Genomic DNA, 94,600 nt, shown 5'->3' on the forward strand with positions numbered 1-94,600 from the left:
CCCCCCCCCCCCCCCCCCCCCCCCCCCCCCCCCCCCCCCCCCCCCCCCCCCCCCCCCCCCCCCTCTCACGCTCCGCCGACCACCGAGATCTACACCCAGTTGGCATCGTCGGCAGCGTCAGATGTGTATAAGAGACAGCTTATATACTCTTTGCGCCTTACCGCTTTTTTGCTTGTTGTCGCCTTTATTTTTAATTGGCATTTTACCACAGTGTTGGATCAGCATGGCTATGGCACCTGTTGGAAAAGAAGCTTGTACTCAGAGACACTCTATATCAAAGATGCCGAGGAATGTAAAAAAAGAGGTACAGAGGTACTTAGAAAACCAAGATCAGCTTACTAAAAAATATGCAAATTGTGCAGGTGGCAGTAGGGTCTTGATCATAGGAATAAAATAGATTTTTTGTCTCTTAGGTCTACTGCGAATATAGTGGGTGATGTAATAAATGTGGTGAGTAAGCAATCAATAATTAATTGATTTATAATAAAATATGAAAAAATCAAAAAGGAAAAATACGATAAAGGCCACAATGCAAGAAAGACTAAGTGCATTATTAGTTTTGTTCATCGGTGTTATGGGTATTCTATTGATTTTCCCGCTGGTAGGTAACTACATGGTTAGCTTTAGTTTTCCCTCAGTCGTGTCGTTCAATAGACTCGGCACTTATATTATCTCTGCGTGGCCAGTCAGTGTCTTGCTTATCATTATAGGAGGGTATTCTTTTTTTACTGGTGATAAGGATTTCATTAGATTTAAAATGATAACGATATGGTCTTGTCGAATCACCATGCTTGGTATGATTGTTGCGACTCTATTTAATTGGCATTTTACCACCGCATTGGATCAACATGGTTATGGTATCTGTTGGAAAAAAAGTATATATGGGGAGACACTCTATATCAAAGATGTCAGCGAATGTAAAAAAAGAGGAACCCAAGTGCTTAAAAGACCCAGAGCAGTTTATAGACGTTAGGGCCTCTTGGTAAAAGAGACCCAGCTAGTCGTTAATAAACTCTGTCGTCCCATACGCTATAACCTGATGTGCCAGCGATATGGTGCTGGAAAATAATATCTTTATAACGTACAGAGATAATTTCTTCGGGTTGTGCACTAGAATGCGTTAAGCAGTGGGGATAGTTTATGTTGAAATCTACGATGGTCGCCTCTCTGAGTTCGATCGTGTAGTACAACTCTTGAGCACCATTTTGCGATGTGCGGTAAAAATCAAACTTAAGGTTCAGCAACTCGTTATTAGAAATAGCCAGCAAAAACAAAGGGGATGATTTATCCTGAGGCTTAACAAAAATCACTGGGTTATGCATCACATTTTCGCCCCGGCTGATGTTATGCGCGAGCTTAAGAACCAGTATCTGGTTTTCGTGGCCTAACTGGTGCTTGTTGCCGATTGAATCCGCTGTAGAACACCCTGCCGATATCAACCCTTGCTGTTTTCCGTTAATCGCCACGTAAATATTGTTTGCCATCATAAACTCCTTGTAATGTAATTGACTGAGATCGGTTAAAAAGAACTCCAAACCATTCTGTATCAAATTAAGCTTAATTAACATGGTTTTTTGCGCATAGACTTGATTTTTTAACTCAGAATATAAGCTTTATCAATAAATAAAAATGATTTATCAAGTGCATTGTATGCATATGCACGTGTCTCGAAATGGGTATTAATGAAAATGAGAGTGTTTTATATGTCCTTAGCGGGGGCGCCTTCCTACTTAATGCAATCGTGGCTTATCTTCTTCACTAAACGATCCGCGTTAGTGAAGAAACGGATGCAATCACACGCTTGACCATTGATTTTCCCGTCAGTTGGCACCATGTTAGATAGAAGTTTATCTTTGTCTGGCCTGATGTGCGCATCGGGTCCACCACCCTAATCAGGACTTCCTCTATGACCAATGCGTTGCTGACACCGTTTGCCTTACCGCCGTTTTCTGCCATTCGCCCTGAAGATATCGTCCCCGCGGTGACATCCGCACTGGCCGACTGCCGTGCTGCGGTTGAGCGCGTCGTGGCACAACCGGGGCCGTTTACCTGGGAAAATCTATGTCAGCCGCTGGCCGAATCTGACGATCGCCTGTCACGCATCTGGTCACCTATTGGCCACCTAAACTCGGTAAAAAACAGCCCGGAACTGCGCGAAGCTTACGAACAGGCGCTGCCGCTGCTTTCCGAATACGGTACTTGGGTGGGTCAGCATGAAGGGCTGTACCAGGCCTATCGTAATCTGAAAGAGGGCGAAGGCTTTGCCAAACTGACTGCGCCACAGCGCAAGTCGGTAGAAAACGCGCTGCGTGATTTTGAGCTGTCGGGCATTGGCCTGCCAAAGGAAAAACAAAAGCGTTACGGCGAGATAGTGGCGCGTCTATCCGAACTGGGTTCGACCTACAGCAACAATGTGCTCGATGCCACCATGGGTTGGAGCAAATTGATCACCGATGTGAATGAGCTGAGCGGCCTACCGGAAAGCGCACTGGCCCAAGCCCAGGCGATGGCACAGGCTAAGGAGCAGGAAGGCTGGTTGCTGACGCTGGACATGCCGAGCTATTTGCCGGTGATGACCTATGCCGATAACCAGGCGTTGCGTGAAGAGATGTATCGTGCCTTCACCACCCGCGCCTCCGATCAGGGACCAAATGCCGGTAAGTGGGATAACAGCGAAGTGATGGCGGAAACGCTAGCTCTGCGCCACGAACTGGCACAGCTGCTGGGTTTTGCCAGCTATGCGGATAAATCACTGGCGACCAAGATGGCAGAAAGCCCGGAGCAGGTGCTCGGTTTCCTGAGCGATCTGGCCAAGCGCGCTCGCCCTCAGGCAGAACAGGAACTGGCACAGCTACGTGCCTTTGCCAAGCAGCACTATGGTGTGGATGAGCTAGAGGCTTGGGATATCAGTTATTACGGAGAAAAACAGAAGCAACATCTGTTCTCCATCAGTGATGAGCAACTGCGCCCATACTTCCCGGAACAGCGCGTGCTGGAAGGGCTGTTCGAAGTGGTTAACCGTATTTACGGCATCACCGCCAAAGAGCGTCAGGGTGTCGATACCTGGCATCCGGAGGTGCGTTTCTTCGATCTGTTCGATGCCAAAGGTGAACTGCGTGGCAGCTTCTATCTGGACTTGTATGCCCGCGAGAACAAGCGCGGTGGTGCATGGATGGATGATTGCGTCGGCAGCCTGCGCAAAGCCAATGGCGAATTGCAAAAGCCGGTGGCTTATCTGACCTGTAACTTTAACCGCCCGCTGGGCGACCAGCCGGCGCTGTTTACTCATAACGAAGTCACCACGCTGTTCCATGAGTTTGGCCACGGTCTGCACCATATGCTGACGCAGATCGATACCGCCGGGGTTTCTGGTATCAACGGTGTGCCTTGGGATGCGGTAGAGCTGCCAAGCCAGTTTATGGAAAACTGGTGCTGGGAGCCGGAGGCGTTGGCATTTATCTCTGGTCACTTCCAGACTGGCGAACCACTGCCGAAAGCCCTGCTGGACAAAATGCTGGAAGCGAAAAACTATCAGGCAGCGCTGTTTATCCTGCGTCAGCTGGAGTTTGGCCTGTTCGATTTCCGTATGCACGCCGAATACAGCCCGGAAAAAGGGGCGCAGATCCTGCCAACCCTGGCCGAAGTGAAGAAAATGGTGGCGGTGGTGCCTTCACCAAGCTGGGGCCGTTTCCCACACGCATTCAGCCATATCTTTGCTGGTGGCTATGCGGCGGGTTACTACAGCTACCTGTGGGCGGAAGTGTTGTCGGCAGATGCCTACTCGCGCTTTGAAGACGAAGGGATTTTCAACGCTGAAACCGGTCAATCCTTCCTCGATAACATCCTGTCACGCGGGGGTTCCGAAGAGCCGATGGAATTGTTCAAACGCTTCCGTGGCCGTGAACCGAAGCTGGATGCTATGCTGCGCCATTACGGTATTAAAGGGTAACCCGCCAAGTGAGCGTGTTTTTATTGTGTGAAGCAGGCGCCGATCCCGGCGCCTTGTCTATTTTGGCCGATCGTTGGCAGCTAACCAGCGACGAAGATGCGACGATGGCGCTGGTGCTGACGCCAGAACGGTTGGAGCTGCGCAAGCGCGACGAGCCAAAGCTTGGCGCTATCTACGTCGATTTTATCGCTGGCCCGATGGCCCATCGGCGGCGTTTCGGCGGCGGCCGTGGCGAAGCTGTGGCCAAAGCGGTAGGTATCAAAGGCAGCTATGTGCCTAGCGTGGTGGATGCCACTGCCGGGTTAGGGCGTGACGCGTTTGTTTTGGCATCGCTGGGTTGCCAGGTTCGCATGTTGGAGCGTGATCCAGTCGTTGCTGCGTTGCTGGAAGACGGACTGCATCGGGGCTATCAGGACGCGGAGATCGGCCCTTGGCTACGTGAACGCATGACGTTGCTTCATGCCTCCAGCCTGACGGCGCTGAGCGATCTCGATCCACGCCCGGAAGTGGTGTATCTCGACCCAATGTATCCGCATAAGCAGAAGAGCGCATTGGTGAAAAAAGAGATGCGGGTATTTCAGTCGCTGGTGGGCAGTGATGATGATGCCGACGGCTTGCTGGAGCCAGCCCGCAGGCTGGCCACCAAAAGGGTCGTGGTGAAACGACCGGATTATGCCCCTCCGCTGGCCGACGTTCCTGCTCATGCAGCCACGACCACCAAGAATCACCGTTTCGATATTTATATGCCTTTGTAAGATAAACGTTTTTACCCTCACCCTAACCCTCTCCCAAAAGGAGAGGGGACCGAATGTGCCACAGCTTGGCTTGTTCGTTCGACCTTTGCAACTGTCATTGCTTAACTCATTCCCATCACTGTTGCAGCTCCCTCTCCCTGCGGGAGAGGGTTGGGGTGAGGGGGAATTCATAGACCCTCCTCACATTTCCCATGCTCATTCTGCAATGTCACTGGTAACGCTGAGATGTGCGTCGCATAATCCTGTTTAATTACAATCAACTATAATGAAACAACATGATGAAAAAGACGCTGCTTTCCCTGCTGCTTTGCTTGAGTACCTCTGCCATGGCCGCTGAACCGGTAAATATCACCATTCTGGGCACCTCCGATCTGCATGGCACCTTCGTGCCTTGGGATTACTCTACCGACACCGAGAACCTGGCGGGCAGCCTCAGCCAGATTGCCACCCAGGTGCATAAAGTCCGTGCCCAGCAGCCGAACGTGATCCTGGTAGACGCCGGGGATACCATTCAGGGCAACTTTGTTGAAACCTTCAAGAATGACAAAACCAGCCCGATGATCCTCGGCTTTAACGCGTTGGACTACGACGTATGGGTGATGGGTAACCACGAGTTCGATTTTGGCCTGAAGGCACTGGCAACCCCACTCAGCCAGTTCAAAGGCACCGCGCTGGCGGGGAATATTCTCTGGGACAGCGGCAAGCCTTACCTGCCCGCCTATAAGATCGTTGAGCGCCAGGGGGTGAAGATTGGCATTATCGGTATGGATACGCCGATGACCGCCGAATTTGCCAAGGGCACCGATCGCATCGACGGCCTGACGTTTACCGATCCGGTGCAGGCGGTGAAAAAGGTGATCCAGCAGATCCACGGCCAGGTGGACGCCATCGTGCTGGTGGCCCATATGGGGGTCGATAATGAGAACCAGCGGCCGGGCACCGGCGTGGGCGATATCGCGCGGGCCAACCCAGAGTTGGCGGCGATCGTTGCCGGGCATATGCACGTCAAGGTGGATAAAGAGGTGATCAACGGTGTGATCGTCACCGAGCCGGACAAATACGGCCGTGCGCTGTCGCGCATCGATCTGCAATTTGAGCAGCAAAACGGCAAATACGTGCTGATCAATAAAGACAGCTACACCTACCCGATTAAAGGCATCAGTTCCGACAAAAAGCTCGAAGAGATCTACCAGCCGTTCCACACCATCCTGCGTGCCAACGCCAACCGGCCGATTGCGCAGCTGACTGGCCAGGATCTGGTGCCACCAGATGCGGTGAAAGGCATCCCGCAGGTACATATTCAGGATACCGGCATCAGCGCCCTGTATCAGGAAGCGGCCCGACACTACGCACCTAAGGCGCAGGTGATCGCGTTGCAGATTGATAACGACAGGCCGAAGCTGAACGTGGGCACCATCACCGCCAAGGATATCGCCTTCAACTATCAATATGCCGGTGGCGAAATCACCGTCTACCAACTGACCGGTAAAGAGCTGAAAAAGTACATGGAGTGGTCAGCGGACTACTTCAACCAGCAGCATGATGGCGATGTCACCTACAGCTTTAACCCACAGCGCCGATCGTCCAAATACTCAACCAATGACTTCTTTGATGGCGTGACCTATACCATCGATCTGCGTAAACCCGTTGGGCAGCGCATCACCGAGTTGAAATTGAACGACGGTACTCCAGTGACCGACAGCACGCCGATCCAGTTGGGGATGAACAGCTATCGCATGGGTCACCTGACGCAGAAAGGTGGCGTACTGGAGGGGATGCAGTTCCCGGTGCTGTCAGATACCAAAGCGGAGTTCGGCGAGGAGGCAGGGACTATCCGTAATCTCACTATTCGCTATCTGACCGAGGTGAAGAAGGGCGAATACCAGGGCAAAGTGATGCACCGCTGGAAGCTGGTGGGGCTGGAAGGGTATGAACGTGAGCGCAAGATTGTGGACAAGTTGCTCAATGACGGCAAAATCAGCGTGCCAACCACCGATGATGGGCGCTATACCAACGTGGCCTCCATCAACGTCAAAGAACTGCTATTTAGCGATCCGCAAATGATGAAGCAACAGGTTGCGGCGCTGCAAAAACAGGCGCAAGAGGCAACCGATCCGGTCATCAAACAGCGGCTGAACGATCGGTTGGTGATTATCGAAGCCATTAATTGAGGCTAAGCCACTGCCAACCTGATAAAAAAATGCCGGCATATTCGCCGGCATTTCTCATTCAAGGGTAAGGTTAGAGCACGCCTTGAGCCAGCATCGCATCGGCAATCTTAACGAACCCGGCAATGTTGGCGCCGTGAACATAATGCGTTTGCTTGCCTTCGCCGCCGTACTCGACGCAGGACTGATGGATATCCGCCATGATGTGACGTAAACGGATATCGACCTTCTCTGCCCGCCAGTTAAGGCGCGCGGCGTTTTGCGCCATCTCCAGCCCGGAAGTGGCAACACCACCGGCGTTGGCGGCTTTGCCCGGTGCGAACAGTACGCCCGCTTCCAGGAAGGCATCGGTAGCCTGGATGGTGGTTGGCATATTAGCGCCTTCTGCCACGGCTTTGACCCCGTTGCGGATCAGCACCTGTGCGGCTTCCAGATCCAGCTCGTTCTGGGTGGCACAAGGCAGGGCGATATCCACCGGCACGTTCCACGGGCTTTCACCGGCCAGATAGGTCAGGCCACGCTCGCGGGCGTAATCGGCAACCCGGCCATAGCGCTGGTTTTTGATTTCGGCCAGATGTGCCAGTTTTTCAGTGGTGAAGCCCGCTTCATCCACTACGGTACCGCCGGAATCGGAAACGGTGATCACCCGTGCATCCAGCTCCAACGCTTTCTCAATAGTGTATTGCGCCACGTTACCGGAGCCGGAAACTGCGACACGCATCCCTTCAAAGCCCAGGCCATGGCGCTGCAGCATTGAATCGGTGAAGTACACCAGGCCGTAACCGGTAGCTTCCGGGCGGATCAGGCTGCCGCCGAACGACAGGCCTTTGCCGGTGAATACGCAACTGGTGTTGTTGGACAGTTTTTTCATCATGCCGGCCATAAAGCCCACTTCGCGGCCACCTACGCCGATATCCCCGGCTGGTACGTCGGTATCTGGGCCCAGGTGACGATAAAGCTCGGTCATCAGCGATTGGCAGAAGCGCATGATTTCGCCCTGGCTTTTGCCTTTGGGATCAAAGTCTGCCCCCCCCTTGCCGCCGCCCATAGGCAGCGTGGTCAGGGCATTCTTGAAGGTCTGTTCAAAACCGAGGAACTTCAGAATGGAGGTGTTAACCGAAGGATGGAAACGCATCCCCCCTTTGTATGGCCCAATGGCGGAGTTGAACTGGATGCGGTAGGCGCGGTTTACCTGAACTTTGCCCTGATCGTCGATCCAGCTGACGCGAAACTGAATGATACGCTCAGGCTCTACCAGGCGCTCTAACAGGGCGTGGTCACGATAATGGGGGTTACGCTCGATGAATGGCCACAGAGAGGTAAAGACTTCACGCACTGCCTGCAGATATTCCGGTTGATGCGAGTTATGACGTTGTAAGGATTTTAGAAAGGATTCTAGCGATACAGCCTGTTCCATGGATAGCTCCTGTTTAGCATATTGGTTCCCCTGTTTTTATGATGTGTCTCACAGTTGGGGAGGATGTTGTGTCTACCTCGACTATATCACTGTGGGGTGGCTGATTAACAAGCAATAAATAACAGGAAACCATGAAAAACGCCCGCGCAGGGCGGGCGTTGGTCAAACAGGTTAGCGAATACTTACTTTTCTTCGTCGCGCAGCGGCACAATCAGCATATCGATGTGTACCGTATTGATTAACTGGCGCGCAGAGGACATCAATTTGCTCCAGAAATCCTGGTGATGTCCACACAACACCAGATCCATATCGTATTTTTTAATCGCATCAACCAGCACCTGCGCCAGATCGCCGCTGCCGCTCAGGGTTTCGGTGATAGGATAGCCCGCATTTTGCGACAGCTCGGTTAACGCATGGTGGGTTTCTTCAGAAATACGCTTTTGCATATCGCCAAGATTGACGTCGATCAGGCCGGTATACAGATCGGAATAGTTTACATCAACGTGGATCAGAGAGACTTTGGCATTGTACGGCCGCGCCATTGATACCGCTTTCTCGACCAGGATTTTACTTTCCGGTGATAGGTCAACCGCAATCAGTATGTGTTTGTAAGCCATGAGAATACTCCTTCCATATAATGCCGATTAAAGGGGGCAGGCATTCAGTGTTCCAGCTTGGCGCTTTCGCCTTACCTGCATAGTACCATCCAGATAACACAATGATATGTTGGGGCGATCACACTGCACCGCATCAATCACCCTTGTTTATACGTTTACCCCACCCGTTTTACACCGCCGGGGCAAAAAATCCTATGGCTTATACGGCTATCCGCCGTTTGACCGATTGAATTATAAGCATTGTTGCTCAAAGTATAGCTTATGACGGTTATCCGAGCGGAGAGCGGGTAGATGAAGAATTTGGCCCTGACTGTAAATTTTATACGCCACCGGGATCTGTTTGCGTTTCATTATTCTACACTAGTGAATGTGGGCCCCACTTATTTCCTCTGATCGTTGCAAGGCTGGTTTATCAAGCGGTCAGAGGTTGTGGGTATCTTCGGGTCCGTAGGGTGCTAGGGGGATGGGAGCCAAGGCTCCGGCAGCATAAGGTATGAAGTAGGGACGTTGGCCCGGCGGGTGTCCGGGATAACAACGCCTTGAGGGGGCTATCATGATTAGTACCGTCGCGCTGTTTTGGGCATTGTGTGTGGTCTGTGTGATTAACATGGCCCGGTATTTTTCTTCTCTGCGTGCGCTGCTATTTGTTTTACGCGGCTGCGACCCGTTACTTTACCAATACGTCGATGGCGGGGGGTTCTTTACTTCGCACGGCCAGCCGAGCAAGCAGATACGGCTGGTGCGCTATATCTTTACGCAACGCTATATGGAGCACCACGACCCGGAATTCATTCGCCGCTGTCAGCGTGTCCGCAGCCAGTTTGTACTGACGTCTTCGTTATGTGGGCTCGTGGTGATCAGCCTGGTGGCGATGGCGATCTGGTATTAGGCGGGCGATAGCAAGGCAAAAAAATGGCGGCCACTTTGGCCGCCATTGTTGTGATGGGCAATCGTCAGATCACTTTCAGCGCCAGCCAGTATAGGCCACCGGAAAGCAGAATCGAGACTGGCAGGGTCAGTACCCAGGCCAACAGGATGTTCTTGACGGTTTTGCTCTGCACGCCACCACCGTCCACGATCATCGTCCCGGCGACCGCCGAAGAGAGTACGTGAGTAGTGGAAACCGGCATACCGGTATAGCTGGCCACGCCAATCGACAGGGCGGCGGTCATCTGTGCAGATACCCCCTGAGCGTAGGTCATGCCTTTCTTACCGATTTTCTCACCGATAGTGGTAGCAACGCGTCGCCAACCTACCATGGTACCGAGGGACAGTGCCAAGGCTACCGCGACGATAATCCAGGTTGGTGCATATTCAACGGTTTCCAACAGATCGGAGCGCAGATTCTTCAGGAAGCGTTGATCGTCCACTGAGGTTTCTGGCAGCTTGGCAACCTTGTCTGCGGTTTCCGTTACGCACATCAGCAGGCGGCGCAGTTGGCTGCGCTGGTCAACCGTCAGTTGATCGTAACTTTGCAGGTTGTTCAGCAGGCCCAGAGAGCGATCTACGGCGATCAGGGCACGTGAACTGTCGCAGTGGAACTCAACCGGTTGATCAGGCTTTGGAACCACGTCTTGAGGCGCAGGAACCAGCGGCGTCTGCGTGGCCACATGTGCCAGAGAGTCGCCATGCTGTTGGTAGAATTGCTGCAGGTGGCTTACGGCATCACGAGTACGGGTAATGTCGTAACCGGTCGCACTCATATTGAGCACGAAGCCCGCAGGGGCAACACCGATCAGCACCAGCATAATCAGACCGATACCTTTCTGACCGTCGTTCGCGCCGTGTGAGAAGCTCACGCCGATAGCTGACAAGATCAGAGCGATACGCGTCCAGAACGGTGGCTTACGTTTGCCATCGACCTTCTCACGTTCCGCCGGAGTCATATGAATGCGCTGACGTTTTTTGGTATTGCTCCAGTAACGGCGCAGCACAAACACCATCAGCCCGGCAATCATCATCCCGACCAGCGGGGAGAAGATGAGTGACAGGAAGATGCTGATCATTTTTGGCACGTTCAACGCGTCGACCACCGAGGTGTTGGTCACCAACGCATTGGTCAAGCCGACGCCGATAATGGCACCAATCAGGGTATGGGAGCTGGAGGCCGGTAGCCCGAAATACCAAGTACCGAGGTTCCAGATAATTGCCGCCAACAGCATGGAAAAGACCATGGCTAACCCGTGTGCTGAACTGACGTTCAACAACAGATCGGTTGGTAGCAGGTGAACAATGGCGTAGGCAACACTCAAACCGCCGAGCATCACGCCAAGAAAGTTGAACAGGCCAGCCATAACGACCGCAATCTGCGAGCGCATAGCACGGGTGTAAATTACAGTAGCGACCGCATTGGCCGTATCATGGAAGCCGTTAATGGCCTCATAGAACAGCACGAACAACAATGCGAGGACTAACATCAGGCCGGTATGGAAATCCAGGCCAGTGAACAAATGCAGCATAAGCGTTACGCCAGGTTTGTGGACATGAACGCCGCGCATTATCGGCGACAACCGGTGTCGGGGAAAAGGAAAATATGACGTTTTTTGAATTTACCTGTTGCCGCGGGCGTTGCGTCACGGCTGAATCGATGCAATTTCAGCATGTTACTGCCGTTTACGCACGTTAACATTTTCTTACGTTGGCGTTCCCCACCGATGTCTTTACAATCCCTCACCGCGGATTTAGCGGCATACAGGCAGTGAAATGGCGTAAAATACGCTCTTGTTGCCGTGATTGTTGTGGTTATTGCAAAGAGAGGTCTGGGTGGAACAGTTTGATGTTGTCGTTATTGGTGCGGGTGCCGCAGGGATGTTTTGTGCTGCGCAGGCAGGGCAACTGGGTTGCCGGGTGCTATTACTCGACAATGGCAAAAAACCGGGCCGCAAGATCCTGATGTCTGGCGGCGGGCGCTGTAACTTCACCAACATGTCCGTTGAACCGGCGGCCTACCTCTCGAATAATCCCCATTTCTGCAAATCTGCATTGGCACGCTATACCCAATGGGATTTTATCGATCTGATTAACCGCTACGGCATCGCCTATCACGAAAAAACCTTGGGGCAGCTGTTTTGTGATGACTCTGCGCAACAGGTCGTCGATCTGTTGGTGCAAGAGTGCGAACTGGGTCAGGTGGTAACGCGCCTGCGCAGCGAGGTTCTGAGCGTTGAAAAAACCGACCAGGGCTTCGAATTGACGCTTAATGGAGAGTGTGTGAGTGCTCGCTCACTTGTGGTGGCGAGCGGCGGGCTTTCCATGCCGGGCTTAGGCGCCACTCCCTTTGGCTATAAGCTGGCGGAACAGTTTGGTCTGAAAGTGTTACCGACCCGGGCCGGTTTGGTGCCCTTTACGCTGCATAAGCCGCTGTTGGAGCAATCCCAGGCGCTGTCTGGCGTTTCGGTTCCCGCAGTGGTCACGGCGGAAGATGGCACCAGCTTTCGTGAAAGCATCCTGTTTACGCATCGGGGGCTTTCTGGTCCGGCTATCCTGCAGATCTCCAGCTACTGGCAGCCTGGTGAGTTTGTGAGCATTAACTTACTCCCTACGCTAGACCTGGTGGGCTTTCTTAACGAACAGCGCCAGGCACATCCTAACCAGAGCCTGAAAAATACCCTGGCTTTGCACTTGCCGAAGCGCCTGGTGGAATTGCTGCAAGAGTTGGGACAACTGCCGGAAGCGACGCTAAAGCAGCTCAATCCAACGCAGCAGGCGGCGTTGGTTGATAGTTTGCAAAACTGGCGTGTACAACCCAATGGCACTGAGGGTTACCGTACTGCGGAAGTGACCCTGGGCGGTGTGGACACCAATGAGCTTTCTTCCAAAACCATGGAGGCGAGTAAGGTACCGGGCCTGTACTTTATCGGTGAGGTGGTGGACGTGACAGGCTGGCTGGGGGGGTATAACTTCCAGTGGGCCTGGAGTTCGGCGTGGGCTTGTGCACAGGCTTTGGCTGCGCAGAAATCTTAAAGAGATGGCAGGCATTTCTGAAAACGGCTCGCCATGAAGAGGCGCGGTATTCTGCGCCAATTCAGATAATCAATCGTTTAATTTAAGAACTTTAGAGATAGGAACATCGGACGTAATTCAGAATAATGGGCTCGGCTCGTGCGTTGAGGCAAGCGCACTCTTATTCAAATAATAACAAGGAAAGTTCTGCTGATGAAAATCAAATGCGGTTTAGCATTACTGGCTTCTCTGGTGTTGGTTTCCGGCTGTAGCCAAAAGATTTCCTCTTCACGTGCGGTGGCTGAATCCGCCTCAGCTCCGGCTCCTGTAGCTCAGGAAAATAAACTGGGAACGGCATGGGGTGAGGATGTTTACTCTAAAGTGACCACCGTTGACGCGAAGCGTATGCATTCCTCTCCAGACAGTGTCGCCAAAGTGTTGTACAGCGCGGCAGCGTCCAGTAATGGGCAGTACACCAATGAGATCGTGTTGTCTTCCGTCAGAATGCGGGTGCAGACCGAAAATAATCGGGATTTCGCGCTCAATCGCTATAAAAATGGCGAGTTTTCATTCTCTGCCAATGATGGCGAGCGCTACCAACTGTTCTTCTATAACACCAGCCCAAACAAAACCTATGAGGTGGTAACCGCTGTTGACGGCCTGGACGTGATTTCTGGCCGCAGTGGCTCACTGCGCAATTCCGGCTATCTGGTTTCACCAAAAGGAACTCTGGTGATTGAGGGCTTCCGTAAAAGTGACTCGTCCGTTGCCGCATTCCGTTTTGCAAAACCGGATGACTCCTACGCTGCGAGTTCACTGGCGGGCGAAAAAGAGAATACCGGCGTGATTGGCGTGGCGGTTTATGAAATGGCAATGCCGGGCCTGCCTGATTGCCAACCGCAGGCGTTTCCTGGGGATGCTAAATACGCCCCCGCTCCCTGCAAGAAACCGTAATTGCGTGAACATGGCCTCAAAATCTGAGGCCATGTTCAGGCTTCGGGCCTGTTTCCAGCTTCCTCAGATACCCTAGACACCCCGGCATCTCCTGACCCCCGCAACTGCTATCGTCTCATCGCAGGGTGAACGTTTACCTTTCGGCCAGCAAGACCTTGCTCTTGGCCATTTTCGAGATAATAAATGGTGTGTGAGAATAATCTGGTTGGTAATAACTTTACGTTTACAACTATCGTGTTTTTTCAGAATATCCTTCTGCTTTTTGCGATCGCGTTTTTCTATTGTTTTTAACGGAAAACTTACAGCAAAATTTGGTTTTTTTTACCCAATTTAGGTTAGAGATAGATAGAGACCACAGTAGGAATTTTATCTTTTTTTAAGTAAAAAAGGTGGTTTCATAGAAATTGTGCGAATTATCCTAGTCATTGGTGGGATATAAAAATTTGGCGATCTTTACGCAATGTGACCTATATCAATAAACCATGGCTGGAAAAACCTATCTTGTATAGGGCCAGCTTGGTTAGGGGCGCTTGTGGTTTGTTGTGAGTCGTTAATACATGTTAACGTGCTGATTATTAATCATATCTAGGCAAGGCAATCAGTCTTAGAGGAAAGTGGTTATGCCATGGAGTCATGAAATTCAACAGGCAATTACCTTGTTACAGGCATGCCAACATCGCCATTCGGACAGCCTGCCCTGTCCGGCCAGGGGGGATGAACCTGGCGCAGTAGGTACTTGCGCAGAAAAAATCATGCCGTCGATTATCCTGCTTAATGCGTTTGCGGATGTACTGCCGCAGCATCAGGAATTACATCGTCTTGGTATGGTGCTGGAGGCCCAAGGCCTGATCAAGAAATTGACTCAAGGGGAGAGCTACAGTCAAAGTGCACTGGCGTATTTACGTGCGCAAATCGAACCCTGACAGTTCCATCAGTACCCCTCTATTTTAGCGAGGGGTTGCTTTTTGGTGCGTACGGTACCGGCTCATTATTAACGAGCTATTTATTTCACCGTATTTTGAACTTATGCAGTCATTGACGTGTTGGATAAGGGGGGCGGGCCAATATAGGGTGGAACGCCCGGGTGTTTTATCGATATAATTCTATTTTCGCCGGAAGTTTTATTAATTGCTTCTACACATATACCTATTGTCGTGCTGTTGGGGCGGGGTAAACTAATACTACATTATTAATAATGTGCCAACAGTGACCTCGACTCCTTTCGGCTCTGCAACATTTTGTTCAGCTTGGTTCTATACTGCATCAACCGTTCTTAACATGTGTTGAGCTGGCCAGTTCACAGACCGATTAACAGCTTGCCTGAATGTTTTTACTGGCAGAAAATACCCTCATGGATTTCAGCTGGCTGCCAGCAGTTAGCCGCTGAAAGAGGAGAGTCGCGTAACAGGCCGGAGTGAGCATGAAGGGCAGTAATGAGTTACTGGTATTGGAAGGCATCCATTATCAAATTGACGAGCAGGTTATTCTGGATGCCGTTTCTTTCACCCTGAAGCCGGGCGAATTTAAGTTGATCACTGGGCCTTCGGGATGTGGCAAGAGTACTTTGTTGAAGATCGTTTCCTCATTGCTTAGCCCAACTCGTGGCAACATCACCTTCAACGGTCAAAATATTGATGACGTTGCTCCAGAAGAGTACCGCAAACAGGTTTCTTACTGCTTCCAAACGCCAGCTCTGTTTGGTGACACCGTCTACGATAACCTCGCATTACCCTATCAAATTCGCAAACTGAAACCCGATGAGAAGAAAATGTGTCAGGATCTGGCACAGTTGGCCTTGCCTGATAGCATGTTGAAAAAAGGAATCAACGAGCTCTCCGGCGGTGAGAAACAACGTATTTCTCTGATCCGGAATCTGCAATTTATGCCAAAGGTACTGCTGCTTGATGAGGTCACCAGTGCTCTGGATGAAGACAACAAACGTAACGTCAACGAGTTGATCCACCACCTGGTGGCCGAGCAAGGCCTGGGGGTACTATGGGTTACACACGATAAGGATGAAATCGCGCATGCGGACGAGGTGATCACCCTGCCGGTGAACCGCGTCAATAGCCAGGAGAAAGCTCATGAACCAGCATAATATCACCAACGAGTCATTAGGCCTGTCAATGCTCCTGGTGATTATCGCCATTCTGATCAGTCACAAAGAGAAACTGGCGCTGGAAAAAGACATTATCTGGAGCATTTGCCGTGCGGTGGTACAGTTGGTTATCGTCGGCTACGTATTGAAATATATCTTTGATTTGGATAATGGAATATTAACGGTGTTGATGGTGCTGTTTATCTGCTTCAATGCAGCATATAACGCGAAAAAGCGCAGTAAATATATCGATAACGCGTTTACTATTTCGTTTATTGCCATTACTGCAGGAGCGACGTTGACGCTGGTAGTGCTGGTACTGAGCGGTTCGATTGCCTTCACGCCAATGCAGGTGATCCCCATTTCCGGCATGATTGCTGGCAATGCGATGGTGGCGGTGGGTCTGTGCTACAACAACCTTGGGCAACGTTTTAAAGACCAACAGCAGAAGATCCAGGAGATGCTCAGTCTGGGAGCTTCCCCCAAATTCGCTTCTGCGGCTCTGATCCGTGACAGTATTCGTGCATCGCTGATCCCGACGATAGACTCCGCTAAAACCGTTGGGCTGGTAAGCCTGCCAGGAATGATGTCCGGTTTGATCTTCGCCGGTATCGATCCGGTAAAAGCCATCAAGTATCAGATTATGGTGACATTTATGCTGCTTTCTACCGCCAGCCTGTCAACCATCATCGCCTGCTATCTGGCTTACCGGAAGTTTTACAACCAGCGTGAGCAACTGGTGGTTCGCACGCTCAAATAGGCACTTTTCGCCCTACGCAGTATGTGTAAAGCGAGACTCCCTGTGCCTACTGGCAGCTTGTGCACTTATCCTTGCAGTAATGCAATACTGTGGCGGATCTCGCGTTCGATATCGCCCTCTGTCCAGGTTGTTAGCTGTGAAGAGAACGGCTCGAAGGCATAGATCCCCCGGTAGCCCAAACGTTCCAGGTTCTGTACCTGGGCTACGCTTGCCAACCGATCTTTATTGCTCAGCATAATACGCTCTTCATCGCTCAATGCGGCTTTGATGAGCGGATCCTCAACGCCAGAGAGATGTACCAAACCAATCTGCTCAACTCGAATCTGAGCATCAAACTCTGGCTGTGCAACGTCGCTAAGATAGTGGTGGAAGGTATCCAGCACTATCTTATAAGGTGCGCCAGAATCACGAATGATTGCCTGTGCCAGCAAGGAAGAGCGTAGTGAACTTATGCCAAAACCCAATGGTTCTACGTAGCCCTCAACGCCGTACTGTTTGAACAATGGAGCGAGCAGCCGCAGTGCAGCGAGCGTATCTTCCCTCTTTTGTGATTCACTACGTTGGTCGCTCGCGTTGCAATGTGGGCACATCACCACCGCCTTGCTATGGATGGCTTTCGCTTGAGCCAGTAGTGTTTCGGCGTTTTTCAGCAACGCGGCTCGATCCTCTAGCAGATTGAACATGCCCAGCGCATTGATGGTGACGATCTCAATGCCTAACTCTTCGGCCAGCACGTTTAACTGCTCGTTGCTCAGGTTGTCGGTCACTTTGCCAACCGACATATCGTTGCGCAGTTCGACCTTGCTTAGCCCACATCTTTTCACCAGGCGGAAGAAGTTCTCCAGCGTAAGGTTGGGGGCAATCTTACGGTTTATACAAAAACGTGCTAACGCAATGGCCATGATGCATCACTCCTGGATTTGTTGGCGGCAGATTTTAGGCTTTACCATCTTCTACCGTGATGATTTCAGATAGCGGTTGGCGATAGCGCTTTGCCATCACGACGTCTTCCATTCTTTCCAGTGAAACGCCCTTGGTTTCTGGAATAAAGCGGGCAATAAACCAATAACTGAACAGGCAGCAGGCGGCAAAAACCCACATTGGGAACGCCCCGTGGAAGGTGGAGAACAGATAAGGTTGGTCATTGATCATCGGGAAGCTCTGGGCCACGACGAAGTTGGCCAGCCACATACAGCCAACGGCAATACTCATCCCCTGTGAACGCATGCGGTTGGGGAAGATTTCGGAGACCAGCACCCAGGCACCTACGCCCCATGACATGGCGTAGAACACCATAAAGAACAGCATGCCGAACAGCGCGAAGTAGCCGGTTGCCTGGGTATACAGGGCATAAGAGGTGATTAGCAGGCCAACGATGGTGCCGAGGGTACCCCAGCGCATCAGTGGGATACGGCCTATGCGATCCATCAGCATGGCGCCGATCACCGAGCCGACCAGCTGTAATACGCCGATCCAGATGGTCTGGAACAGGGCTTCTTGCGCGTTTTCGGTCACGGTTTTCAGCACTACCGGGGCGTAATACATCATGACGTTAACCCCCGTCACCTGTTGCAGCATGGCGATCATACAGCCGACAAACAGGATGAAGCGTACGCGTGCGTCGCCATAATTCAGCTTTTGTTTACGGTGCTGCTCGTCCTGGCGAAGCGACTCCTTTATTTCGTTTAAAACGCTTTTAGCATGCGCGGCATTTGAGACGCGGGTCAGCATGGCTAATGCCTGATCGTCGCGGCCCACCATTACGCTCCAGCGTGGCGATTCGGGGATGACAAAGACCAGTGCGGTGAATAGCAGGCAAGGGATAACCTCTGAGCCAATCATCCAGCGCCAACCCATCTCAATCAGCCAGGCTTCGCTGGCATAGCTGGCAATCTTGAAGTTAACGTAAAAAATCACGATCTGACCGAACACGATGGCGAACTGTTGCATGCTCAGCGCCCGGCCCCGCATATCCTTCGGTGAGACTTCTGACATGTACATAGGGGATACCGTTGCGGCCAGTCCGACGGCCAGACCCCCAATGATGCGATAGATAACAAACCAGGTGAAGGTGGTGGCCAAAGCAGCACCGACTGCAGAGACGGTAAACAGGAGGGCGGCGACCACCAGGGCCTTTTTACGTCCATAGCGCCCGGCCAGTGGCCCTGCGCCGAAGGCACCGACCACGCAGCCGATCACCACGTTGGACACGGCCCAGCCGGTTTCTGCCGGGCTGAGGTCAAAGTAGGCTTTAAGTGCTTCTATCGCGCCAGAAATTACGGCGGTGTCATAACCAAACAGAATGCCGCCGAGTGCAGCAATCCCGCAGATACGCAGAATATACCCAGTATTGTGTTTACGCTGATGTGACATATGTTGCTCCGATTTTTATCCTGGCTTCTGCCTACTTAACTGACTTGTAGGGGGTAGGGAGGCAGAAGGGTGAACCGTGCCTGTCATCAAGGCGGTGTTTTTCAGGGTGTCCTTTGGCAAACAAGAACATTTATTTCATATTTAGTGAATAATGAAATATTGATTTTTAGATCCAGTTCAAAAAATTGAGCATAAATAGGGCAAATGTTCTTCCCGATTTGCATGGCGGATTGGAAAATTGACTCGCCAGGGTGAGAAAGCGTATCTGTATAAAAACTAGGAATTACTGAGTAAAGCTACGCAGCTTGCGGATCGAGGATCGAGTCGTTCGCCACCGCCCACTCTGCCTATGGTCATGGCAAATTTGCGATCGGCGGCACTAAAAACAAATTTTCTAAAAACTTTTATTTGAAACTTTTTTTTCAATGGAATAGAGTTTGATTCATCTGGTCAGGATTTAATCTGCCTGTGGGCCGTACTCTTGCAGGTGGCACGATGAACGTCACGGTATGCGGCAATGCTGCAAGCCGTGGCGATAGCGGACTTAAAAGAGGGTGAAACATGAAAACCGTGGGTAACTTTATTGGTGGGCAGGTTTGCCTGAGCAGCAGTAACCAAACCGTCGACGTGCACAATCCGGCCAGCGGTCAGGTTGAACGCCGTGTGACGCAGAGCACCGCCGCCGAGGTGAAACAGGCTATTGATGTCGCCCATCAGGCATTTACCGACTGGGCGCGTACTACACCGCTACGCCGGGCGCGTATCATGTTTAATTTCAAAGCACTGCTAGAGCAGCATCGCGAAGAGTTGGCGCAACTGATTGTCAGTGAGCATGGCAAAGTCTATTCCGATGCGCTGGGTGAATTGACCCGTGGCATGGAAGTGGTGGAGTTTGCCTGTGGCATTCCACACTTGATCAAAGGCGAATTCTCACCGGACGTAGGCACCGGCGTGGACAGTTTTTCGCTGATGCAGCCGCTGGGCGTAGTGGCCGGGATCACACCGTTTAACTTCCCGGCCATGGTGCCGATGTGGATGTTCCCTATCGCGCTGGCCTGCGGCAATACCTTCGTTCTGAAGCCTCCGGCGTTGGTGCCTTCTGCCTCCGTGCGTCTGGCAGAACTACTGAAAGAGGCGGGCCTGCCAGATGGGGTATTCAACGTCGTGCATTGCGGCAATGAAGAAGCCTCGCAGCTGTGCACCGATCCACGCATTCAGGCGGTGAGCTTCGTTGGCTCCTCCACCGTTGCAGAACATATTTACACCACCGCCAGCGCGCACGGTAAACGTGTACAGGCCTTTGGGGCCGCCAAAAATCAGGCTATCGTTATGCCGGATGCGGATCTGGATGCCACGGTCAATGCGCTGATGGGAGGGGCATTTGGCTCGGCCGGTGAACGTTGCATGGCGTTGCCGGTGGCCGTTGTGGTTGGTGATAGCACCGCAGATAAACTGATTGCCAAACTCAAACCGCTGATCGCCCAACTGCGGGTTGGCCCCGGCATGCAGCAAGGCGGCGAGGAAAATGAAATGGGGCCGTTGGTCTCATCCGCCCATCAGAAAAAAGTGCTGGGATACATTGATATTGGCGTTAAAGAGGGCGCAACGCTGGTGGTCGATGGCCGCGATTATCAGGTGACGGGTTATCCGGAGGGTTACTACGTGGGTGGCACCCTGTTCGATAACGTACAGCCGGATATGCGTATCTACCGCGAGGAGATCTTCGGGCCGGTATTGGGCATTGTGCGTGTGGCCGATTACCAAACGGCCATCGATACGGTGAACAGCCACGAATTTGGTAACGGCAGCGCCATTTTTACCAATAATGGTCACTATGCTCGCCAGTTTGTGCATGAGGTTCAGGCAGGGATGGTGGGGGTTAACGTGCCGGTACCGGTGCCGATGGCTTTCCACAGCTTTGGTGGCTGGAAACGTTCAGTATTCGGTGCACTTAACGTACATGGCACGGACGGCGTGCGATTCTATACCCGCATGAAGACGGCCACCGCACGTTGGCCAACCGGCCAGCAAACGGTATCCGAATACAGTATGCCAACGCTGGGCTAAACCGCAGCCAGGCATGCCGAGGCCGTTATTCCACCGGGATAGCGGCCGCTGTCGCTGGTATCAATGCATTGCAGCCACACTCACAAGCACGGGATTTAAGGAGCATTGTCATGTCATCATTACTTGCGAAATGTCAGCAACCGGATGCGCAGGGGCGTATTCAGTCCGTCACCCCGGAAAATGCCGGTTGGCGTTTTGTCGGGTTTGAGGTCTATCGGTTAGCGGCCGGGCAGTCGTTGCGGTTGGAGAGTGGCGACAAGGAGCTTTGCCTGGTGCTGGTGGCAGGTATTGCCTCTGTGGCAACGCAACGAGCGGAGTATCCACATATTGGTAAGCGGATGAGCCCGTTTGAGCGCACGCCACCTTATTCCGTTTATGTTCCGCACCACGACCATGTTGAAGTTCGGGCAGAGACCGATCTTGAACTGGCGGTATGCAGCGCGCCGGGTAACGGGCACCTGCCTTCACGCTTGATCACCCCGGCAGACGTCGGCGTGGAGCGGCGGGGTAAAGGCCGTAACCAACGGCTGGTACACAATATTCTGCCGGATAGCCAACCGGCCGATAGCCTGCTGGTGGTTGAGGTCTATACCGACGAAGGCAATACCAGCTCCTACCCAAGCCATAAGCACGACCAGGAAAACGCGCCGGACGAAACCTACCTGGAAGAGACTTATTACCACCGTCTTAATCCTGAACAAGGGTTCTGCCTGCAACGCGTCTACACCGACGATCGTTCGCTGGATGAGTGTATGCCGGTCTATAACCGCGACGTGGTGAAAGTGCCGCGCGGTTACCACCCGGTGGCAACCCTGGCCGGATATGACAGTTATTATCTCAACGTGATGGCGGGGCCGGTACGCCTGTGGAAGTTCACCTGGGAAAAAGATCACGCCTGGATCAACAGCGAAAGCTATTGATACTGACAAGGTGGGGGCGCTCCGCAACGCTGCGCCCCTTTAACCGAAAGTTACAGCTCTTTGGCGTTATTCAGTGCCAATGATACCGCCAGCGTTTGCGCCAGACACATGGAGGCCACCTGCGAGCGGAACCCATCTACCTGCGCTTCGCGCACCACAAAACAGACATCACTGAAGGCAGCCAGCGGGCTGACCTGGCTGTCGGTAATGGCGATTAGCTGTGCTCCCTGTTTGGCACCCAACTCCACCAGTTCTACCGCTTCTTTGGCATAAGGCGAATAGCTGATGGCGATCACCACGTCCTTGGGCTTCACCATGCTGAGCTGTTCGGTAAACATCCCGCCTAACCCGTCGATCAGGAAGGCGCGCCTTTCCAGGTGGCGCAGGGCATAGGTGAGATAAGAAGCCACGCTGAATGAGCGGCGCAGGCCAATCACGTAGATATTTTCCGCGTTATTGAGCAACTCTACCGCCCGATCCAACTGCTCGGCACTGGTTTGCATTGCCAACTGTTGCAGCGCCTGCGAGTTGACCATTGTAAACACGTTAAGGATTTCTGCCGGCTTTTCCGGGGCAACGCTGTCGTCGGTAGAGGTTTGGCGAAACAGGCGTGCGCGCTCGGTATAGTTCACCGTTTCTTCCATCAGATGCTGGCGGAAGACCTGCTTCATTTCGTTGAAGCCGCTGAAGCCAAAGGCGTTAGCGAAACGGATCAGGGTCGATGGTGGCACGCTGGCCTGGGCAGCGATGGAAGCAACGGTATCAAAGGCAATGCTGTTACTGTTATCCAGGATGTAGCGTGCTACCTGTTTTAAGCGCTTGCTCAGCGTTTCATAACGGCGGCGGATCTCGTCCTGTAACAGCGAAAGTTGAGTTGGGTTAGTCATCCATTCGGCTCGCAGTATTGGCTGAGGCGTATTGGTTTATACGCTGAAAATATTGTCCGGTTATTCTAACAGATGGAGTGGACATTTCATTTCTACAAAAAGCGATTTATTTCGTCGCCAGTTGCGTTACTTCACAGAAAATGGGCAAAAAAATCCCCTTAAAGCAGCGAAAATCACTTTAAGGGGTAGGTTCGTTAACAACGCCAGCTTAACTACGGCTGGTTTTACTCGCAGGCTGCGGGCGATATTGCCGCCAGAAACCGATCAGCGTCAGGTATTTCTGTTTCACCTGTTCGACCAGCCCGGCGTCATCGATCTCACCTTGTAGCCATAGGCGTGAAGAAGCGCCAAAAATGGTGCGGCCAACCGCGAAGCCTTTTACCCAGTGGGCATCTGCGGCTGCGGCGAACCCGGCTTTCAGCGTTTCCTGTGGGGAGTCTAGCCCGAGGATTAGCACCCCGCGGCAGAATGGGTCGTGAGTTTCAATCAATTCCCCCACTTTTTGCCAGTTGGCGGCACTAAGCGGCGGCAGTTTCCACCAGTCTGGCAGAACGCCCAAGCGGTAGAAATGTTCCATCACCTGCAGATAGTTGCACTCGTCTTTGTCGGCATGACCTTCAGGCAAAATGACTTCCAGCAACAGCTCATGGCCCGATTTGCAGCAGCCACGATATACGTCAACGATCTGCTCATCCTGCTCACGGCGCAGCGCTTCGGCGTCCTGTGGATGATAAAATACCAGGCATTTGACCACGTGTTCTTGGGGCCAATCGATCAGCTGTGAGCCAATGTTGCCGTGCTCCAACCGCAAGGGGCGGGAGCTTGGCAACTCCACCGGGCGGCCAATCCACCAGCCCTGGCCAGTAATGGCATTCAACGCCGCTTGGCCGTAGGTAGTATCTGCCAAAATGCCGCTGTTGCCGTGTAACCCCGCTTCGGCAGCTGCAGCCTGTGCGGCGGCCAACAACAACGTTTTTAACTGTGGGAGCCGCTCTGTACTCACTCCCGCCTCACGCGCCATCTCTGCCAGCTGTTTGCGGTGATCAAAAGCAAATACGCACAGTTCAGGCCATTGCTGTTTGCGCGTGGTAACGCGGTGCAGATGGTTCAGCCGGGCATCCAGATCAGGGCGTTTCACCTCTTGTTCGCGTTGCAGGTAATCGTCCAGCTCCAGCTTGGTCGGCATTGCGGGGGCGCAGCCGTGGCGTGACACCACCAACGCGCCGCAGGCATTGGCGTAACGACAGGCCTGGTCCCAACCCTCATCATTAAGATATCCGCGTAGCAGGCCAGACATAAAGGCATCACCCGCACCGAGCACGTTCAAAACGTCAACGCGCACGCCAGAATGCAGTTTGACTTGCTGCCAATCTGTGGGGATATCCCCTTCAAATACTGAGCACCCCTGCGCCCCTCGCTTGCACACCAACGTGGCCTGGGTGACCTTACGGACGTTTTGCAGCGCGACCAGCGTATCGGTACTGCCGCCAGCAATATGGAACTCTTCTTCAGTCCCCACGATGAGATTGAAATGGTGCAGAACTTCCTGCAACTCGCGGGTCACCTTTTCCGATTCGATAAAGCGGGTCTCGCCATCGCCTAACGAGGTCAACCCCCACAGCACTGGCCGATAATCGATATCCAATGCGGTACGCAGCCCGTGTCGGTGGGCGTACTCCAATGCTCTGAGCACCGCTGCGCGCGTTTTGGGGTGGGAAAGGTGGGTGCCGGTGATTGCTAAAGCCCGTGATGAAGCGATGTAGTTTTCATCGATATCTTCGGGGGTCAGCGCCATGTCGGCACAGTTTTCACGGTAGAAAATCAGCGGGAAGGTTTCCTGGTCCTTGATGCCCAGGATCACCAGGCCGGTCAGGCGCTGTTTATCGGTGATCAGGCTCTGTGTGTCCGCGCCGACGCGCTGGAGTTCTTCACGCAGAAAGCGGCCCATGTGCTCATCCCCTACGCGAGCCAGCATGCCGGATTTTAGCCCTTGGATCGCGGTGCCATAGGCCACGTTGCCGGAGGATCCGCCAAGATATTTGGAGAATGAGCTGGCATCTTCCAGACGTGCACCGATTTGTTGAGCATAGAAATCGACAGCGATGCGCCCGAGGCAAATGACATCAAGCTGTTTTTGTTGTGTGGCCATACCCGTTTCCTTCTGTCATTAAGCAAAACCGATTGCGACCCGGTAAAGGAGCTAAGTAGGAAGCATAGTTCGAAGTATGAGGAATAAAAATTTCAATTTCAATATGAAATGAAACTTACACCCCGAAAATGTGATGTATTTAAAAGCAACTTACATCGGGTAGTCTGCCGACGTGACACATTATTATTGATAGAACAATCCCTTGCTGAAGTTGGCTACGCAACTGAGTGCGACCTTGATGGCTGCTGGTTCGATTGTCGAGTGGCCGCATAGAACGAAAGATAGCCATGAATACTTTTTAATTAATTGATTGAATTATATAGATAACTTAAACCTTGGTGGTTCGGTATTATGCGATCTTTATCGCAAAATGAAATGTTTTTTCTGTATTTATATTTTATGAAAAATATATTTGTTTATAATCAATGTACGTTTCAAACTGCCTATTGCATGAGCAGTGTGTAACAACCCAGACAAGATTATCACTGCTTTTATGTAACGAAAGTCAGCGCTACGCCACCGTATACGCTTGCCTGCTCGCAAACCACCACCTGCAGCAGGCTTGGGATAACGCCAAAAGAAAGGGTGAGTAAAATGGGTAAGATCAAGTTGACCATGGCACAGGCATTGGTCAGATTTCTCGACAACCAGTACCTGCTGGTAGACGGTGTCGAAACCAAATTCGTAAAGGGTATCTTCGCCATTTTCGGCCACGGTAACGTACTCGGCCTGGGGCAGGCTCTGGAGCAAGACTGTGGCGATCTGGTGGTGCATCAGGGGCGCAATGAACAGGGAATGGCGCATGCTGCTACCGGGTTTGCCAAGCAGAAGTTGCGCCAGCAGATCTATGCCTGTACTTCTTCCATCGGCCCCGGCGCGGCTAATATGATCACCGCTGCGGCCACTGCCACGGCTAACCGCATTCCTCTACTGCTGCTGCCGGGCGATGTGTACGCCTCTCGCCAGCCCGATCCGGTATTGCAGCAGATCGAACAATCCTACGATTTAAGCATCAGCACCAACGACGCATTTCGCGCCGTCAGTAAATATTGGGATCGCATTGTGCGCCCGGAACAGCTGATGAGCGCCTGTATTAATGCCATGCGCGTGCTGACCGATCCGGCAGAAACCGGTGCCGTCACGCTATGTCTCCCGCAGGACGTACAGGGCGAAGCCTACGATTATCCAGACTATTTCTTCCACAAACGGCTGCATCGCCTTGAGCGCCGTCCGGCCAGCCAAGAATCGCTGGCAGATGCTTTGGCGTTGTTGGTGGGTAAACGCAAGCCGTTGATAATCTGCGGTGGCGGGGTGAAGTATTCGCAGGCTGGGCAGGCGTTGCAGCAGTTTGCTGAACGCTTCCATATTCCGTTTGCAGAAACTCAGGCAGGTAAAGGTACGGTGCTTTCTGCCCATCCGTATAACGTGGGTGGCATTGGTGAAACCGGCTGTCTGGCGGCCAACACGCTGGCGAAGCAGGCAGACCTGGTGATCGGCATCGGTACCCGTTACAGCGATTTTACCACCTCGTCCAAATGGCTATTCCAAAATCCGGATGTGGAATTCCTTAACATCAACGTCAGCGCGTTTGATGCCGGCAAGCTGGACGGCCTGCAACTCTTGGCGGATGCCCGTACCGCGCTAGCCTCTCTCAGCCCGTTGTTGGCTCAGGCGGATTATCGTGCCGATTGGCAAGACGCTATCAGCAAGGTGCTGGGCGAACAGCAAAAAGAGACCGAGCGTGTCTATCAAGTGACCTATACCGGCGAAGGCTTTGTGCCGGAAATCGACGATAGCCTCGATCGTGAACAGGTGTTTGCCGAGTTTATCGAAAAAACCGACTCCGTATTAACCCAAAGCCGAGTGCTGGGGGTGCTGAATGAGCATTTACCGCAGGACAGCGTCATCGTTGCCGCTGCTGGCAGTTTGCCAGGCGATCTGCAGCGTGTCTGGCAAAACCGGGGTGAGCACGGCTATCACGTCGAATACGGCTACTCCTGTATGGGTTATGAAGTTAACGCCGCGTTAGGCGTCAAGCTTGCGGAGCCACAACGCGAAATTTACGCCATGGTAGGGGATGGGGCGTTCATGATGCTGCATTCTGAGCTGGTCACCTCGATCCAGGAAGGTTGCAAGATCAACGTGGTGCTGTTCGATAACATGACCAACGGCTGTATCAACAACCTGCAGATAGAGCACGGCATGGGGAGCTATACCACCGAGTTCCGCTTCCGTAATCCGCAAGGCGGCAAATTGGATGGCAAGCTCGTTCCGGTCAACTTTGCGATGTTGGCAGCGGCCTATGGTTGCAAAACCTACAGCATAACTACCGAACAACAGCTGATCGAAGCGCTGGCAGATGCCCGCAAGCAACAGGTTTCTACCCTGCTGGATATCAAAGTGCTGCCAAAAACCATGGTGCACAAATATCTCAGTTGGTGGCGCGTGGGCGGTGCCCAGGTGGCCGAAAGTGAAAAAATTATCGCCGTCGCCCGCAAGCTGCAAGAGAACATCGATAAAGCCCGCGACTACTGATAACGCAATGCCTTGGTAATCGTAGGTGCGGCTGAAAACGCCGCGCTCACATAAACAATCGGATCTACCTCAGACCTTGCGTCTGCCGTTTACAGTCCATGAGGATAACGAAAATGACATTGAACATTGGGGTTATTGGTACCGGCGCTATCGGTAGGGATCATATTCGCCGTTGTAGCCAGGTGTTGCAGGGTAGCCGCGTGGTTGCGGTGAATGACATCAATCGAGACAGTGCGGCCAAGGTGGTCAGTGAACTGAAACTGGACGCCAAGGTTTATGACAATGCCCACGATCTGATCAACTCTTCAGACGTACAGGCGGTGCTGGTCACGTCATGGGGGCCGAGCCATGAAGAGTTTGTGCTGGCCGCCATTGCCGCAGGCAAACCGGTATTTTGCGAGAAACCGCTGGCGGTTACGGCACAGGGTTGCAAGAACATCGTGGATGCCGAAGCCAAGCACGGCAAACGCCTGGTACAGGTGGGCTTTATGCGTCCTTACGATCAGGGCTACCGGGCGCTGAAACAGGTGCTGACCAGCGGTCAGATCGGCGAGCCGCTGATGCTGCACTGTGCCCACCGCAACCCAAGGGTCGGTGAAGCCTACACCACGGATATGGCCATAACCGATACGCTCATTCACGAGTTAGACGTCCTGCGTTGGCTGCTGGACGATGATTACGTTTCGGTACAGGTGGTGTTCCCACGCAAGAGCAGCAAAGCCTTGCCACATTTGAGAGACCCGCAAATTGTGCTGATGGAAACGGCCAAGGGCGCCCGTATTGACGTCGAAATCTTTGTTAACTGCCAGTACGGCTACGACATTCAGTGTGAGGTGGTGGGGGAAACCGGCATCGCCAAGCTGCCAGAACCTTCTGCGGTGCAAATGCGCAGCGGTGCTAAACTGTCCACCGAGATCCTGGTCGACTGGAAAGACCGCTTTATCGGTGCTTATGACGTTGAGCTGCAAGCCTTTATCAATGACGTCCAGGCCGGCAAGCTCACCGGGCCTTCTGCTTGGGATGGCTTTGCGGCTGCGGTGGCGGCAGATGCCTGTATCGCCGCGCAGAACAGCGGTGAAGTGGTGCCAGTGACCTTGCCCGCTCGCCCTGGCTTCTATGGCAAATAACTTTCCAGGCCACGCCGGTGGGAAAGATAGCCGGTAAGTGCCTATATGACTGAGGCTGAAAATGAACAAAGACCACGTAAAGCTGGCAATCGCCCCGATTGGTTGGACGAATGACGATATGCCTGAGTTAGGGGATGAGAACACGTTCCAGCAGTGCGTCAGCGAAATGGCGCTGGCCGGGTTCACTGGCAGCGAAGTAGGCAGTAAATACCCGCGCGATCCCAAGGTGCTGAAACCGATGCTGGACATCCGCGGGATCCAGATCTGTAATGCCTGGTTCAGCACGTTCTTTGCCGATGGGCTGAAGGAAAAGACCATCGATGAGTTTGTTAACCACATGAATTTCCTGCATGCGATGGGGGCCAAAGTGATTGGCTGCTCCGAGCAGAGCAAGAGCATTCAGGGTACCACCAAGGCGGTATTTGAAGAGAAACCCTATTTTAGCGATGAAGAGTGGCAGCGGGTGGCGCAGGGATATAACGAGCTGGCGAAAATTGCCGCCGGGAAGGGGATGCAGGTCTGCTTGCACCATCATATGGGCACGGGTATCCAGACCACCGAAGAGATAGACCGCTATATGAGCATGGTGAACGACGATGTTTACCTGCTGTTTGATACCGGGCATGCCTATTACTCCGAAGGCAGCCAACAGGCAATGTTAGCAATCCTGGAGAAATACCTGCCGCGCATCAACCATGTGCACCTGAAAGACGTGCGTGACGAGGTGGTGGCAGAGGTTAAGGCCAAGCACCTGAGCTTCCTGGACGGGGTGAAAAAAGGCACCTTTACCGTGCCGGGGGATGGCGTGATCGATTTCCGGCCGGTATTCAAGCTGCTGGATGAGCGTGGCTATAAGGGATGGATGGTGGTGGAAGCAGAGCAGGATCCGGCGTTGGCCAACCCTTTTGAATACGCAGTGAAAGCACGCCGTTATATTCGCGAAACGGCCGGGCTTTAAGTCAGTTATTGGTTTGCAGAGTCTAACGGGTGGGGCGTTGGTATGAGCGCCCCACCTTCAAAGCAGTTCTGATTACGGGGTTTTAAACCGGGCCATATGATAGGCATCCACTAACTCGCCATCGCGCATGGCAAAGCGGCGGCTGGTGCCTTCAATCTCAAAACCGAACTTACGATACAGCGCTATGGCACCCTGATTGTCGGTGTACACCGTGAGTTCAATGCGCTCAATACCGGCCCAGTTGTCGCAGATATCGATCATCGCCTTCATCAGCGCGCTGCCAACGCCTTTGCCGTGATAACCGGCATCCACGCTAATGCCAATAGTGGCCACATGGCGGCGGCGTACCCGCTGGTTGAGTTCCACGAACAGCTGCCCCACCACGCGATCGTCAATGCAGGCCACCATGTTGTAGGTTCCGGGCTGTACGTTAGCAATCCGCTGCTGCCACATGGCTTTTGACGGTAGCGGTAGTTGTAGCGTGTCACGGTAAACGGCCGGGTGGGAATATAGCTGGTGTAAGGCTTCAGCATCGTTACTTTCCACGTGACGAACTACAATCTCGCTCATTCTTTCCTCTCTTTCGCGTTTACCGTTTGAATAACCTCCCAAATTATCCGTTTACTCCCCTGAGTCAATATAATTTCCCATTGGTCAAAAAAACGCTTTACAGGTGCGAATGATAATGATTATTATTGTCATGCGTTCAGAGAGAGTATCAACCTTTGATACTGTTTGCTGAAGGCACGACATTGCTCACATTGCTTCCAGTGTTTACTTAGCCAGCTCGGGTGCTGGCTTTTTTTTTGCCCAAATTCAGCGGCTACCCCCTATCCCACAAATCCTTTGCTACTGGCTGCCAAACTCCACCTAATTTTTTGAACAGAGGGGTGAGATTTTTGCGCTTTCATATTCCTCCGTCAGGTCTAGACTGTAGAAAACGTTGAGGAGAGTTGAATATGATTTATTTACGTAAGGCACAAGATCGCGGTCATGCCAATCATGGTTGGCTCGACAGCTGGCATACTTTCTCATTTGCTGACTATTACGATCCCGACTTTATGGGGTTCTCGGCGCTGCGGGTGATCAACGAAGATGTGATTGATGCAGGCCAGGGGTTTGGTACCCATCCCCATAAAGACATGGAAATCCTGACCTACGTGCTGAGTGGTACGGTGGAGCATCAGGACAGCATGGGCAACAAAGAACAGATCAATGCTGGTGAGTTCCAGATTATGAGTGCAGGGACCGGTGTGCGTCACTCCGAGTACAATGCCAATAGCGACCGGCCATTGCATCTCTACCAGATCTGGATTATTCCGGATCAGGTTGGGCTGGAGCCACGTTATGAGCAACGGATGTTTGATGCGCCTCAGGGCCGCCAGTTGGTGCTGTCGCCAGACGCCCGTGAAGGCTCGCTGAAGGTGTTCCAGGATATGACTTTGTCTCGCTGGGCGCTGAAGAAAGACGAGCAATCGGTTTATCCAATCCAGGCTGAACGCCGCGTTTGGATCCAGGTGGTGCATGGCAATGTCTCTATCAATGGCCACAAAGCGGGTGTTAGCGATGCTTTTGCCATCTGGGATGAGACAGCGTTATCTATCCATGCCGATGAAGACAGCGAGATTTTACTGTTCGATTTGCCGCCGGTGTGATGACAGAGTAATAGCGAGGGCTCGGTGCTATACCGGGCCTTTTTTGCATCTGCTGACCGGATAACCAACAATATCGGAAAGGCGTTTTATTTGCTAAAATGGCCGCCCATTCACGGTTAGCCAGTTCAGTGATAATGAAGAAAAAACGGCCGGTGCTTCAAGATGTTGCAGATCAGGTTGGCGTCACCAAAATGACGGTGAGCCGCTATTTGCGCAATCCCGATCAGGTTTCTGCCGCTTTACAGCAAAAAATTGCGGTAGCGCTGGACGAACTTGGCTACATTCCCAATCGCGCCCCGGATATCCTTTCCAATGCGACCAGCCGGGCGATCGGCGTGTTGCTGCCGTCGCTGACCAACCAGGTATTTGCCGAAGTGTTGCGAGGTATCGAAAGCGTTACCGATGCACACAACTATCAAACCATGCTGGCGCACTACGGCTATCTGCCGGAGCGTGAAGAAGAGCGTCTGACATCGCTGTTTTCTTATAACATCGATGGGCTGATCCTGTCCGAACGACACCATACCGCACGTACCCTGAAGATGATTGAAGTTGCAGGCATCCCGGTGGTGGAATTGATGGACTGTGTCTCACCCTGTATCGATCTGGCGGTCGGGTTCAACAACTTTGAAGCGGCCCGCCAAATGACCCAGCAGATCATCGCTCGCGGTCATCGTCATGTGGTGTACTTTGGCGCGCGTCAGGATGAACGCACCATTATCAAACAGCAGGGCTACGAACAGGCCATGCGTGAGTCTGGTCTTGAAGCCTACAGCATCATGACCGCACGTTCTTCTTCCTATTCGGCCGGTGGTGAAATGTTGCGCGAGGCACAGCGCGATTATCCGCTGGTTGACAGTATCTTTTGTACCAACGATGACCTGGCGATCGGCGCGGCATTCGAGTGTCAGCGCCAGGGGTTATCTATCCCGCAGGATATGGCGATTGCCGGTTTCCACGGCCACGATATCGGGCAGGTGATGGTGCCAAAACTGGCGAGCGTATTGACACCGCGTGAGCATATGGGCCAGCTCGCCGCTGAGCGCCTGTTGGCACGGCTGCGTGGAGAAGTTGTTTCCCCACGTATGATAGACGTGGGTTTCACCGTGGCACCCGGTGGCAGCATCTGAACCTGGGCGCGACAGCCAGCGCCCAGCGCGGTTGGCTTATTGCTTCAGCGCTGCGACACAGCGGCCAACTACGCCTTCAACGTCGGTATCAATATCCACGCAGATCACATCTTTTTCGTCGGCCCCAGGCTCTTCTAATGCTTCAAACTGACTTTTTAGCAGCTCGGTGGGCATAAAGTGCCCGGAACGGGCTTGCAGACGGGCCAGGATCGTCTCAAAGCTGCCTTTCAGGTAGATAAACACCATATTGTCATTATCTTTGCGAAGCAGATCGCGGTAGCGGCGCTTTAGCGCCGAGCAGACAATAATCCCGCTTTCGTTCTTGTGATTAAGGCTGTACGCAGCGTCGTTGAGGCGCTGAAGCCAGGGGGCGCGATCCTCGTCATTCAACGGTTGGCCGCTGGCCATCTTCTGGATATTGGCGCGTGGATGCAGATCGTCGCCATCAATAAATTTAGCCTTGATTTCCCGTGCTACCGCCGCGCCAATCGTGGATTTGCCGCTGCCGGAGACGCCCATCAGGATGATGCTTTTTCCCGCCATAAGTTTGATCTCTATCTCAGAATGCGAATTTTGCTGGGTTACCTGGTTTCGGATCTTACCATGTTACCGGTATCATGATACGGGTAACAAATGGAGATGTGATTGTCATCACACAGCATAGAACAGGGAACATGCTTGTCGTTTTCATGTCGCCACGTGGCGGGCTGCAATCTGCATCCATTGGCTATACCACTGTACTCAGCTGCCTACTTAGACCACCAGGATAGGGTCGTACAATAAAACAAAGCACCTTCTTTCGCTGCCATTGCGTAAAGAGGCCAAGTGATAAAAGGGTTGGAGAAAAATTATGCCACTAGTGATTGTTGCCATCGGCGTAGCGATGCTGCTGCTGCTGATGATCCGCTTTAAGCTGAACGGCTTTATCTCGTTGATTCTGGTCGCTCTGGCGGTTGGTATCATGCAGGGAATGCCGGTAGACAAAGTGATTGGTTCCATCAAGGCCGGCGTGGGCGGAACGTTGGGTGGTCTGGCGCTAATCATGGGCTTTGGTGCCATGCTCGGTAAGCTGCTGGCGGACTGTGGCGGTGCACAGCGGATTGCTACCACGCTGATCGACAAGTTCGGCAAACAGCATATCCAATGGGCCATCGTGCTGACCGGTTTTACCGTCGGTTTTGCTCTGTTCTACGAAGTGGGCTTCGTGCTGTTACTGCCTTTGGTGTTTACCATTGCAGCCTCTGCACGTATCCCGTTGCTGTATGTCGGTGTACCTATGGCTGCGGCGCTGTCCGTTACCCACGGTTTCCTGCCGCCACACCCTGGCCCAACGGCCATTGCTACCATTTTCCATGCGGACATGGGGAAAACCCTGCTGTATGGCACCTTGCTGGCAATCCCAACCGTGATCCTGGCAGGCCCGGTGTATGCCCGCTTCCTGAAAGGTATCGATAAGCCGGTTCCGGTTGGTTTATATAACCCAAAAACCTTTACCGAAGAAGAGATGCCAGGGTTTGGCGTTAGCGTAGCGACTGCACTGGTGCCGGTGATCCTGATGGCGTTGCGTGCCGTGGCGGAAATGGTGTTGCCTAAAGGCCATCCGTTCCTGTCTTACGCCGAGTTCTTTGGTGACCCGGTAATGGCAACGCTGATCGCAGTGCTGATTGCCATCTTTACCTTCGGCCTGAACCGTGGCCGCACCATGGACGAAGTGATGGGCACCGTCAGTGACTCCATCAAAATCATCGCCATGATGTTGTTAATCATCGGCGGCGGCGGGGCGTTCAAACAGGTGCTGGTAGACAGCGGCATTGAGCAATACATTGCTGGCATCATGCATGGCAGCAACGTGTCACCGATCCTGATGGCCTGGTCAATTGCCGCAGTGCTGCGTATTGCACTGGGTTCAGCGACCGTAGCGGCGATCACCGCCGGGGGCATTGTGGCTCCGCTGATTGCCACCACCGGGGCTAGCCCGGAGCTGATGGTTATCGCCGTCGGTTCAGGCAGCGTGATTTTCTCTCACGTTAACGATCCGGGCTTCTGGTTGTTCAAGGAGTATTTCAACCTGACCATTATGGAAACCATCAAGTCCTGGTCGGCGTTGGAAACCATCATTTCAGTGTGTGGCCTGATTGGCTGCCTGCTGTTGGCGATGGTGGTTTAAGTCCTAACGATGGGGCGCAGCAGTCTCTGCTGCGCCCTGACTGCTAAAGGTTCAGATAGGCCCGAACGCCGTCCAGGAACATCTGGGTGGATAGCATCACCAGAATCAACCCCATCAGCCGTTCCAGTGCACTCACCCCTTTGCTCCCCAGTAACCGCAGGAACACGTTCGACATCAGCAGGATCGCCGCCGACAATCCCCAGGCAATCAGCAAGGCCACGACCAGATGTGAAATCTGGTTGGGGTACTGGTGTGAAAGCAACATCAAGGTTGCCAGAATCGACGGCCCGGCGACTAACGGAATGGCGAGCGGCACCAGGAAAGGCTCCTCTCCGGCGGAAAGATCGCTACCGCTGCCCTCCTGAGAAGGGAAAATCATCTTGATGGCGATCAGGAACAGGATAATCCCGCCGGAGATCGACACGGTTTCGGTGCGCAGGTTAAGGAACGCCAAAATATGCTCGCCCGCGAACAGGAAGATCAGCATCAATACCAAAGCTATCAGTAACTCGCGGATCACCACCGCTCGGCGACGGCGCGGTTCCAGGTGTTTCAACACTGACATGAAAATCGGCAGGTTACCCAGCGGATCCATAATTAAAAACAGCAACACCGTTGCCGCAATCATTTCTGTCATTTAAGGCCTCAAAATCAGAAAAAACGACGGGTATAAGCGGCATTGCTGAGAATTGTTTGTTCATCGAATAAATTCACTTTGCGCTCGCGCCGACTTTTTGTAAGGTGGGTAGATATTGCACACAACATATAACTTAACTCTATCTCATATCCTTCCTGAAAGGGTATAGAGCATAGTCATCCTCCAAGGCAGGACAGTAAATATGAAAAACGTTGGTTTCATTGGTTGGCGTGGTATGGTCGGCTCGGTTCTCATGCAGCGCATGACTGAAGAGCGCGATTTTGACGCCATTCGCCCGGTCTTTTTCTCCACTTCACAGCTCGGTGCTGCCGCCCCGGCTTTCGGTGGTCAGCAGCAAGGCACGCTGCAAGATGCGTATGATGTCGAAGCATTAAGCGCTCTCGATATTATTATTACCTGCCAGGGCGGCGATTACACCAATGAAATCTATCCAAAGCTGCGGGCTACCGGCTGGCAGGGCTATTGGATCGATGCGGCCTCTTCTCTGCGTATGAAAGACGATGCGATTATCATCCTCGACCCGGTCAACCATGCGGTGATCCAGGAAGGGCTGAACAAAGGCATCAAGACCTTTGTTGGCGGTAACTGCACCGTCAGCCTGATGCTGATGTCGCTGGGCGGTCTGTTTGCCAACGACTTGGTGGAGTGGGCCTCTGTTGCCACCTATCAGGCTGCCTCTGGCGGCGGTGCGCGCCATATGCGTGAGCTGTTGACTCAGATGGGCATGCTGCATGCGGATGTGGCGAAGGAGTTGCAGGACCCGGCCTCGGCGATCCTGGACATCGAACGTAAAGTCACGGAGGCCACCCGTTCCGGTAAGCTGCCAACCGATAACTTTGGCGTTCCTCTGGCGGGCAGCCTGATCCCTTGGATCGACAAGCAACTGGATAACGGCCAAAGCCGCGAAGAGTGGAAAGGCCAGGCGGAAACCAACAAGATCCTCAGCACGTCAAGCATCATCCCGGTTGATGGTTTGTGTGTGCGCGTCGGTGCTCTGCGCTGCCACAGCCAGGCATTTACCCTGAAGCTGAAGAAAGACATCCCGCTGCCGGAAATCGAGCAACTGTTGGCCACGCACAACGACTGGGTACGGGTGATCCCTAACGACCGCGAACTGACCATGCGTGAGCTGACGCCTGCTGCCGTAACCGGTACTTTGAACACGCCGGTTGGTCGTCTGCGCAAGCTGAATATGGGGCCGGAATACCTCTCCGCCTTCACCGTTGGCGATCAGCTGTTGTGGGGCGCGGCCGAACCGCTACGTCGCATGCTGCGTATCCTGCTGTAACCCTGAACTGAACTTCCTGAGGGCTGATCTCTTTCAGCCCTCCAATGCCCTGTTTTCCACGTTTCTGGTCTCGATTGCTGTAGCAGTAAAGGCGATGTAGGCAAGGTGACGTCATGCCTGTCGTATATCAGACGCAGCCAGCGAAGGTTGCCCGCTCCGCCGGTTTTCCGGCTAAAAATTTTCCTTGGTAATGTCACCGTGTTTTTAGCAGACATGGCTATGCTTATTAGGTGGATGAAAAGTTTTCCATCAATGGTGAAAATTCGCCTGAAAAATAAGCATAAAGAGCGAAACTGCGAGCATGAAGGCGATCGATTAATCAATAACCGACTGAAATCACGCTTTAGGTAGCAAATGAATTGCATGATAGGTGCAACGGCTGCTTTTTGTTCAGCGTAGCCTTTTAAAAGTCATGCTCTTAATCAAAGGAAGAATGCTATGCCTGTACTTCCCGAACGTGACGTGATCAATCAGCTCATCTCCGGTCACTATGCCGATCCCTTTTCCTTGCTCGGCATGCATGCAACCGAAAACGGCCTACAGATTTGTGCGCTGTTGCCGGATGCGGGCACCGTGTGGCTGGTAGAGAGTAAAACCGGTAACCGTCTGGTTCAGCTCAATTGCGATGACGCTCGTGGTTTTTTCAGCGCTCTCGTACCGCGTCGTAAAACCCCTTTCCGCTATCAGCTTGAAGTCAGCTGGCGCGACCATCAACAACTGCTTGAAGACCCATACCGTTTTGGCACCCTGCTGCAGGATATTGACAGCTGGCTGCTGGCCGAGGGCACCCATCTGCGGCCTTATGAGCGGCTGGGGGCGCATCCTGGCTCGTTGGATAATGTGGATGGGGTCAGCTTTGCCGTTTGGGCACCGAATGCCCAGCGCGTGTCGGTCGTGGGGGAGTTCAACTTTTGGGATGGACGGCGTCATCCCATGCGCCTGCGAAGAGAGAATGGGATTTGGGAGCTGTTTTTACCGGGCGTGAAGGCCGGGCAGCTGTATAAATACGAGATTATCGATTGTTACGGCAACGTGCAGCTGAAAGCCGATCCTTATGCTTTTGAAGCGCAGATGCGGCCCGAAACGGCTTCGTTAATCACACCGCTGCCTGCGGTGGTGGAAAACACACCGGAAAGGCAGCGGGCCAATGACTTTGACCGTCCGATTTCCATCTATGAAGTTCACCTGGGTTCCTGGCGTCGCCATACCGACAATAATTTCTGGCTCAGCTACCAAGAGCTGGCCGAGCAACTGATCCCCTACGTTAAATATATGGGCTTCACCCATATTGAACTGTTGCCGATCAACGAGCATCCGTTCGACGGCAGCTGGGGCTATCAGCCGTTGGGAATGTATGCGCCAACCCGTCGTTTTGGTACGCCAGCGGAGTTCAAGGCTTTTGTCGCTGCGGCTCATGATGCCGGGATCAACGTGATCCTGGATTGGGTGCCGGGGCATTTCCCCAGCGATGCCCATGGCCTGGCCAACTTCGACGGCACCGCGCTGTATGAATATGCCGATCCTCGTGAAGGATTCCACCAGGACTGGAACACGCTGATCTACAACTATGGCCGCCACGAGGTGCGTAACTATCTGGCGGGCAATGCGTTTTACTGGCTGGAGCGCTTTGGTATCGACGCCCTGCGTGTCGATGCGGTGGCGTCGATGATTTACCGTGATTACAGCCGTGCCGACGGTGAGTGGGTGCCAAACTACTATGGCGGCAATGAGAACCTGGAAGCGATTTCCTTCCTGCGTTACACCAACCAGACGCTGGGCAAAGAGCGGCCAGGGGCGGTGACGCTGGCGGAAGAATCCACCGACTATCCGGGGGTTACGCTGCCGCCGGATGCCAACGGCTTAGGTTTCCACTACAAGTGGGATCTTGGCTGGATGCATGACACGCTGGATTATATGAAGTGCGATCCGGTGCACCGTAAATACCATCACAACCTGATGACCTTCGGCATGCTCTACGCCTATACCGAAAACTTCGTGCTGCCGATCTCGCACGACGAAGTGGTGCATGGCAAAGGCTCCGTGCTGGATCGGATGCCGGGGGATGCCTGGCAGAAATTCGCCAACCTGCGGGCCTATTATGGCTTTATGTGGGCGCACCCGGGCAAAAAACTACTGTTTATGGGCAGCGAATTTGCTCAAGGGCGTGAGTGGAATTTCGATACCAGCCTGGACTGGCATCTGCTGGATGGACTGGACGGTTGGCACCACGGCGTGCAACGGCTGGTACGCGATCTCAACCACTGCTATCAGGAGAATGCGCCGCTGTATGAGCGCGATTATCGCCCAGACGGCTTTGAGTGGCTGGTGGTCGACGATCACGACAACTCGGTATTTGCTTTCGCACGCTATGACTCTCAGGGCAATGAGCTGATAGCCATCAGCAACTTTACCCCGGTGCCGCGCCCCCATTACCGCATCGGCATTGCGCGCGCTGGCGAATATCAGGAAATCCTCAATACCGATTCACACCATTATCACGGCAGTAACGCGGGTAATCAGGGGCGGGTGATTTCGCAGCCTATCGGCAGCCACGGTCGTGAACATTCGATCAGCGTGATGGTGCCACCGCTGGCAACTGTTTATCTACGGCGGGAGGCTTGATGGTAGAGCTGACGCCGGGTCTTGCCGCGCCTTTAGGGGCTTATTACGACGGTAATGGCATCAACTTTACCCTGTTTTCTGCGCATGCCACGCAGGTTGAGCTATGCCTGTTCGATGCGCAATATCGTGAAACACGCCTGCCGTTGCCTGCCCGCAGCGGTGATATCTGGCATGGATATCTGCCAGGGGGCGAGTTGGGGCAACGTTATGGTTATCGGGTGCATGGCCCGTTTGAGCCTCATCTTGGGTTGCGTTTTAACGCTAACAAGCTGTTGCTCGATCCTGCGGCGCGGGCAGTCGAAGGGCCGGTTGCCGACCATGTGAATTTGCATGGGGGGTACGATCAACCGGACCAGCAAGACAGCGCCCAACTGATGCCCAAATGTGTAGTGATCGACGAAAGCTACGATTGGCAAGACGATCGCCCGCCAGCCACCCCTTGGGGCAAAACGGTGATCTACGAAGCCCACGTCCGGGGGCTGACGTTAACGCACCCGGAGATCCCGGACGTATTGCGTGGCAGCTTTGCCGCTCTTGGCCACCCGGCGATGATTGCCTACTTCAAGCGGTTGGGGATCACTGCGCTCGAGCTTTTGCCGGTGCAGCAGCACACCACGGAGCCGCGTTTGCAGCGCCTGGGGCTGATCAATTACTGGGGATACAACGTGCTGGCTCCTTTCGCGCCAGACAACCGTTACAGCAGTTTGAGCACCGGGACGACGCCGCTTCGTGGGCTCCGCGATGCGGTGAAAGCACTGCACCGGGCGGGGATCGAAGTGATCCTGGACGTGGTGTTCAACCACAGTGCAGAGCTGGATGTGGATGGGCCAACGTTGTCGCTGCGTGGTATCGATAACCCCAGTTACTACTGGCTAACCCCTGATGGTGGCTACGATAACCTCACCGGCTGTGGCAATACGCTGCGGTTGGATCAGCCAGCGGGCGTGGCGTGGGTGATGGATTGCCTGCGCTTTTGGGTTCGGGAGTGCCATGTCGACGGTTTCCGCTTCGATCTTGGCGCCGTGTTAGGCCGTACACCGGCGTTTGACCGCGATGCACCGCTGTTTCAGGCGATGCTGGCGGACGATACGCTGGGGCGCTGCAAACTGATCGCCGAGCCTTGGGACATTGGCCCGGGGGGCTATCAGGTTGGCGCGTTTCCAGGCCGTTTTGCTGAGTGGAATGACCATTTCCGTGACGATATCCGCCGTTTCTGGCTGTGGGGGGATTTGTCACTGGGTCAGTTTGCCCAGCGTTTTGCTGCCTCCAGCGAGGTATTCAACCAACGTGGGCGTGCGCCTTATGTCAGCATCAATATGCTGACGGCCCACGACGGCTTTACCTTGCAGGACGTAGTGAGTTTCAAGGAGAAACATAACCAGCCTAACGGAGAGGGAAACCGTGATGGCAGCGACCAAAACTTTAGCTGTAACCACGGAGTTGAAGGCCTGATTGCCGACGAAACCGTTTTGCAACGCCGCCAGGCCAGCCAGCGAGCACTGCTTGCCACGCTGCTTCTGGCACAGGGGACACCGATGCTGCTGGCCGGTGATGAGCACGGAAATAGCCAGCAAGGCAACAACAATGCTTACTGTCAGGATAACGCAACCACCTGGCTCGATTGGGCCAATGCGGATGAGTCACTGACTGCATACACCGCCGCGCTGATCCGCTTGCGCCAGCAAATTCCTGCTTTGCAGGCAGACCGCTGGTGGCAGGAGGGAGACGGCAGCGTGCAGTGGTTAAACGCGCAGGGGCAGCCGCTCAGTGCGCAACAGTGGGAACAGGGTGATCGCTGCTTGCAGATCCGCCTGTCGCAACGTTGGCTGATGGTGATCAACGCCACCCAGCAGACCGTTGAGATGACGTTACCCGAGGGTGATTGGCAGGTTGTCGCCCCCTTCGCTCAGGAAGATTCGCGGGCGGTTTTACCCGCCTGGTGCCAGGTTGCGCATTCGCTTTGCGTGCTGGTAGAGAAAAATTAAAAGGAGTCAGTTATGGTTAAGCACGAAAATAAAGACCCTCTGATGTTGGCGCGCCAACTGCCGAATAAATCTGTTGCCCTGATATTGGCAGGCGGCCGTGGCTCGCGTTTGAAAGATTTAACCTCTACCCGCGCCAAGCCAGCCGTTCACTTCGGTGGCAAGTACCGCATCATCGATTTTGCCATGTCCAACTGCCTGAACTCAGGGATCCGCCGTATGGGGGTGATCACTCAGTATCATTCCCATACGTTGGTGCAGCATATTCAGCGGGGCTGGTCGTTCCTCAACGAAGAGATGAACGAGTTTGTCGATCTGCTGCCTGCCCAGCAGCGTCTGAGCACCGAACACTGGTACAAAGGCACCGCGGATGCGGTCTACCAGAACCTGGACATCATTCGCCGCTATGAAGCGGAATACGTGGTGATCCTGGCGGGCGACCATATTTATAAAATGGACTACTCGCGCATGCTGATCGACCACGTCGAGAAAGGGGCGCAGTGCACGGTGGCCTGTATTCCGGTACCGCGCAAGGAAGCCAGCGAGTTTGGCGTGATGAAGGTGGACGATAATGACCTGATCCTCGAATTCCTGGAGAAGCCAGCCAATCCGCCAGCCATGCCTGGCAACCCGGAGATGTCACTGGCCAGCATGGGCATCTATATTTTCAACGCCAGCTACCTCTTCCAACTGCTGGAAGAGGATATGTCGACCCCTGGTTCCACCCACGATTTCGGTAAGGATCTGATCCCCAAAATTACCGCGCAGGGTGCTGCCTGGGCGCATCCGTTTACTCTTTCCTGTGTGGGATGTGGTCCGAATCTACCGCCGTATTGGCGTGATGTCGGGACCTTGGAAGCCTACTGGCGCGCCAACCTCGATCTGGCTTCGGTAACGCCTGAGCTGGATATGTACGACCGTTCCTGGCCGATCCGCACCTATATGGAGCCACTGCCACCGGCCAAATTTGTGCAAGACCGTTCCGGCAGCCATGGTATGACCATGAACTCGCTGGTGGCCGGTGGGTGCATTGTCTCCGGTTCGGTGGTGGTGCATTCGGTGCTGTTCTCGAAGGTGCGGGTGAACTCCTTCTGCACTATCGACTCTTCTGTATTACTGCCCGATGTCAACGTTGGCCGCTCCTGCCGCCTGCGCCGCTGCATTATCGATCGCGCCTGCCATATTCCCGAAGGCATGGTGATTGGTGAAAACGCCGAGGAAGACAGCAAGCGTTTTTACCGTTCGGAAGAGGGCATCGTGCTGGTGACGCGCGAAATGTTGGCAAAACTGTAGCCATTCTGGCCGGAACCTTGGGCGTGGCAAGCCGCGCCCCTTATCTCCGTAAAGACGTTTTTACCGAATTTCAGGAGTAATAATGCAGGTTTTACACGTATGTTCCGAGATGTTCCCACTGCTTAAAACCGGCGGGCTTGCAGACGTGGTTGGCGCATTACCGACGGCGCAGATTGCCGCAGGAGCTGATGTTCGGGTGCTATTACCGGCTTTTCCTGACGTGCGCAACGGTATCCCGGACACGGTACTGGTTGCCGAGATCGACTCTTTTGCCGGGCGCGTAGGCCTGCGTTATGGCACCTATCATGGCGTAGGCGTTTACCTGATCGATGCCCCCTGGCTGTACGACCGGCCGGGCAGCCCGTACCACGATCAGTCGATGTATGCCTACCCGGACAACCACCGCCGTTTTGCCTTGCTGGGCTGGATGGCCTGCGAGCTGGCGAAGGGGCTGGATCATTACTGGCGGCCAAAACTGGTCCATGCTCACGACTGGCATGCCGGCTTGGCCTGCGCTTATCTGGCGGCTAATGGCCACCCGGCACGCTCGATCTTCACCGTACACAATCTGGCCTATCAGGGGCTATTCTCTGTCCACCATATGGCGGAGCTGTGGTTGCCATCGTCATTCTTGAATATCTATGGCCTGGAGTTTTACGGCCAGATGTCTTTCCTGAAAGCAGGCCTGTACTACGCCGACCATATCACCGCCGTCAGCCCGACCTATGCGCGTGAAATTACCCAGCCGGAGTTTGGTTACGGGATGGAAGGGTTGCTCCAGGAGCGGCAGCGGCAGGGGAGATTGAGCGGCATTCTCAACGGTGTTGATGACAAGATTTGGGACCCGTCACACGATGCGCGCCTCGCGGCACGCTATGACGCCGACAGCTTGAAAAACAAGGCCAAGAACAAGGTTCATCTGCAAAAAGCCATGGGGCTGCAGGTGGATGAATCGTTGCCACTGTTTGCAGTGGTCAGTCGTTTGACCAACCAGAAAGGGTTGGATCTGGTGCTGGAGGCTCTGCCAGCGTTGCTGGAACAAGGGGGGCAGTTGGTGCTGCTGGGAGCGGGGGACGCGGTATTGCAGCAGGCTTTCCTGGCCGCGGCGGCCGATTATCCGGAACAGGTCGGCGTGCAGATTGGCTACCACGATGCCTTCTCCCACCGCATTATCGGCGGGGCGGACGTGATCCTGGTGCCCAGCCGCTTTGAGCCTTGCGGGTTAACACAGCTTTATGGCCTGAAATATGGCACGTTGCCGCTGGTGCGCCGCACCGGCGGGTTGGCAGATACGGTGGTGGACTGTGCGCTGGAGAACCTGGCCGACGGCACTGCCAGCGGGTTTGTATTTGATGATTGTGATGCCGTTGCCCTGGGCAATGCCATTCGGCGTGCTCTGGTGCTGTGGAGCCGGCCGAGACATTGGCATCACGTACAACGCCATGCCATGAGTCTGGATTTTGGCTGGCAAGTCGCGGCAAAGGAATATCTGTCGCTTTATCAACGCTTGTTGTAATCACGTACTTGGGATTGAATTACTATGACTTCACCGTTTAGTTACACCTCACCCACGGTCAGTGTCGAAGCGCTGAAACATTCCATCGCCTATAAACTGATGTTTATTGTCGGTAAGGATCCGGCTATCGCCACCCAGCACGACTGGCTTAATGCCGTGCTGTTTGCGGTGCGCGACAGGATGGTGGAACGTTGGTTGCGATCCAATCGCGCCCAGCTTTCACAAGATGTCCGGCAGGTGTATTACCTGTCGATGGAGTTTCTGCTTGGCCGTACGCTGTCGAATGCGCTGTTATCGATGGGGATTTACCAGGATATTGAGGACGCACTCGGTGAGATGGGTCTGAACCTGAGTGAGCTGCTTGAGGAAGAGAACGATCCTGGCTTGGGCAATGGCGGCCTGGGGCGTTTGGCTGCCTGCTTCCTGGATTCCTTGGCCACGCTGGCGCTGCCTGGCCGGGGCTACGGTATTCGCTATGAATATGGCATGTTCAAGCAGAACATCGTCGATGGCCAACAGATGGAGTCGCCGGATTATTGGCTGGAATACGGCAACCCGTGGGAATTTCCGCGCCATAATACCCGCTATAAAGTGCGTTTTGGTGGCCGCGTTCAGCAGGAAGGGGCGAAGGCCCGCTGGGTGGAAACCGAAGAGATTATCGCTATCGCCTACGATCAGGTGATCCCGGGCTTTGATACCGATGCCACCAACACGCTGCGTTTGTGGAGCGCTCAGGCCAGTAATGAAATCAACCTGGGTAAGTTCAACCAGGGGGATTATTTTGCCGCAGTGGAAGATAAAAACCACTCCGAGAACGTTTCGCGCGTGCTCTATCCTGATGACTCCACCTATTCCGGGCGTGAACTGCGCCTGCGGCAGGAGTATTTCCTGGTTTCAGCCACTACCCAGGACATCCTCAACCGCCATTGGACGATGCACAAAACCTTCGACAATCTGGCCGACAAGATTGCCATCCACCTCAATGATACCCACCCGGTGTTGTCGATCCCTGAGCTGATGCACCTGCTGATTGATGAGCACAAATTCAGCTGGCTGGATGCCTGGGAAGTGGTGGAAAAAGTGTTCTCCTATACCAACCACACCTTGATGAGCGAAGCGCTGGAAACCTGGCCGGTTGATATGCTGGGCAAAATACTGCCGCGCCACCTGCAACTGATCTTCGAAATCAACGACCATTTCCTCAAGCAGGTACAGCAAGTGGTACCGGGCGATGATCAATTGCTGGCACGGGTCTCCATCATTGATGAAACCAACGGGCGCAGAGTGCGTATGGCGTGGTTGGCTGTGGTCGCCAGCCATAAGGTGAATGGCGTCTCGGCACTGCACTCCGAACTGATGGTACAGTCCCTGTTTGCCGATTTTGCTCGCGTATTCCCCGATCGCTTCTGCAATAAAACCAACGGGGTCACGCCGCGTCGCTGGCTGGGGTTGGCTAACCGGCCATTATCCAAAGTGCTGGATGACAGTATTGGTCATCACTGGCGTACCGATCTCAGCCAGCTTGGCGAAATCAAAGCGAATGCGGATTACCCGAGCTTCTTGCAGGCCGTACAGGCTGCCAAACGGCAGAATAAAGAGCGGCTAGCGGGGTATATCGCGAAAAAGCTCAACGTGGTGGTGAACCCCGACGCGTTGTTCGACGTGCAAATCAAACGGATCCACGAATATAAGCGGCAATTGCTGAACGTATTACATGTGATCACGCGTTATAACCGTCTGTTGCAGGATCCTGATGCCAAACGCGTACCGCGCGTGGTGATCTTCGCGGGTAAAGCGGCTTCGGCCTACTATGCCGCCAAACAGATCATCCGTTTGATCAATGACGTAGCGAAGGTGATCAACAACGATCCGCGAGTGCATGATGATTTGAAGGTGGTGTTTATCCCTAACTACGGGGTAAGCCTGGCCCAGATGATCATTCCGGCGGCCGATCTTTCCGAGCAGATCTCGCTGGCGGGGACAGAGGCTTCGGGCACCAGTAATATGAAGTTTGCTCTCAACGGTGCCTTGACCATTGGTACGCTGGACGGGGCCAACGTCGAAATGCTGGAACATGTGGGTGAAGAGAACATCTTTATCTTTGGCAATACCGCCGATCAGGTGGAAGCGCTGCGCCGAGATGGGTATAACCCACGTCAGTATTACGAGCAGGATGAAGAGTTGCATCTGGCTTTGACGCAGATCGCTACCGGGGTGTTCAGCCCTGAAGAGCCCAAGCGCTACAGCAGCCTGTTCGATTCACTGGTCAATCTTGGCGACCACTATCAGCTGTTGGCCGATTATCGCAGCTATGTGGATACGCAGGATAAGGTGGATGAGGTGTATCTCAATCAGGACGACTGGACCAGGCGCGCGATACTCAATATCGCCAACATGGGCTACTTCTCTTCCGACCGCACGATCCAGGAGTACGCGGACGAGATCTGGAATATCAAACCGATAAAGCTGTAATAGCCAAGGGCCGGATCACCGGCCCTTGAATTTAACTTGTTGCGTCCCGTATGCCGTAGGGGCGCTGCATGCTGCGCCCGCCTACTCACACCTCAATCAAGACGCCAATGACAACGCTTTTGGTTTGGCATTTTCTGCCAGCCAGGTTTTCACCCGCGCCTGCTGTTCTTCGCTGAGCCACATCCCCAGTTTGGTACGACGCCACAGGGCATCATCCAGCTCGACAACCCACTCTTTCTCAACCAGATAGCGCAGTTCAGCTTCGTACAGGTCATGGCCGAAGTCTTCACCCAAATCGCTCAGGCTATTGGCATTGGCCAGGATTATTTCGCTGTGGCTACCATAAGTACGGGCGTAACGACGAGCCAATGACTCTGTCATCCAACCGTGCTGACGGCGCAGTTTAGCAGCATAGCTATCGCGATCGCCGTCAATATTGCCCCCCGGCAGGGAACCGTTTTTGGTCCACGCCGGGCCACAGCCAGGATAGTAGTGAGCCAACTTCTCCATCGCGTGCTCGGCCAGCTTGCGGTAGGTGGTGAGTTTGCCACCGAATACGGAAAGCAGTGGGGCTTTGCCCTGCTCGTCATGTACATCCAGCGTATAGTCGCGAGTTACGGCCTGCGGTGAGTCAGACTCATCATCACACAGCGGGCGCACGCCAGAGTAGGTCCAGACGATATCGTCACGGCCCAGCTGTTTTTTGAAGTGGTCGTTATATACCTTCAGCAGGTAGTCAATTTCGTTATCGTCGATCTTCACGTCTTTCGGATCGCCGTGGTATTCCACGTCGGTGGTGCCAATGATGGAGAACTCGTCCAGCCACGGAATGACAAACACGATACGGTGGTCTTCGTTCTGCAAGATATAAGACTGTGGCTGGTTATGTGCCCGAGGTACCACGATATGGCTGCCTTTGATCAGGCGGATACCGTAAGGAGACTTGAGCTTCAGGCCATCGTCGAAGAAATGTTTTACCCATGGGCCGGTGGCGTTCACCAGGCCTTTGGCGCGCCAGGTAAAGGTTTTGCCGCTGTCGACATCGGTGGCTTCTACCATCCACAGGCCATTTTCGCGCCAGGCGCGGGTCACTTTGGTGCGGGTGCGCACTTCGCCACCGCGTTCGGCCACGGCTTGGGCATTCAGTACGACCAGGCGCGCATCGTCTACCCAACAATCAGAATATTCGAAACCGCGCTTTAAGTCTGGCTTCAGGACGGACTCTGGTCCAAAGCGCAAACCTTTACTGCCTGGCAGGCTGGTGCGTTTGCCCAAATGATCGTACAGGAACAGGCCGATACGGATCATCCAGGCCGGGCGCAGATGAGGCTGGTGCGGCAGGCGGAAACGCATTGGGAAGGCGATATGCGGTGCCAGTTTCAGCAGCACTTCACGTTCGGCCAGCGCTTCGCTGACCAGACGAAACTCGTAGTGTTCCAGGTAGCGCAGGCCACCGTGGATCAGTTTTGAACTGGCGGAAGACGTAGCACAGGCCAAGTCTTGCGCTTCCAGTAGCAGTACGGACAGCCCACGCCCGGCTGCATCGGCTGCGATGCCGGCTCCGTTGATACCACCACCGATAACGATCAAGTCTTTGGTTTCCACGTTAACTTCCTCCTGGTGTTCGAAATAGCTCTTTTATGTTCGTTTTCGCTCATTATTGTAATCGGAAACCAACAAGCAAGCCAAGAGTTAACCAAACAAAAACATTCTTGCGTGATAGAGGTAACAGTTTGGTGATAGTAGGTATACAAATTGAAGGGATATTTGACGCCGTTTCGCTTAGCTGCATCCGCCGCAAACCCATGCCCATTGCGGGCGTGGATATAAGGAAGTTTTTGAGTTTGGTGACGAAGCGACAGGGATGGGTAGGGGGGGGAACATAAATATGGGCATTATTTCAATCCTGACAACGCCTCCTCCATTAACTGGCCAAGCATTGCCCGCGCAGTGAGATTCTCACCGTCGGTCTTGGTCTGCTCAAGTGTGATCCCCAGATTTCCGAGTGTTGGCAGAAGGTTGCCCGCTATGCGCAGATCTCCTGGCATGCCTAGGTGCGTGCGCACGGTCAGACCAAACCCGGCCTTTACCGCAGCCCAGATACCGCTCAGGCTGTGGCTGACAAACATTACCCTCCAGGGGATCCCTGCATGATCCAGGCTGGTAGTAGCACGCGAGCGCATCAGGCACGGGTTTTCAAACATCACCAGTGGTAGCGGCTCACCCTTTGCCAGCAAAGCAGGAAGATCCAGGTCCGGATGGTAAATCCACTCTAGTTGGCGTTCGCCTAACCGTCGGCCTTCGCGTATCTGTGCATCTGGCTGCCACATGAGTGCCATATCGACCGTTTTATCGACTAATGCGGTCTGCAGCACACGTTGACGGTCAACCCTGGCGATGATCTTCAGCTCTGGATGATGGCGTCTGAACTGGCCGAGGATCCCAGGCATCAGTGATTCACCAAAATCCTCCTGCATACCAATGCTGATCTCCCCCTTTAACAATTCTCCTTTCAGAGCACGCTGTGTTTCATCGTTTAGCTCAAGCATGCGCCGCGCATAACCCATCAGCATTTCACCCTGAGGGGTCAGTTCCAGATGGCGCCCTTTTTTCATCACCAATGTCGCGTTGCACTGCATTTCCAGCTTTTTTAACTGGGCGCTGACGGCAGAAGTGGAGCGGGACAGGCGTGTTGCCGCCAGCGCAAAGCTGCCACATTCAATGCCGGTAACAAAGCTGCGTAGTGCATCCAGATCCAGCGCGGGTAAAAGCTTCTGCATTATCATCCTTATATTCAGGATGGTTGGTCCTGATTAATTCGATTTTCAGGATTTTACTATCACGCCAGAATGGGTTGACTGTCAATACGGAGAGAATGCCATGACCCAATCCACCGACCGAGACATGCTTGCCCGACTGGCCCCCAAACTGGCTGAATTGAGCAAGGAGGTTCTTTTTGATGATATATGGCAGCGCGGTGAACTCTCCCCGCGTGATCGCAGCCTGATAACATTGTCTGCTCTGGCTGCGCTGGGGCGGGTGCAACAGCTACCGTGGCACCTCGATTTTGCTCGGAAAAATGGTCTGAGCCAGCAGGAGATTATTGAAGCGTTCACCCATTTGGCTTTTTATGCAGGCTGGCCGGCCGCAGTATCTGCAATCGGCTGTATTGATGAGGAGAGTATCTGATGCCCTTCAGCCGAATTACACTTCGCCAAGGCTACAGTGAGACACAACTTCAGAAAATTTCTGACATTTTGCACCAGAGCCTGACGGAGGAGTTTGACGTTCCGCCAGACGACCGTTTTCAGGTCATTGAAACGCTACCTGCCAGCCAGCGCATTTTTGACCGGCATTATCAGAGCAATGAACGCAGCGACAACTTTGTCCTGTTTCAGATCATCGCAGGAAAGCCGCGTACCGCCGGGCAGAAGCAGAGTTTTTACCATGTGCTGAGTGAGCGCCTGAACAGGGGGCTGAATATTCATCCCGATGATGTCATGGTGATTATTCAGTACAACAACGCCGCTGACTGGAGCTTCAGCAATGGTCGCATGTATTGCCCTGGGGGATGAGCTAATTCGTGGCACGTTAGGCCCCCTCTCCATTTAGTGAGGGGGCGGGGCGATCAGCAGAGTTCCAGCTGTACGTCGTACTGCTCGATAATCTTCATCACGCTGGGTGGCGGAGCCTGATCGGTAAACAGATAGTCGATCAGGTTCATGTTCCCCAGGTTCACCATCGCGTTACGGCCAAACTTGGAATGGTCGGTAACCAACATCACGCAGCGGGAGTTTTCAATAATCGCGCGTTTGGTTCGCACTTCGTGATAGTCGAATTCGAGCAGCGAGCCATCCATATCGATGCCGCTAATGCCGAGAATACCGAAATCCAGGCGGAACTGGGAGATAAAGTCCAGCGTGGCTTCGCCCATGATGCCGCCATCACGGGTACGTACCTCACCACCGGCCAGGATCAGGCGGAAATCTTCTTTGGCAGTGAGCAGGGTGGCCACGTTCAGGTTGTTGGTCACGACCCGCAGATTTTTATGGCCCATCAAGGCGTGGGCTACCGCTTCCGGCGTGGTACCAATATCGATAAACAGCGTGGCGCCGTCCGGTATCTGGCTGGCTACGCGCTGGGCGATTCGGGCTTTCTCTTCCGACCACATCACCTTGCGATCGTGATAAGCGGTGTTTACCGAACTGGAAGGTAACGCAGCTCCACCGTGATGACGCTGTATTTTGTTCTGATCGGCCAGGTCATTCAAATCACGGCGAATGGTTTGCGGGCTGACGGCAAAGTGCTCCACCAGCTCTTCCGTACTGACATATCCCTGTAGGCGCACTAATTCGATAATTGCGTCATGACGCTGTGTTTGCTTCACGATATTCCCCTAATACACCGATGTGCCTGGTTGTTATTGTTCGTTGTGCGCGCGATGCCGCGTATCCCAGAATGCCATTAATAACCCTATCACTAAACCGGCAACGTGTGCCGCATTGGCGATCGACATTCCTAAAATATCGAAATAACCGGCCACCAGCCAGAGCGCGGAAAAGACCATCAAGCCCCGTGGCAGGTTCAAACCGCGTTCCGGTGCGCGTTCACCGCTCAGCCAGACATAGCCCATCAGCGCGTAAACTACCCCGGAAAGCCCGCCGAACAGCGCACCGCTGAACAGCGACTGTGCCCAGCCGCTAAAGAAGGCTGATACTACGGCGATCACAAACAGCTTGCCGGTGCCGAGGAGTTTTTCCAGCGGACCACCAAGATACCACCACCACATCAGGTTAAAGGTAATGTGCAGCAGCGAGAAGTGCAAAAACGCATGGCTGACCCAGCGCCACAGCTGGCCATATTGCGAGCTGTTTTGCGGCCAGGAGAGCCAGAACATGACGGTATCATCACCCAGCACCTGCATCAGGATATAGACCAGAATGCACAGGCTCATCACCGTTAGCGTCAGCGGCCCTGCCTTGCTGCGGATGATTTGCAGGTAAGAAAACTGTTGATACTGTAGACCGGCATCGGTGCTGCCTGCCTGCCAACTGGCGGCCTGATAGCGGCGGTTGAACGGATCGAGCAGGAACTGTTGCAGTTCGTGTTGCACCTGCTCCAGATGGGCCTCGTCCGCCAGCCAGATTTCGGCTGCATCGCCCGTGGCGCGGACTTCAAGTACAACCCCTTGCGTTGCCATGTAATCGACAAAGGCCTGCGCCAGGCGAGGGTTGGATACGGCGATCACTCGAACCATAGATTTTCCGTCTAAGTAGATGACTTTGGCCACGGGCAAAACCGCCGATGGCATTGGCGGCTGATTATACCGTTGAAATCCTGAGCGCAGGGAAGGGATCTGACAAAAACAGTGCAGAATTCAGCGATTGGCCGCCCAGAAAGGCGGCCCAAAGGGGGTTAGGCGGAGGTCTCAACGTCCTGTGGGAACTGGCGGGCCCAGGCCTCAAAGCCGCCATCAATACTGTAAACCGCGTCAAACCCCTGATGCAGCAGGTACTGCGCGGCGCTACGGCTGCTGTTGCCGTGATAGCACATGACCATCACCGGGCGATCGAACTCGTTCTGCTGCATAAATGCGGACAGGGTGGCATTGGTCAGATGAAAAGCGCCTGGCGTATGCCCAGCCTCAAAGCTTTGTGGATCGCGGATATCAACCAGTGCGGTGCTACCGTCTTTCAGGCGTTGGTGTGCTTGCACAACGTCGATCGTTTCAAACTGTTCCATAACTGCAAAATACCGGGTAATGGGATAATGTCTTTATTGTATCCAATTTTTGCAGGTATTAGACCAGAGCAACAGCAGGGACTTTATCCCCGCCGCCTTGCAGCCGTAGCGTTGTTACCAGCGATAGCTCACACCCAAGGTGCCACCGTAATCCTGGTAGCTGTTGGCTCCCATGGTGATCCCGCCTTCGAACCACAGCTGCATGTTGTAAGTGCTAGGCGAATGCAGGCCTAACTTGACCTCAAAAAGATCATTCAGAGCGTTGGTCTCTACCCGCGTATCATTAAAGTTGACCGCGTTTTTGCCACTATTATGCCACCAGTTGGTGGCGAGATAGGCGGTAGTATAATCGTCTTGATCGCTGTACCAGCGAATACCGACGCGTGAAGTAAAGTTTGGCGCATCGGCCTGATGAATATAGACGCCTGCCGGATCCTGATAATTATCGGCATCGAAGCGGTTATAAATAATCTGCAGCTGTGGCTCGATAATCAACTCGAGTGCCGAAAAAGGCTGTAGGGCATAGCCAGTTTCCAGCGAAGCGCTAAAGCCGGTGCTGTCATAATTCTGTTTGCCCTGCGCATAGGTCACGCTGTTGTTAAACCAGGCATATTGCAGCCAGGAATCCACATACGCCCCAGAATGCTTTTTCTTATCCTGATACCAGGTGCTGTAAGCGCCGATAGAATAGCCGTCGACTTTACCTTCGGATGAGAGTGTGGCGCTGTTAGCACTGCTCTTGGCGTGGCCGTAGCCGGTCATCAGGCCTGCCGTCCACTCTTCTTTGTTGTTATCCAAGGCCAGCAAATCCCCGCCAAGCATAAAGACCTGACGATCCATATCGACGGGCAAACCATTATCGCCCGCGCTCAGATCCTTGCTGTGATAACCCGAAGCGCGCATCCAGAATTGACTGTCTCCTGGCGCGGTCTTTCTTTGGTGTAGGGTATGAGAAAATAACGTTGATGCGGCAACCTGATTACCCAGATAAACCCCGGCATCGGGCCGAGAACTATAATCGATGAGGGTATCCGTGCTCGCTATGGCTGGAGAGGTGGTGAGATAAATCCCGACCACAATAAGTGTTTTCCTGTTTATTGCCACAATCCCAACTCCCTATGGAAATTTGCCGCAATAGTACCCAGATGAAACGATAATGTCATGAGAAAACAGGCGGGCTTTAGAGTGATCGTGAGTGATATCGCTCGACCTATTTATTTGGTGGATGTATCAGGCTCTATATATTACCTAAACTATAGGTTGCTTAATAAAAGGAGAATGAATGTTCATCCTGGGAAATCACCCAGGATGACAAAAATAGATAGCAAGGCAGCGGCGTAAAGGTTAAACCAACTGAACATCCACCCCTTGCAGGCGCAGTTGCTCGACTATCGCCGGATCGGCATCGCGCCCGGTAATCACGATATCGATCTGCTCGGTGCGGCTGAACAGCATACCGGCCCGTTGGCCGACCTTACTGCTGTCCACCAACACCACCAGCTTACCGACGTAGTTGAGCATCTTCTGCTCTGCCATGGCGGTCAGCATGTCGGTTTTATATAGCCCGTCGCTGGTGAGGCCGATCCCGCTGGTGAACATCCAGTGCCCGGCATACAGGGTGGCATCGCCGTCTTGGGGAGCCAGGGTGATCGACTGACTTTTATTGTACTGTCCACCCATGATCACCACGCTTTCGTGCTCACGTTCGATCAGGTAGTTGGCCAGCGGCAGGTAGTTGGTGATCACCTGCACCTCTTTACCGCACATCTCACGCCCCAGCAGAAAGGCGGTGGAACCGCAGTTGATTACTACACTCTCACCTGCCTGGCAAAGCTGAGCGGCCGCTTTGGCGATACGCATCTTCTCATCCAGATGCTGAGTTTGATGGATATTGAGCGGTGTCCAGGTGGGGCGAGGGGTGCTGGTGGCTTCGGCACCGTTACGCACCTTACGCAGCTTACCGGTCTCATTGAGTTTATTGATGTCGCGGCGCGCGGTTGCCGGTGAGATCTCGAAGGCGCTAATCACATCGGCCACGGAAATTTGCCCCTTACGCTGTAAGAGATCGAGAATGGCATTATGGCGCTGGGATTCGGTCATTCGGGCTCCGTCTGGAAATGAGAACGTTCCCCCGTCTTCAGGGGATATGCCGTGATTATATGCGCACCTGCTGATGATTTGAATCATCCGTGTGCAGAAGTGCGCATAAAGCTGCAGCGGCGTCACGTTCTCACGCTTGACCGTTACAGGAAGGATTTAAATGGCAAATCCGGTTCAAGGGTAAAGCAATCATCAAAGCCGCGTGGATAGTGGTATTCAAAGTTGTCTTTGTCCAGCGGCCAGGTGAATTTGCCCCCCACCTGCCAGATAAACGGCTTAAAGCCATATTTCAGCCGGTCCTTTTTCATTTCCCACAGTACGCGGATTTCCTGCGGATCGGCCTGAAAGTTCGACCAGATATCATGATGGAACGGGATCACTACCTTGGCGTTCAGCGATTCCGCCATACGCAGAATGTCGGCGCTGGTCATTTTATCGGTTATGCCGCGTGGGTTTTCGCCATAGGAGCCAAGCGCCACGTCGATCTGGTGATCGTTGCCGTGCTTGGCGTAATAGTTGGAGTAGTGGGAGTCCCCGCTGTGGTAAAGATTGCCCCCAGGAGTCTTGAACAGGTAGTTGACCGCCCGCTGATCCATGCCATCTGGCAGCATGCCCGCCGCTTTTTGCTCCACCGGCAAGGTGATCAGCGCCGTACGATCGAAGGCATCCAACGCGCAGATCTCCACGTCTTTGATTTTGATGACATCGCCAGGCTTCACTACGATGCAGCGCTCCGCCGGTACGCCCCAGCCAAGCCAGATATCCACGCAGCTCTGCGGCCCGATAAAGGGCACGTTGGCGGCACAGTTTTGCATCACCGCGGCGGCGACGTTGACGTCGATATGGTCGTTATGATCGTGAGTGGCCAGTACGGCATCAATCTGCCTGATGGCAAAGGGATCGAGGACGAACGGCGTGGTGCGCAGATTGGGCTGCAGCTTCTTCACCCCGGCCATGCGTTGCATCTGGTGGCCGGTTTTCATCAGCGGATTAGCGTGGCTCTGCTTGCCGGTACCACACCAGAAATCGACGCAAAGATTAGCATTTTCCTCTGATTTCAACCAGATACCAGTACATCCCAGCCACCACATGGCGAAGGTGCCGGGGGCAACCTGCTCTTGCTCAATTTCTTCATTTAGCCAGGAGCCCCATTCCGGAAAGGTATTCAGGATCCAGGACTCGCGGGTGATGGTAGTGACTTTACTCATGATTCGTTCCTCATCATCAGGGCATTTTACATCAAATTGAATCACAAATTATCATATTGTGATTCAATTTGATTTGTTTTGCTGAATCTAGCACCGTTTATTTATCCTGACAACCGCTGTTTAGCCGGTTTAAATCTGGCGTTTTACCTCGGTGATTCGGCTTTATGCACAACAGGTCATTCATTAACTTGTATTTAATTCAATGGGTAATGGAATTTACGTCAACCCGGCTCATTGAATGTACAAATTTTTACCCTATAACTTGCGAGGTTGTTCACAAATAATCATTTATGATCTTTTGGTGATTCGCTGTGATTGCTATGGTTAGCCTATCCCTGCGTTATAGTGACGCGTTGGCCTGGCGACCAGCGGCGTTCCCTACGGCGCATAAACGCTACATGGAGAGCCGTATGGAAACCCTCTACACCATCTTCACCGTGTTTTTTAATCAGGTAATGACCAATGCTCCGTTGTTACTGGGGCTGGTCACGCTGCTGGGCTATCTGCTATTGCGCAAAAGCGCGGCGGTGATCATCAAAGGCACCATCAAAACCATCATCGGCTTTATGCTGTTGCAGGCCGGTTCCGGCATCCTGACCGGTACCTTCAAACCGGTGGTGGCCAAGCTTTCCGAGGTTTATGGCATCAACGGTGCCATCTCAGACACCTACGCCTCGATGATGGCGACCATTGAACGGATGGGGGATGCCTATAGCTGGGTGGGTTATGCGGTGCTGCTGGCACTGGCGCTGAATATTGTCTATGTCTTGCTGCGGCGCATCACCGGCATCCGCACCATTATGCTGACGGGCCATATCATGTTTCAGCAGGTGGGGCTGATCGCGGTGTTCTTCTACATCTCCGGTTACGACATGTGGACCACCATATTGTGTAGCGCCCTGATCGCCTCGCTGTATTGGGGGATCACCTCCAACATGATGTTCAAGCCCACCCAATCGGTGACGGAAAACAGCGGTTTTTCCATTGGCCACCAACAGCAGTTTGCCTCCTGGGTAGCCTATAAGGTGGCGCCTTACCTCGGTAAAAAAGAGGACAGCGTGGAAGACCTCAAGCTGCCCGGCTGGCTGAATATCTTCCATGACAATATCGTTTCCACCGCCATCGTGATGACGGTGTTCTTTGGCATCATTCTCTGTTCCTTCGGGCTCAATACTCTGCAGCAGATGGCGGGTAAAACCCATTGGACGATCTACATCCTGCAAACCGGCCTGATGTTTGCCGTCGCTATCTTCATCATCGTGCAGGGCGTGCGGATGTTCGTTGCCGAACTGACCGAAGCCTTCAACGGCATCTCCCAACGCCTGATCCCTGGGGCGGTGCTAGCCATCGATTGCGCCGCCATTTACAGCTTTGCGCCCAATGCGGTGGTGTGGGGCTTTATGTGGGGTACCGTAGGGCAACTGATCGCGGTGGGCGTACTGCTGGCGCTTGGTTCCTCCATCATGATCATCCCTGGTTTTATCCCGATGTTTTTCTCCAACGCCACCATCGGCGTGTTTGCCAACCATTTTGGCGGCTGGCGTGCGGCGATGAAGATTTGCCTGGTGATGGGGATGATCGAAATCTTTGGCTGCGTATGGGCCATCAAACTGACCGGGCTAAGCGCCTGGATGGGGATGGCGGACTGGTCAATCCTGGCACCGCCGCTGATGCAGGGCCTGAGCTTCGGCCTGTGGTTTATGGGCGTGGTGGTAGTTATCGCGCTGTTGTACATGTTCTTCGCCGGGCGCACGTTGCGCGCGGAAGAGGATGCGGAAAAACAACTTACTGAATCGGCTTCAAACTAACTGGAGAGCACAACATGACGGTACGAATTCTGGCGGTATGCGGTTGTGGGCAGGGTAGTTCCATGATCATGAAAATGAAAGTCGACCAGTTCCTCACCCAACAAGGCGTAGACCACACGGTCAACAGCTGCGCGGTGGGGGAATACAAATCCGAACTGAGCGGCGCCGACATCATTATTGCCTCCACCCACGTGGCTGACGAAATCATCGTCAGTGGCAACAAGTATGTGGTGGGGGTGCGCAATATGCTGTCTGCCGCCGATTTCGGCCCCAAGCTGATGGACGTGATCGGCACTCATTTTCCCAAAGACATCAAGTGAGGCAACGGCAATGAAGCTGAGTGATTCGCTGGCGCACAACAAGTCGATTTTGTTGCAGGCCGAGGCACAAGACTGGCAGCAGGCGGTGAAAATCGGCGTCGATCTGTTGGTGGAGGCCGGTGTGGTAGAACCTCGCTATTTCAATGCCATTCTGGCCGGTGTTAAGCAGTTTGGCCCGTACTTTGTCTTGGCCCCGGGGCTGGCAATGCCCCACGGCAGGCCGGAGGAGGGAGTGTTAAAAACCGGTTTTGCGCTGGTCACGCTGAAAACGCCGGTTCGTTTTGGCGATGAGGACAACGACCCGATCGATATCCTGATCACCATGGCGGCGGTGGATGCCAAAACGCATCAGGAGGTCGGCATCCTGCAGGTGGTTAACCTGTTCGAAGATGAGGCCAACTTCGATCGCTTGCGAGCCTGCCGTACACCACAGCAGGTACTGGATCTGATAAACCTGACTTCTGCCGCTGCGGCAGCCCACTAAGGAGAGCAAGCAAGATGGCAAATACTTTACCAATGTTGCAGGTTGCGCTGGATAACCAGTCAATGGATGACGCTTATCGCACCACGCGTCTGATCGCCAATGAGGTTGATATTATTGAGGTTGGCACCATTCTGTGCGTGGCCGAAGGGGTACGTGCGGTGCGCGATCTGAAAGCGCTTTACCCAGACCGAATCGTGCTGGCGGATGCCAAAATCGCCGACGCTGGTAAAATCCTCTCGCGCATGTGCTTTGAGGCTAATGCGGACTGGGTCACGGTGATCTGCTGCGCTGATATCAACACCACCAAAGGGGCGCTGGCGGTAGCCAAAGAGTTTAACGGTGATGTGCAGATCGAGTTGACCGGTTTCTGGACCTGGGAGCAGGCACAGGAGTGGCGTGACGCAGGGATCCAGCAAGTGGTTTACCATCGCAGCCGCGATGCGCAGGCCGCCGGAGTGGCATGGAGCGATGCGGATATCACCGCTATCAAACGTCTTACCAGCATGGGCTTCAAGGTGACCGTGACCGGCGGTTTGGCCTTGGAAGATCTGCCGCTGTTCAAGGGCATTCCTATTCACGTGTTTATTGCTGGCCGCAGCATTCGCGATGCCGCTGATCCCGTGGCCGCCGCTCGCGAGTTCAAACGTACTATCGCCCAACTGTGGGGATGATGCTTGCCCCTCACCCCAACCCTCTCCCACAGGGAGAGGGAGCTGGTACGGAGCTGCGTTTAGGTACAAGAGTCATTCTGTTGCATGGTATAGGCAGGATAAAGTAGTCAATTTGTGGCAAGTACGACGCCTTGCGAATTTATGGTTGAGCGCAGTTGTTAAGATGTGGCACGTTCGGTCCCCCTCTCCCACAGGGAGAGGGAGCTGGTACGGAGCTGCGTTTAGGTACAAGAGTCATTCTGTTGCATGGAATAGGCAGGGTAAAGTAGTCAATTTGTGGCAAGTACGACGCCTTGCGAATTTATGGTTGAGCGCAGTTGTTAAAATGTGGCGCGTTCGGTCCCCTCTCCCTGTGGGAGAGGGTTAGGGTGAGGGGCGCTACACTTGGCTTAACCTATTGATCTGCTCTAAAACTACGCACCATAACCCATCATTTTCAGCAACTGCTGCGCCTGCTGCACCGCTTCCTGCCGATGTGCGACCCCCAGTTTCTGGTACAGATTACGGATATGGGTTTTGATGGTGGTGGCCGCCACGGCCAGTTCCCCGGCGATCTGATCGTTGCTGTAACCGGAGTAAATCAGGCCCAGCACCTGCCATTCACGCTGTGTCAGCGGGCTGGTGCGGATCAATTCTGGCACTTGTGGGTGAGTTAGCAGCTTATCGACGAAGTTCTCGTCAAAATGGGCGAACTTGTGCCGGTGGTGCTGGTTGATATCGCGCAGAATGCGCTGGGCGCGATGCTGTTCCATTTCCGGCAGCGTGTTGAGCTGGATCAGTTGACGCAGTTGCTGCGCCATGGCCTCTCCCTCGATCACAAAGTGGCTGATAAACCCGGTACGGTTGGCCAGCGAAAGTGATTCTATCAGCGCGCGCTGGGCATCCGCTTTGCGGTCCATCTGCCAGTAGAGTTGGTTGCTGAGCAGTAGGTTACGATTGAGATCGCTCACCAACCGCAGGCGGCGGGCATTTTCGTTCAGCTCGTCTAACACCACTTCAGCTTCTTCGTACTGCCCAAGCAGGATCTGCACGCGGGCGATATTACGCCATTGCCCCTGCATAAAGTGGTTGTTGGCCATCCCCGGTTTTTCGGTATGGCGCAGCCAATTGGCCGCTGCGGTGGTATCACCGGTCATCTGCCAGTGGATCACCCTTGGTTTATCGGCATTGGTCAGCCAGTCCCGGTGATACTGTGAGCCATGCAGCAGGACTTCGCTGCGCAGCAGGTGAGCATTGGCATTATCCAGATCGCCACGTGCCAGCGAGCATTTCGCCAACATCGCCAGGCATTGCAACTGCTGCTGCGGCTGGTAGTTAGCCAACACCTTCAACCCTTCACGTGCCGCCTCTTCGGCTTCGTCCAACCGTGACCATGACCAGAGCACCTGTGAGCGGATGCGCAGCAGGAATTCGTGCATCGGTAACTGCTCCAGATGCTGTTCACGCACCAGTTCGAAGGCCTTATCCTGCGTTTCATAGGCGGCTTGCAGGAACCCTTGCGCGATCAGAATTTCGCTCTGCTGTAACAGTGCCCACAGCGCATAGTGGTAAGCCTGATGGCGACGAGCCATCTGTTCGGTCTGCTGCATCATGGGCAGAGCCCGTGCCAGCTCTCCTTTGCAGTGGTGAACCTCACCGGTGACGGAGGTGGCCACGATGCGGCTGTAATAGCTGGATAGCGGCAGGAATTTCAGCGCCTCGGTGGCCAGGCGTTCGGCCTCTTCCGGTTTACCGGCGTTGATCGCCACCTGAGCACGCAGCGCGTCAAATTCAGCATGCAGAGTCTGGTCAATGACGATCTTTTGCTGGAGCATGGCCTGTTCGGCGCGTTCCAACTGGGTGTTCACTTCGCTGTAACGGTGCTGGCTTTGTGCCAGCCAGGCTTGCAGCAGGGCCAGTTTCGGGTTCTGGATCAGCCGTTCGTACGGCAGGGCATTCAGACACTCTTCCAGCAAGGCCAGTTCGCTGTGATGGAACAACGACCAGGCATGTTGCAACAGGATATCGCGCAGCATGCTGACATCGCTGGCCGCCAACGCATGGTGAATGGCTTCCGCTGGGTAACCGAGCGCCAACCAACCTTCCGCTGCCGCATGGTGCAGGCCTGGCAGTTCCAGCGCCAATTCCCACTGGCAACGCTGGCGCAGGAACGAGGCAAATAGCGGATGGAAACAGAACCATTCGCCGGTATCGTCCATGCGGTGAATAAACAGGCCTTGGCGTTCAAGCTCTTCCAGGCGCTGCTGGCCGTTGTCTTCCCCGGTCAGGCGAACGATCAACGCGTCGTTCATCGAACGCAGCACCGAGCAACGTAACAGAAATGCGCGGGCATCGGCATCGACGCGATCCAGCACCTCATCCACCAGATAATCGGACAGGTGGCTGGCGTTCAGCCCGGCCAGACGTTTGGCAGATTGCTGAGCGGAAGAGGTGGACTGACGGGCGGAGAGTGCGATCAGCTGCAAGGCGGTTGCCCAGCCTTCCACTTCGTCACACAGACGGCTGCTGTCATTGTGCTCCAGTGGGGAGGTAAGGCGGCAGTCAAAGAACTGTTTCGCCTCCTGGTGATTAAAAGCCAACTGGCGCGTGCTCAGCTCTAACAGCTGATCGCGTACGCGAAGATTGGCAATCCCCAGGGGAGGCAGGGTGCGGGAAAGGATCAGCAGCGTCAGATTTTCGGGCTGGTGGCGTAGGAAGAAGCGCATCGCCTCATGGATCTGGTCATTGGTGATCAGGTGGTAATCGTCGATCACCAGGTACAGCGGCAGGTGCCAGTCAGACAGCTCGATAAACAGCTGAGCAAACAGCGCCGAAAGATTAGCGTATTGGTGTTTCTGGCTTAACGCCTCGCTTTTCACGCAGTGGCCAGCGGTGGCCTGTTGCAGCGCAGCGATCAGATAGCTGGCGAAGCGCTCCGGCTGGTTGTCGCTCTCGTCCAGGGAGTACCATCCCAGATCCGATTTGCCCGCAGCCCATTGTGCCACCAGCGTGGTTTTACCGTAGCCTGCCGGGCAATTGACCAATGTCAGGCGATAGTTCGCCGCACCGGCCAGCTTCGCCAGCAGACGATCGCGTACCACGGTATTTTGCAGCCGTACCGGACGGCTCAGTTTTGATGGGATCAGCATAATATTCCAGGTGTAAAGTGCGGTTCCCGCCGCCGAAGGACTGCCCGAAGGAATTTATTTTACCGTGTTCCTGTCTCGGGACCGGGTTGAGTTAATTATTTTGTAGCTCGTAATTAATCCCCCTCTTTAACTTCGAACATCGTCAACGGTAATGCAACAAGCTTGCGCTTTGGCTTGAAGTTAAATTGCTATTGATCACACTTTTTTATGTTTGCCCCCGGTTCCGCTCTAACTGCGCTTTACATCGCGCCTGATTACCCTCAGAAATTACCCTGTTTTTCGGTTGTTAGTGGACAAGTACAAAACTTCATCAGCTATCATAACTGTGCTAACGTCCTGAGGTTTGCCGTCGATTTTATGCTCACCGGTGATATCGATGGGCTTTCTTACCGCACGCAAGGGGGCTTAAAAAGTGCCTGAGATCACAGTTTCAGCTACGCCCCAATCCTCCTCCCCAGCTAATCCCCAGGCGGGATGATGCCATTGCGGGTTCTCCCCGGCACGATAGTGAAAAAATTGGCCCATTTACTACCCAATGGAACTCAAGTTGCCGCTTGAAAGACGACGGGTACACCGGATAGAGAGTTTTACCTATGTCACAGCCTATGCTCAAAAAGGACGTTTTTCTGGCTGCACTGACTCGTCAGTGGCAGCGTTTTGGCCTCAGCTCCGCACAGCAGATGACTCAGCATCAATGGTGGGAGGCCGTAAGTGCCGCTCTCGCCGAACAGCTGGCCGCGCAGCCTGCGCCGCGTAAAAGCAGCAAGTCGTTGCGCCATGTAAACTACATCTCGATGGAATTCCTGATTGGCCGCCTGACTGCCAACAACCTGATCAACCTCGGCTGGTATGACACCGTTGAGGCGGCGTTGGCAGAGCAAGACGTCAAGTTGGCAGATTTGTTGGAGCAGGAAACCGATCCGGCGTTGGGTAACGGTGGGCTGGGGCGTTTAGCCGCTTGCTTCCTGGACTCGATGGCCACGGTGGAGCAACCGGCTACCGGCTATGGGCTGAACTATCAATACGGGCTGTTCCGTCAGTCGTTCAAAGAAGGTCATCAGCAAGAGGCACCGGATAACTGGCAGCGCGAGAGCTACCCGTGGTTCCGCCATAATGCTGCGTTGGCGGTGGATGTCGGGATTGGTGGCAAGATAGAGAAACTGGCCGATGGTCGTGAGCTGTGGCACCCGGAGTTTACCCTGCGTGGGGAAGCTTGGGATCTGCCGGTGCTGGGCTTCCGTAACGGGGTCACCCAGCCGCTACGCCTGTGGCAGGCAACGCATACTCATCCATTCGATCTGGGGGATTTCAACGACGGCAAATTCCTGCAGGCGGAAAAGCAGGGCGTAGAAGCCGCCAAGCTGACCAAGGTGCTCTATCCGAATGACAACCATCAGGCTGGCAAACGCCTGCGCCTGATGCAGCAGTATTTCCAATGTGCCTGCTCGGTGGCCGATATTCTGCGTAAACACCATCTGGCCGGGCGCAAGATTGAAGAGTTGCCGAAGTACGAAGTGATCCAACTCAACGACACCCACCCAACCATCGCCATTCCAGAGCTGCTGCGTATTTTGCTCGATGAGCATCAACTGGATTGGGATGCAGCCTGGGCGATCACCAGCAAGACCTTTGCCTATACCAACCACACCCTGATGCCGGAAGCCTTGGAGTGCTGGGATGAGAAACTGGTGCGCAGCCTGCTGCCGCGCCACTTCTCTATCATCAAGCAGATCAACGCCAACTTTAAGCGGTTGGTAGACCAACACTGGCCGGGCGATGAGGCGGTGTGGGCCAAGCTGGCAGTGCACCACAACAAGCAGGTGCGCATGGCCAACCTGTGCGTGGTCAGCGGTTTTGCGGTGAACGGTGTGGCTCAGTTGCACTCGGATCTGGTAGTCAAAGATCTGTTCCCGGAATATCACCAGCTGTGGCCGAACAAATTCCACAACGTCACCAACGGCATTACGCCGCGCCGCTGGCTCAAGCAGTGTAACCCGGCATTGTCAGGCCTGATCGATACCACCCTGAAAGTGGAGTGGGCCAACGATCTTGATGCGCTGAAGGGGTTGGAAAAATACGCCGAAGATGCCGCTTTCCGCGAGAAGTATCAGCAGATCAAGCGTGATAACAAGGTGATCCTGGCCAACTACGTGCACAGCGTAATGGGATTGACGCTCAATCCAGATGCGATCTTCGACGTGCAGATCAAACGCCTGCACGAGTACAAGCGCCAGCATCTGAATCTGCTGCACATTCTTTCGCTGTATCGCCAGTTGCGGGATAACCCGGATCTGGACATCGTGCCACGCGTATTCCTGTTTGGTGCCAAAGCTGCGCCAGGTTACTACCTGGCGAAGAACATCATCTATGCGATTAACCAGGCCGCAGAGAAGATCAATAACGATCCGATCGTCAAAGATCGCCTGAAAGTGGCCTTCATTCCTGATTACCGCGTTTCTGTCGCTGAACTGATGATCCCGGCGGCGGACATTTCCGAGCAGATCTCCACCGCCGGTAAAGAAGCGTCGGGTACCGGGAATATGAAGCTGGCGCTGAACGGCGCACTGACCGTGGGCACGCTGGACGGAGCTAACGTCGAGATCGCCGAGCAGGTCGGCGAGGACAACATCTTTATTTTCGGTAACACCGTGGAGCAGGTTAAAGCGCTGTTGGCCAAGGGTTATGATCCGCTGAGCTATCGCAAGAAAGACAAGCACCTGAAAGCAATCCTGGACGAACTGGCCAGCGGCGCATTCAGTCATGGTGACAAGCACGCTTTCGATATGATGCTGCACAGCCTGTTGGAAGGCGGCGATCCGTATCTGGTGCTGGCGGACTTTGCTTCCTACTGCGAAGCTCAACGGCAGGTAGACAAACTGTACCGTGACCGCGACGAATGGACGCGCCGCACTATCCTTAACACCGCGCGCGTAGGCATGTTCAGCTCGGATCGTTCGATCCGTGACTATCAGCAACGCATTTGGCAAGCCAAGCGTTAAGGAGTGCGAATGAGTAAAGGTATCGATCAGGTAGCAGCCCAGGCTGGGATAGCTGCCGATTACATCAATGCCCATGGCCAACGGCAGGCAATTTCGCCGGAAACCAAACGCAAGCTGTTGGCGGCGATGAACCCCACGTCGTTGCAGCCGTCAACGGCTCCCTTGCCGTTGGTTAAAGTCTTTTATCATGGCAACCCGGTGGCGCTGCCGCTGGGGGGGGAGGGCGAGTTTCAGTGGGTATTGTTGCGTGAGGACGGTAGCCAGCAAGAGGGCCGCGCCAGTGCGCATAAAACCCTAACCCTGCCGGGCAAGTTACCGCTGGGTTATCACCAGCTCACTGTGTCACAGGGGGAGCAGCAATGGGCCTGTCGGCTGATTGTCGCCCCCAAGCGTTGCTACGAGCCGGATGCATTGTTGACCGGCAAGAAGCTGTGGGGAGCCTGCGTACAGCTCTACACGCTGCGTTCCGAGCGTAACTGGGGTATTGGCGACTTTGGCGATTTACGGGCAATGGTCGGTGAGGTGGCTGAACGCGGCGGCGCCTTTATTGGGCTCAACCCGATCCACGCGCTCTATCCGGCCAGCCCGGAAAGCGCCAGCCCTTATAGCCCGTCTTCTCGCCGCTGGTTGAACGTGGTGTATATCGACGTCAACGTGGTGGAGGATTTCCAGCTCAGCCAGGCCGCGCAAAAATGGTGGCAGAAGGCTGCGACGCAGAAGCTGTTGGCCAAAGCGCGTAGTAGTGAGCTGGTGGACTACAGCACGGTAACGCAGTTGAAGCTGGCGGCGTTGAAGCTGGCTTTCCCGCACTTCCAGGCCCGTAAGCCGCAGGATGCGCTGAAGCAGGAATTTGAACGCTTTGTCGGTGAAGGGGGCAGTAGCCTGTATCAACAGGCAACGTTCGACGCGTTACATGCCCATCTCAGTGCCAAAGACAGCACTATGTGGGGATGGCCAGCCTGGCCGGAGGAGTATCGACAGGGCAACAGCCCGGCAGTGGAAACCTTCTGTAAGCAGTATGAGGATGAGGTTACCTTCTACCTGTGGCTGCAATGGTTGGCGGCCAGCCAGTTTGCCGAGTGCTTTGGCCAAAGCCAGCAGTGCCAGATGCCGATTGGCCTGTACCGCGATCTGGCGGTCGGGGTGGCAGAGGGCGGGGCGGAAACCTGGTGTGAACGCGAGCTGTATTGCATGCAAGCCTCGGTGGGTGCTCCGCCGGATATTCTTGGTCCGCTGGGGCAAAACTGGGGCCTGCCGCCGATGGATCCACATGTGATGGTCGCGCGGGGTTATCAGCCGTTTATCGATTTGCTACGCGCCAACATGACCAGCTGTGGCGCCTTGCGTATCGATCACGTGATGGCGATGCTGCGTTTATGGTGGATCCCTTATGGTGAAACGGCCGATCACGGCGCCTATGTGAAATACCCGGTTGACGATCTGCTGGCGCTGTTGGCCTTGGAGAGTCAGCGCCATCGTTGCATGGTGATTGGGGAGGATTTAGGGACCGTGCCGGTGGAGATCGTCGGCAAACTGCGTGATAGCGGCGTCTATTCCTACAAGGTACTGTACTTCGAGCACGATGCGGAGAAGCAGTTCCGTGCGCCGCAGTCTTATCCGGTGCAGGCAATGGCGACCATTACCACCCACGATCTGCCAACGCTGCGTGGCTATTGGCAAAGCGGAGACCTGACGCTCGGCAAGCGACTGGGGTTATACCCGGATGCGGAAGTGCTCAAGGAGCTGTTTGCCGATCGTGAACGGGCCAAACAGGGGCTACTGGACGGGCTGCATCGCTACGGCTGCGTACCGCAAAAGGTCGGCAAGAAAGCGTCATTGTTGAGCATGAGTCCGTTGCTGAACCGGGGTCTGCAACGCTATGTGGCAGACAGTGCCAGCGCGTTACTGGGCCTGCAACCGGAAGACTGGTTGGATATGGCGGAACCGGTGAATATTCCAGGCACCAGCGATCAGTACCCGAACTGGCGGCGTAAGCTGAGCCATACCCTGGAAGCGATGTTTGACGATGTTGAGGTCAACCGTTTATTGAAGGATTTGGATAAGCGACGCAGAAAGGTTTCGGTAGGCTAAATGCATCGGGGGCGGATTAACCGACCCCGATGGCGATAGGCAGGGCGCAGAACGGAATTGCGCCCTGATATTTATCAGTAGTAGGAGTGTTCGCCGCGCTGGTGCTCGGTGAGATCGCGCACGCCTTTCAGTTCCGGGAACTTTTGCAGCAGCTCTTTCTCGATCCCTTCTTTCAGAGTGACGTCGACCATTGAACAACCGTTGCAACCGCCGCCGAACTGCAGGATGGCCAGCGCGTCGTCGGTGATTTCCATCAGCGTCACGCGGCCACCGTGGCCAGCCAGCTGCGGGTTGATCTGCGATTGCAGCACGTATTCTACGCGCTCCATCAGTGGCGCATCGTCGTCCACTTTGCGCATTTTAGCGTTCGGCGCTTTCAGCGTCAGCTGTGAGCCGAGCTGATCGGTGACGAAGTCGATTTCGGCGTCGTCCAGATAAGGCGCGCTCAGCTCATCGACGTAAGCGGACAGCTTCTCGAACTTGAGTTCGGTATCTGTCGCTTCCACCGCGTCTGGCGGGCAATAAGAGACACCGCATTCGGCCGTCGGCGTACCCGGATTGATCACGAATACGCGGATTTGGGTGCCTTCTTCTTGGCTTGCCAACAGCTTGGCAAAGTGTTCCTGTGCAGCATCTGTTATACGGATCATAGCATTAGCTCAATAGTTGACTTCTATAGTAGGTTATAATACGCCCATTGCCGTGGTACTACAACGTGCGGCAAACGCACCAAATCTGCAACGATGCGACGCCTTGCTTCTGTAATAGTGTAGCGATTTCTGCCATGGTGCTGCCAGTAGTAACCACATCATCCAGCAGTGCCACATGCATCCCTGCCAGGTTATCATCACAACGGAAAGCACCACGCAGATTACGCCGCCGCAGGCGCGCTATCAATTGCTGTTGTGGCGCGGTTGCCCTGATGCGGCGCAATGCTGCAGGGCGATATTCGCAGCCCAACCAGCGGGCTAGTGGCTGGGCTAGCAGATCGCTTTGGTTATAGCCACGCCGCCAACAGCGTTTATCCTGCAAGGGTACCGCTAAAATCACCTCCGGTTTGTTCAGATGTTGCTCTCGGTGCGCTTGCAGCCAATGCAGCAGGATCAAACGAGCCAGAGTGGGAGCCAGTGCGGGTGTCTGCTGGAATTTGAAATTTTTCACCAGGGTGCAGATGGGCGGGCGATAATCCGAAACAAAGACCAATGCTTGCCAAGGGGGCGCCTTTTGCAGACATCGCCCGCAAGGCTGATGGGGATCGCCACTGGGCAAGCCGCAAACTGGGCAGCAACAAGGTTTGGTGGGCAACGTACGCAGGCAGTAGCTGCAGATGCCCTGTTGCATCAGCCGTAATGGTTGCCGGCATAGCCAACAGCGGCTGTGGATTGGTAGCATAGTCACCTCCCCCTTTTTAATACTCAATGAATTTCGAGTTGTGTAAAACGCAACCGCTTGAAAGGCGATGAGCAAGGACAATAACTGATGACAGAGCTGTATTGGCAAACCTTGGGTGAAGGCGATCGCGATCTTGTGTTGCTGCACGGATGGGGACTGAATGCCGAAGTCTGGGGTTGCACGTTGGAGCGATTGGCTCCGCATTTTCGCCTACACCTGGTGGACTTGCCTGGCTATGGCCGCAGCCAGGGCTATGGGGCCGTCTCATTAACGGAGATGGCGGAGATACTGCTGGCCGCCGCGCCCAAGCAGGCTTATTGGCTGGGGTGGTCACTTGGCGGGCTGGTAGCCGGGCAAATTGCCCTTATGCAGCCTGAGCGGGTAACCGGACTGATCACCGTGGCTTCTTCGCCTTGCTTTACGGCACACGATCCGTGGCCTGGGATCCGTCCAGAGGTGCTCAGTGGCTTTCAGCAGCAGCTCAGCCATGATTTCCAGCGCACCGTGGAGCGCTTCCTGGCGTTGCAAACGTTGGGCACGGAAAGCGCTCGCCAAGATGCGCGCCAGTTGAAAACCGTGGTGCTCAACCAGCCGATGCCGGGCGTTGAGGTGCTTAACGGGGGCCTGGAGATGCTACGTACGGTGGATCAACGCCAATCAATGGCGGCACTGACGATGCCGGTACTGCGTATTTATGGCTACCTTGACGGGCTGGTGCCACGCAAAGTGGCTAGCCTGCTGGACGAATTGTGGCCGAATTCCACCTCGGAGGTGATCGCCAAAGCGTCCCATGCGCCGTTTATCTCTCACCCCGAAGCATTCGCTAACATTATTAATCAATTTGTTGTAACCGAGTAATGGCGCGGTCTGGCGGCGATATCTCATTGATTACAGATTATAAAAGCACAAAACGGCGGTAAATTATTAACCAATAAGTGGATAAAAACTAAACCTGTTCGATACTTGAAGGGGTAAATGCGTGGCTACAAGGTGAATATGGGCTTATCAATTTTCACCTTGGCGATTTGTTTCTGGGCAGAGAGAGCTTCGTCAGGGAAAGCAACGAAGCTGTTAGACGTCGCAGTAGCCAAGCTCGATGACGCATTTCTTGTTAGTCGCTTTCATAAAAACTAGTTTATCCATTGAGAGGTATTATCATGAAATCATTGAAGATGATCGTTGCGGCGTTGATTGTAGGTTCAGTGTCTTTCGGTTCGATGGCTGCAACTTTGCTGACCAAGGAAGACCTGGCTAAGGATCCGAGCAAGTACGAGAAAATTGGTACTGTGACGTCGACCGCTCAGGCGACAGACCCAATGGACTTGAAAGAAGAGCTGTCCAAGCTGGCCGATGAGAAAGGGGGCCAATACTATGTCGTGCTGGCGGCTCGCGAACACGGTAAGTTCAGTGCAGTAGCTGAAGTGTATAAAGACAAGAAATAATCCTCAAACGAGGGGCGCAGGTAACTATCGCGCCCCTGTATTCACTCCTTCAAACGATAAATCACCGTTTGACAAGCCAACCCTTCTGGACAACTTTTGCAGCCGCCACTCAGGCATTCGCTGCTATCGAGTTCAATACGTTCAACTTTCCCCATTGCGGTCAAACGTTGCAGCATTGCCTCAACCAATGGCAAGGGCGTTGCCAGTTGCTGACTCAGCTGTTGCGCCTGAGCGCTGCCCCGTAGGGCAAGCGCATCACGGATTTGCAGCAGGCTCGCCATCAGTGGCAGTCACCCGAACTTTGACAACAGGACGCCGTGGTGGCGCTACGCAAACGGATCGTTACGCGGCTACGTGCCTTGCGCAAGCCCAAGAGCACCAGCGCATTGAACAGTAGCACGATCAGGATCGCCGTAGCGCTGTATTGTGGATGTTGGCTGAAGGTCGCTGCCTGATAGAACAGCGTTGCCAGCGAATAGGCCACGTTCAGCCCCCACAGGATGGAGAAGGTCATCCAACCCCGGCTGGATTCACGTGCAATGGCTCCCATCACTGAGACGCAGGGAACGTACAGCAACACGAAAATCAGATAGCTGTAAGCAGAGATTGAGGTGCCAAATTTGCTACTCATGACGCCCATTGAGCCCACGCCCATCTCACCATCGCCCTTGCTGGCTTCGATAGGGTTGGAGAGTACGCTCAGGCTGAAGGTGTGTTTCAGACCCTGCCAGGTTTCATTGACGGCGGCACCGAGTTCATCAAGCAGATTGAAGTTGGCGGCATCAAAGTGCTCATTGGTGATGTTCTCTGCGGTGTACAGCGTGTTGAGCGTCCCGACCACCACTTCTTTGGCCATCGCCCCTGTCACCAGCCCGACGGTCGCCTGCCAGTTATCACTGTGTACGCCCATGGGTTGCAACAGCGGAGTCAGCACCTTGGAGACTGAGGCCAGCGCTGAATCATTGATGCTGTCTACCGGCTGGCCGCTGAACGAGAAGCTGTTCAAGCCGCCAATAAAGATGCTGGCAATGACGATCACTTTCCCGGCGCGCAGCACGAAGCCTTTCAGGCGCTGCCAGGTTTGCAGTAGCAGGCTTTTCAGATGTGGCACGTGATAAACCGGCAGCTCCATCACGAACGGCGATGCTTCGCCGCGCATAATGGTGTATTTCAGCACCAGGCCGGTGAGGATAGCCACCACGATGCCTAGCATATACAGTGAGAACACCACGCCCGCGCCATCCTTGCCGAAGAAGGCCGCGGCGAATACGGCAAAAATTGCCAAACGTGCGCCGCAGGACATAAAAGGGGCCATCATGATGGTGATCAGGCGTTCGCGTGGGGCATCCAAGGTGCGTGCGCCCATAATGGACGGCACATTACAGCCAAAGCCGACGATCAGCGGCACAAAGGATTTACCCGGCAAGCCGAGCGCCTGCATCAGGCGGTCCATCACAAAAGCCGCTCGCGCCATATAGCCGGAGTCTTCCAGGAATGACAGAAACAGATACATCATGCCGATCTGGGGAACCAGCGGCAGCACGGTATTGATACCGCCGCCCACGCCCTGCGCCAGAAAAACGGTCAGCCACTGCGGGAAATGCAGGGTATAACCGACCCACTGGATGCCCTGAATAAAGATGGCCGCCGAACCGAGATCGAAGATCGGTTGCAGTGCGCCGCCGATGTTGATCGCCAATACGAACATGATGTACATCACCAGCAGGAAGATGGGCACCCCCAGCCAGCGGTTGAGGATCACCCGATCCAGCACTTCCGTCAGGCGGTTTGGCAACGCCAGCTTGGAGTTACTGGCCGCATCGCAGATAGTGGCGATCGACTGGTAGCGGGCATCAGCAATCACCAGCGCGGGATCTTCCTGCTGCTGTTGTTGCAACGCTAACCTGGAATGTGCCAGCAGCTCGGTGGCTTTCCCGGCTAACTGATGGCTATAGATGTCGCCCTCCAGCATTTGCAGGGCCAACCAGCGCCGCTGTTCGGTGGGCAACTGTTGAGGCATGGCCTCTGTCAGCGTAGCGATTTCGTCCAGCAGCAACGGCGGATAGGTCACCAGCGCTTTTAACTGGTTGAAACGGTGATTGTCGATGGTCTGTTTCAGCAGCCCAATGCCGTCGGCCTTGGTAGAAACCATGGATACCACCGGGCAGCCAAGGCGCTCGGCCAAGGCGACGACATCGATCTCAATATTCTGGCTTTTGGCAATATCCTGCATGTTCAACGCCACGATGCACGGAATACCCAGCTCCAGCAGTTGCAGCGTCAGGTAGAGGTTGCGCTCCAGGTTGGAGGCATCGACCACGTTGATCAGCATATCCGCATCGCCGCCCAGGATGTAGTGACAGGCGATCTGCTCATCCAGCGAGGTTTGTTCGGAGATGGTGGTGAGCGAGTAGGTGCCTGGTAAATCCACCAGCGTGACCTGCGACTGCGGCGTCGTAAACTGGCCCTCTTTACGTTCAACTGTCACCCCAGCCCAGTTACCGACCCGCTGGCGTGCTCCGGTGAGCTGGTTGAACAGCGTCGTTTTGCCCGAGTTCGGGTTACCGATTAAGCCAATAGTGATTTTTTTCATAAACCAACGTGATATCAGTGAATTAAGTATCGGCCGTGTTTGCACACGGCAACTGCCTGAGGCGGGGACAGCGCGTTACGCTTGGCTATCTAGCAGGATCAGGTCTAAATCTTTTTTCCGCAGTACCAGGCTAACGCGGCGAGTCTTTATTTCTATTGGATCGCCAAACGGTGCCACGCGTACCACGTCAAACTGCGAGCCGGGCAGCATGCCAAGCGACAGTAATTTTTGGCGGTAGGCCGGGCTGATCTCGTTGGCGAAGCCGGTGATTTTATAGGTATGTTTAGGAAGCAGCTGCATATCGCCTTCTCAATGAGTTGGGAATTCCTATGGGAATGCCACCTTCAGAACATTTGCTGCCCAGACTACCTGTGAAAAGGTGTATGGGGCCAGGAGCGCCGAGCCAAAAACAGCGCACTGAATACACAGAATCATAGTGATAACAATTATCGTATTCAATACGGAATTTATGGGCAATTGTAAATGCTGTCATATCTGCAATGTACGCCTTGCCAGCCCTAGTTTTAGCACTAAGCCCAACGTACTGCAAATGAGCGCAAAAGGTTAATTAAGTTGCAAATTTGTGCATTTTCTTGCGGTAATGAAACAGTTGTAGCCCTTTTGGTGCGGCTGAAAGTTTCATGGGGCAGATCTGGCAACATCGCTTGCTGTAAATGAGAGGGGTAAGTATTTGTGTTTACGGCACAATCGACGGTCTGAAACGGCGGTGTTAATGAGGGTGTTAACAGCGGGGTATTTTTACCGGAGTGGGAGATGAAGGCGATGATGCGAAACAGGACGACAAAAAAATCGCCATTTTATTGCGGCAGGTCAAAATTGTCGGGGGGGCGCTAGAAGGACAATTGGCAAAAATGCCTTCATTTCTGCCATCACTCACCAATAAACGTCACTGGCACAGCCGTCGTCAACCAGACCCCATTATCAGCCTGATAAAATTTAAAGCCATTTTGGTACATTGCCAGGGCATCAATGGTTAACACAACAGGCTTGCCATGCCGTTGGCCAACGGCGGTGGCTGTAGTGATATCAGCGGATAGATGCACATACTGACGGGAGCCTGCGAGCAATCCGTCTTGATGAATTGAAGCGATAAAACGTGTTGCCGTGCCATGGTAAAGGTACTGTGGCGGGGTCTGTTCCTGATAGCGGATATCAACCTGTTTTGAGGAGTGCCCTTGTACAGCGCGGATATAACCACCATCATCAGAAATAGAGAAGCGCTTCTTGTCACTGTTCTCTACAACCGATCTGATTAGAGGCCGGTCAAGTATCCTACCCTTTTTAGCTGCACAGGCGATAAGCGAGTCTAGATTCGCCCATCCTTCACTGTTCAGCGTTAAACCGATAGATTCTGGTTGGTGGCGTAATACATAGCTTAAAAACTTGCTTACGTCTTGATTTTGATAACTCATTTCACATTCCTTGTCGTTAGTATCCGTATATTACTGGGTAATCTATGGCTGGTGTAAATGAAGAGAGCAATTTTGCTGGCGCTATGTAAGGTGGGATGTCATCCCCGAGCTAGTGGATTGATGACTAACTTACCTACGAACTCCAGAAGTCCATAGTTGAATACATGTATCTCATCGACCGTAATAAATCCGCGCTGTCTCTTGATCGCAGAACCGATCAAGAGACAGCCGAAGGAGGGGATAAGGGTTTATCCCCTCAGCTCATTATTTCTTGCCAAATGCGGCGGCCAGCGCGTCACCCATAGCGCTGTTACCTGCCGGGGTGCTGTTGCGTGGTTTAGGCTTATTAGCCGCAGGGCGTGAGTTTTTATCGCGAGCTGGAGCGCTATTATTGCCCCCGCCACGGCGTGGTGAACCTTCACCCGGTTGCTCATCAAGGCGCATGCTAAGCGCGATACGCTTACGCTGCAGATCCACCTCCATCACCTTCACCTTGACGATATCGCCGGCTTTCACCACGGTATGCGGATCTTCAACGAACTTGTCCGCCAATGACGAGATGTGCACCAGGCCGTCCTGATGGACGCCAATATCAACAAAGGCACCAAAGTTGGTGACGTTGGTGACCGAGCCTTCCAGGATCATGCCTACCTGCAGGTCGTTGAGGGTTTCCACCCCTTCGGCGAAGGTAGCTGTTTTGAATTCCGGGCGTGGGTCGCGGCCCGGTTTTTCCAGCTCTTTCAGGATGTCGGTGACCGTTGGTACGCCGAATTTCTCATCGGTAAAGTCGCTGGCTTTTAAGCTGCGTACCGCGCTCGGGTTGCCCATCAAATCTTGCAGAGCCTGGCGGGTTGCGGCCAGAATGCGTTCTACCACCGGGTAGGTTTCCGGGTGAACGGTTGACGCATCCAGCGGATTATCGCCGTGGTTGATGCGCAGGAAGCCCGCACACTGCTCGAAGGCTTTTGGCCCCAAACGGCTTACTTTCAGCAACTGTTCACGGTTGCTGAAGCGGCCATTCTCATCACGCCAGGTGACGATATTCTGCGCCATCATACGCGTCAGGCCAGCTACACGGGTCAAGAGCGGTACGGAGGCGGTGTTCAGGTCAACGCCAACGGCGTTCACACAGTCTTCCACCACCGAGTCCAGCTTCTTGGCTAACTGGCTTTGGCTGACGTCGTGCTGGTATTGGCCTACGCCGATAGATTTCGGATCGATCTTCACCAGCTCGGCCAGCGGATCCTGCAGACGGCGGGCGATGGAAACCGCACCGCGCAGCGAGACGTCGAGGTTTGGGAACTCCAACGCGGCCAGCTCGGAAGCGGAATACACCGAAGCTCCGGCCTCGCTGACGATCACTTTCTGGGCTTTTACTTCTGGGAACTGCTGTTGCAGCTCGGCAAAGAAACGCTCGGTCTCGCGGGACGCGGTACCGTTACCGATGGCAACCAGCTCAACCTTGTGTTTGATACATAGCGCGGCAACGACCGCAGCGGCTTTGGCTGCCTGCCCGGTGTGCGGATAGACGGTATCGGTGGCAACCAGCTTGCCGGTGGCATCCACCACCGCCACTTTAACGCCGGTGCGCAGGCCAGGATCCAGGCCCATGGTAGCGCGCATACCAGCCGGGGCGGCCATCAGCAGATCGTGCATGTTGCGGGCGAAAACGTTGATCGCTTCGTCTTCCGCGCGCTCACGCAGGGTGCTCATCAGCTCGGTTTCCAGATGCAGCAACACCTTGATGCGCCACGTCCAGTTAACCACGGATCTACGCCAGGCATCTGCCGGCGCATTGTTCAGGCGCAGGTTGAGATGGTTGGTGATAATCAGCTCGCCCTGGCTTTCACGCGGGGTTTCTTCAAATTGCGGATCGGCGTTCAGCGCCAGTTGCAGCACGCCTTCATTGCGGCCACGGAACATTGCCAGTGCACGGTGCGAAGGCACTTGTGCAATCGGTTCGTGATGATCGAAGTAGTCGCGGAATTTCGCGCCTTCCTCTTCTTTACCTTCGACAACCTTGGACACCAGATGGGCGTTTTTCCACAGGTAGTCACGCACCTTGGCCAGCAGGGTCGCGTCTTCGGCAAAGCGTTCCATCAGGATGTAGCGTGCGCCGTCCAGCGCCGCTTTGACGTCTGCCACGCCCTTCTCGGCATCGACAAACCCTTCTGCCAGCTGTTCTGGCTGCTGTTGCGGATCTTGCCACAGGGAGTCTGCCAGCGGCTCCAGACCGGCTTCAATAGCGATCTGCCCACGGGTGCGGCGTTTCGGTTTGTAGGGCAGGTAAAGGTCTTCGAGTTCGGTTTTGCTTTGCGTGGCGTTGATTGCCCCCGCCAGCTGTTCGGTCAGTTTACCCTGATCTTCAATGGACTTGAGGATGGTTTGGCGGCGATCTTCCAGTTCACGCAGATAGCCCAGACGAGTCTCCAACTGACGCAGTTGGGTATCATCCAGGCCCCCGGTGACTTCCTTACGATAGCGTGCGATAAACGGCACGGTATTACCTTCATCCAGCAGACGGATGGCGGAGTCAACTTGCTCCGGGCGGGCCTGCAGTTCGGTTGCAATAATGCGGCTCAGTGGATCAGTCATAAGTCAGGTATCTGTTAGCAGCGATAATCGATAGGGGGATAGTTATACGTTTTGCAGGGGGAAAATGCCAGTCCAGAGGGCCGAGGTTTTGACGGGCGCAGCATGCAGCGCCCCTACGGTCTCAACTATTCTACGTCTTTGATATATTCGATCTCGTTGACTGTCCAGTAGGCAATCCCCGCCGGGGTCTCAACCGTGGCCGTATCTCCCACCTCTTTTTTCAGCAAGGCGCGGGCCATTGGTGAGTCGATGGAGATGTAGTCTTTACGGCCAAAGATTTCGTCGTAACCCACGATGCGAAAGCGTTTGGTATCGCCATCGTCATTCTCGATCTCTACCCAGGCCCCAAAGAACACTTTGCCCGCCTGCTGTGGCGAATAATCGACAATTTTCAGCTGCTCGAGGCACTTGGTGAGATAGCGCACCCGGCGATCGATCTCACGCAGCCGCTTTTTATTGTATTGGTAATCGGCGTTTTCACTTCGGTCGCCCAGGCTGGCGGCCCAGGTGACTTTCTTGGTCACTTCCGGGCGGTCTTCACGCCACAGAAAATCCAGTTCTTTTTTGAGCTTGTTGTAACCCTCACGGGTGATCAGCAATGTTTTCATTGTCATCCATCATCGAATCACAGGAGCAGTGGGCATTCTCGCATAAAGCAGCCACCATATCCGTTGGCGTTTTTTTTATAAACCTGAGGTACACTGCCAATTCGCCAGTCTTGCGGTTTTCTGCCAAGAGTGTACATCATACGCAGCGGGAAGTTTTTACCGATCATCGGCCCCGGTTTAAGTGAAAATTGTTGATATTTGGGCAAAAGAATAATCTTTGTAACAATTTCGTCTAGAATATATACCATTAAACGCTGTCAGTAATGATGGGGTTTTTGAACAATACGAGGCTGTTGCCAAATAGCCGCCAGCGGTGCCAATGCATAAGTGCGGGCCACAGTCTAGAATCAGGCAATACAGCCTTTGGGAGTCAGACAATGCAAGAGAATCACAAGATTCTGGTCGTCGATGATGACATGCGCCTGCGTGCGCTTTTAGAGCGTTACTTAACCGAACAGGGCTTCCAGGTTCGCAGCGTTGCCAACGCTGAGCAAATGGATCGTTTGCTGACGCGTGAGTCTTTCCATCTGATGGTATTAGACCTGATGTTACCGGGTGAAGACGGGCTGTCCATTTGCCGTCGCCTGCGCAGCCAAAGCAACCCGATGCCGATCATTATGGTGACCGCCAAGGGTGAAGAAGTGGACCGTATTGTCGGGCTGGAAATCGGTGCCGATGACTATATCCCTAAGCCGTTCAACCCGCGTGAACTGCTGGCTCGTATCCGTGCCGTGCTGCGCCGCCAGGCCAACGAACTGCCGGGTGCGCCTTCTCAGGAAGAGGCGGTGATCGCCTTTGGTAAATTCAAACTGAACCTTGGCACGCGCGAGATGTTCCGTGAAGATGAACCTATGCCATTAACCAGCGGTGAGTTCGCCGTGCTGAAAGCCCTGGTCAGCCACCCACGTGAACCATTGTCGCGCGATAAGCTGATGAACCTGGCCCGTGGCCGCGAATACAGTGCGATGGAGCGTTCCATCGACGTGCAAATCTCGCGCCTGCGCCGCATGGTTGAGGAAGATCCGGCACATCCACGTTATATCCAGACCGTTTGGGGTCTTGGCTACGTCTTCGTTCCGGACGGCAGTAAGGCATGAGGCGATTACGCTTTTCACCGCGTAGCTCGTTTGCCCGAACTTTGCTGTTGATCGTCACCTTGCTGTTCGTCAGCCTGGTGACGACCTATCTGGTGGTGCTTAACTTCGCCATCCTGCCCAGTCTGCAGCAGTTCAATAAGGTATTGGCGTACGAAGTTCGTATGCTGATGACCGATCGGCTGCAATTGGAGGACGGTACCTTGCTGGAGGTGCCGCCAGCGTTCCGCCGCGAGATCTATCGCGAGCTGGGCATTTCGCTTTATACCAACGCGGCTGCAGAAGAGAGCGGCCTGCGCTGGGCGCAACACTACCAATTCCTTAGCCAGCAGATGGCGCAGCAACTGGGTGGCCCGACCGACGTCCGCGTCGAGGTGAACAAAAACTCCCCGGTGGTCTGGCTGAAAACCTGGTTGCAGCCGGATATCTGGGTACGCGTTCCGCTCACCGAAATCCATCAAGGCGATTTCTCGCCGCTGTTCCGCTACACCTTGGCGATTATGTTGCTGGCGATAGGCGGCGCCTGGCTGTTTATTCGCATTCAGAACCGCCCTCTGGTGGAGCTTGAGCATGCTGCCTTGCAGGTAGGAAAAGGTATTATTCCGCCGCCGCTACGTGAGTATGGTGCCTCTGAGGTGCGCTCGGTAACCCGGGCCTTCAACCAGATGGCCTCTGGGGTGAAGTTGCTGGCCGACGATCGCACGCTGCTGATGGCGGGAGTCAGTCACGACTTGCGCACACCGTTGACGCGCATCCGTCTGGCGACGGAAATGATGAGCGAGCAAGACGGTTATCTGGCGGAGTCGATCAATAAAGATATCGAAGAATGTAACGCCATCATCGAGCAATTTATTGATTACCTGCGTACCGGCCAGGAGATGCAAACCGAAATTTGCGATTTGAACTCCATTCTGGGCGAAGTGGTGGCCACCGAAAGCGGCTACGAGCGGGTGATTGAAACCGATATTCTGCCGGGTGAGCTGATGGTGGACGTGCATCCGCTATCGATCAAACGTGCGGTGGTGAACATGGTGGTGAATGCGGCGCGCTATGGCAACGGCTGGATCAAGGTCAGCAGCGGGCGCGAACTGCAGCGCGGCTGGTTCCAGGTGGAGGATGATGGCCCCGGTATCAAGCCGGAAGAGCTGAAGCACCTGTTCCAACCTTTTGTACGTGGCGACAGTGCGCGTAGCACCAGCGGCACCGGGTTGGGGCTGGCGATCGTGCAGCGCATCATTGACGCTCATGCTGGCGTGCTGGATATCGGCACCAGCGAGCGCGGTGGGCTGCGTATCCGAGCTTACCTCCCATTACCGATCGAGAAGAAAGAAACTGCCAGCGGGACTCCTCCAGCCAAAGAGAACGCCTGATATCCTGACTTGAGGCCACAGCACTGTGGCCTGTTTGTTAACGGGCGCTGCGTGCTGCGCCCCTAAACATCGTCCACAAGTGCAAGTCAGCCATGAAGGCAAACCCACCTCAAGTGCAAATCAGCCACAAATAGAAAAGGCGCGGAATTCCGCGCCTTTTCTTAGGTGGTTAATCAACGCTATTACAGTTTCGGACCCGAGCTGACCAGTGCAGCACCTGCCGGGGTATCGGTGTATTTGTCGAAGTTGGTGATAAAGCGGTTCGCCAGATCGTGCGCCTTCTCTTCCCACTGTTCTATGTTGGCATAGGTGGCACGTGGGTCGAGGATGGCTGGATCAACGCCTGGTAGGGCGGTTGGCATCGACAGATCGAAGATTGGCAGCGTGATGGTTTCTGCCTTATCGATTTCACCGTTGAGGATGGCGTCGATAATGCCGCGGGTGTCTTTGATCGAAATACGCTTACCGGTGCCGTTCCAGCCGGTATTCACCAGGTAAGCCTGGGCTCCGGCTGCCTGCATGCGCTTGACCAGCACTTCGGCATACTGGGTTGGGTGCAGTGACAGGAATGCCGCACCAAAGCAGGCAGAGAAGGTTGGCGTTGGCTCGGTAACGCCACGCTCGGTACCGGCCAGCTTGGCGGTGAAACCGGACAGGAAGTGGTACTGGGTCTGGTTGGCCGTCAGGCGTGATACCGGCGGCAGTACGCCGAAGGCGTCCGCAGTCAGGAAGATCACCTTGGTAGCGTGGCCCGCTTTGGATACCGGCTTGACGATGTTGTGGATGTGATAGATCGGATAGGAAACACGGGTATTCTCGGTTTTCGATCCGTCGTTGAAGTCCACGGTACCGTCGGCCAATACGGTGACGTTTTCCAGCAGCGCATCACGCTTGATGGCGTGATAGATATCTGGCTCGGCTTCTTCCGACAGCTTGATGGTCTTGGCGTAGCAGCCGCCTTCGAAGTTGAAGACGCCATCGTCATCCCAGCCGTGTTCGTCATCGCCAATCAATTGGCGTTTCGGATCGGTGGACAGGGTGGTTTTACCGGTGCCGGACAGGCCGAAGAATACCGCCACGTCGCCTTTCTCGCCCACGTTGGCCGAGCAGTGCATGGAGGCAATGCCTTTAAGCGGCAGCAGGTAGTTCATGATGGAGAACATACCCTTTTTCATTTCGCCGCCGTACCAGGTGCCGCCGATCAGCTGCATACGCTCGGTCAGGTTGAATGCCACGAAGTTTTCCGAGTTCATTCCCTGCTGCTGCCAGTTCGGGTTGGTGCACTTGGCGCCGTTCATCACCACGAAATCAGGCTCAAAGCCCTGCAGTTCTTCGTCGCTCGGGCGGATAAACATGTTTTTGACGAAATGCGCTTGCCAGGCCACTTCTGTGATAAAGCGGACTTTCAGGCGGGAGTCTGCGTTAGCACCGCAGAAGGTATCGACCACGAACAGGCGCTTGCCGGAAAGCTGCTCGGTGACCAGTTTTTTCAGATCTGCCCAGACTTCAGGGCTGAGGGGTTTGTTATCGTTCTTGCCTTTACCTTGATCGGCCCACCAGACGGTGTCCCGGGTGATATCGTCACGAACGATGTACTTATCTTTTGGCGAACGGCCGGTGAAGATGCCGGTATCGACGGCAACGGCACCCAGATTGGTTACTACACCACGCTCAAACCCTTGCAGTGAAGGGTCCGTTTCTTCCTTAAACAGTAATTCATAACTCGGATTGTGAACGATTTCACCAACGTTATGAATTCCATAAGCGGCAAGATCCTGGTGGGTTATACCATTAACACGCATGTCACTACTCCTTGATCACAGAATTTCTGGCGACAATTGTAGGGATCCATGGCGATGTAACCGCGATAGGTATCAAATATTTAACGTATTAAACGTTTTTTAGTTACGTTATGAGATGTAGACCACGGAATAAAGCAAGCGTGCAAACGGCGGGGGCTGACGTGCGTCACAACTCGACGCACGTCACACCGCGGTTTTGCTTAATGCAGTTGGGTGCTGCTGTCGGCATTGCCGTTGTGAAGGGCTGCGATGTCTAACGCATCGAATACATAATGATTACCACAGTAATCACAGTGCATATCGATGTTGCCGTCCTGTTCCAGCATGTCGGCCACTTCTTCCGTTGGCAGCGTGATCAAGGCATCGGCACAGCGCTGGCGTGAACAGGTGCAGCGGAAGATCACGTCCTGGGGTTCGTACAGTGTGACCTCTTCCTGATGATAGAGGCGATACAGCACTTCGTTAGCTGGCAGGGTGAACAGCTCGTGATCCTTGATGGTGGCGGTCAGCTGTACCAGATGGTCGAAATCATCGGCATTGCCATCCTGAGCTGGCAGCACCTGTAACAGCATGCCAGCGGCTGCTGGTTTACCTTCGGCTTCGCCGGTGCGGATAAACAGGCGCGTTGGCAACTGTTCGGACTGGCGGAAATACCCTTCCAGACACTGGGCCAGCGTTTCACCTTCCAGACCCACCACGCCCTGATAGCGTTCACCTTCAGACGGGCTGATGGTGATCACCATAATGCCGTTACCCAGCATCTGGTGCAGGGTGCTGTCGGCCACAATCTCGCCTTCGACGCGGGCTACACCACGCATTTCTTGGCGATTGTTGCCGTTGATCACCGCCAGTTTCAGCGGGCCGTCACCTTGCACCTGAACGGTAATGTCACCGTCGAACTTCAGCGTGGCGGTGAGCAGGCTGGTGGCTACCAGCAATTCGCCCAGCAGCTTTTGTACCGGTGCCGGATAATCATGGTTGGTCAGGATGTGCTGATAGGTTTCGCTGACGGTAACCAGCTCACCGCGCACCGCGTAGTTTTCGAACAGGTAACGGTGCAATTGGTCATGGTTGGACATAGTTTTCTCTCAGTGAGGCGAGGGATTATTCCTGCTCGCCAAATTTAAATTTAATCAAATCGCGCCGCTCTTTCTTGTCCGGACGACGATCCGGATGCGGCATGGTCAGCGCATTCATCTTGCGTGCCAGCGCCACTTTTTCGCGATTGGCAATGCTGGCCTCGGTTTCCTGATACATCAGCTGCGCCTCATCGGCTCCACGCCGTTGGCTATTGATGGCCAGCACGATGACAGTGCGTTCGTCATTGCCCTGACGCAGCTTGATTTCGGCGTTGATTTCAACGGCTTTACTCGGCTTGCCGCGCTGCCCGTTGTAGTGCACCTTGCCGCCATCGATCATGTCGCGGGCCAGTGCGCGGGTTTTGTAAAATCGGGCGGCCCACAGCCATTTATCCAGGCGGACGGCCTCATCCGGTGTTGCTTTGGCTTTCATTGCTCCCTCCTTTCCAACGCCGGTATCAACTGGCGGTAGTCGCTCATCGACGGATAACGCTGGAAAGTTTTGCTCGCCATACTGGAATCCGGGTTTTGCACACCAAGACAGTAGCGGATACCAAACTTGCGGGCGGCATCCAGGATCGGTTCACCATCATCCACGAACAGCGTGCGCTGCGGGTCAAAGCCGGTTTGCTGCTGAACGGCCTGCCACAGACGCTGATCTTCCTTCGGATAACCAAATGTGTGGGTGGAAAGTAATAAATCAAGGTGTCGATCCAAACCGGTGTGCTCAACCTTCACCGCCAGACTGTGTGGATGCGCGTTGGTGAGCAGGATAGTGCGTTGCCCGGCATCGCGTAACGCCTGCAAAAACGGCTGGGTATCTTCACGCAGCCGAGCGCGGTTACCGACTTCGCTGGTCATTTGGTAGATATCCAGCCCAAGGCGTTCGCTCCAGTAATCAAAGCAATACCAGTTCATGGTGTGTTGCACGGCCAGGTATTCCTGATGAATGATGTTGCTGGCGTCGTCGAAGGGAATGGCCCGTTGCTCACTCAACGCCTGCGGTACCAGCGTTAGCCAAAAATGGCTGTCGAACTCCAGATCCAGCAAGGTGCCGTCCATATCCAGCAGTACGGTATCAATATCGTGCCAGTCAAACTCAGGAACCATGTACCAACTCCATAGGCGGGATAGCGGTATCCCGCAGATGATAAAAAAACATACAGCCTAGTATAGGCGGATGGCAGGGCGGAGGCTACGCCATTGGGCGTATGGATATCGGGGTGAGCTGCGGGTTGAAGCAGCTGTCGTAATAGCGCTGGATATCGGCGAGGCGATGTTGGTTTTTGCGCCAGCGTTGTACCAGCCGCCAGGAGTTGTAACCCAGCACGACGACCAACACCAGCAACAGCAGGCTGGTGCCAAGATAGCGCCACAGGGTCACGATATCCGGTTCACTATGCAGAGCGATATGCCGAGTGCCGTTGGCATCGACAAAAATATTGGTGATCACCCCGTTTGCCCGGAACGGCGTATGTAGCAGCATGCTGCTAAGACGCTGTAGTTCGTTCCATTGGTCGAGTGAGTTGTATTCGTTCAGCGGCTGCGTGGGCAAGGGATAATCCACCAACTGCTTGCCTTCGTCACTGGTGATCAAGAAACCGCCCGGCGGTGGACTATTGAGGGCCGCAGCGGCCTGACGGGTTTCCCGCACCACAAAGGCAGAGGTAGCCGCGTTGCTCAAGTTCTCCAGCGATTCAGCACTGACCGGCCGCAGCAGAACGTTGACGCCTTCCAGCGCCCCGGACTTGGCCCGTTTCACCAGATTGGCCCAGTTCTTGACGTTACCCAGATTGACCAATGCGTTCTTCAAACGCACACAGTCGGCCTCCGTGCCGCACAGATCCTGCGTTTTCAATACGATATCTGCAAAGTCATCCAGCAGGATCATGCCTGACTTTTCAATGGCACTGGCCAACTGCGGGTTCACTTTCTGCTCGGCACCGCTTGGGTGCAGTTGCCGGTTGATGGTGGCCATCAGCGCAGCCGCTTTATCGATCACTTCCGATTCGGGCTGTGGCAGCGGGGTAGCCGTATTCCAGTAGATCCCCGAACAATCGAAAGGCATAAAGCTCGGCGCAGTGGCGCTGTTGTTGCCCGAAGGAACGTAGCACATGCCGTTGCCCTGAATTTTCAGCCTATCGCCGATATGCAGTGGAATGGCCTCCAGTGCCTGAACGCTGGTGACTTCCGTTTTCTGCGTGCCCTGTAACCACGCGGTGCTCAATTTAGCGGGCAGGCTGAGTGGAATGTAGATTAACAGTAACAACAGCACCACGAGCGAACTGGCCGCTAATACGGCGTTCTTGCCCCACTGCTGCAAGGGGAAGTTCTTCACTTCGTCATGCAGGGAAAGATAGTGCCCCTGGCGCACCACCTGCCGGTTGAGGTAGATATCCACATTGGTGGTTTTACCCAGGTCCGCATTCAGGTAAGGCAGCCAGTGCGGGGGATAGATCAAATCGATAATGCCAAAAGAGATATTACTGATTTGCCCCTGATTGGACTCACCGAATAACCCCCAGCGCTTTGGCGTGCCGCGCAGACAGTGCACCTCTTTCAGCTCTTTTTCGCTCGGGCGGCGCAACAGATGCCAGCAGCCCCAGACGATCATTAGCACCGCCACCAGAATGATCCAGGGGATCACTACCACTGGACTGATCAGGCTGAGGAATAGCAGCAGTAGGGCAGCAGAGATGAGGGCAGCTTCCTTGATGCCGTTCGGCCGGTTAAGCTCATGTTCCTCGCGGGTTTCCTTGCGAATGTTAACCAGCTCAATATGTTCGCTCTCTTCTTTGCGGATGGAGGCGTTCCTTGTCGGGGCTGCAGTCACTACTGGCGAAGGTGGGCTGTCGTAAATATGATCCAGCAGCGAATGGCCGTTGAGAGAGATCACCAGCGGCAGCGTCTGGGTCTTGATCACTTCGACATGGTTATCGGCGCTGATGTACTGCTCCCAGAACGGAGGCAGATGGATTTCTTCCGAGTCGAGATAGTAGCGCCAGTTGTTGGGCTCATCGCTGGCCAGACCATAGCGGGTGATGGCATGGGTGATCGGGTAAACGTTATCGCTCTGTGCGGTCAACGCCAGCCTGGCAGAAGGCAGGGAAGCGGAACCTGACAGCAGTTTGTTGCCCAGGCGGTTCTGTTGGTTGAGGTAATACTCGATAGCTGCCCGCTCTGGTGCGGTCAGTTTGCGGCGGGTAGGTTTGACGAACGGCAGGATACCTGCCAAGGCTGGCTGGGGGCGGAATTTAAACCACAAGTAAAGGCCAGCAGCGATCAGGCAGGCTAGCGCTAAGGCCAATATCAACGCTATTGTGCTCATGCTATTCTCGTCCCACACCCATGAAACCGCCAATCTTACGCAAAGCCAGACATTATACGGAGTTAACCGCCCAGAGATAGAATGACCCACCGTTTAGTTGTAATCCGGCTCTCATTCATGGCTATCGTTAGGCATTTACCGTACGATTTTTTAACCTGCACGAGCATAGCAATCCTCATGGTGTGCGGATATCAGGATTATCCTATTTGCCTACCTGTTTTTTTATCCACCAGGATAGCTGCTGGTCAGGTTTGTTAAAAAAAAGTAAATTACAGGCTAAGCTCGTTGCGAAAATGGTTCCCATTAACGCACAATGTGATCAAGATCGAATTTAGCCAGTGGTTGACCCTTTTTGCTGTCTGCCACAACGCGCATATTATTATCCTGGTTACCTGCCTGAGAGTACTGAGTATTCAGTGTATTAGGCGGTTAACCTATTTGAGGCCATCATGGATAAACAGCTGCAAAAACCTAAAATTCTGAAAGTAGAAACGGTCGCGCGCTCGCGTTTATTTAACGTTGAGTCGGTCGATCTGGAGTTCAGTAACGGTGTGCGGCGGGTCTATGAGCGTATGCGCCCTTCGGAACGCGAAGCGGTGATGATTGTGCCGGTGATAGGGGATGATTTGCTGCTGATCCGTGAATATGCGGTGGGCACCGAATCCTATGAGCTGGGCTTCCCCAAAGGGCTGATCGATCCTGGTGAAGGGGTGTTGGAAGCCGCTAACCGCGAACTGATGGAAGAAGTCGGCTTTGGGGCCGTGCGCTTTGATTTCCTCAGCAAACTGACGATGGCACCTTCCTATTTTTCCAGCCAGATGAATATCGTGCTGGCACACGACCTTTATGCGCAAAGCCTGGAGGGGGATGAGCCAGAGCCGTTACCCCAGGTGCGTTGGCCGATAGCCAACATGATGGCACTGCTGGCGGAACCGGACTTTCGTGAGGCGCGCAATGTCAGCGCATTGTTCCTGGCAGAGGCATTCCTGCGCGGTTCGCGCTAACCCCCCATCGATTCCACCGCTGACAAACCCTCACCGGACTCAGAACATGCCGTGCCCGCCGGTCAAGATAAAAAAATGGCCAGATTGCTCTGGCCATTGTCGTTTTTAGAACAGCTCGTGGCTTTCGCCACCAGGGTCTGTCAAGGTGGTTCCGGCATCATGTACCGAGAACTCCGTGGGTTGAGTGCCTTCGATAAAGTACTCGGAACGGCTACCTCCGCCCCCGTTGGACAGCTTGCCGGTGCTCTTGTCGATGGTTACGCTGACAATCCCCGGTGGTGGCGTGACTTTCTGCTCTGGCAGGCCTTCCAGCGCCACCTTCATAAAATCATCCCAAGCCGGTTGAGCACTTTTCGCCCCACCTTCACCACCGGAAATCTGATCCGGGATGGCACCCGAAGCGGAGGCACGGCCAAGATTGCGGCGGTGATCGTCGAAACCGATCCACACCGATGTCACTGTTTCTGGGCCGTAGCCGGAGAACCAGGCATCTTTCGAACTGTTGGTGGTACCGGTTTTGCCGCCGATATCATGGCGTTTAAGATCGCGGCCTGCGCGCCAGCCGGTGCCCATCCAGCCCGGCTCACCGAAGATATTGGTGTTCAACGCATCACGGATCAGGAACGACAGCGGGGTGCTGATCACGTGTGGTGCATACTGCTGGTCGTTATCCTGCTGCATCTGTGCCGGGGTTACCTGCTCAAGCTGTGGCATCGGGACGTTGGCATTGTTGCCTTCCTGCGATACCGCCACGTTCTCGACGTTATCGTCGGAAAGCATGGCTGAACGATGCGTATCGCCGTAGATCACCGGCAGGTTGCAGCTATCGCAAACCACTTTCGGTTTGGCCTCGAATATCGCTTTACCCGTATCGTCTTCGATCTTGGTGATGAAGTACGGGTCAACCAGATAGCCACCGTTGGCCAATACGGCATAGCCGCGTGCCACCTGTAGCGGGGTGAACGAAGCTGAACCGAGCGCCAGCGATTCCGAATGTACGATGTTTTGCGCCGGGAAACCAAAGCGTTGCAGATATTCAGCGGCATAGTCCACGCCCATGGCGCGCATTGCCCGCACCATCACCACGTTCTTCGATTGGCCTAGGCCTTGGCGTAGTCGGATAGGACCGTCGTAAGTAGGTGGCGAGTTTTTCGGCCGCCAGTCGGTACCGGCACCGGCATCCCAACGGGTGATCGGCAGATCGTTGAGGATGGTGGCCAGCGTCAGACCCTTATCCATTGCCGCGGTATACAGGAACGGCTTGATGTTGGAACCCACCTGGCGCAGCGCCTGGGTCGCACGGTTGAACTTGCTCTGGTTGAAATCGAAGCCGCCGACCAACGCCTTGATAGCGCCAGTATTAGGATCGAGCGACACCAGCGCCGAGTTCACGTCCGGCACCTGTGACAGCCACCAGTTGTCGTTAACTTTACGCACCCAGATCTGTTGGCCCGGCTGCACCACGTCGGTGACGCGCTTCGGCGTAGGACCTTGCACCGTGTCGCTCTTGAACGCACGTGCCCAGCGCATGCCAGACATCGGGAGCGCAATGCGGCTGCCATCGGCCAGCATGGCGGTAGCCTGTTCGGCATCCGCCTGCAGGATCACTGCAGGAGACAGCGGGCCGTAGTTCGGCAGGTTCTTGAGGGAATCGACAATCTGTTTCTGATCCCAGGCCGGTTCACCCACTTTCCACAGCACGTTTGACGGGCCGCGATAGCCGTGGCGCATGTCGTAGTTGAGGATGTTGTTACGCACCGCCTCCTGCGCACCTTGTTGCAGCCGCTTGGTGATGGTGGTGTACACCTTGTAACCGTCGGTATAGGCGTTTTCACCGTAACGCTTGATCATCTCCTGACGCACCAGCTCTGAAAGATAAGGGGCGGAGAAGCTGATTTCCGGCGCATGGTAATTGGCTACCAAAGGTTCACTGCGGGCCTGATCGTACTGCGCCTGCGTGATGTAGCGCTCATCCAGCATCCGCGATAGCACCACGTTACGACGCGCTACGGAGCGATCGTGGGAATATAGCGGGTTAAAGGTGGAAGGTGCTTTGGGCAACCCGGCAATGGTAGCCATTTCGCTCAGCGTCAGTTGGTTGACATCCTTACCAAAATAGACGTGCGCGGCAGCACCCACGCCATAAGCGCGGTAACCCAGATAGATTTTGTTCAGATACAGCTCAAGAATTTCATCCTTGGTCAGCATCTGTTCAATGCGGATCGCCAGGAAGGCTTCCTTGATTTTGCGCATCAAGGTGCGTTCCGGGCTCAGGAAGAAGTTTCTGGCCAACTGCTGGGTGATGGTACTGGCCCCCTGCGAAGCGTGGCCGGAAACCAGCGCGACCGATGCAGCACGGAAGATACCAACGGGATCGACCCCGTGATGATCATAGAAACGGCTGTCCTCCGTGGCGATGAAGGCATGCACCATCACTGGTGGAATTTGGTCCAGCTTGAGGGGTATACGGCGTTTTTCACCATATTGGGCGATCAGTTCGCCCTCCGCGCTGTAAACCTGCATCGGGATTTGTAGCCGCACGTCTTTCAGCGTTGCGACATCGGGCAGCTGTGGCTCGACATATTTGTACAAGCCAAAAATCGAGGCTGCTCCCAGCACGATGCAAAACACTGCAAGGATTAAAAGATACTTTACGAACTTCACCTGAGATTTCCCATTTCATGTCAATTGGGCAGTTTATAAACAACCGCGCGGTAGTATAAAGGCAAGCCTGCAACATGGATATGTTCTTTTGTTATCTGAGGGTACGGAGGTGGGGTGAAATATGTTTTCTCAAACGTGGCAAGTGGGGTTGGATATCCAGGATCACTGCATCAGAGCGCTGGCTGCGCAGCGTCGGCGTAACGGTTGGCAATTGCGCCATTGGTGGCAACAGGCATTGCCCTACCCGGCGCTGCGGGCGGGGCATTTAGAGAGTTCTGCAATGTTGGTGACGGTACTCAAGCAGTGGCGTAGCCGGTTACCAAGACATATTTCCTTACGCATTGCTTTACCCGCACAGCGGGTTTTACAGCAGACGTTGCCCCTGCCAGACCTGCGCTTACAGGAGCCGGTTCGCCATGACTACATCACCACCCAGGGCCTGAAACAGTTCCCGTTAGACAGCCAGACGTTGGTAATGGATTACCGCCAGGCGCAGCCCAATACCCATCAGTTGCTGCTCACCGCGGCCCGCCAGCAGGAGCTGCGACAATGGCTGCAATGCCTGCAACTGGCGGATCTGCATCCCCAGGTGATCGATATCGCACCGAATGCGCTAAGCATGATGGCCGCATTTGCTGGCTTGGCTCCCGATGCCGGGCTGCTGCATCGCCTGGAGTCGGAATGGCTATGGGTAGCACCGCAAGCGATGCCCTTTGCTTATGGCGTCTTGCCTGCGGGGGAAGCCGTCGGCGTCAAGCAGGCGTTGGCAGCACTGCGTTCAGCTTGCCCAGCCATGGGGGCTAAAGAGGTGTATTACAGCAGCGTGCTGGACGAGGCCGCGCCAGAAGGCACCATGCCCTGGTCACCGTTCACGGCTTTCAGCCGCTTATACCCGCCGCTACCTGCTCAGCCGATGGCGTTTGCTCTGGCTGGCGGGTTGGCTCTGCGTCGCGAGGATGCCTGATGTATCAGGTCAATCTGTTGCCCTGGCGCCTCAGATGGCAGCGGCAACGCTACACCTTCTGGTTACGCTGCTTCGTTGCTCAATTGCTGTTGATGCTGGCTATGCTCACGGCGGTCTACTTTTTGCTGTTCTACCAACAGGCCAGGCAACATTCGATATTGCAGGGCTTAACGCAGCAACACACTGAGCTGGCAGGGCGTATTCAGCAGACGCAGCAAAAGATGGCCGAATTGACCCGTTTGGCCGCAGAAAGTGCCCGTTACCAGCACAATCGTGCGCAGAACCTGCGTTACCTGTCGTTATTGCAGCAGCTCTCGGTAACGCTGCCTGAAACCCTGTGGCTCACGGATTTTGAAGAGAACGCCAAGGGGATCTTGCTGCGGGGGCAAGGTGGGGCGTATGAGGAGATTGTCACCTTTGAGCGGCGGTTGGCCGGGCTACCTTTGTTGCAGGGCTGTCGTCTGGTTGAAGTCACGCAACGCAAGGAGGGAGGGTTGGCGTTCACTCTAACGGCACGCTGGGGGCAAGATGGATAAGCCCCTGCCAGACTGGCTGCTCCCCTGGCTCGCCCGGCCTGGTTGGCAACTGCTGGCGGCTCAATGGCTGGTATTAGCCGGGGCTGGGCTGTTGGCCGGCAGTGGGCCGATCTCGGGGGAATGGCAGCGGTGGGAAAGGCTGGATGAGCAGCGTCAGCAGTTGGAACACCAGATTGCAGAGCGTCAGCAGCAACTTAGCCGGCTACCGCCGCTAGCAGAGCTTGAACAGCGGTTGGGGCAGCAGGTGTTGATCGTGCCTGATGAGCCGGGGGACTTGGGGACTCAGCTCTATCAGCTTGGGGGGCGGCTGCTACGTTTCCAGCAGCAGGGGAAACCAGCTCAGCAAAAGATATGGTTACAGCTAGATTTCGGGGGCTTGCTGCGCTTGTTGGAGGCGCTGCCATCCACCCGCAGGATTGGGCAAATGAAGGTCGAGAGGCAGCCCGAAGGGTTAACCACTCAACTGACTCTGATTAGCTTAGAAGAGGCGGCGGATGAATAAGGCGTGGTGGTTTTGGCTGTTGTTCTCGGCCCCGCTGTGGGCTGAACAGTATCGCGATCCGTTCCAGCCACCGCTAACGGCGGCCTGCGCCGATCCTGCCATTTCACCGGAGGGCTGGCGGCTGAAAGGGGTTATTGGCACGCCGGATTTGCGCTATGGCTGGGTGGTCACCTCGCAGGGGCAGTGGTTGGGGTTATTGCCCCGGCAGCGGGTGCTGGATGGGGATTGGCAAGTGATGCAGATCCAGCCCCGGCAGCTTGAACTCGTCGCGCAGGATAGGGCGGAAGCCTGTCGGCCACACACGGGCAGTGTGGTGCTCACGTTGGGAAAGAAAACGTAAGGAAAAGCGATGAAAGGATATCAGTGGCTTTTGGTGGGATGGCTGGCTCTCCCTTTGGCGGTGATGGCAGGCGTGCAGCAGGAAAAGCCGGTGTCGCTGGCATTCCATGATACCCCGGCCAGCCTGATTTTACAGGCGCTGGCGGAGTATCAAGACTTGAACCTGGTCGCAGCCGAGGGTGTCGATACCAATCTGACACTGCGTTTGGACAATGTTCACTGGCAGCAGGCGTTGGCAGTGGTGTTACGCATGGGCAAGCTGACGATGACGCTGGAGGGCAATGTGATGATGGTTTTCCCACAGCCGGATGAGCAGGAGCTGCTTCGTCGGCAGCGGGCGTTGGCGCAGCAGGAGCCGCTGCACAACCTGACGATCACGCTGCAAAACGCGGAGGCCAGTGAGATAGCGCAGAGCCTGGATAGCCAACGCGGCAAATTATTGACCGAGCGTGGCAGCGTCGTGGTGGATAAACGCAGCAACGCGTTGTTGCTGCGTGACACCGCTCAGGCGCTGGCCCAGTTGAAAACCTGGGTGGCAGAGATGGATACCCCGCTGGAACAGGTGCAGCTGGCTGCCCATATTGTCACCATCAGCAGCGAGAATTTGCGGGAGCTTGGCGTAAGGTGGGGGTTGGCAGCAGAAGAAAGGCCAGCCAAAACGTTGCGGATAGACAATTTCAGCGTTGGCCTGCCGGTAGAAAACAGCGCCATAACGGCCGGTTTCCACCTGGCACGCATCAGCGGGCGCATCCTGGATCTGGAGCTGTCGGCGCTGGAGCAGGAAAATCAGGTGGAGATTATCGCCAGCCCGCGCCTGCTCACCGCACATCTGCAAACCGCCAGTATTAAACAGGGCACGGAAATCCCCTACGAGGTGTCGAGCGGCTCCAGCGGTGCCACCTCAATCGAGTTCAAGGACGCGGTGCTGGGCATGGAGGTCACGCCCAAGATTTTACCCAATGGCCGCATCACCCTGGCGTTACAGATCAGCCAGAATATGCCCGGGCGTTCGATCAAACAGGGCGAAGGAGAGGCGCTGGCGATCGACAAGCAGGAGATTAAAACCCAGGTGACGGTGAAAGATGGTGAAACCATTGTCTTAGGGGGCATTTTTCAGCGTCAGCGTAACCAGGCGACCGATAAAGTCCCTGGCGTGGGCGATATCCCGTTGCTGGGATCGCTGTTCAAACACAGCAATCAACAGCATAAAAGGCGCGAGTTGGTGATTTTCATCACGCCCACACTGGTTAAAGTCTAAATTGTCTCGATGGTGATGTTTGGTGCAGTGATGACGCCAAGGCCAAATGAGGGAAACCGACGAAAGTTAGCGTTAATCTGCCAAATCGCGACATCCCGTTACTTTTTCAGATAAACTCCAAGCGGAGATCTCGCTGCAATGCTCGGTTCATGAGGTCTCAGTCCAAAATCCTAGCCGTTGAAAACGCTTAAAAGTTGGCAAGCAAATGCACTTTTTTTCGTGCCTTAGAGGCATCTGAGTTTGACGCTGCGGCCGATTTAGCTTACAAGGGTTACCGAATTGAGCACCGAGGTTTTTTTGTTAATGCTGTACCCGTCGTCTTCCAGGCTGAAACCTGGGATCCATAGGGTATAAGACGCCGTTAAAAACGTATGGTTTCCCTCCTGCGGCGTGGATAGTGATTTATTCGGTTGCCAAACTACCAAGAGTGTTGAGATAATTTTTCGTCTGATCTCGCACTATCGCTCATGAGGTTTCAGTTTAGGTCCCGCCGCTAATTTGATTGGCGGGGCGGGTTATCATTAACGAATTGTCTTAGTAATACCGAAAAACATGGCAGAGAAACGCAATATCTTTCTGGTTGGGCCTATGGGTGCCGGCAAAAGCACTATTGGCCGTCAGTTAGCTCAGCAACTCAATATGGAGTTTTTCGACTCCGATCAAGAAATTGAGCGACGTACCGGAGCTGACGTGGGCTGGGTATTCGACGTGGAAGGGGAAGAAGGTTTCCGCGATCGTGAAGAAAAAGTCATTAATGAACTGACGGAAAAGCAAGGGATTGTGCTGGCTACCGGCGGGGGCTCGGTTAAGTCGCGTGAAACGCGTAACCGCCTGTCGGCGCGTGGTGTCGTGGTCTATTTGGAAACCACTATCGAGAAGCAGTTGGCCCGTACTCAGCGCGACAAGAAGCGTCCGCTGCTGCAGGTAGACTCTCCTCCGCGTGAGGTGCTGGAAGCGCTGGCTAGAGAGCGCAATCCGTTGTACGAAGAAATTGCAGATGTCACTATCCGCACCGACGATCAAAGCGCTAAAGTGGTTGCCAACCAGATTATCAACATGCTGGAAAGTAACTGATAGCGGGTTCCGTGTTGGCCGCGGGCAAATGCGGAAATTCTGATTGTGTTCCCCGCGTTGGCGGGGATAAACCACACCGAGAACTGAGCGCGACATGGAGAGAATTACCGTAACGCTTGGGGAGCGTAGCTACCCGATTACCATAGCCGCCGGATTGTTTGACGATCCGGCTTCTTTTATGCCGCTAAAGGCGGGTGAACAGGTCATGCTGGTCACCAACCAGACTTTGGCACCCTTGTATCTGGAGCGTATCCGGTCGGTGCTGGAACAGGGCGGCGTAGTGGTGGATCAGGTGATTCTACCTGATGGCGAACAGTATAAATCTCTGGCCGTACTCGAGCAGGTGTTCTCGGCGCTGCTGGAAAAGCCCCACGGTCGCGATACCACGCTAATTGCCCTCGGCGGCGGCGTGATTGGCGATCTGACCGGCTTTGCCGCAGCGTGCTATCAACGCGGTGTGCGTTTTATCCAGGTTCCTACCACGCTGCTCTCGCAGGTGGACTCCTCCGTTGG

The 94,600-nt window shown here is 54.4% G+C and carries 78 protein-coding genes; 44 read left to right on the forward strand and 34 right to left on the reverse strand.

Annotated features, from left to right (window positions below; translation table 11 throughout):
- The first annotated feature begins 613 nt into the window (after positions 1–613).
- Entirely contained in the window at positions 614–973 is a 360-nt protein-coding gene (locus JHD74_RS27045; RefSeq protein ID WP_370592628.1) for a DUF1240 domain-containing protein, read from the forward strand.
- Between the two features lie 31 nt (positions 974–1,004).
- On the opposite strand, the gene JHD74_RS09920 is transcribed toward JHD74_RS27045, so the two are convergent.
- Positions 1,005–1,484: an Hcp family type VI secretion system effector gene (locus tag JHD74_RS09920; RefSeq protein WP_199062669.1), complete on the reverse strand. Its 480-nt coding sequence runs from the start codon at positions 1,482–1,484 to the stop codon at positions 1,005–1,007.
- A 422-nt stretch (positions 1,485–1,906) separates the two neighbouring features.
- Between JHD74_RS09920 and prlC the strand changes: the two genes are divergently transcribed.
- The 3 genes from prlC to JHD74_RS09935 all read left to right on the forward strand — a co-directional run bounded on the left by prlC (position 1,907) and on the right by JHD74_RS09935 (position 6,875).
- Positions 1,907–3,949, forward strand: coding sequence for an oligopeptidase A (gene prlC, locus JHD74_RS09925; protein WP_024527634.1), 2,043 nt, complete (start codon positions 1,907–1,909; stop codon positions 3,947–3,949).
- Positions 3,950–3,957: 8 nt separating this feature from the next.
- On the forward strand, positions 3,958–4,704 hold the full coding sequence (rsmJ, locus tag JHD74_RS09930; RefSeq protein WP_199062630.1) for a 16S rRNA (guanine(1516)-N(2))-methyltransferase RsmJ: 747 nt from the start codon (positions 3,958–3,960) through the stop codon (positions 4,702–4,704).
- Positions 4,705–4,982: 278 nt separating this feature from the next.
- A complete protein-coding gene (locus JHD74_RS09935; RefSeq protein ID WP_199062670.1) occupies positions 4,983–6,875 on the forward strand; it encodes a bifunctional UDP-sugar hydrolase/5'-nucleotidase in 1,893 nt (630 codons plus the stop codon).
- Positions 6,876–6,945: 70 nt separating this feature from the next.
- Here the strand turns inward: JHD74_RS09935 and gdhA are convergent, their stop codons facing one another.
- Positions 6,946–8,289 (reverse strand): NADP-specific glutamate dehydrogenase, encoded by a 1,344-nt coding sequence (gene gdhA, locus JHD74_RS09940; protein WP_199062632.1) that lies wholly within the window; start codon positions 8,287–8,289, stop codon positions 6,946–6,948.
- 182 nt (positions 8,290–8,471) lie between these two features.
- Positions 8,472–8,906, reverse strand: a complete 435-nt coding sequence (gene uspA / locus JHD74_RS09945) for a universal stress protein UspA (RefSeq protein WP_021181773.1) — start codon at positions 8,904–8,906, stop codon at positions 8,472–8,474.
- A 553-nt stretch (positions 8,907–9,459) separates the two neighbouring features.
- Here uspA and uspB point away from each other — a divergent pair.
- Positions 9,460–9,795 (forward strand): universal stress protein UspB, encoded by a 336-nt coding sequence (gene uspB / locus JHD74_RS09950; RefSeq protein WP_024527630.1) that lies wholly within the window; start codon positions 9,460–9,462, stop codon positions 9,793–9,795.
- Positions 9,796–9,859: 64 nt separating this feature from the next.
- Here uspB and pitA read toward each other — a convergent pair whose 3' ends face one another.
- A complete protein-coding gene (gene pitA, locus JHD74_RS09955; RefSeq protein WP_024527629.1) occupies positions 9,860–11,365 on the reverse strand; it encodes an inorganic phosphate transporter PitA in 1,506 nt (501 codons plus the stop codon).
- 304 nt (positions 11,366–11,669) lie between these two features.
- Here pitA and JHD74_RS09960 point away from each other — a divergent pair, with 304 nt between their 5' ends.
- The 5 genes from JHD74_RS09960 (at position 11,670) to fetB (ending at position 16,660) form a co-directional block, all read left to right on the forward strand.
- On the forward strand, positions 11,670–12,869 hold the full coding sequence (locus JHD74_RS09960; protein ID WP_199062634.1) for an NAD(P)/FAD-dependent oxidoreductase: 1,200 nt from the start codon (positions 11,670–11,672) through the stop codon (positions 12,867–12,869).
- Between the two features lie 192 nt (positions 12,870–13,061).
- Positions 13,062–13,802 carry a hypothetical protein gene (locus JHD74_RS09965; protein WP_024527628.1) on the forward strand — a complete coding sequence of 247 codons (741 nt, stop codon included), beginning with the start codon at positions 13,062–13,064 and terminating at the stop codon, positions 13,800–13,802.
- Positions 13,803–14,422: 620 nt separating this feature from the next.
- Positions 14,423–14,725, forward strand: coding sequence for a hypothetical protein (locus tag JHD74_RS09970; RefSeq protein WP_021181767.1), 303 nt, complete (start codon positions 14,423–14,425; stop codon positions 14,723–14,725).
- 497 nt (positions 14,726–15,222) lie between these two features.
- Positions 15,223–15,900, forward strand: a complete 678-nt coding sequence (gene fetA / locus JHD74_RS09975; protein WP_199062636.1) for an iron ABC transporter ATP-binding protein FetA — start codon at positions 15,223–15,225, stop codon at positions 15,898–15,900.
- Complete coding sequence (fetB, locus tag JHD74_RS09980) at positions 15,887–16,660, forward strand: iron export ABC transporter permease subunit FetB (protein ID WP_024527626.1); 774 nt, start codon at positions 15,887–15,889, stop codon at positions 16,658–16,660. Before fetA ends, fetB begins: the two co-directional genes overlap by 14 nt.
- 65 nt (positions 16,661–16,725) lie before the next feature.
- On the opposite strand, the gene JHD74_RS09985 is transcribed toward fetB, so the two are convergent.
- Both JHD74_RS09985 and JHD74_RS09990 read right to left on the reverse strand, forming a co-directional pair.
- Positions 16,726–17,562 (reverse strand): TIM barrel protein, encoded by an 837-nt coding sequence (locus JHD74_RS09985; RefSeq protein ID WP_199062638.1) that lies wholly within the window; start codon positions 17,560–17,562, stop codon positions 16,726–16,728.
- 34 nt (positions 17,563–17,596) lie between these two features.
- A complete protein-coding gene (locus JHD74_RS09990) occupies positions 17,597–19,033 on the reverse strand; it encodes a sugar porter family MFS transporter (protein WP_199062640.1) in 1,437 nt (478 codons plus the stop codon).
- A 561-nt stretch (positions 19,034–19,594) separates the two neighbouring features.
- Here JHD74_RS09990 and JHD74_RS09995 point away from each other — a divergent pair.
- On the forward strand, positions 19,595–21,100 hold the full coding sequence (locus JHD74_RS09995) for a CoA-acylating methylmalonate-semialdehyde dehydrogenase (RefSeq protein WP_024527623.1): 1,506 nt from the start codon (positions 19,595–19,597) through the stop codon (positions 21,098–21,100).
- 110 nt (positions 21,101–21,210) lie between these two features.
- A complete protein-coding gene (gene iolB / locus JHD74_RS10000) occupies positions 21,211–22,020 on the forward strand; it encodes a 5-deoxy-glucuronate isomerase (RefSeq protein ID WP_199062642.1) in 810 nt (269 codons plus the stop codon).
- Between the two features lie 50 nt (positions 22,021–22,070).
- On the opposite strand, the gene JHD74_RS10005 is transcribed toward iolB, so the two are convergent.
- Both JHD74_RS10005 and iolC read right to left on the reverse strand, forming a co-directional pair.
- Positions 22,071–22,907: a MurR/RpiR family transcriptional regulator gene (locus tag JHD74_RS10005; protein WP_021181760.1), complete on the reverse strand. Its 837-nt coding sequence runs from the start codon at positions 22,905–22,907 to the stop codon at positions 22,071–22,073.
- Between the two features lie 208 nt (positions 22,908–23,115).
- Positions 23,116–25,056: a 5-dehydro-2-deoxygluconokinase gene (iolC, locus tag JHD74_RS10010; RefSeq protein WP_199062644.1), complete on the reverse strand. Its 1,941-nt coding sequence runs from the start codon at positions 25,054–25,056 to the stop codon at positions 23,116–23,118.
- 594 nt (positions 25,057–25,650) lie between these two features.
- Between iolC and iolD the strand changes: the two genes are divergently transcribed.
- The 3 genes from iolD (at position 25,651) to iolE (ending at position 29,676) form a co-directional block, all read left to right on the forward strand.
- Entirely contained in the window at positions 25,651–27,591 is a 1,941-nt protein-coding gene (gene iolD / locus JHD74_RS10015; protein WP_199062646.1) for a 3D-(3,5/4)-trihydroxycyclohexane-1,2-dione acylhydrolase (decyclizing), read from the forward strand.
- 113 nt (positions 27,592–27,704) lie between these two features.
- Positions 27,705–28,718, forward strand: coding sequence for a Gfo/Idh/MocA family protein (locus JHD74_RS10020; protein ID WP_024527619.1), 1,014 nt, complete (start codon positions 27,705–27,707; stop codon positions 28,716–28,718).
- 61 nt (positions 28,719–28,779) lie between these two features.
- On the forward strand, positions 28,780–29,676 hold the full coding sequence (gene iolE / locus JHD74_RS10025) for a myo-inosose-2 dehydratase (RefSeq protein WP_024527617.1): 897 nt from the start codon (positions 28,780–28,782) through the stop codon (positions 29,674–29,676).
- A gap of 72 nt (positions 29,677–29,748) precedes the next feature.
- Here the strand turns inward: iolE and JHD74_RS10030 are convergent, their stop codons facing one another.
- Positions 29,749–30,246: a GNAT family N-acetyltransferase gene (locus tag JHD74_RS10030; RefSeq protein WP_121608397.1), complete on the reverse strand. Its 498-nt coding sequence runs from the start codon at positions 30,244–30,246 to the stop codon at positions 29,749–29,751.
- Between the two features lie 389 nt (positions 30,247–30,635).
- Between JHD74_RS10030 and JHD74_RS10035 the strand changes: the two genes are divergently transcribed.
- Positions 30,636–31,331: a pirin family protein gene (locus tag JHD74_RS10035; protein WP_024527615.1), complete on the forward strand. Its 696-nt coding sequence runs from the start codon at positions 30,636–30,638 to the stop codon at positions 31,329–31,331.
- Between the two features lie 134 nt (positions 31,332–31,465).
- The gene (gene gntR, locus JHD74_RS10040; RefSeq protein ID WP_074030302.1) at positions 31,466–32,461 is read left to right on the forward strand and encodes a gluconate operon transcriptional repressor GntR; all 996 of its coding nucleotides are present in this window, start codon (positions 31,466–31,468) and stop codon (positions 32,459–32,461) included.
- Between the two features lie 36 nt (positions 32,462–32,497).
- On the opposite strand, the gene JHD74_RS10045 is transcribed toward gntR, so the two are convergent.
- Positions 32,498–33,004 carry a gluconokinase gene (locus tag JHD74_RS10045; RefSeq protein ID WP_021807427.1) on the reverse strand — a complete coding sequence of 169 codons (507 nt, stop codon included), beginning with the start codon at positions 33,002–33,004 and terminating at the stop codon, positions 32,498–32,500.
- A gap of 307 nt (positions 33,005–33,311) precedes the next feature.
- Between JHD74_RS10045 and gntT the strand changes: the two genes are divergently transcribed.
- Positions 33,312–34,628 (forward strand): gluconate transporter, encoded by a 1,317-nt coding sequence (gene gntT / locus JHD74_RS10050; protein ID WP_024527613.1) that lies wholly within the window; start codon positions 33,312–33,314, stop codon positions 34,626–34,628.
- A gap of 43 nt (positions 34,629–34,671) precedes the next feature.
- Here the strand turns inward: gntT and JHD74_RS10055 are convergent, their stop codons facing one another.
- Positions 34,672–35,265: a YhgN family NAAT transporter gene (locus JHD74_RS10055; RefSeq protein WP_021181749.1), complete on the reverse strand. Its 594-nt coding sequence runs from the start codon at positions 35,263–35,265 to the stop codon at positions 34,672–34,674.
- 202 nt (positions 35,266–35,467) lie between these two features.
- On the opposite strand from JHD74_RS10055, the gene asd reads away from it, so the two are divergent.
- The 6 genes from asd (at position 35,468) to glgP (ending at position 46,459) form a co-directional block, all read left to right on the forward strand.
- Positions 35,468–36,574, forward strand: a complete 1,107-nt coding sequence (gene asd, locus JHD74_RS10060; RefSeq protein WP_065683993.1) for an aspartate-semialdehyde dehydrogenase — start codon at positions 35,468–35,470, stop codon at positions 36,572–36,574.
- A gap of 438 nt (positions 36,575–37,012) precedes the next feature.
- Positions 37,013–39,196 carry a 1,4-alpha-glucan branching protein GlgB gene (gene glgB / locus JHD74_RS10065; protein ID WP_024527611.1) on the forward strand — a complete coding sequence of 728 codons (2,184 nt, stop codon included), beginning with the start codon at positions 37,013–37,015 and terminating at the stop codon, positions 39,194–39,196.
- On the forward strand, positions 39,196–41,181 hold the full coding sequence (gene glgX, locus JHD74_RS10070; RefSeq protein WP_199062648.1) for a glycogen debranching protein GlgX: 1,986 nt from the start codon (positions 39,196–39,198) through the stop codon (positions 41,179–41,181). Before glgB ends, glgX begins: the two co-directional genes overlap by 1 nt.
- 12 nt (positions 41,182–41,193) lie before the next feature.
- A complete protein-coding gene (glgC, locus tag JHD74_RS10075) occupies positions 41,194–42,471 on the forward strand; it encodes a glucose-1-phosphate adenylyltransferase (protein WP_024527609.1) in 1,278 nt (425 codons plus the stop codon).
- Positions 42,472–42,553: 82 nt separating this feature from the next.
- On the forward strand, positions 42,554–43,987 hold the full coding sequence (gene glgA / locus JHD74_RS10080) for a glycogen synthase GlgA (protein ID WP_199062650.1): 1,434 nt from the start codon (positions 42,554–42,556) through the stop codon (positions 43,985–43,987).
- A 24-nt stretch (positions 43,988–44,011) separates the two neighbouring features.
- A complete protein-coding gene (glgP, locus tag JHD74_RS10085) occupies positions 44,012–46,459 on the forward strand; it encodes a glycogen phosphorylase (RefSeq protein ID WP_186529973.1) in 2,448 nt (815 codons plus the stop codon).
- 96 nt (positions 46,460–46,555) lie between these two features.
- On the opposite strand, the gene glpD is transcribed toward glgP, so the two are convergent.
- Both glpD and JHD74_RS10095 read right to left on the reverse strand, forming a co-directional pair.
- On the reverse strand, positions 46,556–48,064 hold the full coding sequence (gene glpD / locus JHD74_RS10090; RefSeq protein WP_024527606.1) for a glycerol-3-phosphate dehydrogenase: 1,509 nt from the start codon (positions 48,062–48,064) through the stop codon (positions 46,556–46,558).
- 290 nt (positions 48,065–48,354) lie between these two features.
- Positions 48,355–49,251, reverse strand: coding sequence for a LysR substrate-binding domain-containing protein (locus tag JHD74_RS10095; RefSeq protein WP_178380913.1), 897 nt, complete (start codon positions 49,249–49,251; stop codon positions 48,355–48,357).
- 88 nt (positions 49,252–49,339) lie between these two features.
- On the opposite strand from JHD74_RS10095, the gene JHD74_RS10100 reads away from it, so the two are divergent.
- Positions 49,340–49,648 carry a carboxymuconolactone decarboxylase family protein gene (locus JHD74_RS10100; protein WP_024527604.1) on the forward strand — a complete coding sequence of 103 codons (309 nt, stop codon included), beginning with the start codon at positions 49,340–49,342 and terminating at the stop codon, positions 49,646–49,648.
- Entirely contained in the window at positions 49,648–50,034 is a 387-nt protein-coding gene (locus JHD74_RS10105; RefSeq protein ID WP_074030263.1) for a tautomerase family protein, read from the forward strand. The genes JHD74_RS10100 and JHD74_RS10105 overlap by 1 nt, the downstream gene beginning before the upstream one ends.
- A gap of 53 nt (positions 50,035–50,087) precedes the next feature.
- Here the strand turns inward: JHD74_RS10105 and JHD74_RS10110 are convergent, their stop codons facing one another.
- From JHD74_RS10110 to ulaG, 6 genes are all read right to left on the reverse strand, one after another.
- Complete coding sequence (locus JHD74_RS10110) at positions 50,088–50,846, reverse strand: DeoR/GlpR family transcriptional regulator (protein ID WP_021181740.1); 759 nt, start codon at positions 50,844–50,846, stop codon at positions 50,088–50,090.
- A gap of 33 nt (positions 50,847–50,879) precedes the next feature.
- A complete protein-coding gene (glpG, locus tag JHD74_RS10115; protein WP_024527602.1) occupies positions 50,880–51,716 on the reverse strand; it encodes a rhomboid family intramembrane serine protease GlpG in 837 nt (278 codons plus the stop codon).
- 158 nt (positions 51,717–51,874) lie between these two features.
- Positions 51,875–52,201 carry a thiosulfate sulfurtransferase GlpE gene (gene glpE, locus JHD74_RS10120; protein ID WP_024527601.1) on the reverse strand — a complete coding sequence of 109 codons (327 nt, stop codon included), beginning with the start codon at positions 52,199–52,201 and terminating at the stop codon, positions 51,875–51,877.
- Positions 52,202–52,315: 114 nt separating this feature from the next.
- Positions 52,316–53,305, reverse strand: a complete 990-nt coding sequence (locus tag JHD74_RS10125; RefSeq protein WP_178380912.1) for an autotransporter outer membrane beta-barrel domain-containing protein — start codon at positions 53,303–53,305, stop codon at positions 52,316–52,318.
- Between the two features lie 240 nt (positions 53,306–53,545).
- Positions 53,546–54,301, reverse strand: a complete 756-nt coding sequence (gene ulaR / locus JHD74_RS10130; protein ID WP_024527599.1) for an HTH-type transcriptional regulator UlaR — start codon at positions 54,299–54,301, stop codon at positions 53,546–53,548.
- Positions 54,302–54,444: 143 nt separating this feature from the next.
- On the reverse strand, positions 54,445–55,509 hold the full coding sequence (gene ulaG, locus JHD74_RS10135; protein WP_024527598.1) for an L-ascorbate 6-phosphate lactonase: 1,065 nt from the start codon (positions 55,507–55,509) through the stop codon (positions 54,445–54,447).
- 410 nt (positions 55,510–55,919) lie between these two features.
- Here ulaG and ulaA point away from each other — a divergent pair, with 410 nt between their 5' ends.
- The 4 genes from ulaA to JHD74_RS10155 are packed head-to-tail and all read left to right on the forward strand — an operon-like array spanning position 55,920 to position 58,792.
- Positions 55,920–57,317: a PTS ascorbate transporter subunit IIC gene (ulaA, locus tag JHD74_RS10140; RefSeq protein WP_024527597.1), complete on the forward strand. Its 1,398-nt coding sequence runs from the start codon at positions 55,920–55,922 to the stop codon at positions 57,315–57,317.
- A gap of 14 nt (positions 57,318–57,331) precedes the next feature.
- Positions 57,332–57,637, forward strand: coding sequence for a PTS ascorbate transporter subunit IIB (gene ulaB, locus JHD74_RS10145; protein ID WP_024527596.1), 306 nt, complete (start codon positions 57,332–57,334; stop codon positions 57,635–57,637).
- Between the two features lie 10 nt (positions 57,638–57,647).
- Positions 57,648–58,121: a PTS ascorbate transporter subunit IIA gene (gene ulaC, locus JHD74_RS10150; protein ID WP_074030268.1), complete on the forward strand. Its 474-nt coding sequence runs from the start codon at positions 57,648–57,650 to the stop codon at positions 58,119–58,121.
- A 14-nt stretch (positions 58,122–58,135) separates the two neighbouring features.
- On the forward strand, positions 58,136–58,792 hold the full coding sequence (locus JHD74_RS10155; protein WP_029710879.1) for a 3-keto-L-gulonate-6-phosphate decarboxylase UlaD: 657 nt from the start codon (positions 58,136–58,138) through the stop codon (positions 58,790–58,792).
- Positions 58,793–59,205: 413 nt separating this feature from the next.
- Here JHD74_RS10155 and malT read toward each other — a convergent pair whose 3' ends face one another.
- Positions 59,206–61,920, reverse strand: coding sequence for an HTH-type transcriptional regulator MalT (gene malT / locus JHD74_RS10160; RefSeq protein WP_024527593.1), 2,715 nt, complete (start codon positions 61,918–61,920; stop codon positions 59,206–59,208).
- Positions 61,921–62,513: 593 nt separating this feature from the next.
- Here malT and malP point away from each other — a divergent pair.
- Complete coding sequence (malP, locus tag JHD74_RS10165; protein WP_199062652.1) at positions 62,514–64,919, forward strand: maltodextrin phosphorylase; 2,406 nt, start codon at positions 62,514–62,516, stop codon at positions 64,917–64,919.
- A gap of 9 nt (positions 64,920–64,928) precedes the next feature.
- The gene (malQ, locus tag JHD74_RS10170) at positions 64,929–67,010 is read left to right on the forward strand and encodes a 4-alpha-glucanotransferase (RefSeq protein WP_199062654.1); all 2,082 of its coding nucleotides are present in this window, start codon (positions 64,929–64,931) and stop codon (positions 67,008–67,010) included.
- A gap of 74 nt (positions 67,011–67,084) precedes the next feature.
- On the opposite strand, the gene nfuA is transcribed toward malQ, so the two are convergent.
- Together nfuA and gntX are read right to left on the reverse strand one after the other, a co-directional pair.
- On the reverse strand, positions 67,085–67,660 hold the full coding sequence (nfuA, locus tag JHD74_RS10175) for a Fe-S biogenesis protein NfuA (RefSeq protein WP_065684007.1): 576 nt from the start codon (positions 67,658–67,660) through the stop codon (positions 67,085–67,087).
- 58 nt (positions 67,661–67,718) lie between these two features.
- Entirely contained in the window at positions 67,719–68,402 is a 684-nt protein-coding gene (gene gntX, locus JHD74_RS10180) for a DNA utilization protein GntX (protein ID WP_199062656.1), read from the reverse strand.
- Positions 68,403–68,489: 87 nt separating this feature from the next.
- On the opposite strand from gntX, the gene bioH reads away from it, so the two are divergent.
- Complete coding sequence (gene bioH / locus JHD74_RS10185) at positions 68,490–69,260, forward strand: pimeloyl-ACP methyl ester esterase BioH (RefSeq protein ID WP_024527588.1); 771 nt, start codon at positions 68,490–68,492, stop codon at positions 69,258–69,260.
- Positions 69,261–69,559: 299 nt separating this feature from the next.
- Entirely contained in the window at positions 69,560–69,844 is a 285-nt protein-coding gene (locus tag JHD74_RS10190; RefSeq protein ID WP_024527587.1) for a YdgH/BhsA/McbA-like domain containing protein, read from the forward strand.
- 41 nt (positions 69,845–69,885) lie between these two features.
- Here the strand turns inward: JHD74_RS10190 and JHD74_RS10195 are convergent, their stop codons facing one another.
- The 6 genes from JHD74_RS10195 to greB all read right to left on the reverse strand — a co-directional run bounded on the left by JHD74_RS10195 (position 69,886) and on the right by greB (position 77,073).
- Positions 69,886–70,125, reverse strand: coding sequence for a FeoC-like transcriptional regulator (locus tag JHD74_RS10195; RefSeq protein ID WP_024527586.1), 240 nt, complete (start codon positions 70,123–70,125; stop codon positions 69,886–69,888).
- The gene (gene feoB / locus JHD74_RS10200) at positions 70,125–72,437 is read right to left on the reverse strand and encodes a Fe(2+) transporter permease subunit FeoB (RefSeq protein WP_199062658.1); all 2,313 of its coding nucleotides are present in this window, start codon (positions 72,435–72,437) and stop codon (positions 70,125–70,127) included. Before feoB ends, JHD74_RS10195 begins: the two co-directional genes overlap by 1 nt.
- Positions 72,438–72,512: 75 nt before the next feature.
- Positions 72,513–72,737 carry a ferrous iron transporter A gene (gene feoA, locus JHD74_RS10205; protein WP_199062660.1) on the reverse strand — a complete coding sequence of 75 codons (225 nt, stop codon included), beginning with the start codon at positions 72,735–72,737 and terminating at the stop codon, positions 72,513–72,515.
- A 590-nt stretch (positions 72,738–73,327) separates the two neighbouring features.
- Entirely contained in the window at positions 73,328–73,870 is a 543-nt protein-coding gene (locus JHD74_RS10210; protein ID WP_199062662.1) for an RNA 2'-phosphotransferase, read from the reverse strand.
- A 264-nt stretch (positions 73,871–74,134) separates the two neighbouring features.
- Positions 74,135–76,465: a Tex family protein gene (locus JHD74_RS10215; RefSeq protein WP_199062664.1), complete on the reverse strand. Its 2,331-nt coding sequence runs from the start codon at positions 76,463–76,465 to the stop codon at positions 74,135–74,137.
- A 125-nt stretch (positions 76,466–76,590) separates the two neighbouring features.
- Positions 76,591–77,073: a transcription elongation factor GreB gene (greB, locus tag JHD74_RS10220; protein ID WP_024527581.1), complete on the reverse strand. Its 483-nt coding sequence runs from the start codon at positions 77,071–77,073 to the stop codon at positions 76,591–76,593.
- Between the two features lie 377 nt (positions 77,074–77,450).
- Here greB and ompR point away from each other — a divergent pair, with 377 nt between their 5' ends.
- Together ompR and envZ are read left to right on the forward strand one after the other, a co-directional pair.
- The gene (gene ompR / locus JHD74_RS10225; RefSeq protein ID WP_004709363.1) at positions 77,451–78,170 is read left to right on the forward strand and encodes a two-component system response regulator OmpR; all 720 of its coding nucleotides are present in this window, start codon (positions 77,451–77,453) and stop codon (positions 78,168–78,170) included.
- The gene (envZ, locus tag JHD74_RS10230) at positions 78,167–79,537 is read left to right on the forward strand and encodes a two-component system sensor histidine kinase EnvZ (RefSeq protein ID WP_024527579.1); all 1,371 of its coding nucleotides are present in this window, start codon (positions 78,167–78,169) and stop codon (positions 79,535–79,537) included. Before ompR ends, envZ begins: the two co-directional genes overlap by 4 nt.
- A gap of 182 nt (positions 79,538–79,719) precedes the next feature.
- Here the strand turns inward: envZ and pckA are convergent, their stop codons facing one another.
- From pckA to JHD74_RS10255, 5 genes are all read right to left on the reverse strand, one after another.
- A complete protein-coding gene (pckA, locus tag JHD74_RS10235; RefSeq protein ID WP_021807458.1) occupies positions 79,720–81,339 on the reverse strand; it encodes a phosphoenolpyruvate carboxykinase (ATP) in 1,620 nt (539 codons plus the stop codon).
- A gap of 200 nt (positions 81,340–81,539) precedes the next feature.
- A complete protein-coding gene (gene hslO, locus JHD74_RS10240; protein WP_024482748.1) occupies positions 81,540–82,418 on the reverse strand; it encodes an Hsp33 family molecular chaperone HslO in 879 nt (292 codons plus the stop codon).
- 25 nt (positions 82,419–82,443) lie between these two features.
- Positions 82,444–82,851 (reverse strand): ribosome-associated heat shock protein Hsp15, encoded by a 408-nt coding sequence (gene hslR, locus JHD74_RS10245; RefSeq protein ID WP_021181711.1) that lies wholly within the window; start codon positions 82,849–82,851, stop codon positions 82,444–82,446.
- The gene (gene yrfG / locus JHD74_RS10250) at positions 82,848–83,528 is read right to left on the reverse strand and encodes a GMP/IMP nucleotidase (RefSeq protein WP_024527576.1); all 681 of its coding nucleotides are present in this window, start codon (positions 83,526–83,528) and stop codon (positions 82,848–82,850) included. Before yrfG ends, hslR begins: the two co-directional genes overlap by 4 nt.
- An 85-nt stretch (positions 83,529–83,613) precedes the next feature.
- Complete coding sequence (locus JHD74_RS10255) at positions 83,614–85,746, reverse strand: intracellular growth attenuator family protein (RefSeq protein ID WP_024527575.1); 2,133 nt, start codon at positions 85,744–85,746, stop codon at positions 83,614–83,616.
- Between the two features lie 449 nt (positions 85,747–86,195).
- On the opposite strand from JHD74_RS10255, the gene nudE reads away from it, so the two are divergent.
- Positions 86,196–86,750, forward strand: coding sequence for an ADP compounds hydrolase NudE (gene nudE / locus JHD74_RS10260; protein ID WP_074030278.1), 555 nt, complete (start codon positions 86,196–86,198; stop codon positions 86,748–86,750).
- Positions 86,751–86,855: 105 nt separating this feature from the next.
- Here the strand turns inward: nudE and mrcA are convergent, their stop codons facing one another.
- Complete coding sequence (gene mrcA, locus JHD74_RS10265; protein ID WP_199062665.1) at positions 86,856–89,414, reverse strand: peptidoglycan glycosyltransferase/peptidoglycan DD-transpeptidase MrcA; 2,559 nt, start codon at positions 89,412–89,414, stop codon at positions 86,856–86,858.
- A 121-nt stretch (positions 89,415–89,535) separates the two neighbouring features.
- Between mrcA and pilM the strand changes: the two genes are divergently transcribed.
- From pilM to JHD74_RS10300, 7 genes are all read left to right on the forward strand, one after another.
- Entirely contained in the window at positions 89,536–90,378 is an 843-nt protein-coding gene (gene pilM, locus JHD74_RS10270; RefSeq protein WP_199062666.1) for a type IV pilus biogenesis protein PilM, read from the forward strand.
- The gene (locus tag JHD74_RS10275; protein WP_074030281.1) at positions 90,378–90,914 is read left to right on the forward strand and encodes a PilN domain-containing protein; all 537 of its coding nucleotides are present in this window, start codon (positions 90,378–90,380) and stop codon (positions 90,912–90,914) included. Before pilM ends, JHD74_RS10275 begins: the two co-directional genes overlap by 1 nt.
- Positions 90,907–91,416 (forward strand): hypothetical protein, encoded by a 510-nt coding sequence (locus tag JHD74_RS10280; RefSeq protein ID WP_074030283.1) that lies wholly within the window; start codon positions 90,907–90,909, stop codon positions 91,414–91,416. The genes JHD74_RS10275 and JHD74_RS10280 overlap by 8 nt, the downstream gene beginning before the upstream one ends.
- Complete coding sequence (locus tag JHD74_RS10285) at positions 91,409–91,756, forward strand: DNA utilization family protein (protein WP_024527570.1); 348 nt, start codon at positions 91,409–91,411, stop codon at positions 91,754–91,756. Before JHD74_RS10280 ends, JHD74_RS10285 begins: the two co-directional genes overlap by 8 nt.
- A 9-nt stretch (positions 91,757–91,765) precedes the next feature.
- Entirely contained in the window at positions 91,766–93,013 is a 1,248-nt protein-coding gene (gene hofQ, locus JHD74_RS10290) for a DNA uptake porin HofQ (RefSeq protein WP_199062667.1), read from the forward strand.
- A 552-nt stretch (positions 93,014–93,565) separates the two neighbouring features.
- On the forward strand, positions 93,566–94,087 hold the full coding sequence (gene aroK, locus JHD74_RS10295; RefSeq protein ID WP_005271698.1) for a shikimate kinase AroK: 522 nt from the start codon (positions 93,566–93,568) through the stop codon (positions 94,085–94,087).
- Positions 94,088–94,181: 94 nt separating this feature from the next.
- Positions 94,182–94,600, forward strand: a 419-nt coding sequence (locus JHD74_RS10300) for a 3-dehydroquinate synthase (RefSeq protein WP_199062668.1), incomplete at its 3' end; no start/stop codon positions are given.

This window comes from Serratia sp. ASV30 (genome assembly GCF_016428815.1).
Lineage (GTDB): Bacteria > Pseudomonadota > Gammaproteobacteria > Enterobacterales > Enterobacteriaceae > Chania > Chania fonticola_C.

Excerpts from the sequence above, each read along its gene's own strand:
- gntX (WP_199062656.1), bottom strand. The coding sequence starts at position 68,402 with ATGCTACCAATCCACAGCCGCTGTTGGCTATGCCGGCAACCATTACGG.
- ulaC (WP_074030268.1), top strand. The coding sequence starts at position 57,648 with ATGAAGCTGAGTGATTCGCTGGCGCACAACAAGTCGATTTTGTTGCAG.
- prlC (WP_024527634.1), top strand. The coding sequence starts at position 1,907 with ATGACCAATGCGTTGCTGACACCGTTTGCCTTACCGCCGTTTTCTGCC.
- hslR (WP_021181711.1), bottom strand. The coding sequence starts at position 82,851 with ATGAAAGCCAAAGCAACACCGGATGAGGCCGTCCGCCTGGATAAATGG.
- malP (WP_199062652.1), top strand. The coding sequence starts at position 62,514 with ATGTCACAGCCTATGCTCAAAAAGGACGTTTTTCTGGCTGCACTGACT.
- JHD74_RS10275 (WP_074030281.1), top strand. The coding sequence starts at position 90,378 with ATGTATCAGGTCAATCTGTTGCCCTGGCGCCTCAGATGGCAGCGGCAA.
- JHD74_RS09970 (WP_021181767.1), top strand. The coding sequence starts at position 14,423 with ATGCCATGGAGTCATGAAATTCAACAGGCAATTACCTTGTTACAGGCA.
- nudE (WP_074030278.1), top strand. The coding sequence starts at position 86,196 with ATGGATAAACAGCTGCAAAAACCTAAAATTCTGAAAGTAGAAACGGTC.
- uspA (WP_021181773.1), bottom strand. The coding sequence starts at position 8,906 with ATGGCTTACAAACACATACTGATTGCGGTTGACCTATCACCGGAAAGT.
- glgP (WP_186529973.1), top strand. The coding sequence starts at position 44,012 with ATGACTTCACCGTTTAGTTACACCTCACCCACGGTCAGTGTCGAAGCG.
- hslO (WP_024482748.1), bottom strand. The coding sequence starts at position 82,418 with ATGTCCAACCATGACCAATTGCACCGTTACCTGTTCGAAAACTACGCG.
- JHD74_RS10210 (WP_199062662.1), bottom strand. The coding sequence starts at position 73,870 with ATGAGTTATCAAAATCAAGACGTAAGCAAGTTTTTAAGCTATGTATTA.
- iolE (WP_024527617.1), top strand. The coding sequence starts at position 28,780 with ATGAACAAAGACCACGTAAAGCTGGCAATCGCCCCGATTGGTTGGACG.
- iolD (WP_199062646.1), top strand. The coding sequence starts at position 25,651 with ATGGGTAAGATCAAGTTGACCATGGCACAGGCATTGGTCAGATTTCTC.
- fetA (WP_199062636.1), top strand. The coding sequence starts at position 15,223 with ATGAAGGGCAGTAATGAGTTACTGGTATTGGAAGGCATCCATTATCAA.
- iolB (WP_199062642.1), top strand. The coding sequence starts at position 21,211 with ATGTCATCATTACTTGCGAAATGTCAGCAACCGGATGCGCAGGGGCGT.
- yrfG (WP_024527576.1), bottom strand. The coding sequence starts at position 83,528 with ATGGTTCCTGAGTTTGACTGGCACGATATTGATACCGTACTGCTGGAT.
- ulaB (WP_024527596.1), top strand. The coding sequence starts at position 57,332 with ATGACGGTACGAATTCTGGCGGTATGCGGTTGTGGGCAGGGTAGTTCC.
- JHD74_RS10105 (WP_074030263.1), top strand. The coding sequence starts at position 49,648 with ATGCCCTTCAGCCGAATTACACTTCGCCAAGGCTACAGTGAGACACAA.
- nfuA (WP_065684007.1), bottom strand. The coding sequence starts at position 67,660 with ATGATCCGTATAACAGATGCTGCACAGGAACACTTTGCCAAGCTGTTG.
- glgB (WP_024527611.1), top strand. The coding sequence starts at position 37,013 with ATGCCTGTACTTCCCGAACGTGACGTGATCAATCAGCTCATCTCCGGT.
- glgA (WP_199062650.1), top strand. The coding sequence starts at position 42,554 with ATGCAGGTTTTACACGTATGTTCCGAGATGTTCCCACTGCTTAAAACC.
- malT (WP_024527593.1), bottom strand. The coding sequence starts at position 61,920 with ATGCTGATCCCATCAAAACTGAGCCGTCCGGTACGGCTGCAAAATACC.
- JHD74_RS09990 (WP_199062640.1), bottom strand. The coding sequence starts at position 19,033 with ATGTCACATCAGCGTAAACACAATACTGGGTATATTCTGCGTATCTGC.
- bioH (WP_024527588.1), top strand. The coding sequence starts at position 68,490 with ATGACAGAGCTGTATTGGCAAACCTTGGGTGAAGGCGATCGCGATCTT.
- JHD74_RS09935 (WP_199062670.1), top strand. The coding sequence starts at position 4,983 with ATGAAAAAGACGCTGCTTTCCCTGCTGCTTTGCTTGAGTACCTCTGCC.
- pckA (WP_021807458.1), bottom strand. The coding sequence starts at position 81,339 with ATGCGTGTTAATGGTATAACCCACCAGGATCTTGCCGCTTATGGAATT.
- iolC (WP_199062644.1), bottom strand. The coding sequence starts at position 25,056 with ATGGCCACACAACAAAAACAGCTTGATGTCATTTGCCTCGGGCGCATC.
- JHD74_RS09995 (WP_024527623.1), top strand. The coding sequence starts at position 19,595 with ATGAAAACCGTGGGTAACTTTATTGGTGGGCAGGTTTGCCTGAGCAGC.
- JHD74_RS10215 (WP_199062664.1), bottom strand. The coding sequence starts at position 76,465 with ATGACTGATCCACTGAGCCGCATTATTGCAACCGAACTGCAGGCCCGC.
- JHD74_RS10005 (WP_021181760.1), bottom strand. The coding sequence starts at position 22,907 with ATGACTAACCCAACTCAACTTTCGCTGTTACAGGACGAGATCCGCCGC.
- JHD74_RS10155 (WP_029710879.1), top strand. The coding sequence starts at position 58,136 with ATGGCAAATACTTTACCAATGTTGCAGGTTGCGCTGGATAACCAGTCA.
- JHD74_RS09965 (WP_024527628.1), top strand. The coding sequence starts at position 13,062 with ATGAAAATCAAATGCGGTTTAGCATTACTGGCTTCTCTGGTGTTGGTT.
- feoA (WP_199062660.1), bottom strand. The coding sequence starts at position 72,737 with ATGCAGCTGCTTCCTAAACATACCTATAAAATCACCGGCTTCGCCAAC.
- glgC (WP_024527609.1), top strand. The coding sequence starts at position 41,194 with ATGGTTAAGCACGAAAATAAAGACCCTCTGATGTTGGCGCGCCAACTG.
- greB (WP_024527581.1), bottom strand. The coding sequence starts at position 77,073 with ATGAAAACATTGCTGATCACCCGTGAGGGTTACAACAAGCTCAAAAAA.
- fetB (WP_024527626.1), top strand. The coding sequence starts at position 15,887 with ATGAACCAGCATAATATCACCAACGAGTCATTAGGCCTGTCAATGCTC.
- JHD74_RS27045 (WP_370592628.1), top strand. The coding sequence starts at position 614 with ATGGTTAGCTTTAGTTTTCCCTCAGTCGTGTCGTTCAATAGACTCGGC.
- envZ (WP_024527579.1), top strand. The coding sequence starts at position 78,167 with ATGAGGCGATTACGCTTTTCACCGCGTAGCTCGTTTGCCCGAACTTTG.
- glpG (WP_024527602.1), bottom strand. The coding sequence starts at position 51,716 with ATGGTTCGAGTGATCGCCGTATCCAACCCTCGCCTGGCGCAGGCCTTT.
- JHD74_RS09920 (WP_199062669.1), bottom strand. The coding sequence starts at position 1,484 with ATGGCAAACAATATTTACGTGGCGATTAACGGAAAACAGCAAGGGTTG.
- glgX (WP_199062648.1), top strand. The coding sequence starts at position 39,196 with ATGGTAGAGCTGACGCCGGGTCTTGCCGCGCCTTTAGGGGCTTATTAC.
- ompR (WP_004709363.1), top strand. The coding sequence starts at position 77,451 with ATGCAAGAGAATCACAAGATTCTGGTCGTCGATGATGACATGCGCCTG.
- glpE (WP_024527601.1), bottom strand. The coding sequence starts at position 52,201 with ATGGAACAGTTTGAAACGATCGACGTTGTGCAAGCACACCAACGCCTG.
- JHD74_RS10045 (WP_021807427.1), bottom strand. The coding sequence starts at position 33,004 with ATGGCGGGAAAAAGCATCATCCTGATGGGCGTCTCCGGCAGCGGCAAA.
- uspB (WP_024527630.1), top strand. The coding sequence starts at position 9,460 with ATGATTAGTACCGTCGCGCTGTTTTGGGCATTGTGTGTGGTCTGTGTG.
- JHD74_RS10255 (WP_024527575.1), bottom strand. The coding sequence starts at position 85,746 with ATGAGCACAATAGCGTTGATATTGGCCTTAGCGCTAGCCTGCCTGATC.
- JHD74_RS10020 (WP_024527619.1), top strand. The coding sequence starts at position 27,705 with ATGACATTGAACATTGGGGTTATTGGTACCGGCGCTATCGGTAGGGAT.
- pilM (WP_199062666.1), top strand. The coding sequence starts at position 89,536 with ATGTTTTCTCAAACGTGGCAAGTGGGGTTGGATATCCAGGATCACTGC.
- JHD74_RS10055 (WP_021181749.1), bottom strand. The coding sequence starts at position 35,265 with ATGACAGAAATGATTGCGGCAACGGTGTTGCTGTTTTTAATTATGGAT.
- JHD74_RS10100 (WP_024527604.1), top strand. The coding sequence starts at position 49,340 with ATGACCCAATCCACCGACCGAGACATGCTTGCCCGACTGGCCCCCAAA.
- asd (WP_065683993.1), top strand. The coding sequence starts at position 35,468 with ATGAAAAACGTTGGTTTCATTGGTTGGCGTGGTATGGTCGGCTCGGTT.
- JHD74_RS10280 (WP_074030283.1), top strand. The coding sequence starts at position 90,907 with ATGGATAAGCCCCTGCCAGACTGGCTGCTCCCCTGGCTCGCCCGGCCT.
- ulaR (WP_024527599.1), bottom strand. The coding sequence starts at position 54,301 with ATGACCGAATCCCAGCGCCATAATGCCATTCTCGATCTCTTACAGCGT.
- JHD74_RS10035 (WP_024527615.1), top strand. The coding sequence starts at position 30,636 with ATGATTTATTTACGTAAGGCACAAGATCGCGGTCATGCCAATCATGGT.
- hofQ (WP_199062667.1), top strand. The coding sequence starts at position 91,766 with ATGAAAGGATATCAGTGGCTTTTGGTGGGATGGCTGGCTCTCCCTTTG.
- ulaG (WP_024527598.1), bottom strand. The coding sequence starts at position 55,509 with ATGAGTAAAGTCACTACCATCACCCGCGAGTCCTGGATCCTGAATACC.
- JHD74_RS10030 (WP_121608397.1), bottom strand. The coding sequence starts at position 30,246 with ATGAGCGAGATTGTAGTTCGTCACGTGGAAAGTAACGATGCTGAAGCC.
- JHD74_RS09985 (WP_199062638.1), bottom strand. The coding sequence starts at position 17,562 with ATGGCCATTGCGTTAGCACGTTTTTGTATAAACCGTAAGATTGCCCCC.
- JHD74_RS10195 (WP_024527586.1), bottom strand. The coding sequence starts at position 70,125 with ATGGCGAGCCTGCTGCAAATCCGTGATGCGCTTGCCCTACGGGGCAGC.
- JHD74_RS10285 (WP_024527570.1), top strand. The coding sequence starts at position 91,409 with ATGAATAAGGCGTGGTGGTTTTGGCTGTTGTTCTCGGCCCCGCTGTGG.
- pitA (WP_024527629.1), bottom strand. The coding sequence starts at position 11,365 with ATGCTGCATTTGTTCACTGGCCTGGATTTCCATACCGGCCTGATGTTA.
- aroK (WP_005271698.1), top strand. The coding sequence starts at position 93,566 with ATGGCAGAGAAACGCAATATCTTTCTGGTTGGGCCTATGGGTGCCGGC.
- gdhA (WP_199062632.1), bottom strand. The coding sequence starts at position 8,289 with ATGGAACAGGCTGTATCGCTAGAATCCTTTCTAAAATCCTTACAACGT.
- feoB (WP_199062658.1), bottom strand. The coding sequence starts at position 72,437 with ATGAAAAAAATCACTATTGGCTTAATCGGTAACCCGAACTCGGGCAAA.
- JHD74_RS10190 (WP_024527587.1), top strand. The coding sequence starts at position 69,560 with ATGAAATCATTGAAGATGATCGTTGCGGCGTTGATTGTAGGTTCAGTG.
- gntT (WP_024527613.1), top strand. The coding sequence starts at position 33,312 with ATGCCACTAGTGATTGTTGCCATCGGCGTAGCGATGCTGCTGCTGCTG.
- gntR (WP_074030302.1), top strand. The coding sequence starts at position 31,466 with ATGAAGAAAAAACGGCCGGTGCTTCAAGATGTTGCAGATCAGGTTGGC.
- malQ (WP_199062654.1), top strand. The coding sequence starts at position 64,929 with ATGAGTAAAGGTATCGATCAGGTAGCAGCCCAGGCTGGGATAGCTGCC.
- ulaA (WP_024527597.1), top strand. The coding sequence starts at position 55,920 with ATGGAAACCCTCTACACCATCTTCACCGTGTTTTTTAATCAGGTAATG.